General features: G+C 73.3%; 106 protein-coding genes, 2 rRNA genes, 3 pseudogenes and 1 riboswitch (2 of these 112 only partly in view). Of the genes and pseudogenes, 79 read left to right on the plus strand and 32 right to left on the minus strand.

Translation table 11 applies throughout. The annotated features are described in order from the left end of the window. Together GA0070622_RS09150 and rrf are read left to right on the plus strand one after the other, a co-directional pair. Window positions 1-1,416, plus strand: a 23S ribosomal RNA gene (locus GA0070622_RS09150); it begins 1,694 nt to the left of the window's first position. Window positions 1,417-1,489: 73 nt separating this feature from the next. After that, window positions 1,490-1,606 (plus strand): 5S ribosomal RNA (rrf, locus tag GA0070622_RS09155). Between the two features lie 139 nt (window positions 1,607-1,745). Here the strand turns inward: rrf and GA0070622_RS09160 are convergent. Continuing rightward, the gene (locus GA0070622_RS09160; RefSeq protein WP_091571848.1) at window positions 1,746-2,423 is read right to left on the minus strand and encodes a hypothetical protein; all 678 of its coding nucleotides are present in this window, start codon (window positions 2,421-2,423) and stop codon (window positions 1,746-1,748) included. A 69-nt stretch (window positions 2,424-2,492) separates the two neighbouring features. On the opposite strand from GA0070622_RS09160, the gene GA0070622_RS09165 reads away from it, so the two are divergent. From GA0070622_RS09165 to GA0070622_RS09175, 3 genes are read left to right on the plus strand one after another with little or no spacing between them, the layout of a single operon-like run. After that, entirely contained in the window at window positions 2,493-5,111 is a 2,619-nt protein-coding gene (locus tag GA0070622_RS09165) for a valine--tRNA ligase (RefSeq protein ID WP_091571850.1), read from the plus strand. Continuing rightward, a complete protein-coding gene (locus GA0070622_RS09170) occupies window positions 5,108-6,451 on the plus strand; it encodes a bifunctional folylpolyglutamate synthase/dihydrofolate synthase (RefSeq protein ID WP_091571855.1) in 1,344 nt (447 codons plus the stop codon). Before GA0070622_RS09165 ends, GA0070622_RS09170 begins: the two co-directional genes overlap by 4 nt. Then, window positions 6,448-6,921: a DUF4233 domain-containing protein gene (locus tag GA0070622_RS09175; protein ID WP_091571859.1), complete on the plus strand. Its 474-nt coding sequence runs from the start codon at window positions 6,448-6,450 to the stop codon at window positions 6,919-6,921. Before GA0070622_RS09170 ends, GA0070622_RS09175 begins: the two co-directional genes overlap by 4 nt. A gap of 48 nt (window positions 6,922-6,969) precedes the next feature. Here the strand turns inward: GA0070622_RS09175 and GA0070622_RS09180 are convergent, their stop codons facing one another. Next, complete coding sequence (locus tag GA0070622_RS09180; protein WP_091571863.1) at window positions 6,970-8,277, minus strand: VOC family protein; 1,308 nt, start codon at window positions 8,275-8,277, stop codon at window positions 6,970-6,972. 145 nt (window positions 8,278-8,422) lie between these two features. Between GA0070622_RS09180 and ndk the strand changes: the two genes are divergently transcribed. After that, complete coding sequence (gene ndk, locus GA0070622_RS09185; protein WP_091571867.1) at window positions 8,423-8,848, plus strand: nucleoside-diphosphate kinase; 426 nt, start codon at window positions 8,423-8,425, stop codon at window positions 8,846-8,848. A gap of 60 nt (window positions 8,849-8,908) precedes the next feature. On the opposite strand, the gene GA0070622_RS09190 is transcribed toward ndk, so the two are convergent. Continuing rightward, window positions 8,909-9,349, minus strand: coding sequence for a carboxymuconolactone decarboxylase family protein (locus tag GA0070622_RS09190; protein ID WP_091571870.1), 441 nt, complete (start codon window positions 9,347-9,349; stop codon window positions 8,909-8,911). A 189-nt stretch (window positions 9,350-9,538) separates the two neighbouring features. Here GA0070622_RS09190 and GA0070622_RS09195 point away from each other — a divergent pair, with 189 nt between their 5' ends. The 3 genes from GA0070622_RS09195 to GA0070622_RS09205 all read left to right on the plus strand — a co-directional run bounded on the left by GA0070622_RS09195 (window position 9,539) and on the right by GA0070622_RS09205 (window position 15,427). Continuing rightward, window positions 9,539-11,098 (plus strand): alkaline phosphatase D family protein, encoded by a 1,560-nt coding sequence (locus tag GA0070622_RS09195; RefSeq protein WP_091571873.1) that lies wholly within the window; start codon window positions 9,539-9,541, stop codon window positions 11,096-11,098. A 331-nt stretch (window positions 11,099-11,429) separates the two neighbouring features. Then, on the plus strand, window positions 11,430-14,576 hold the full coding sequence (gene ileS, locus GA0070622_RS09200) for an isoleucine--tRNA ligase (RefSeq protein ID WP_091571876.1): 3,147 nt from the start codon (window positions 11,430-11,432) through the stop codon (window positions 14,574-14,576). A gap of 158 nt (window positions 14,577-14,734) precedes the next feature. Continuing rightward, window positions 14,735-15,427, plus strand: a complete 693-nt coding sequence (locus GA0070622_RS09205; RefSeq protein ID WP_091571880.1) for a lysophospholipid acyltransferase family protein — start codon at window positions 14,735-14,737, stop codon at window positions 15,425-15,427. Between the two features lie 9 nt (window positions 15,428-15,436). On the opposite strand, the gene GA0070622_RS33435 is transcribed toward GA0070622_RS09205, so the two are convergent. Beyond that, window positions 15,437-17,101, minus strand: coding sequence for a hypothetical protein (locus GA0070622_RS33435; protein ID WP_091571882.1), 1,665 nt, complete (start codon window positions 17,099-17,101; stop codon window positions 15,437-15,439). Window positions 17,102-17,333: 232 nt separating this feature from the next. On the opposite strand from GA0070622_RS33435, the gene GA0070622_RS09215 reads away from it, so the two are divergent. The 11 genes from GA0070622_RS09215 to GA0070622_RS09265 all read left to right on the plus strand — a co-directional run bounded on the left by GA0070622_RS09215 (window position 17,334) and on the right by GA0070622_RS09265 (window position 30,609). Further along, window positions 17,334-19,319: a TIGR03960 family B12-binding radical SAM protein gene (locus tag GA0070622_RS09215; RefSeq protein ID WP_091571887.1), complete on the plus strand. Its 1,986-nt coding sequence runs from the start codon at window positions 17,334-17,336 to the stop codon at window positions 19,317-19,319. A 169-nt stretch (window positions 19,320-19,488) separates the two neighbouring features. Continuing rightward, window positions 19,489-19,926, plus strand: a complete 438-nt coding sequence (locus GA0070622_RS09220; protein ID WP_091571890.1) for a hypothetical protein — start codon at window positions 19,489-19,491, stop codon at window positions 19,924-19,926. A gap of 13 nt (window positions 19,927-19,939) precedes the next feature. Then, a complete protein-coding gene (locus GA0070622_RS09225) occupies window positions 19,940-21,418 on the plus strand; it encodes a hypothetical protein (protein ID WP_091571895.1) in 1,479 nt (492 codons plus the stop codon). A 10-nt stretch (window positions 21,419-21,428) separates the two neighbouring features. Next, on the plus strand, window positions 21,429-22,889 hold the full coding sequence (gene mycP, locus GA0070622_RS09230; RefSeq protein WP_091571898.1) for a type VII secretion-associated serine protease mycosin: 1,461 nt from the start codon (window positions 21,429-21,431) through the stop codon (window positions 22,887-22,889). Window positions 22,890-23,230: 341 nt separating this feature from the next. Beyond that, complete coding sequence (locus GA0070622_RS09235) at window positions 23,231-23,950, plus strand: TIGR03936 family radical SAM-associated protein (protein WP_091577067.1); 720 nt, start codon at window positions 23,231-23,233, stop codon at window positions 23,948-23,950. Window positions 23,951-24,080: 130 nt separating this feature from the next. Next, window positions 24,081-27,191 (plus strand): Rne/Rng family ribonuclease, encoded by a 3,111-nt coding sequence (locus GA0070622_RS09240; protein ID WP_091571902.1) that lies wholly within the window; start codon window positions 24,081-24,083, stop codon window positions 27,189-27,191. A 119-nt stretch (window positions 27,192-27,310) separates the two neighbouring features. After that, window positions 27,311-27,784, plus strand: coding sequence for a hypothetical protein (locus GA0070622_RS09245; protein ID WP_091571906.1), 474 nt, complete (start codon window positions 27,311-27,313; stop codon window positions 27,782-27,784). Window positions 27,785-27,972: 188 nt separating this feature from the next. Beyond that, the gene (gene rplU / locus GA0070622_RS09250; protein ID WP_091072401.1) at window positions 27,973-28,290 is read left to right on the plus strand and encodes a 50S ribosomal protein L21; all 318 of its coding nucleotides are present in this window, start codon (window positions 27,973-27,975) and stop codon (window positions 28,288-28,290) included. Between the two features lie 11 nt (window positions 28,291-28,301). Then, window positions 28,302-28,556 carry a 50S ribosomal protein L27 gene (gene rpmA, locus GA0070622_RS09255; RefSeq protein WP_013288010.1) on the plus strand — a complete coding sequence of 85 codons (255 nt, stop codon included), beginning with the start codon at window positions 28,302-28,304 and terminating at the stop codon, window positions 28,554-28,556. Between the two features lie 89 nt (window positions 28,557-28,645). Further along, window positions 28,646-30,100: a GTPase ObgE gene (obgE, locus tag GA0070622_RS09260; RefSeq protein ID WP_091571909.1), complete on the plus strand. Its 1,455-nt coding sequence runs from the start codon at window positions 28,646-28,648 to the stop codon at window positions 30,098-30,100. Window positions 30,101-30,159: 59 nt separating this feature from the next. Next, a complete protein-coding gene (locus GA0070622_RS09265; protein WP_091571913.1) occupies window positions 30,160-30,609 on the plus strand; it encodes a GNAT family N-acetyltransferase in 450 nt (149 codons plus the stop codon). Window positions 30,610-30,618: 9 nt separating this feature from the next. Here GA0070622_RS09265 and GA0070622_RS09270 read toward each other — a convergent pair whose 3' ends face one another. Next, window positions 30,619-31,278, minus strand: a complete 660-nt coding sequence (locus tag GA0070622_RS09270) for a DUF6766 family protein (RefSeq protein WP_091571916.1) — start codon at window positions 31,276-31,278, stop codon at window positions 30,619-30,621. Window positions 31,279-31,375: 97 nt separating this feature from the next. Then, the gene (locus GA0070622_RS09275; RefSeq protein WP_091571918.1) at window positions 31,376-31,852 is read right to left on the minus strand and encodes a DUF4383 domain-containing protein; all 477 of its coding nucleotides are present in this window, start codon (window positions 31,850-31,852) and stop codon (window positions 31,376-31,378) included. Between the two features lie 196 nt (window positions 31,853-32,048). Here GA0070622_RS09275 and GA0070622_RS09280 point away from each other — a divergent pair, with 196 nt between their 5' ends. Genes GA0070622_RS09280 through GA0070622_RS09290 form a run of 3 tightly spaced genes read left to right on the plus strand, consistent with a single transcriptional unit; the run spans window position 32,049 to window position 33,953 of the window. Then, a complete protein-coding gene (locus GA0070622_RS09280; protein ID WP_091571923.1) occupies window positions 32,049-32,834 on the plus strand; it encodes a hypothetical protein in 786 nt (261 codons plus the stop codon). A gap of 31 nt (window positions 32,835-32,865) precedes the next feature. After that, on the plus strand, window positions 32,866-33,318 hold the full coding sequence (locus GA0070622_RS09285) for a phage holin family protein (protein WP_091571926.1): 453 nt from the start codon (window positions 32,866-32,868) through the stop codon (window positions 33,316-33,318). Beyond that, window positions 33,315-33,953 (plus strand): DUF3618 domain-containing protein, encoded by a 639-nt coding sequence (locus GA0070622_RS09290; RefSeq protein ID WP_091571930.1) that lies wholly within the window; start codon window positions 33,315-33,317, stop codon window positions 33,951-33,953. The genes GA0070622_RS09285 and GA0070622_RS09290 overlap by 4 nt, the downstream gene beginning before the upstream one ends. A 79-nt stretch (window positions 33,954-34,032) precedes the next feature. On the opposite strand, the gene GA0070622_RS09295 is transcribed toward GA0070622_RS09290, so the two are convergent. Then, the gene (locus tag GA0070622_RS09295) at window positions 34,033-35,106 is read right to left on the minus strand and encodes a glycosyltransferase family 2 protein (RefSeq protein WP_245666154.1); all 1,074 of its coding nucleotides are present in this window, start codon (window positions 35,104-35,106) and stop codon (window positions 34,033-34,035) included. A gap of 129 nt (window positions 35,107-35,235) precedes the next feature. Between GA0070622_RS09295 and GA0070622_RS09300 the strand changes: the two genes are divergently transcribed. Beyond that, on the plus strand, window positions 35,236-35,874 hold the full coding sequence (locus GA0070622_RS09300) for an SRPBCC family protein (protein ID WP_091571935.1): 639 nt from the start codon (window positions 35,236-35,238) through the stop codon (window positions 35,872-35,874). Next, window positions 35,871-37,049: a zinc-dependent alcohol dehydrogenase gene (locus GA0070622_RS09305; RefSeq protein ID WP_091571939.1), complete on the plus strand. Its 1,179-nt coding sequence runs from the start codon at window positions 35,871-35,873 to the stop codon at window positions 37,047-37,049. Before GA0070622_RS09300 ends, GA0070622_RS09305 begins: the two co-directional genes overlap by 4 nt. 27 nt (window positions 37,050-37,076) lie before the next feature. On the opposite strand, the gene GA0070622_RS09310 is transcribed toward GA0070622_RS09305, so the two are convergent. Beyond that, window positions 37,077-38,324, minus strand: coding sequence for a cytochrome P450 (locus GA0070622_RS09310; RefSeq protein ID WP_091571943.1), 1,248 nt, complete (start codon window positions 38,322-38,324; stop codon window positions 37,077-37,079). A 248-nt stretch (window positions 38,325-38,572) separates the two neighbouring features. Between GA0070622_RS09310 and GA0070622_RS09315 the strand changes: the two genes are divergently transcribed. After that, window positions 38,573-38,959 carry a hypothetical protein gene (locus tag GA0070622_RS09315; RefSeq protein WP_091571948.1) on the plus strand — a complete coding sequence of 129 codons (387 nt, stop codon included), beginning with the start codon at window positions 38,573-38,575 and terminating at the stop codon, window positions 38,957-38,959. Between the two features lie 10 nt (window positions 38,960-38,969). Here GA0070622_RS09315 and GA0070622_RS09320 read toward each other — a convergent pair whose 3' ends face one another. Beyond that, complete coding sequence (locus GA0070622_RS09320; protein ID WP_089158060.1) at window positions 38,970-39,188, minus strand: DUF397 domain-containing protein; 219 nt, start codon at window positions 39,186-39,188, stop codon at window positions 38,970-38,972. A 66-nt stretch (window positions 39,189-39,254) separates the two neighbouring features. On the opposite strand from GA0070622_RS09320, the gene pepN reads away from it, so the two are divergent. The 11 genes from pepN (at window position 39,255) to GA0070622_RS33010 (ending at window position 52,055) form a co-directional block, all read left to right on the plus strand. After that, on the plus strand, window positions 39,255-41,771 hold the full coding sequence (pepN, locus tag GA0070622_RS09325; protein ID WP_091571951.1) for an aminopeptidase N: 2,517 nt from the start codon (window positions 39,255-39,257) through the stop codon (window positions 41,769-41,771). A gap of 94 nt (window positions 41,772-41,865) precedes the next feature. Continuing rightward, window positions 41,866-42,462, plus strand: coding sequence for a nicotinate-nucleotide adenylyltransferase (nadD, locus tag GA0070622_RS09330; protein ID WP_091571955.1), 597 nt, complete (start codon window positions 41,866-41,868; stop codon window positions 42,460-42,462). 110 nt (window positions 42,463-42,572) lie between these two features. After that, the gene (rsfS, locus tag GA0070622_RS09335) at window positions 42,573-42,977 is read left to right on the plus strand and encodes a ribosome silencing factor (protein WP_091571960.1); all 405 of its coding nucleotides are present in this window, start codon (window positions 42,573-42,575) and stop codon (window positions 42,975-42,977) included. After that, window positions 42,974-43,603, plus strand: a complete 630-nt coding sequence (locus GA0070622_RS09340) for a histidine phosphatase family protein (protein ID WP_091571963.1) — start codon at window positions 42,974-42,976, stop codon at window positions 43,601-43,603. Before rsfS ends, GA0070622_RS09340 begins: the two co-directional genes overlap by 4 nt. Before the next feature lie 48 nt (window positions 43,604-43,651). After that, on the plus strand, window positions 43,652-44,500 hold the full coding sequence (locus tag GA0070622_RS09345) for a DegV family protein (RefSeq protein ID WP_091571966.1): 849 nt from the start codon (window positions 43,652-43,654) through the stop codon (window positions 44,498-44,500). A 40-nt stretch (window positions 44,501-44,540) separates the two neighbouring features. After that, window positions 44,541-45,317, plus strand: a complete 777-nt coding sequence (locus GA0070622_RS09350) for an SDR family NAD(P)-dependent oxidoreductase (RefSeq protein ID WP_091571970.1) — start codon at window positions 44,541-44,543, stop codon at window positions 45,315-45,317. Between the two features lie 127 nt (window positions 45,318-45,444). Beyond that, a complete protein-coding gene (locus GA0070622_RS09355; protein WP_342672776.1) occupies window positions 45,445-46,437 on the plus strand; it encodes a helix-hairpin-helix domain-containing protein in 993 nt (330 codons plus the stop codon). Continuing rightward, on the plus strand, window positions 46,434-48,809 hold the full coding sequence (locus GA0070622_RS09360; RefSeq protein WP_176710434.1) for a ComEC/Rec2 family competence protein: 2,376 nt from the start codon (window positions 46,434-46,436) through the stop codon (window positions 48,807-48,809). Before GA0070622_RS09355 ends, GA0070622_RS09360 begins: the two co-directional genes overlap by 4 nt. A 134-nt stretch (window positions 48,810-48,943) precedes the next feature. Then, window positions 48,944-49,924 (plus strand): DNA polymerase III subunit delta, encoded by a 981-nt coding sequence (gene holA / locus GA0070622_RS09365; protein WP_091571975.1) that lies wholly within the window; start codon window positions 48,944-48,946, stop codon window positions 49,922-49,924. Beyond that, window positions 49,921-50,418 carry a hypothetical protein gene (locus tag GA0070622_RS09370; protein ID WP_245666155.1) on the plus strand — a complete coding sequence of 166 codons (498 nt, stop codon included), beginning with the start codon at window positions 49,921-49,923 and terminating at the stop codon, window positions 50,416-50,418. The genes holA and GA0070622_RS09370 overlap by 4 nt, the downstream gene beginning before the upstream one ends. 293 nt (window positions 50,419-50,711) lie before the next feature. Further along, window positions 50,712-52,055: a hypothetical protein gene (locus GA0070622_RS33010; RefSeq protein ID WP_245666156.1), complete on the plus strand. Its 1,344-nt coding sequence runs from the start codon at window positions 50,712-50,714 to the stop codon at window positions 52,053-52,055. Between the two features lie 37 nt (window positions 52,056-52,092). Here the strand turns inward: GA0070622_RS33010 and GA0070622_RS09380 are convergent, their stop codons facing one another. The 4 genes from GA0070622_RS09380 to GA0070622_RS09395 form a co-directional block, all read right to left on the minus strand. After that, the gene (locus GA0070622_RS09380; protein ID WP_218012410.1) at window positions 52,093-52,707 is read right to left on the minus strand and encodes an HDIG domain-containing metalloprotein; all 615 of its coding nucleotides are present in this window, start codon (window positions 52,705-52,707) and stop codon (window positions 52,093-52,095) included. Then, window positions 52,704-53,264 carry a hypothetical protein gene (locus tag GA0070622_RS09385; RefSeq protein ID WP_245666157.1) on the minus strand — a complete coding sequence of 187 codons (561 nt, stop codon included), beginning with the start codon at window positions 53,262-53,264 and terminating at the stop codon, window positions 52,704-52,706. Before GA0070622_RS09385 ends, GA0070622_RS09380 begins: the two co-directional genes overlap by 4 nt. Before the next feature lie 176 nt (window positions 53,265-53,440). Further along, window positions 53,441-53,707: a 30S ribosomal protein S20 gene (gene rpsT / locus GA0070622_RS09390; RefSeq protein WP_091571988.1), complete on the minus strand. Its 267-nt coding sequence runs from the start codon at window positions 53,705-53,707 to the stop codon at window positions 53,441-53,443. A gap of 235 nt (window positions 53,708-53,942) precedes the next feature. Further along, window positions 53,943-54,974 carry a phosphotransferase family protein gene (locus tag GA0070622_RS09395; protein WP_425412758.1) on the minus strand — a complete coding sequence of 344 codons (1,032 nt, stop codon included), beginning with the start codon at window positions 54,972-54,974 and terminating at the stop codon, window positions 53,943-53,945. A 55-nt stretch (window positions 54,975-55,029) separates the two neighbouring features. Here GA0070622_RS09395 and GA0070622_RS09400 point away from each other — a divergent pair, with 55 nt between their 5' ends. The 8 genes from GA0070622_RS09400 to GA0070622_RS09435 all read left to right on the plus strand — a co-directional run bounded on the left by GA0070622_RS09400 (window position 55,030) and on the right by GA0070622_RS09435 (window position 62,585). Further along, entirely contained in the window at window positions 55,030-55,566 is a 537-nt protein-coding gene (locus GA0070622_RS09400; RefSeq protein ID WP_091571995.1) for a DUF4240 domain-containing protein, read from the plus strand. 95 nt (window positions 55,567-55,661) lie between these two features. Beyond that, complete coding sequence (gene lepA / locus GA0070622_RS09405; RefSeq protein WP_091571999.1) at window positions 55,662-57,539, plus strand: translation elongation factor 4; 1,878 nt, start codon at window positions 55,662-55,664, stop codon at window positions 57,537-57,539. 232 nt (window positions 57,540-57,771) lie between these two features. Next, window positions 57,772-58,056, plus strand: coding sequence for a GlsB/YeaQ/YmgE family stress response membrane protein (locus GA0070622_RS09410; protein ID WP_091572003.1), 285 nt, complete (start codon window positions 57,772-57,774; stop codon window positions 58,054-58,056). 261 nt (window positions 58,057-58,317) lie between these two features. Beyond that, window positions 58,318-58,602 (plus strand): GlsB/YeaQ/YmgE family stress response membrane protein, encoded by a 285-nt coding sequence (locus GA0070622_RS09415; RefSeq protein ID WP_091572006.1) that lies wholly within the window; start codon window positions 58,318-58,320, stop codon window positions 58,600-58,602. Between the two features lie 222 nt (window positions 58,603-58,824). After that, window positions 58,825-60,117 (plus strand): sugar ABC transporter substrate-binding protein, encoded by a 1,293-nt coding sequence (locus GA0070622_RS09420; protein ID WP_091572011.1) that lies wholly within the window; start codon window positions 58,825-58,827, stop codon window positions 60,115-60,117. Further along, entirely contained in the window at window positions 60,114-61,106 is a 993-nt protein-coding gene (locus tag GA0070622_RS09425; protein WP_091572016.1) for a carbohydrate ABC transporter permease, read from the plus strand. Before GA0070622_RS09420 ends, GA0070622_RS09425 begins: the two co-directional genes overlap by 4 nt. Continuing rightward, on the plus strand, window positions 61,103-61,933 hold the full coding sequence (locus GA0070622_RS09430) for a carbohydrate ABC transporter permease (RefSeq protein WP_091572020.1): 831 nt from the start codon (window positions 61,103-61,105) through the stop codon (window positions 61,931-61,933). The genes GA0070622_RS09425 and GA0070622_RS09430 overlap by 4 nt, the downstream gene beginning before the upstream one ends. 16 nt (window positions 61,934-61,949) lie before the next feature. Then, window positions 61,950-62,585: an MOSC domain-containing protein gene (locus GA0070622_RS09435; RefSeq protein ID WP_091572024.1), complete on the plus strand. Its 636-nt coding sequence runs from the start codon at window positions 61,950-61,952 to the stop codon at window positions 62,583-62,585. 15 nt (window positions 62,586-62,600) lie between these two features. Here the strand turns inward: GA0070622_RS09435 and GA0070622_RS09440 are convergent, their stop codons facing one another. Further along, entirely contained in the window at window positions 62,601-63,461 is an 861-nt protein-coding gene (locus tag GA0070622_RS09440; protein ID WP_176710435.1) for a hypothetical protein, read from the minus strand. A 137-nt stretch (window positions 63,462-63,598) separates the two neighbouring features. Further along, entirely contained in the window at window positions 63,599-64,384 is a 786-nt protein-coding gene (locus tag GA0070622_RS09445; RefSeq protein WP_091577083.1) for an enoyl-CoA hydratase family protein, read from the minus strand. Between the two features lie 19 nt (window positions 64,385-64,403). Here GA0070622_RS09445 and hemW point away from each other — a divergent pair, with 19 nt between their 5' ends. Further along, the gene (gene hemW / locus GA0070622_RS09450; protein WP_176710537.1) at window positions 64,404-65,627 is read left to right on the plus strand and encodes a radical SAM family heme chaperone HemW; all 1,224 of its coding nucleotides are present in this window, start codon (window positions 64,404-64,406) and stop codon (window positions 65,625-65,627) included. Between the two features lie 43 nt (window positions 65,628-65,670). Here the strand turns inward: hemW and GA0070622_RS09455 are convergent, their stop codons facing one another. Beyond that, window positions 65,671-66,312 carry a DUF4870 domain-containing protein gene (locus GA0070622_RS09455; RefSeq protein ID WP_091572031.1) on the minus strand — a complete coding sequence of 214 codons (642 nt, stop codon included), beginning with the start codon at window positions 66,310-66,312 and terminating at the stop codon, window positions 65,671-65,673. A 176-nt stretch (window positions 66,313-66,488) separates the two neighbouring features. Here GA0070622_RS09455 and hrcA point away from each other — a divergent pair, with 176 nt between their 5' ends. From hrcA to GA0070622_RS09470, 3 genes are all read left to right on the plus strand, one after another. Continuing rightward, complete coding sequence (gene hrcA / locus GA0070622_RS09460) at window positions 66,489-67,511, plus strand: heat-inducible transcriptional repressor HrcA (RefSeq protein ID WP_091572036.1); 1,023 nt, start codon at window positions 66,489-66,491, stop codon at window positions 67,509-67,511. A 73-nt stretch (window positions 67,512-67,584) separates the two neighbouring features. Beyond that, on the plus strand, window positions 67,585-68,730 hold the full coding sequence (dnaJ, locus tag GA0070622_RS09465) for a molecular chaperone DnaJ (RefSeq protein WP_176710436.1): 1,146 nt from the start codon (window positions 67,585-67,587) through the stop codon (window positions 68,728-68,730). Window position 68,731: 1 nt separating this feature from the next. Continuing rightward, window positions 68,732-69,466 carry a 16S rRNA (uracil(1498)-N(3))-methyltransferase gene (locus GA0070622_RS09470; protein WP_091572043.1) on the plus strand — a complete coding sequence of 245 codons (735 nt, stop codon included), beginning with the start codon at window positions 68,732-68,734 and terminating at the stop codon, window positions 69,464-69,466. 105 nt (window positions 69,467-69,571) lie between these two features. On the opposite strand, the gene GA0070622_RS09475 is transcribed toward GA0070622_RS09470, so the two are convergent. Next, window positions 69,572-70,333 carry an SDR family NAD(P)-dependent oxidoreductase gene (locus GA0070622_RS09475; RefSeq protein WP_091572048.1) on the minus strand — a complete coding sequence of 254 codons (762 nt, stop codon included), beginning with the start codon at window positions 70,331-70,333 and terminating at the stop codon, window positions 69,572-69,574. A gap of 76 nt (window positions 70,334-70,409) precedes the next feature. On the opposite strand from GA0070622_RS09475, the gene GA0070622_RS09480 reads away from it, so the two are divergent. The 10 genes and pseudogenes from GA0070622_RS09480 (at window position 70,410) to GA0070622_RS09515 (ending at window position 78,863) form a co-directional block, all read left to right on the plus strand. Beyond that, entirely contained in the window at window positions 70,410-70,760 is a 351-nt protein-coding gene (locus GA0070622_RS09480) for a histidine triad nucleotide-binding protein (protein ID WP_091572052.1), read from the plus strand. Window positions 70,761-70,762: 2 nt separating this feature from the next. After that, on the plus strand, window positions 70,763-72,139 hold the full coding sequence (locus tag GA0070622_RS09485) for a serine hydrolase domain-containing protein (RefSeq protein WP_091572057.1): 1,377 nt from the start codon (window positions 70,763-70,765) through the stop codon (window positions 72,137-72,139). A gap of 133 nt (window positions 72,140-72,272) precedes the next feature. Beyond that, window positions 72,273-73,011 (plus strand): annotated as a pseudogene (locus GA0070622_RS33015) (PhoH family protein); the annotation flags it as partial. Window positions 73,012-73,292: 281 nt separating this feature from the next. Then, window positions 73,293-73,775 (plus strand): annotated as a pseudogene (locus GA0070622_RS33020) (LAGLIDADG family homing endonuclease); the annotation flags it as partial. 261 nt (window positions 73,776-74,036) lie between these two features. After that, window positions 74,037-74,402, plus strand: a pseudogene (locus tag GA0070622_RS33025) (PhoH family protein); the annotation flags it as partial. Between the two features lie 19 nt (window positions 74,403-74,421). Then, window positions 74,422-74,895, plus strand: a complete 474-nt coding sequence (ybeY, locus tag GA0070622_RS09495; RefSeq protein ID WP_091572065.1) for an rRNA maturation RNase YbeY — start codon at window positions 74,422-74,424, stop codon at window positions 74,893-74,895. Beyond that, window positions 74,871-76,280 carry a hemolysin family protein gene (locus GA0070622_RS09500; protein ID WP_176558952.1) on the plus strand — a complete coding sequence of 470 codons (1,410 nt, stop codon included), beginning with the start codon at window positions 74,871-74,873 and terminating at the stop codon, window positions 76,278-76,280. The genes ybeY and GA0070622_RS09500 overlap by 25 nt, the downstream gene beginning before the upstream one ends. Continuing rightward, window positions 76,273-76,659, plus strand: a complete 387-nt coding sequence (locus GA0070622_RS09505) for a cytidine deaminase (protein WP_091071324.1) — start codon at window positions 76,273-76,275, stop codon at window positions 76,657-76,659. Before GA0070622_RS09500 ends, GA0070622_RS09505 begins: the two co-directional genes overlap by 8 nt. Beyond that, complete coding sequence (gene era, locus GA0070622_RS09510; RefSeq protein WP_091572072.1) at window positions 76,656-77,552, plus strand: GTPase Era; 897 nt, start codon at window positions 76,656-76,658, stop codon at window positions 77,550-77,552. Before GA0070622_RS09505 ends, era begins: the two co-directional genes overlap by 4 nt. A gap of 150 nt (window positions 77,553-77,702) precedes the next feature. Then, complete coding sequence (locus tag GA0070622_RS09515) at window positions 77,703-78,863, plus strand: acyltransferase family protein (protein ID WP_245666159.1); 1,161 nt, start codon at window positions 77,703-77,705, stop codon at window positions 78,861-78,863. Here GA0070622_RS09515 and GA0070622_RS09520 read toward each other — a convergent pair. Next, window positions 78,850-79,668 carry a DUF4097 family beta strand repeat-containing protein gene (locus GA0070622_RS09520; RefSeq protein ID WP_245666160.1) on the minus strand — a complete coding sequence of 273 codons (819 nt, stop codon included), beginning with the start codon at window positions 79,666-79,668 and terminating at the stop codon, window positions 78,850-78,852. The two genes, GA0070622_RS09515 and GA0070622_RS09520, sit on opposite strands and share 14 nt — an antisense overlap. A 102-nt stretch (window positions 79,669-79,770) precedes the next feature. Between GA0070622_RS09520 and recO the strand changes: the two genes are divergently transcribed. The 4 genes from recO (at window position 79,771) to GA0070622_RS09540 (ending at window position 82,091) form a co-directional block, all read left to right on the plus strand. Continuing rightward, window positions 79,771-80,646 carry a DNA repair protein RecO gene (recO, locus tag GA0070622_RS09525; RefSeq protein ID WP_091572079.1) on the plus strand — a complete coding sequence of 292 codons (876 nt, stop codon included), beginning with the start codon at window positions 79,771-79,773 and terminating at the stop codon, window positions 80,644-80,646. Then, a complete protein-coding gene (locus GA0070622_RS09530; protein ID WP_091572084.1) occupies window positions 80,643-81,455 on the plus strand; it encodes an isoprenyl transferase in 813 nt (270 codons plus the stop codon). The genes recO and GA0070622_RS09530 overlap by 4 nt, the downstream gene beginning before the upstream one ends. A 67-nt stretch (window positions 81,456-81,522) precedes the next feature. Then, a complete protein-coding gene (locus GA0070622_RS09535) occupies window positions 81,523-81,708 on the plus strand; it encodes a hypothetical protein (RefSeq protein WP_091572088.1) in 186 nt (61 codons plus the stop codon). Window positions 81,709-81,839: 131 nt separating this feature from the next. Then, the gene (locus GA0070622_RS09540; RefSeq protein ID WP_091572091.1) at window positions 81,840-82,091 is read left to right on the plus strand and encodes a thioredoxin reductase; all 252 of its coding nucleotides are present in this window, start codon (window positions 81,840-81,842) and stop codon (window positions 82,089-82,091) included. Window positions 82,092-82,094: 3 nt separating this feature from the next. Here the strand turns inward: GA0070622_RS09540 and gndA are convergent, their stop codons facing one another. Continuing rightward, window positions 82,095-83,537 (minus strand): NADP-dependent phosphogluconate dehydrogenase, encoded by a 1,443-nt coding sequence (gene gndA, locus GA0070622_RS09545; RefSeq protein WP_091572094.1) that lies wholly within the window; start codon window positions 83,535-83,537, stop codon window positions 82,095-82,097. A 346-nt stretch (window positions 83,538-83,883) separates the two neighbouring features. On the opposite strand from gndA, the gene GA0070622_RS09550 reads away from it, so the two are divergent. Beyond that, window positions 83,884-84,117: a hypothetical protein gene (locus GA0070622_RS09550; protein WP_091572098.1), complete on the plus strand. Its 234-nt coding sequence runs from the start codon at window positions 83,884-83,886 to the stop codon at window positions 84,115-84,117. Between the two features lie 298 nt (window positions 84,118-84,415). Here GA0070622_RS09550 and GA0070622_RS09555 read toward each other — a convergent pair whose 3' ends face one another. The 3 genes from GA0070622_RS09555 to GA0070622_RS09565 all read right to left on the minus strand — a co-directional run bounded on the left by GA0070622_RS09555 (window position 84,416) and on the right by GA0070622_RS09565 (window position 87,501). Continuing rightward, a complete protein-coding gene (locus GA0070622_RS09555) occupies window positions 84,416-85,216 on the minus strand; it encodes an energy-coupling factor transporter transmembrane component T family protein (protein WP_091572103.1) in 801 nt (266 codons plus the stop codon). After that, window positions 85,213-86,799, minus strand: coding sequence for an ABC transporter ATP-binding protein (locus GA0070622_RS09560; RefSeq protein WP_176710437.1), 1,587 nt, complete (start codon window positions 86,797-86,799; stop codon window positions 85,213-85,215). Before GA0070622_RS09560 ends, GA0070622_RS09555 begins: the two co-directional genes overlap by 4 nt. A gap of 111 nt (window positions 86,800-86,910) precedes the next feature. Next, window positions 86,911-87,501 (minus strand): ECF transporter S component, encoded by a 591-nt coding sequence (locus GA0070622_RS09565; RefSeq protein WP_091572107.1) that lies wholly within the window; start codon window positions 87,499-87,501, stop codon window positions 86,911-86,913. 73 nt (window positions 87,502-87,574) lie between these two features. After that, window positions 87,575-87,681: riboswitch (TPP riboswitch) on the minus strand. Window positions 87,682-87,758: 77 nt separating this feature from the next. Between GA0070622_RS09565 and GA0070622_RS09570 the strand changes: the two genes are divergently transcribed. The 4 genes from GA0070622_RS09570 (at window position 87,759) to GA0070622_RS09585 (ending at window position 92,012) form a co-directional block, all read left to right on the plus strand. Then, window positions 87,759-88,595 carry an alpha/beta fold hydrolase gene (locus GA0070622_RS09570; RefSeq protein WP_091577086.1) on the plus strand — a complete coding sequence of 279 codons (837 nt, stop codon included), beginning with the start codon at window positions 87,759-87,761 and terminating at the stop codon, window positions 88,593-88,595. Next, a complete protein-coding gene (locus tag GA0070622_RS09575) occupies window positions 88,592-89,341 on the plus strand; it encodes a sugar isomerase domain-containing protein (RefSeq protein WP_091572110.1) in 750 nt (249 codons plus the stop codon). The genes GA0070622_RS09570 and GA0070622_RS09575 overlap by 4 nt, the downstream gene beginning before the upstream one ends. Window positions 89,342-89,433: 92 nt before the next feature. After that, entirely contained in the window at window positions 89,434-89,937 is a 504-nt protein-coding gene (locus tag GA0070622_RS09580; RefSeq protein ID WP_091572113.1) for a DUF6328 family protein, read from the plus strand. Between the two features lie 113 nt (window positions 89,938-90,050). Further along, on the plus strand, window positions 90,051-92,012 hold the full coding sequence (locus GA0070622_RS09585) for an acyl-CoA dehydrogenase family protein (protein ID WP_091572116.1): 1,962 nt from the start codon (window positions 90,051-90,053) through the stop codon (window positions 92,010-92,012). A gap of 56 nt (window positions 92,013-92,068) precedes the next feature. On the opposite strand, the gene GA0070622_RS32480 is transcribed toward GA0070622_RS09585, so the two are convergent. From GA0070622_RS32480 to GA0070622_RS09615, 7 genes are all read right to left on the minus strand, one after another. Further along, complete coding sequence (locus tag GA0070622_RS32480; RefSeq protein WP_172967943.1) at window positions 92,069-92,239, minus strand: hypothetical protein; 171 nt, start codon at window positions 92,237-92,239, stop codon at window positions 92,069-92,071. A gap of 9 nt (window positions 92,240-92,248) precedes the next feature. Further along, window positions 92,249-92,854, minus strand: coding sequence for a hypothetical protein (locus GA0070622_RS09590; protein WP_091572120.1), 606 nt, complete (start codon window positions 92,852-92,854; stop codon window positions 92,249-92,251). A gap of 52 nt (window positions 92,855-92,906) precedes the next feature. Further along, window positions 92,907-93,209 (minus strand): ArsR/SmtB family transcription factor, encoded by a 303-nt coding sequence (locus GA0070622_RS09595; RefSeq protein WP_091572124.1) that lies wholly within the window; start codon window positions 93,207-93,209, stop codon window positions 92,907-92,909. A gap of 43 nt (window positions 93,210-93,252) precedes the next feature. Then, entirely contained in the window at window positions 93,253-94,128 is an 876-nt protein-coding gene (locus GA0070622_RS09600) for a metal ABC transporter permease (protein WP_091572128.1), read from the minus strand. A gap of 1 nt (window position 94,129) precedes the next feature. Next, window positions 94,130-94,894 carry a metal ABC transporter ATP-binding protein gene (locus tag GA0070622_RS09605; protein WP_091572132.1) on the minus strand — a complete coding sequence of 255 codons (765 nt, stop codon included), beginning with the start codon at window positions 94,892-94,894 and terminating at the stop codon, window positions 94,130-94,132. After that, complete coding sequence (locus tag GA0070622_RS09610; protein ID WP_091572136.1) at window positions 94,891-95,850, minus strand: metal ABC transporter substrate-binding protein; 960 nt, start codon at window positions 95,848-95,850, stop codon at window positions 94,891-94,893. The genes GA0070622_RS09605 and GA0070622_RS09610 overlap by 4 nt, the downstream gene beginning before the upstream one ends. A gap of 78 nt (window positions 95,851-95,928) precedes the next feature. Continuing rightward, window positions 95,929-96,192, minus strand: a complete 264-nt coding sequence (locus GA0070622_RS09615) for a DUF6703 family protein (protein ID WP_091572141.1) — start codon at window positions 96,190-96,192, stop codon at window positions 95,929-95,931. A 27-nt stretch (window positions 96,193-96,219) separates the two neighbouring features. On the opposite strand from GA0070622_RS09615, the gene GA0070622_RS09620 reads away from it, so the two are divergent. The 3 genes from GA0070622_RS09620 (at window position 96,220) to GA0070622_RS09630 (ending at window position 98,626) form a co-directional block, all read left to right on the plus strand. After that, on the plus strand, window positions 96,220-96,561 hold the full coding sequence (locus GA0070622_RS09620) for an antibiotic biosynthesis monooxygenase family protein (protein ID WP_091572145.1): 342 nt from the start codon (window positions 96,220-96,222) through the stop codon (window positions 96,559-96,561). A gap of 97 nt (window positions 96,562-96,658) precedes the next feature. Further along, window positions 96,659-97,132: an Rv0361 family membrane protein gene (locus tag GA0070622_RS09625; RefSeq protein ID WP_091577089.1), complete on the plus strand. Its 474-nt coding sequence runs from the start codon at window positions 96,659-96,661 to the stop codon at window positions 97,130-97,132. A 114-nt stretch (window positions 97,133-97,246) separates the two neighbouring features. Continuing rightward, window positions 97,247-98,626: a glycine--tRNA ligase gene (locus GA0070622_RS09630; protein WP_091572149.1), complete on the plus strand. Its 1,380-nt coding sequence runs from the start codon at window positions 97,247-97,249 to the stop codon at window positions 98,624-98,626. A gap of 99 nt (window positions 98,627-98,725) precedes the next feature. Here the strand turns inward: GA0070622_RS09630 and GA0070622_RS09635 are convergent, their stop codons facing one another. After that, window positions 98,726-99,649 carry a type IV toxin-antitoxin system AbiEi family antitoxin domain-containing protein gene (locus GA0070622_RS09635; protein WP_245666161.1) on the minus strand — a complete coding sequence of 308 codons (924 nt, stop codon included), beginning with the start codon at window positions 99,647-99,649 and terminating at the stop codon, window positions 98,726-98,728. A gap of 178 nt (window positions 99,650-99,827) precedes the next feature. Between GA0070622_RS09635 and dusB the strand changes: the two genes are divergently transcribed. Next, entirely contained in the window at window positions 99,828-100,976 is a 1,149-nt protein-coding gene (gene dusB, locus GA0070622_RS09640; RefSeq protein ID WP_091572153.1) for a tRNA dihydrouridine synthase DusB, read from the plus strand. 56 nt (window positions 100,977-101,032) lie between these two features. On the opposite strand, the gene GA0070622_RS09645 is transcribed toward dusB, so the two are convergent. Both GA0070622_RS09645 and GA0070622_RS09650 read right to left on the minus strand, forming a co-directional pair. After that, a complete protein-coding gene (locus GA0070622_RS09645) occupies window positions 101,033-101,680 on the minus strand; it encodes a C39 family peptidase (RefSeq protein ID WP_091572157.1) in 648 nt (215 codons plus the stop codon). A gap of 867 nt (window positions 101,681-102,547) precedes the next feature. Continuing rightward, the gene (locus GA0070622_RS09650) at window positions 102,548-104,275 is read right to left on the minus strand and encodes a beta-N-acetylhexosaminidase (protein WP_091572162.1); all 1,728 of its coding nucleotides are present in this window, start codon (window positions 104,273-104,275) and stop codon (window positions 102,548-102,550) included. 310 nt (window positions 104,276-104,585) lie between these two features. Between GA0070622_RS09650 and ppdK the strand changes: the two genes are divergently transcribed. The 7 genes from ppdK to GA0070622_RS09685 form a co-directional block, all read left to right on the plus strand. After that, entirely contained in the window at window positions 104,586-107,294 is a 2,709-nt protein-coding gene (gene ppdK / locus GA0070622_RS09655) for a pyruvate, phosphate dikinase (protein WP_091572167.1), read from the plus strand. 112 nt (window positions 107,295-107,406) lie between these two features. Next, window positions 107,407-107,769, plus strand: coding sequence for a VOC family protein (locus GA0070622_RS09660; protein WP_091572172.1), 363 nt, complete (start codon window positions 107,407-107,409; stop codon window positions 107,767-107,769). Beyond that, complete coding sequence (locus GA0070622_RS09665; protein WP_091572177.1) at window positions 107,759-108,991, plus strand: deoxyguanosinetriphosphate triphosphohydrolase; 1,233 nt, start codon at window positions 107,759-107,761, stop codon at window positions 108,989-108,991. Before GA0070622_RS09660 ends, GA0070622_RS09665 begins: the two co-directional genes overlap by 11 nt. A gap of 47 nt (window positions 108,992-109,038) precedes the next feature. Then, window positions 109,039-109,869 carry a siderophore-interacting protein gene (locus tag GA0070622_RS09670; RefSeq protein ID WP_091572182.1) on the plus strand — a complete coding sequence of 277 codons (831 nt, stop codon included), beginning with the start codon at window positions 109,039-109,041 and terminating at the stop codon, window positions 109,867-109,869. A gap of 62 nt (window positions 109,870-109,931) precedes the next feature. After that, window positions 109,932-111,566: a BCCT family transporter gene (locus GA0070622_RS09675; RefSeq protein WP_091572185.1), complete on the plus strand. Its 1,635-nt coding sequence runs from the start codon at window positions 109,932-109,934 to the stop codon at window positions 111,564-111,566. Window positions 111,567-111,610: 44 nt separating this feature from the next. Next, window positions 111,611-112,585 carry an ABC transporter ATP-binding protein gene (locus GA0070622_RS09680; protein ID WP_091572190.1) on the plus strand — a complete coding sequence of 325 codons (975 nt, stop codon included), beginning with the start codon at window positions 111,611-111,613 and terminating at the stop codon, window positions 112,583-112,585. Beyond that, window positions 112,582-113,026 carry the 5' portion of an ABC transporter permease gene (locus tag GA0070622_RS09685; RefSeq protein WP_091572192.1) on the plus strand. The gene runs 407 nt beyond the window's last position, so only the first 445 of its 852 coding nucleotides appear in the window; it begins with the start codon at window positions 112,582-112,584; its stop codon lies off the right edge, out of view. Before GA0070622_RS09680 ends, GA0070622_RS09685 begins: the two co-directional genes overlap by 4 nt.

Raw genomic sequence — 113,026 nt, forward strand, 5'->3', positions numbered from 1 at the left:
TACCGTAGGCAAATCCGCGGTGCACATAGGCTGAGACGTGATGCCGAGCCGATTCAGGTGAAGTCAGTGATCCTATGCTGCCGAGAAAAGCCTCTAGCGAGTTCTTAGCGGCCCGTACCCCAAACCGACACAGGTGGTCAGGTAGAGAATACCGAGGCGATCGGGCGAACTGTGGTTAAGGAACTCGGCAAATTGCCCCCGTAACTTAGGGAGAAGGGGGGCCGGAGACGTGAAGCCCCGCGCGGGTGGAGCGTTGTATGGCCGCAGAGAGCAGGGGGAAGCGACTGTTTACTAAAAACACAGGTCCATGCGAAGAAGTAATTCGATGTATATGGACTGACGCCTGCCCGGTGCTGGAACGTTAAGGGGACCTGTTAGCTCTTCGGGGCGAAGCGGAGAACTTAAGCGCCAGTAAACGGCGGTGGTAACTATAACCATCCTAAGGTAGCGAAATTCCTTGTCGGGTAAGTTCCGACCTGCACGAATGGCGTAACGACTTCCCCACTGTCTCAACCACAGGCCCGGCGAAATTGCATTACGAGTAAAGATGCTCGTTACGCGCGGCAGGACGGAAAGACCCCGGGACCTTTACTATAGCTTGACATTGGTATCTGAATTAGCTTGTGTAGGATAGGTGGGAGCCGGTGAAGTCCATACGCCAGTATGGGTGGAGGCAATCTTGAAATACCACTCTGGTTGATTTGGGTATCTAACTTCGGACCGTTATCCGGTTCAGGGACAGTGTCTGGTGGGTAGTTTAACTGGGGCGGTTGCCTCCTAAAGGGTAACGGAGGCGCCCAAAGGTTCCCTCAGCCTGGTTGGCAATCAGGTGTTGAGTGCAAGTGCACAAGGGAGCTTGACTGTGAGACTGACAGGTCGAGCAGGGACGAAAGTCGGGACTAGTGATCCGGCACTGGCATGTGGAAGCGGTGTCGCTCAACGGATAAAAGGTACCCCGGGGATAACAGGCTGATCTTCCCCAAGAGTCCATATCGACGGGATGGTTTGGCACCTCGATGTCGGCTCGTCGCATCCTGGGGCTGTAGCAGGTCCCAAGGGTTGGGCTGTTCGCCCATTAAAGCGGTACGCGAGCTGGGTTTAGAACGTCGTGAGACAGTTCGGTCCCTATCCGCCGTGCGCGTAGGATACTTGAGAAGGGCTGTCCCTAGTACGAGAGGACCGGGACGGACGAACCTCTGGTGTGCCAGTTGTCCCGCCAGGGGCACGGCTGGTTAGCTACGTTCGGAAGGGATAACCGCTGAAAGCATCTAAGCGGGAAGCTCGCTTCAAGATGAGGTATCCCACCCACATTTGTGGGGTAAGGCCCCCAGCTAGACGACTGGGTTGATAGGCCGGAAATGTAAGCCCGGTAACGGGTTCAGTTGACCGGTACTAATAGGCCGAGGACTTGACTACCAAGCTGCTACGCGTCCACTGTGCAACTCTGAACAAACACCACCCGGTGGGTTGGTTGACATGTTCATAGAGTTACGGCGGTCATGGCGGAGGGGAAACGCCCGGCAACATTCCGAACCCGGAAGCTAAGCCCTCCAGCGCCGATGGTACTGCACTCGGGAGGGTGTGGGAGAGTAGGACACCGCCGGACAATCTTCAGCTCAGGGCCACCCCTCACGGGGTGGCCCTGACGCATTTCCGGGCACCGGCACCGATAGCGCGACCTCCGAAGTGGGGAGACGGCCCCGCGAGAGGTCGGGCTGCCGGTGAGCCGGCCCGACCTTCCCGGGTCACCGGGTCTGGATGCCCTCGCGGAGCCGGCGGAACAGCGCCGCGGAGTCGTCCACCGCTCGGCCGGGGAACATCCCCATCACCACGCTGCCGTGGTCGGCCCAGCCGCACACCGCGAAGTCGCCGCCGTCGCCGCTGGTCGTACCGCACTTCATCACGCCGCCCAGCCGGCCCGCGTCCACCTCACGCAGCCCGGCGACCTTGCCGGTCTCGTCGGCCATCAGGCCGAAGAGCGTGTCCAGGTCCCGTTCGGGTTGCCAGAGCAGGGTGGTGCCGCCGAAGAGCAGCACCGACCGCTTGGCGTCGGCCGGGTCGGTGTAGACCGCGCCGAAGCTGCGATCCAGCTCGATGTCGGCGGCGAACCCGTCGCGCAGGTAGTCGGCGGTGCTGCGGGCCCGGTCGCTGTCGTCACGGGTGAGGCGCGCCACGTCGGCCGGCGGGGTCAGCCGGGTGTCCTTCTCCTGGACCACCCGCCATCCGCCCAGCCCGAGGGCGCCGGCGCCGGCGAGGCCGGCCGCCAGCAGGGCGGCCAGCACGATCTTCCGGCGCCGTGACACGGGTCGCCGTTCGGGCTCCAGCGCGGGGTCGCGGCGGCTCAGCTGGATCGGCTCCTCGGTCAGTTCGACCGGACCGTGACCCCCGTCGACCGGACGCTCGGTGAGATGCGCGTCGGACATGCCCGCCACCGTACGCGAATCACCGGTGGCGCACGTCAGGTCTCCGAAAGCGCTCCGTAGACTTTCAGGGTGACCGAGAGACTGGATGCCCACCGCCCCGACGCCCCGACCCTTGCCGGCCAGTACCAGCCCGGCGAGGTAGAGCAGCGACGGTACGAGCAGTGGGTAGCCGGCGGGCACTTCCGGGCGTCGGCGAGCAGCGACAAGCCGCCGTTCACGATCGTCATCCCGCCGCCGAACGTCACCGGGTCGCTGCACATGGGCCACGCGTTCGAGCACACGCTGATGGACGCGCTCACCCGGCGCAAGAAGATGCAGGGATACGAGGCCCTGTGGCTGCCCGGCATGGACCACGCCGGCATCGCCACGCAGAACCTGGTCGAGCGGCAGCTCGCCGGTGAGGGGCTGTCCCGGCACGACCTGGGGCGGGAGAAGTTCGTCGAGCGGGTCTGGCAGTGGAAGGCCGAGTCCGGTGGCGCGATCCTGGGCCAGATGCGCCGGCTCGGCGACGCGGTCGACTGGGACCGCGAGCGCTTCACCATGGACGAGGGCCTCTCCCGGGCCGTGCAGACCATGTTCAAGAAGCTCTTCGACGACGGCCTGATCTACCGGGCCAACCGGATCATCAACTGGTGCCCGCGCTGCCTCACCGCGCTCTCCGACATCGAGGTCGAGCACACCGACGACGAGGGCGAGCTGATCTCGATCCGCTACGGCGACGAGGTCGTGGTGGCCACCACCCGGGCCGAGACGATGCTCGGCGACACCGCGGTCGCGGTGCACCCGGACGACGAGCGCTACCGGCACCTGATCGGCACCGAGGTGGCCCTGCCGCTCACCGACCGGCGCATCCCGATCGTCGCCGACGAGCACGTCGACCCCGCGTTCGGCACCGGCATGGTCAAGGTGACCCCGGCGCACGACCCGAACGATTTCGAGATCGGCCAGCGGCACGACCTGCCCTCGCTGACGATCATGGACGAGCGCGGTGTCATCACCGCGCCCGGTCCGTTCGAGGGCCTGGACCGGTACGAGGCCCGGCCGGCGATCGTGGCGGCGCTGCGCGAGCAGGGCCGGATCGTGGCCGAGAAGCGGCCGTACCTGCACGCGGTGGGGCACTGCTCGCGGTGCAAGACGACGGTCGAGCCGCGGCTGTCGCTGCAGTGGTTCGTCAACACCGGTCCGCTGGCCAAGGCCGCCGGCGACGCGGTGCGCGACGGTCGGGTGAAGATCGAGCCGGCTGAGCTGGCCAAGCGCTACTTCGCCTGGGTCGACAACATGCACGACTGGTGCATCTCCCGCCAGCTGTGGTGGGGCCACCGCATCCCGGTCTGGTACGGCCCGGCCGGCGAGATCGTCTGCGTCGGCCCGGACGAGACGCCGCCGACCGGCGAGGGCTGGCGGCAGGACGAGGACGTGCTGGACACCTGGTTCTCCAGCGGTCTCTGGCCGTTCTCCACCCTCGGCTGGCCGGAGCACACTCCGGACCTGGCGAAGTTCTATCCGACCAGCGTGCTGGTCACCGGCTACGACATCCTGTTCTTCTGGGTCGCCCGGATGATGATGTTCGGCCTGTACGCGATGGACGGCGTGCAGCCGTTCGACGTGGTGGCGCTGCACGGCATGGTGCGCGACGAGCACGGCAAGAAGATGTCGAAGTCGTTCGGCAACGTGGTCGACCCGCTGGACTGGATCGACCGGTTCGGCGCCGACGCCACCCGGTTCACGCTGGCCCGCGGCGCCAACCCCGGCCAGGACGTGCCGGTCAGCGAGGAGTGGTGCCAGGGCTCCCGCAACTTCTGCAACAAGCTCTGGAACGCGACCCGGTTCGCTCTGCTCAACGGGGCGCACACCGACGGGCCGCTGCCGGCCGCCGCTGACCTCTCCACCGTCGACCGGTGGATCCTGTCCCGGCTGGCGCACGTCACCGCCGAGGTGGACGAGCAGTTCGAGGCGTACGAGTTCGCGAAGGTCTGCGACCTGCTCTACCACTTCGCCTGGGACGACGTCTGCGACTGGTACGTGGAGCTGAGCAAGCCGGTGCTCGCCGAGGGCGGCCCGGCGGCGGACGCCACCCGCCGGGTGCTCGGGCACGTGCTGGACCAGCTCCTGCGGCTGCTGCACCCGGTGATCCCGTTCGTCACCGACGAGCTGTGGGTCGCGCTCAACGGCGGCGAGACGGTGTTGACGTCGGCCTGGCCGGTCGCCGACCGTACCCTGGTCGACGACGCCGCGGAGGGCGAGGTCGGCACCCTCCAGCGGGTGGTGACCGAGGTCCGCCGGTTCCGGTCGGACCAGGGCCTGCGCCCGACCCAGCGGGTCGCCGCGCGGCTCGACGGCCTGGCCGGCGCGGGCATCGCGGCGCACGAGCCGCTGGTCCGCTCGCTGGCCCGGCTCGACGCGCCCGGCGACGACTTCCAGGCCAGCGCCACGCTGGCGATGCCCGGCGCGGTGAGCGTCGCGCTGGACACCCGTGGCTCGATCGACGTGGCCGCCGAGCGTGCCCGGCTCACCAAGGACCGGGCGGCGGCCGAGAAGGAGGCCACCCAGGCGCGGGCGAAGCTGGACAATCCGGCCTTCGTCGGCAAGGCGCCCGAGCCGGTGGTGGCGAAGATCCGTGAGCGACTGGCGGTGGCCGAGGCGGACCTGGTCCGGATCGACGCCGCCCTGGAGGCGCTGCCCTCATGAGCGACCGTGCCGACCACGCCGCGTTCGCCGAGGTGGAGGCCGCGCTCAACGCGCGCGGCTTCACCCGGATGCACTTCGAGCTGGAGAAGATCGAGAGCCTGCTCGACCTGCTCGGCAGCCCGCAGCGGGCCTACCCGTCGATCCACCTGACCGGCACCAACGGCAAGACCTCGACGGCCCGGATGATCGACTCGCTGCTGCGGGCGTTCGGGTTGCACACCGGCCGCTACACCAGCCCGCACCTGGAGACCGTCCGGGAGCGGATCAGCCTGGACGGCGAGCCGGTGAGCGAGGAGCGGTTCGTGGCCACGTACCGCGAGATCGCGCCCCTGGCCGAGCTGGTCGACCAGCGGTCCGCCGAGCCGCTGACCTACTTCGACATGACCACCGCGCTGGCGTTCGCCACGTTCGCCGACGCCCCGGTCGACGTCGCGGTGGTGGAGGTCGGGCTCGGCGGCGCGGAGGACGCGACCAACGTGATCCAGGCCGGTGTCGCCGTGATCACCCCGATCGGGCTGGACCACACCGAGTGGCTCGGCGACACGATCGAGGACATCGCGCTGCACAAGGCGGGCATCATCCACGCCGGCGCCACGGTGATCGCGGCGGCGCAGGAGGAGGAGGCGGCCCGGCCGATCCTGGAACGCTGCGCCGAGGTCAACGCCACCGTCGCCCGCGAGGGCGCCGAGTTCGGGGTGCTGCGCCGGGCGGTCGCCGTCGGTGGCCAGGTGTTGACCATCCAGGGCCTGGGCGGGGTATACGAGGAGATCTTCATCCCGCTGCACGGGGCGCACCAGGCGCAGAACGCCGCCGTGGCGCTGGCCGCGGTGGAGGCGTTCCTCGGCGCCGGGGCGCGGCGGCAGTTGGACATCGAGGCGGTCCGCGAGGGCTTCGCCGCGACCAGCTCGCCGGGCCGCCTGGAGCGGGTCCGCACCGCGCCGACGGTGCTGCTCGACGGCGCCCACAACCCGCACGGGATGGCCGCGACGGTCGCCGCGGTGCAGGAGGAGTTCGCGTTCAGCAAGCTCGTCGGCGTGCTGGCGGTGCTCGGCGACAAGGACGCCGCGAGCCTGCTCGAACTGCTCGAACCGGTGCTCGACTCGGTCGTGGTGGCGGAGAACAGCTCGCCCCGGGCCATGCCGGTCGACGAGCTGGCCGAACTGGCCCGGGAGGTCTTCGGGCCGGACCGGGTCCAGGTGGCCCGGGAGATGCCCGACGCCATCGAGGCGGCCGTGGCGGAGGCCGAGTCCGACGTGCCGGGCGAACTGTCCGGGGTGGGCGTGCTGGTCACCGGATCGGTGGTGACCGTGGCCGACGCCCGCCGGCTGCTCAAGCGATGACGGACCCGCAGCGGCACCCGGACGCCGAGCCGGGGCCGTCCGGCCCGGACGCGCGGCGTTCGTCCCGGCCGGGCGCCGGGGCGCAGCCGGCCGGTCCGGAGCAGCCCGGCGGGCCGACGCCGGAGGGCGGGCGCCGCTCCGGCCTGCGCAACCCGGACAAGGCGGTACGCGGGCTGGGCGCCGGCACGCTCTCGTTGGAGGCGTTGGTGCTGCTGCTCGCCATCCAGCCGATCCGGGTGGTCGGCGGCGACCTGGGCGGCGCGGCGATCGGCGTCATCGTCGCGCTGGCGGTGGCCTGCGTGGTGCTGGCCGGCATGATGCGCCGTCCCTGGGCGTGGCACGCCGGGACCGTGCTCCAGGGACTGCTGCTGCTCTCCGGGCTGCTGCACTGGTCGCTGTTCGCGCTCGGTGTGATCTTCGCGCTGGTGTGGGCGTACGCGCTGCACGTCCGGCGGGTCATCCTCGGCTGAGCGCCGTCCGCGGTCCGCTTCCCGTTAGGAGGGGGCCCTTCCTATCGCTCAGGCGTTAAGAAGGGGCCCTTCCTTGGGTTCGGTGAGGGTGCGCCACTGGGTGAGCGCCACGCCGTGACCGTCCGGGTCGCGGAAGGCCGCCGCCCACACCTCCAGCTTGGTGCCCCGGTTGACCACACGTGGGGCGTAGGTGAACCGCACCCCGGACTCACGCAGCCGCTCGTACGCCGCCTGGATGTCGTCGACCTCCAGGTTGACGTGCACCAGCCGGCGGCTGATCGGGGCGGCGCCGGTCACCCGACGCAGCACCAGCCGGGTCGGCCCGGAGGAGAGCACGGCGTTGCCCTCGCCCCGGTCCAGCTCGTCGAAGCCCAGCTCGCGATAGAAGTCGAGGGACCGGTCCAGGTCGGTGACGAGCAGCGTGATGCCGACGCCGCTGATCGGGCTGGCCAGCTCGTCCGGCTCCGGGTCGGCGGACGGACCGAAGATGGCCTCGTCCAGCTCCTCGGCCGTGGGCGGGGCGTCGGCCCGCGCGGTCGGGTCCGACGGCTCGTCCGGCGCGTCCAGCGGGACGTCGATCGGGTCGACCGGCACGGTGCCGACCGGCACGGTGTCGCGCTCCTCGGCCGGCGCGCGGGGCGCCGGGGCGCGGCGGGGGAGCGGATTGGCGGCGGCCGGCTCGACCAGCTGCCCCTCCAGCACGACCGGGCCGCCGGGGCGCTGGTGCACCACCACCGGCTCGCGGTCCTCCGGGCGGGGCGGGACGTCGTCCAGGAACGGGTCCGGCGCGGGTGGGTAGTCGTCGCGGAACTCGTCCTCCGGGGCGCGCCCGGCCCACGGCGGCGCCTCCTGCGCGATGAGCGGCTCGTCGAGCGGGTCCGGGCCGGCGTACTCGGGCGGGAGGTCGGCGACCGCGGCGGCCGTCTCCGCGTGGGTCGGCACCTCGTCCCAGAGCACCCGCACGTGCCGCTGGTCGTCGAGGGCCACCCGGACCGGCAGCGCCTGGCCCAGCGAGGGCCACTTGGCGACCGGCACCCGGGGCTCGATGATCTTCTTGGAGCGGGGCGGCAGCCCGGGGGCGTCGATCACCAGTTGCAGCTCGCAGCGCCCGAACGCGTACTGGGTGGGTGGTTCGGAGGCGCTGTGCACGTGCCCCAGGCCGACCACCCAGGTGCGGCCGCCGCCACGCACCGTGGCCAGGGCGATCGCCAGCACCAGCAGCGCGACGCCGAGGGCCACGATCGCCCAGCTGGTCATGCCGAGACCGAACACGGTCACGAAGGTGGCCACGGTGCCGAGCACCGCGCCGATCAGTTTGCGTACCGGCGCGATCGTGCGGTTCCCGCCATTCGCCACAGTGGACCTCCCAGGGGTTCCAGGGCCAGGCTAGGCCGCCGCGGCGGGCCAGGGAAGACGCAGCCGCCGCGCCGGCGCCGGGACCGGGTCGCTACGCTGACCGTACCCAGCCCGACCCCGTTTGAGTGCGCAGGAGGAAACCAGCGTGTCCAGCAGCAGCCCGGACGAGCGGACGCTCGTACTGATCAAGCCCGACGCGGTGCGCCGTGGTCTGGTGGGCGAGATCCTGTCCCGTTTCGAGCGCAAGGGCCTGCGGATCGACGCGATGGTGAGCCGGACCATGGACGGCGACTTCGCCGACCAGCACTACGCCGAGCACGTCGACAAGCCGTTCTACCCGCCGCTGAAGACGTTCATGACCGGTGGCCCGCTGGTGGCGCTGGTGCTCTCCGGCGACCAGGTGATCGACGTGGTGCGCGGGATGATCGGCAGCACCGACGGCCGCAAGGCCGCCGCCGGCACCATCCGCGGCGACCTGTCGCTGTCGAACCGGGAGAACCTGGTGCACGCCTCCGACTCGACCGACAGCGCCAAGCGCGAGATCGCCCTCTGGTTCCCCGAGCTGGGCTGACCGGAACCGCCGACGGCCCCGGCCCGCACCTCGCGGACCGGGGCCGTGGCACGTCCGGCGTCAGTCCAGCGCCGGCGGCTGGGTCCGGCAGGTCACCGAGACCCGGTTCCACACGTTGATGGTGGCGATCGCCGTCACCAGGTCCGCGAGTTCCTTCTCCGACCAGACCTTCGCCGCGGCGTCCCAGACGTCGTCCGGCACGCCGTGGTCGCCCAGCCGGGTCACCGACTCGGTGAGGGCCAGCGCGGTCCGCTCCCGCTCGTCGAAGAACGGCGCCTCCCGCCACGCCGCGACGGCGAACAGCCGCCGGCTGTTCTCCCCGGCCTCCAACGCCTCCCGGCTGTGCATGTCCACGCAGAACGCGCAGCCGTTGAGCATCGACGCCCGGAGCTTGACCAGCTCCAGCACCGTGTGGTCCACGTTCGCCCGGACGTACTTCTCCAGCCCCAGCACGGCCCGGTACGCCTCCGGCGCCACCGCCGCCATGTCGATCCGGCTCATCGCCGCCTCCTCAGAAATTCGGGTACGCGGACAGGACGGTCCACGGCCGGCCGGGTGTGACGCGGTGTGACGCCGCTCATGCCGGGGTCTGGACAGCCGTCGTTGAGGTGCCGGTCACCTCGGGCCACGTCCCCGGCCATGTCGGGTCGGTAGACCGGTCTGGCGAGTTCGTCGAGACCGGGAGGACCCATGACGCACATCGACCGACGTACGCTGCTCCGCGCCGGACTGGTCGCCGGGGCGGGGGCCGCCGGCGGGGCGCTGCTCGGCGGAGCCGGCGCGCCGGCCGCCCCGGCGTGGCGGCCGAGCGGGCGGCCGTCGCTCACCCACGGCGTGCAGAGCGGCGACGTGACCGCCGACTCGGCGCTGGTCTGGACCCGGGCGGACCGGCCCGGCCGGATGCTCGTCGAGGTCAGCCGCCGGCCCGACCTGCGCGGCGCACGGCTGGTGCGCGGCCCGGTGGTCGACCCGGACGGCGACTTCACCGGCCGGATCCGGCTGCGCGGCCTGCCGGCGGGCGAGCGGCTGCACTACCGGGTACGGGTGGAGAGCCTGGACCGGCACGGCGTGTGCAGCGAGCCGCTGACCGGCTCGTTCGCCACCGCCCCCGGGCGGCACCAGCGGCGGGACGTGCGGTTCGTCTGGACCGGTGACATCGTCGGGCAGGGCTGGGGGATCAGCCCGGACTTCGACGGCCTGGCGATCTTCCGGGCCATGCGCGAGCGGCGCCCCGACTTCTTCCTGTGCAGCGGGGACACGGTGTACGCCGACGGCCCGCTCGCCGAGCGCGTCACGCTGCCCGACGGGCGGCTCTGGCGCAACCTGGTGACGCCGGAGAAGAGCAAGGTCGCCGAGACGCTGGCGGAGTACCGGGGACAGTTCGCCTACAACCTGCTCGACGAGCACCTGCGGGCCTTCGCCGCCCAGGTGCCCCAGATCAACCAGTGGGACGACCACGAGGTGGTCAACAACTGGTACCCGGGGGAGATCCTGGTCGACGACCGGTACACCGAGAAGCGGGTGGACGTGCTCGCCGCCCGGGCCCGGCAGGCGTTCCACGAGTGGCTGCCGACGCCGGCCGGCGGGCCGCTGTACCGACGCCTGTCGTACGGGCCGCTGCTGGACGTCTTCGTGCTGGACATGCGCACCTGGAAGGACCCGAACGACGGCAACACGTACGCCGACCCGGAGCGCGGCCTGCTCGGCCGGGCCCAGCGGGAGTGGCTGGTCCGGGAACTGCGCGCGTCCCGGGCGACCTGGAAGGTGATCGCCAACGACCTGCCGATCGGTGTGGTGGTGCCGGACGGCCCGGGCGCGCAGGAGGGGGTGGCCCAGGGCGACCCGGGCGCGCCGGCCGGCCGTGAGCTGGAGTTCGCCGAGGTGCTGCGCGCGGCCCACCGGGCCGGGGTGACCGGCCTGGTCTTCCTCACCGCCGACGTGCACTACACCGCCGCCCACCACTACGACCCGGCCCGCGCGGCGGTGGGCGACTTCAGCCCGTTCTGGGAGTTCGTCTCCGGCCCGGCGCACGCCGGGGCGTTCGGCCCGAACGCGCTGGACGGTACCTTCGGCCCGAAGGCCGTCTTCGTGCACGCCCCGCCGGCCGCGAACACCTCGCCGGCGGAGGGCTTCCAGCACTTCGGCGAGGTCGACATCGACGGGGAGTCGGGCGCGTTGACCGTGCACCTGCGCGACCGCGCCGGCGCCTCCCTCTGGAGCACCACGCTGCCGGCGCCCACCCGCCGCTGAGTGTGAGGAGGGGCCCCTTCCTATCGCGTGGGCGATAAGAAGGGCCCCCTCCTTACTCGGAGGCGGAGCGGGGGGCGGGGCGGGTAAGCTTGGGCGCACAGGCGACGACCCGGCCATCACCGGTGAGCCTCCGGAAGAACAGCCGGGCAACCGGCCCAGTAGAACCGGACGGGACGGCCCGTCACAGCCGACCGATGAGCGGGCGGTCGATCCTGACCGCCAAGCGGGGTGGTACCGCGGACCACCCGGGAGCGCCGTTCCAGGCGTACCCCGGACGGTTCGTCCTCGCAGACCCACCGACGAGTGAGCTGCGCGAGGAGAGCGACCCCCGATGGCCTATCCGTTGCACGACCCGACCGGCGCCGGCGTCCCGGCGAGCCCGGACCTGCCCGCGGTCGAGCGCCGGGTGCTGGAGCACTGGACCGCCGACAAGACCTTCGAAGCGTCCGTGGAAGCCCGCCCCGCCGGGGCCGACGGCAAGAACGAGTACGTCTTCTACGACGGCCCGCCGTTCGCCAACGGCCTGCCGCACTACGGCCACCTGTTCACCGGCTACGTCAAGGACGTGGTGCCGCGCTACCAGACCATGCGCGGGCGGCACGTCGAGCGCCGCTTCGGCTGGGACTGCCACGGGCTGCCGGCCGAGGTGGTGGCCGAGAAGCAGCTCGGCATCACCAGCAAGGCCGAGATCCTGGACCTCGGCGTGGCCCGGTTCAACGACGCCTGCCGCACGTCGGTGCTGGAGTTCACCCACGACTGGGAGCGGTACGTCACCCGCCAGGCCCGCTGGGTCGACTTCGCCAACGACTACAAGACGCTCGACCTGGACTACATGGAAAGCGTCATGTGGGCCTTCAAGACCCTGCACGACAAGGGCCTGGTCTACGAGGGCTTCCGGGTGCTCGCGTACTGCTGGCGGTGCGAGACCCCGCTGTCCAACACCGAGACCCGGATGGACGACGTCTACCGGGACCGGCACGACCCGACGCTCACCGTCTGGTTCGAGCTGACCGCCGACGAGACCGCGCCGGAGCCGCTGCGCGGGCCGGTCAAGCTCGGCGTCTGGACCACCACGCCGTGGACGCTGCCGTCGAACCTGGCGCTCGCCGTCGGCCCGGACATCGAGTACGCGGTGCTGGAGCGCGACGGCGACCGCTACGTCGTCGGCGCCGCCCGCCTCGGCGCGTACGCCAAGGAGTTGGAGGGATACGAGCAGGTCGGCACCGTGTACGGCCGCGACCTGGTCGGACGCCGCTACACGCCGCTGTACGACTTCCTGGTCGAGCCGGCCGGGCCGAACGCCTACCAGGTGCTCGGCGCGGACTTCGTGACCACCGAGGACGGCACCGGGATCGTCCACCTGGCCCCCGCCTTCGGCGAGGACGACCAGAACACCTGCAACGCCGCCGGCATCCCCACCGTGGTCACGGTGGACGACCACACCCGGTTCACCGCGCTGGTGCCGCCGTACCAGGGCGAGCAGGTCTTCGACGTGAACAAGCCGGTGATCCGGGAGCTGAAGGAGCGGGGGGTGGTGCTGCGGCAGGACGTCTACACCCACTCGTACCCGCACTGCTGGCGCTGCGACACCCCGCTGGTCTACAAGGCGGTGTCGTCGTGGTTCGTCGCGGTGACGTCGTTCCGGGACCGGATGGTCGAGCTGAACCAGCAGATCAACTGGACGCCGGGGCACATCAAGGACGGCTCGTTCGGCAAGTGGCTGGCCAACGCCCGGGACTGGTCGATCAGCCGGAACCGGTTCTGGGGCTCGCCGATCCCGGTGTGGAAGTCGGACGACCCGAACTACCCGCGCGTGGACGTGTACGGCTCGCTCGCCGACATCGAGCGGGACTTCGGCGTACGCCTGACCGACCTGCACCGGCCGGCGGTGGACGACCTGGTCCGCCCCAACCCGGACGACCCGACGGGCCGGTCGATGATGCGCCGGGTGCCGGAGGTGCTGGACTGCTGGTTCGAGTCCGGCTCGATGCCGTTCGCCCAGGTGCACTACCCGTTCGAGAACCGCGAGTGGTTCGAGCACCACTACCCGGGTGACTTCATCGTCGAGTACATCGGGCAGACCCGCGGCTGGTTCTACACCATGCACGTGCTGGCCACCGCGCTGTTCGACCGGCCGGCGTTCCGCAACTGCCTGAGCCACGGCATCCTGCTCGGCTCGGACGGGCGCAAGATGTCCAAGAGCCTGCGCAACTATCCGGACGTCTACCACGTGTTCGACTCCTACGGGTCGGACGCGATGCGCTGGATGCTGATGTCCTCGCCGGTGCTGCGCGGCGGGGACATGGCGGTGACCGAGACGCTGATCCGGGACGCGGTGCGGCAGGTGCTCCTGCCGCTGTGGAACGTCTGGTACTTCTTCTCGCTCTACGCCAACGCCGACGGCCACACCGCGCGTCGTCGCACCGACTCGGCGAACGTGCTCGACCGGTACGTGCTGGCGAAGACGAACGAGCTGGTGGCGACCGTCGGCGCGCAGATGGACGCGTACGACATCTCCGGCGCCTGCGCGACCGTGCGGTCCTACCTGGACGCGCTGACCAACTGGTACGTGCGCCGCTCGCGGGACCGGTTCTGGGCCGGCGACGCGGACGCGTTCGACACGCTCTGGACCGTGCTGGAGACGCTCTGCCGGGTGGTGGCGCCGCTGGCGCCGCTGACCGCCGAGGAGATCTGGCGTGGGCTGACCGGCGAGCGGTCGGTGCACCTGACCGACTGGCCGTCCGCCGAGGAGTTCCCGGCCGACCACGAGCTGGTCTCGGCGATGGACAACGTGCGGGCGGTCGCCTCCGCGGCGCTGTCCCTGCGCAAGGCCAAGGGCCTGCGGGTGCGGCTGCCGCTGGCGAAGCTCACTGTGGCGTCGCCCGTCGCCGCCCAGCTGCGGCCCTTCGCCGACCTGGTCGCCGACGAGGTCAACGTCAAGGAGGTCGTGCTCGCCGACGACCTGGACGCCTACTGCCAGCAGGTGCTGACCGTGGTGCCGCGGGCGCTCGGCCCGCGCGTCGGCAAGGCGGTCCAGCAGGTGATCAAGGCGGTCAAGGCGGGGGACTGGGAGCTGCGTGACGGCGCTCCGGTGGCCGCCGGGGTCACCCTGGCCGAGGGCGAGTACGAGCTGCGCCTGGTCGCCGCCGACGCGGAGCACTCGGCGCCGCTGCCCGGCGGTGAGGGCGTGGTGGTGCTGGACACCGAGGTCACCCCGGAGCTGGCCGCCGAGGGTCTGGCCCGGGACGTGGTCCGGGTGGTGCAGCAGGCCCGGCGGGACGCCGACCTGGACGTCTCGGACCGGATCGCGGTGGCCGTCTCGGCCTCCGAGGAGGTGCGCGCGGCGGTCGCCGCGTACACCGGGTTCGTGGCCCGGGAAGTGCTGGCCGACACCGTCGACTTCGCCGACGGGCTCGAGGGCTTCGTCGGCGAGGCGGGCGACGGTGAGCGCGTGGTGGTGAGCGTCCGCCGCGTGTGAGATGTAAGGAAGGGGCCCTTCTTAACGCTTTCGGTATAGGAAGGGCCCCTTCCTAACACGTGCACCGGCGGGTGGACTGCGGGCCACCCGCTCGGCCGGGGGTGGCAGCGTCGGCTACCGTGACAGCGCCTGTCTCACGTACGACCGCCGGAGGACCCGTGCCCCTGCTCTACACCATCGGCAAGCTCACCGTGGCGCCCGCGCTCCGGTTGGCCTTCCGTCCGCACGTGGAGGGGTTGGAGCACATCCCGGCGACCGGCGGGGCGATCTTCGCGGGCAACCACCTCTCCGTCGCCGACGAGCTGCTCCTCGGCACGGTGGTCCCCCGGCACCTGGCGTTCTGGGCCAAGTCGGAGTACTTCAACGGCACCGGGATCAAGGGCGGCTTCTCCAAGTTCGTGCTGACCGGGCTCGGCGCCATCCCGGTCGAGCGGGCCGGCGGGCGGGCCGCGTTGTCCGCGTTCGACGCGGCGATCCCGGTGCTCAAGGCCGGCGACCTGGTCGCCGTCTACCCGGAGGGCACGCGCTCGCCGGACGGGCGGCTCTACCGCGGCCGTACCGGCGCGGCCCGGCTCGCGGTGGCCGCCGGAGTGCCGATCATCCCGGTCGGCGTGACCGGCACCGACAAGGCCCAGCCCATCGGCACGCGGGTGCCCCGGCCCGGTCGCGCCAAGATCACCATCAGGTTCGGCAAGCCGCTGGACTTCACCGGCCGGCCGGACGACCGCACCTCACTGCGCGCCATGACCGACGAGATGATGTCGGAGATCCAGAAGCTCACCGGCCAGGAGTACGTCCCGCGCTACGCCCCGAAGCGCAGCGAGCAGACGCCGGGTGAGGCGGCCGCCTGAGCGAGACGCTCAGGACTGCTTCGGGACCACGACCCGCTGGCGCAGCTCGTCGAGGAGCCGGCCGCTGTCGTCCACCGACAGTCGGGTGAACACGCCGGTGGTGAGGCTGCCGTGGTCGACCGAGGTGCACACCACCACCGCGTCGCCGTCCGCCCGGCCCACCGCGCAGCGCTCGTGCCGGCCGCGTACACCGGTGTCCACGGTCACCGAGGGTTGCAGGTCGTAGTCGCCGGCGAGGCGCTTCAGCTCGGCCTCGGCGTCGGACTCCGGGGTGAACCGGAAGCCGGTGCTGCCGAACAGCGTCACCCGCTTGCCGTCGTTCGTGGTGTAGATGCCGGCGAACGTGTCCTCGGCGAGCCAGTCCGCCTGGCGTACCCGGCTCTTCAGGTCCTCGGCCGCCGCCTGGCTGCCCTGGTCCTGGCGCAACCGCATCGAGTCGAGCTGGTCGGGGAGGCTGGCGCTGGCCGGGTACTGGCTGGACAGCGGCTGGGCCCACCACAGCGGCACGCCGCAGCAGCACGCCACGGAGAGCAGCAACAGCCAGGGCCAGCGACGCCGCCGGCGTACCGGCACCGGCACGTACCCCTTGGGGGCCTGCCAGCCCGGCGGCGGCGCCACCGGCGGCGGGGTCCTGCCCCGGCGCTGTTTCGGCGGGCGCGTCTGCTTCGGTGGCCGCGGCGGGGCGACCGGGGCCGGCGGCGGGGTGTGCGCCGGCGGTGACACCGGCCGGGCGGCCGGCGGACCCGGGTACGGCGGGGTGTGCGCGGGCGGTGACACCGGTCGGGCGGCGGTCGGGTGCGGCGGCGGCCCCGGGTGGGCGGCGGCCGGGTGCGGCGGCGCCGGGTGGGCCGGCCAGGGCGCGGTGTAGGGCAGCGTCGGCGGCAACGCCGGAAGCTCGACCGAGTGCAGGTCCCAGCCGGTGGTGTCCACGCCCGCCCACGGGTCGACCGGGGTGGCGTGCTCGGGGGACTCGACCGGCGGCACCGGCGTGGGCTCGGCCGACTCGCCCCAGGCACGCCGCCGGGCCGGCGGGGGCGGGACCGCGGCGGAGCCGCTCCAGCGGGGCGCGGTCTCGACCCGGGTGGGGTTCGGCCCGTGCTCGACCTTCGTCCGGTCCGGCGCGTCCTCGGCGCGGGTGGGGGCCGGCGCGTCCTCGACCCGGGTCGGGTCGGGGGCCGACGGGGTCGGCGCGGCGCGGCCCGGCACGGCGGCGGAGCCCCGGGCGCGTCCGGCCGGCGCGGGCGGGGTGTCGTCGGCGTCCGTCCCCCGCGGCGCGGCGACGGGGTCGTCCGATACCGCGGGCGCCTCGGCGGCGTCGGCCGCTCCCGGCGGGGCGGCGTCGTCCGGGTCGGGGCGGCCGGTGTCCTGCGGACCCGGACGGGCGGTGTCGTCCGGGTCGGGCAGCTCAGGGGTGGCGTTCGGGTCCGGCGGTGCGGTGTCGGCCGGGGGTGCGGTGGCGGCGTTCGGGTCGCTGTCCCCGTCCGTCGGCGGCTCCGAGCCCGGCGCGTCGCGCTCCGGCGCCGACCTGTCCGGGGCGGGGTCGGCGAGCTGGCCGGCGGCCTCGGCGGAGCCCTCGGCGTCGACCTGCTTCGGCACGGGCGACGGCGGCTCGGCGACGACCCGTTCCTCGGTCCCGTCGGCCGGCCGGCCCGCCCCCGGCTGCGGCTGCGACATCGCGGCAATCTCCTCTCGCGCCCGTTGCGAGGTTAGTACCGCCCCGCCACCTCCGCCGAATCCCCGCCCACCCCCGACCCTCGCCCCCGCTTCCGCTCCCGCCGGTGACCAAGGAGTTCGCGTGGGCCGGGAGCGCGGATCGGCGCGCCAACTCCTTGATCAACGGGCGTGGGGTGGGGGAAGGGTGGCGGTGGGGGAGGTCGGGGCGGGGGACCGCGTACCCTTGGGCATCATGAGTGCCCCGTCCACGACCCCACGTCCCACCGCCGACAACTCGGTCTGGCCCCGGCTGGAGCCGCTGCTGCCGCAGGTGACCAAACCCATCCAGTACGTGGGTGGGGAGCTGGGCGCGGTGGTCAAGGACTGGGACGCGGCGACCGTGCGCTGGGCGCTGATGTACCCGGACGCGTACGAGGTGGGCCTGCCCAACCAGGGCGTGCAGATCCTCTACGAGGTGCTCAACGAGCTGCCCGACGTGCTGGCCGAGCGGACGTACGCGGTCTGGCCGGACCTGGAGAAGCTGATGCGCGCCCACGGCGTGCCGCAGTTCACCGTCGACGCCCACCGGCCGGTGCGCGACTTCGACGTGTTCGGTGTCTCGTTCTCCACCGAGCTGGGCTACACCAACCTGCTCACCGCGATCGACCTGGCCGGCATCCCGCTGCTCGCCGCCGACCGCACCGACGCCGACCCGGTGATCGTCGCCGGCGGGCACGCCGCGTTCAACCCGGAGCCGATCGCCGACTTCGTCGACGCCGCTGTGCTCGGCGACGGCGAGGAGGCGGTGCTGGAGATCACCACCATCGTCCGGGAGTGGAAGGCCGAGGGCTCCCCGGGTGGCCGGGACGAGCTGCTGCTGCGGCTGGCCCGCACCGAGAGCGTCTACGTCCCGCGCTTCTACGACGTCGACTACCTGCCCGACGGCCGGATCCAGCGGGTCGTGCCGAACCGCCCGGACGTGCCGTTCCGGGTGCACAAGCGCACGACAATGGACCTGGACGCCTGGCCGTACCCGAAGAAGCCCCTGGTCCCGCTCGCCGAGACGGTCCACGAGCGGTACGCGGTGGAGATCTTCCGGGGCTGCACCCGGGGCTGCCGGTTCTGCCAGGCCGGCATGATCACCCGCCCGGTGCGGGAGCGGTCGATCACCACCGTCGGCCAGATGGTGCAGCAGGGGCTGGAGTTCTCCGGCTTCCACGAGGTCGGCCTGCTGTCGCTGTCGTCGGCCGACCACTCCGAGATCGGCGACATGTGCTCCGGCCTGGCCGAGCAGTACGCCGGCACCAACGTCTCGCTGTCGCTGCCCTCGACCCGGGTGGACGCGTTCAACATCGACCTGGCCCAGGAGCTGTCCCGCAACGGGCGCCGGACCGGCCTGACCTTCGCCCCGGAGGGCGGGTCGGAGCGGATCCGCAAGGTGATCAACAAGATGGTGTCGAAGGAAGACCTCATCCGTACGGTGGTCACCGCGTACTCCAACGGCTGGCGGCAGGTGAAGCTCTACTTCATGTGCGGCCTGCCCACCGAGACCGACGAGGACGTCCTGGAGATCGCCGACATGGCGCACGAGGTGATCCGGGCCGGCCGGGCCGCGACCGGGTCCAAGGACATCCGCTGCACGGTCTCCATCGGCGGGTTCGTGCCGAAGCCGCACACCCCGTTCCAGTGGGCCTCGATGGAGCGGCCGGAGGTCATCGACGGCCGGCTCAAGCTGCTCAAGCAGGCCATCAACAGCGACCGGTCGCTGGGCCGGGCGATCGGCTTCCGCTACCACGACGGTGAGCCGTCGCTGATCGAGGGCCTGCTGTCCCGGGGCGACCGCCGGGTCGGCGCGGTTATCCGCAGGGTCTGGGAGAACGGCGGCCGGTTCGACGGCTGGAGCGAGCACTTCTCCTACCAGCGCTGGGTCGACGCCGCGACCGAGGTGCTGCCGGCGTACGGGGTGGACCTCGACTGGTACACCACCCGCGAGCGCGAGGAGCTGGAGGTCCTGCCCTGGGACCACCTCGACTCCGGCCTGGACAAGGACTGGCTCTGGCAGGACTGGCAGGACTCGCTGTCCGAGTACGAGCAGGACGACTGCCGCTGGACGCCCTGCTTCGACTGTGGCGTCTGCCCGTCCATGGACACCGAGATCCAGATCGGCCCGACCGGCCGGAAGCTGCTGCCGCTGACGCCGGTCGGCGGGTTGAAGCAGCCCGCCGCCGCGCAGGGCTGACGGCGCCGAACCACCGCGGAGCGCGGGAACCCCTCGGGGTTCCCGCGCTCCGTCGTCTTTCGCGGCAACCGCGCGCCGCCCCGGGGTGGGGGTGCCCGCAGTGGTGCATCCTCGATACGCTGCGTCCGTATTGGACCGGCCGGGGGCCGGTAGCGGGGAGGACAGCAGCATGGGCATCACGCCGCCGGACACCGGCGATCTGCACGTCAGCGTCGAGGACCTGGACGCCGCCGCGGAATACGTCGAGCGCCTCAAGCAGTACGTCGACGACACCATCGGCTACGAGATGGAGCGCATCAAGGAGCGGATGAAGGGCGACGGCACGAACGCCCAGACGGTCGCCAACGGCACGCCGTTCGGCGCGTACGAGGACGCCCGGATGCAGTGGGCGGCGCTGACGAAGTCCACGGCCAACATGGAGGCCCACCTGAAGGACATCTCCCGCAAGTTGGCCGGCCTCAAGCAGGGCACCGAGGACATCGCGAAGGCGTTCCGCGACGCGGAGGCCCGCAACGCCGCCAACGGCAAGCAGATCGAGCGGTTGCTGGAGTCCGCGGCGCCGCCGCCGGAGGCCGGGCAGCAGCCCACCTACCCGTACACGGCCTGAGGGGGAGACGGTCATGGCAGGAGGCACCTGGGAGCGCTGCGTCCGTGAGGTGACGCTGTCGGCGGACCCGGAGACCGTCGGGTCCGTGGGGGCGGGCTGGAGCAATCTCTCCACCGCGCTCGGCTACCTGCGCGACTCGCTGGTCGGGCGCTCGTTCGTCGGCCCGATCGCGCCCGGTCAGGAGCGCCCGCACAGCGGCGGGCTGCCCGGCCTGCTGGCCGGGTGGAAGGGCAGCGGCGGCGACGCCTACCGCGAGCACCTGACCACCATCGGCAAGGACATCGAGGAGCTGATCACGCACGCCAGCGGCGTCAGCGGCGCGCTGTCGCGGATCGAGGGCGACATCCGCACCGCGGTGGCCAGCATCCCGATCCCGTTGATGGACGACTTCGGCTGGAACGAGTGGAGCCTGCCCGGCGGCACCGAGCTGGACGACGCCCGCGACGGCGAGAGCCAGTCCGGTTTCCTCGCCGCGCTGCGTAAGGACTACCAGGCCAACCAGGCGCTCTACGCCGACGGCGCGTTCCGCGACAAGGCCGACGACCTGGAAGCCACCATGAAGGTCGACGGCAACGCCGGCGACCAGAAACGTGGCGGCTGGTGGGACACGAAGTCGCATCTGGACAACTGGTACCGGGACAACCAGGAGGCGGCCAACAAGGCGATGTCGCCCCTGCCGGTCGCCGTGGAGACCGAGCGCCCCAAGCTGGCCGTACCCGATCCCGGGGGCCACTCGGACGGCTACCGTCCGGACACCCGGGTTCCCCCGTCCGGAGTGCCGGACACCGGCCTGCCCGGTGGTGGAGGTGGTGGTGGCGGCGGTGCCGGCGGCAAGATGCCCTCGCTCGGCAGCACCGGCATCGGCGGTGGCGCCGGCGGCGGAGGTGGTGGCGGCTCGTTCACGCCCCCGCCGACCATCGGCGGCGGCTCCGACCTCGGCGGTGGTTCCGGCTCGTACACCCCGCCGGTCACCGGCGGCATTCCCGGTTCCGGCAGTGGCTACCCGGGCTCCGGCGACCACGACTACGGCACCGGCCTGGCCGGCGCGGGCGGTCCGGGCACCATCACGGCCGGCGGCCCGGGCAGCGGCTTCGGCGGCGCCGGTGGCGGGCTGAGCGGCGGTGCCGGTGGCGGCTTCGGCGGCGGTGGGGCCGGTCTCGGCTCCGCCGGCGGCATCGGTGGCGGCGGCCTCGGCGCGGCCGGCGGGATGGGTGTGGGCGCGCTGCCCGGCATGGTGGGCGGCGGCAACGGCAAGGTCCCGCCGCTGACCAGCGCGGCCAACGCGTTGCGCAGCGCCACCGGCGCGGGCGGCATGGGCGCGGGCGGCGCCCGCGGCGGCACGGCCGGCGCCGGGATGATGGGCGGCGGCATGATGGGCGGGCACGGCGGCGCCGGGCACGGTGGCGGCGGTGGCGAGCACTCGTCGTGGTTGACCGAGGACGACGATCCGTGGGGCGCCGGTGACGGCGCGACCCCGGGCATCCTGCGATGAGGACGGGCGGATGAGGGTCAACGTCGGCGCGCTCCGGCCGGTGGCGGCCGGGGTGCTGGCCGGTCTGATGGTGCTGGGGGCCGCCCAGCCGGCGGCCGCCGCGCCGCGCCGGGCCGAGCAGTGGTACCTGGACGAGCTGCGGATCGACCGGGCGCACCAGATCTCCACCGGTCGGGGTGTGGTGGTCGGGGTGGTGGACACCGGCGTCGACGCCGGCCACCCGGACCTGCGCGGCCGGGTGCTGCGCGGGGCGAGCACCCGCGACACCGGCGACGGCCGGCGCGATCCGGACGGCCACGGCACCCACATGGCCGGGATCATCGCGGCCAACGGCGCCGGAGTGGACGGCATCGCGCCGGACGCTCGGATCCTGCCCATCCGCAAGCCGCCCGGCGACTCGTTCACCGTTGAGGACTCCGCGACCGGCATCCGGATGGCCGTCGACGGCGGCGCGAAGGTGATCAACCTGTCCTACGGGCACGCCGGAGCCTCCGACGAGAATGAGCAGGCCGCGGTCCAGTACGCCCTGGACCATGACGTGGTCGTCGTTTCCGCGGTCGGCAACGTCAGGCAGCTCGGCCCGGATGTCACCGCGCCGGCCCGGTACCCCGGCGTGATCGCGGTGACCGGCACCAGCCAGGGCGGCGGCTTCTGGAACGGCTCGGCGCAGGGCCCGGAGGCGGTGATCGCCGCGCCCGGGGACGAGGTCTACAACATCGGCCGGGACCGGGGTTACGGCTGGGGCGACGGCACCTCCGACTCCAGCGCCATCGTGGCCGGCGTCGCGGCGCTGATCCGGTCGAAGTACCCGAAGCTCTCCGCGCCCGACGTGATCAACCGGATCATCCGTACCGCGCGGGACGCCGGCCCGCCCGGCCGCGATCCGCGGTTCGGGTTCGGTCGGATCGACCCGGTGGCGGCGCTGACCGCCGACGTCCCGTCGGTGTCGGCGAACCCGTTGCTCGGCGCCGCCGCGGCCGCGCCCAGCGCGGCCGCGCCACCGGCCGCGGCCGAGGACGACAACTTCGACGTGACCAAGTACGGCGACCGCGGCGGACCCACCGACCAGCAGGTGATGGTCGTCGGGATCGGCATCGCGGTGGCGCTGGTGGTGCTGCTGGCACTGGTGGGGTTCCTGATCTGGAACCGGCGCCGGCACCGTCGTGAGCTGGCCCGGGCGGGTGACATTCCGGACGAGGTGCTCGACCGGATGGGCGGCGGCGGGCACGGCCCGCCGGTCCCGGCCGGTCACCCGGCCGCCCCGTCGGCCGGCTACGCCCTGCCCGGCACCCACTCCGCTCCGGGCACCCACCCTCAGCCCGGGCAGTACCCCCGGCCTGGCCCCTACGCCCAGCCGGGTCCGGACGCCCACCCGCAGCCGGCTCACGGGCAGCAGTTCCCACCCGGCCAGAACCCGTGGGCCCCACCGCCCGCCGCCCCCGGCCCCACCCCGCCGGACACCCCCCGCTGACCCCCGCACCCCGCACCCCGCCCCCACCCCACCCCACCTCCCGCCCACCCCTCCCGCGTCGATCATGAGGTTGACGGCACCAATGGAGATCCACTTCGCCGCCAACCTCATGATCGACGCCGGGAGTGGGGGACGGAGGCCGGACGCCGGAGGCCGGACGCCGGGGGGCGGGGGTGGGAGGGTTCGGGGGGGTTTGACCCGGGGTGTGGTGGCCCCGGTCGCGGGGTGCGGCCGGGGCTGCGCCAGGATGGGGCGGACACGCAGGCACAGCCGAGGAGTTCACGATCGCCAGAAAGCCTCAACCCGAGGGCGGCCAGGCCCCCGTCGTCCAGCGGGTCCGCATCCGGTACGCCAAGCGGGGGCCGCTGCGGTTCACCTCGCACCGGGACTTCGCCCGGGCCTTCGAGCGCGCGTTGCGCCGGGCCGGCGTACCGATCGCCTTCTCCCAGGGTTTCACCCCGCACCCGAAGATCTCCTACGCCTCCGCGGCGCCGACCGGCGTGGCCAGTGAGGCCGAATACCTCGAGATCGGGCTGCGGGAGCCGGTCGATCCGGCGGCGCTGCGGACCGCCCTGGACGCCGCGCTCTCACCCGGGCTCGACGTGCTCGACGCGGTCGAGGCCACCGGCGGCAGCCTGGCCGACCGGATCGAGGCGTCGCGCTGGCGGATCGAGCTGCCCGAGGTGGAGCCGAGCGTGCTCGGCGCGGCCGTGGCGGCGTTCACCGCCGCGGAGGAGATCCAGGTCGAGCGGATGACCAAGCAGGGCCGGCGGACGTTCGACGCCCGCGCTGCGGTGATCGCCATCGATGCGGCGACGTCGTCTGAGACGCCTTCCGGGGCGGCGGCGGCGCCATGTGCGATACTCGAACTGGTCGTGCGGCAGGTCACCCCGTCCGTACGGCCCGATGACGTCCTTTCCGGCCTCCGCGTGGTGGCCGACCTGGAGCCGCCGGTCACCCCGAAGGTGATCCGGCTGGCGCAGGGCACGCTGACCGCGCAGGGCGAGATCGTCGATCCGTTGGACGCGGATCGCGACGGGGCAGCCATCGGAGAGCACTGACCGACGGTCAGCGCTCTGGCAGGCAGACTTCGGCGGTCGCGCACCTGCGCGCCCGGCGGAAACACCTTTGCGGCAACCCTGCGTGGCAGCGCTCAACCGCGCCCGGGGCAGCCAGAACTGGAGAACGTCCATGCTCGAGAACGAGCCCGAGGGCGGCGAACGGACCGGCGCAGAGCCGGCCGAGGCGTCCGCCGCGACCACCGACAGCACCGCCACCACGGACGGCACCGCCGAGGCGAAGCCGCCGGCCCGCAAGCGGGCCACCCGCCGCAAGGCGGCCCCGCTCAACCAGCCGGAGCAGACCGACGCGCCGGTCGAGGCGTCCGCCGCGGCCGTGGGCAGCGGCGAGTCGCCGCAGGCCGAGGTGTTCGCGCCGGTGGCGGGGGAGTTGGACACCGCGCCGAAGACCACCCGCCGGCGCCGCAAGGCGACCCCGGCGAAGGCGGTCGAGGAGCCGGTGGCGGCTGCCGGGGTAGAGGCCACCTCGGCCGAGGTCGTGCCGCCGGTCAAGGTGACCCGTACCCGTCGTCGCAAGACCACGCCGCCCGCGGCGGAGGCCGCGCCCGCGGTCGAGTCGCCGACCGAGGCGCCCGCCGAGGCCGTCGGGCCGGCGGTGGAGCCGCACGCGGTGGCCGAGCCGCAGCCCGACGCCGTGGTCGACGGGCCGGTCTCGGCTCCCGGGAGCGCGGGTGAGATCGCCGAGGGCCGGGCCGCCCTCGCCGCCGAGGAGGACGCGATCGGCGAGGACGCCGAGGACGAGCCCACCCCGGACGAGGCCGCGCTGCCCCGCACCGACGAGGCCACGCTGGCCCGGGCCGGTGGGCTGTCGGACGCCACCGGCGCGGTGTCGACCGGGGCCGCCGTTCCGGGCGCCGCCGAGGAGCCGGCCGAGGCGCTGGCCGAGGAGCGGCCGACCACCGGCCGCCGTCGTCGGGCCGCGCTCAGCGCGCCGACCGTCCTGTTCATGCCCCCGCAGCCCGACGAGGTACCCGCCGTCCGGGTCACGTACCCGGTCGCCGAGGAACCGGTGGAGGAGCCGGCCGAGACCGGTCGGCGCCGGCGGCGTGGCCGCCGGGAGGCCGAGCCGGTCGAGGCCGAGGTCGAGGTCGAGGCCGCCGAGGAGGAGGCCGCCGAGGCCGAGGAGATCGACGAGGACGACGAGGCCGCCGCGGCCCGTCGCCGTCGTCGCCGCGGTCGTCGCGGCCGGGGCCGGGGCAAGGGCGGCGCCGAGGAGTCCGAGGACGAGGACGTCGAGGAGTCCGGTACGGCGGAGACGGCCGAGGCCGAGGAGGCCGCCGAGGACGAGGAGGCGGAGGGCGAGGGGATGACCCGTCGCCGTCGTCGCCGCCGTCGTCGGGGCGCGGGCGAGGCGGAGACCGCCACCGAGGACGGCGTGCCCACCGTCGTCAAGATCCGTGAGCCGCGCAAGCCGGTCGACGAGGTGCAGGGCGTATCCGGCTCGACGCGGCTGGAGGCCAAGCGGCAGCGTCGGCGGGACGGTCGCGAGCAGCGGCGCACCCGGCCGCCGATCCTGAGCGAGTCGGAGTTCCTGGCCCGCCGCGAGGCGGTCGACCGGGTGATGGTGGTCCGCCAGCGCGGCGACCGTACCCAGATCGCCGTGCTCGAGGACGGCGTGCTGGTCGAGCACTACGTCACCCGCAACTCGTCCGGCACCATGGCCGGCAACGTCTACCTGGGCAAGGTGCAGAACGTCCTGCCCAGCATGGAGGCGGCGTTCGTCGACATCGGGCGCGGCCGCAACGCCGTCCTGTACGCCGGCGAGGTCAACTGGGACGCCACCGGCCTGGAGGGCCGGGCACGCTCGATCGAGCAGGCGCTGCGCTCCGGCGACTCGGTGCTGGTGCAGGTGACCAAGGACCCGATCGGACACAAGGGCGCCCGGCTGACCAGCCACATCGCGCTCTCCGGCCGGCACCTGGTCTATGTGCCCAACGGCAACGCCTCCGGGATCAGCCGCAAGCTGCCGGACACCGAGCGCAAGCGCCTGCGGGACGTGCTGAAGAAGCTGGTGCCGGACGGCGCCGGGGTGATCGTCCGGACCGCGGCCGAGGGCGCCAGCGAGGACGAGCTGGCCCGCGACGTCAAGCGCCTCCAGGCGCAGTGGGAGGACATCCAGGCCAAGGCGGCCTCCGGCGGCGCCCCGGTGCTGCTCTACGAGGAGCCGGACCTGGTCATCCGGGTGGTGCGGGACCTCTTCAACGAGGACTTCCGCGAGCTGGTGATCGAGGGTGAGCCGGCGTACGACGTGGTCGAGTCGTACCTGTCGCACGTCTCGCCCGACCTGGTGGCGCGGCTGCGCCGGCACGTCGGCGTCGCCGACGTGTTCGCCGAGTACCGGATCGACGAGCAGATCCTCAAGGGCCTGGACCGCAAGGTGTTCCTCCCCTCCGGCGGTTCGTTGGTGATCGACCGGACCGAGGCGATGACGGTCGTGGACGTCAACACCGGCAAGTACACCGGCTCCGGTGGCAACCTGGAGGAGACGGTCACCCGCAACAACCTGGAGGCGGCCGAGGAGATCGTGCGCCAGCTGCGGCTGCGTGACCTCGGTGGCATCGTGGTGATCGACTTCATCGACATGGTCCTGGAGTCGAACCGGGAGCTGGTGCTGCGCCGGCTCACCGAGTGCCTCGGCCGGGACCGCACGAAGCACCAGGTCACCGAGATCACCTCGCTCGGCCTGGTCCAGATGACCCGCAAGCGGATCGGCGCGGGCCTGCTGGAGGCGTTCAGCGAGACCTGCGAGTGCTGCAAGGGCCGGGGTGTGATCATCCACACCGAGCCGGTGCCGGAGAAGCCGCGCGGCGGTGGCGCGGGGGACAAGGTCAAGGCGGTCGCCTCGGCGGTCGCCACCGCGCCGGTCGAGGAGAAGAGCCGTCGCCGGGGCCGCAAGGCCGCCGCGGAGAAGCCGGCCGCGGAGGCCGCTCCGGAGCCGCCCGCCGAGTCGCCGGCCGCGCCGGAGCGGACCGTCGCCGAGGTGGTCGAGTCCACCGACGACGACTACTACGACACCCAGGGTTACGACCTGTCCCGGTTCGAGACGGACACGCCGGCCGCCCCGGCGGTCGCGGACAGCCAGGAGGGCGACTCGGCCCGGCTGGCCGCGGCCGACGACCCGGACGCGATCGGTGACGGGGAGAGCGACGACGAGGGCGCCGAGGGCGGCACCTCGCGGCGGCGGTCCCGCCGTGGCGGCGCCCGGCGACGTACCCGGCCGTGAGCCGCTGACCTGCGTGGCGTTTGACAGGGCCCCCGCTCCGGCAACAGAGTGCCGAGCAGGGGCCCTGCCGTTTCCCCGTCGACCCCCGGTCGGGCCGGCTCGCCCCGGAGGGAGGACCCATGCGTCGGGTGTTCGTGGTCACCGCGCTGACCGGACTGCTGCTGGCGGGCGCGGGCTGCGCCGACCGGAGGGACGACCCCTTCGCGGTCGGCTTCGCCTCGCCGGCCCCGGCCGCCACCTCGCCCGCTCCGGCTCCGACCGCGACCGGCGACGCCGGTGTCTGCGCCCGGGCCAAGCAGGCCGGCTCCACGGCGGTGCAGACGTACGTGTTCAAGCTGGCGGAGATGCTGCGGGCGGGCGGCACCGGGGACCGGAGCCGGGCGGACGCCGCCGAACGGGACGCGGAGGCCGCGCTGGCGGGTTGGCGGGACGTGCTGCGGGAGCAGTCGGGGCGGGCCACCGACCCGCGGCTGCGGACCCTGCTGGCGGACCTGGCCACCGAGGTGGGCGGGCTCGGCACGGACGTGCGGGCGATCGACGAGACGGAGTTCGACCGACTCCAGGGGCGCCTCGACCAGCTCTGCCCGGCCTGATCGGCGGGCCCGGTTTGGGCGGCGGGCCGGGTATGGCGTACGCTTGCCTGCGGCGCACTTTGGTGTGCCGAGTTCCCGCGTGCCCGCGCCGCCGGTGTCACGGCTCCCGGCGAGACGCCGTGGGAACGACCGGCCGGTGACGGTCGGTGAAGACGCCAGTAGCCTCAACGACAGGGAGTCCGCCTCCGATGTACGCGATCGTCAAGACCGGCGGCAAGCAGTACAAGGTCGCCGAGGGCGACGTGATCGAGGTCGAGAAGCTCACCGGTGCCCCCGGTGACGCGGTGAAGCTCACCGCGGTGCTCCTCGTCGACGGTGACGACCTGGTGACCGACGCGGCGAAGCTTGCCAAGGTCGCGGTGTCCGGCGAGATCGCCGCGCACACCAAGGGCCCGAAGATCCGGATCCACAAGTTCAAGAACAAGACCGGCTACCACAAGCGTCAGGGTCACCGGCAGCCGCTGACCCAGATCAAGGTGACCGGCATCTCCAACAGCGGGAAGTAGGTCGTCCTCCAATGGCTCACAAAAAGGGTGCGTCCAGCTCGCGTAACGGTCGTGACTCCGCGGCCCAGCGGCTCGGCGTGAAGCGCTTCGGTGGTCAGGTCGTCAGCGCGGGTGAGATCCTCATCCGTCAGCGTGGCACCAAGTTCCACCCCGGTGACCTGGTCGGCCGTGGCGGCGACGACACGCTGTTCGCCCTCGCCGCCGGTTCCGTGCAGTTCGGCACCAAGCGCGGTCGCAAGACCGTCAGCATCGTGCCGCAGCAGTAGTTCGAAGGCGAAGCGGGCCGCGGACCTCGGGTCCCGGCCCGCTTCGCTTTTCCACGTGCGGGGCGGACCCCGCTGGAAGGATTGGCGTCGTGACGACGTTCGTTGACCGGGTCGTCCTGCACATGCAGGCCGGCGACGGCGGGCACGGCTGTGTCTCGATCCACCGGGAGAAGTTCAAGCCCTTCGGCGGCCCGGACGGCGGCAACGGCGGCCACGGCGGCAGCGTGTCGCTGGTGGTCGACGCGCAGGTCACCACGCTGCTCGACTTCCACTTCCGGCCGCACCTGAAGGCCGAGAACGGCAAGGGCGGGGCCGGCTCGAACCGGGACGGCGCCAACGGCCGCGATCTGGTCATCAAGGTGCCCAACGGCACCGTGGTGCAGAGTCTCGACGGCGAGGTGCTGGCCGACCTGGTCGGGGTGGGCACCACCTTCGAGGCGGCCCGTGGCGGCCGGGGCGGACGGGGCAACGCCTCGCTGGCCAACGCCCGCCGCAAGGCGCCCGGCTTCGCCGAGCTGGGTGAGCCCGGCGACAAGCTCGACGTGGTGCTGGAGCTGAAGAGCGTCGCCGACGTCGGCCTGGTCGGGTTCCCGTCGGCCGGCAAGTCCTCGCTGATCTCGGTGATCTCGGCGGCCAAGCCGAAGATCGCCGACTACCCGTTCACCACGCTGGTGCCGAACCTGGGCGTGGTGCGGGTGGACAACCACACCTTCACCGTCGCCGACGTGCCCGGCCTGATCCCGGGCGCGGCCACCGGCAAGGGCCTGGGCCTGGAGTTCCTCCGCCACGTCGAGCGCTGCGCGGTGCTGGTGCACGTGGTCGACACGGCGACGCTGGAGCCGGGTCGCGACCCGCTCGCCGACATCGACGCCATCGAGTTGGAGCTGTCCCAGTACGGCGGACTCGCCGACCGGCCCCGGCTGGTCGCGCTGAACAAGGTCGACGTGCCGGACGGCAAGGACCTCGCCGACATCGTCCGCCCTGACCTGGAGGCCCGCGGCTTCCGCGTCTTCGACGTCTCCACCGCGACCCGTGAGGGGCTGCGCGAGCTGACCTACGCGATGGCCGAGCTGGTGGAGGAGGGCCGCCGCGCCGCCCCGCCGGCCGAGCCGACCCGGATCGTGATCCGGCCGAAGGCGGTCGACGACGCCGGCTTCACCATCGAGGCCGAGGTGGACGGCTCCTACACCGTCCGGGGCAGCCGGCCGGAGCGCTGGGTCAAGCAGACGAACTTCGACAACGACGAGGCCGTGGGCTACCTGGCCGACCGGCTGGCCCGCCTCGGCGTGGAGGAGAAGCTGGCCAAGGCCGGCGCGCAGGCCGGTGACCTGGTGCGCATCGGCGAGCGCGAGTTCGACTGGCAGCCGACGCTCTACGCCGGCGTCGACTTCGTTCCCGGCAACCGGGGCACCGACGTGCGCCTGGAGGAGAAGTCGAACCGCCCCTCGGCGTCCGACCGGCTGGCCGCGCGCAAGGCCCGCCGGGTACGGCCGGAGGACGAGATCGAGGCGGCCCCCGCGCCGGCGGAACCGGACTCCGAGTAGCCGTTTCGGGGTCGGTGGCGGGAAACCTCCGCGAAATCCGGCCGACCTACCGTGGCCGGATGCTGATCGAATCCCGACCCGCCACCGATCCGGAGATCGCCGCGCTCGTCGTCGCGCAGCAGCGTGAGCTGCGCGACGCCGACGGCGGGTTGGACGGGCAGGTCACCGTCGTGCACGGCGACATCCGCTACCTCGCCGTGGTGGTGGGTGGCCGGGCGGTCGGCTGCGGCGGCCTGCAGGCGCTCGACGCCGACACCGGCGAGCTGAAGCGGATGTACGTGCGACCGGCGTACCGGGGGCGGGGCATCGCCCGGCAGTTGCTGGGCGCGCTGGAGGAGTTGGCGTTCCGGCACGGGCACCGCACGGTGTGCCTGGAGACGGGCACCTACCTGCCGGCCGCGATCGCGCTCTACCGCTCCAGCGGCTACCAGCCCGTTCCGGTCTACGGCGAGTACGTCGACAACCCGTACAGCGTCTGCTTCGCCAAGCAGCTCCCGGTCGCCGCCTGACCCGCGAGGTCAGGCGCTGGTCTCGGCGTGCGCCGCGGTGACCGGCTTGGACTCGGGGCTCGCGTGCTGGCGGAGCACGATGCTGAGCAGGATCAGCACACCCACGGCCAGGAACTCGCTCTGCCAGTTCTGCATCGACTGGAACCAGAAGTCGCTGGTGCCGAGGAACTGCCAGGCGGTGATCGGGGCGGCGCCACTCTCCAGCGCCTGCTCCTGGTTGTAGGCCGCCACCCCGCCGACGAGGTGGCCCAGGAACGAACCGGTGAAGATCATCAGCAGCGAGATGGAGAGGCTGTTCCGGTAGACCACCAGGGGCAACCCGCCGACCCGGACCGGCCACGGCGAGTCGGGACGGGCGTGGTCGCGGTTGTCCTCCGGACGGTCGGTCTGCCCCTCCGGCTTCGACTCGGCCGAGCCCTTCTGCACCAGGTACGCGGTGAGCAGCACGTAGCCGCCCATCTGGAGGAACTCCGACTCCCAGTTCTCGAACACCGCCTCGGCGAAGTGCCCGGTGCCCAGGTAAGCCGACCAGCTCAGCGGCGCGACGCCGTACCGGCTCAGCTCCTCGTTGTGCACCTGCCAGCCGAAGACGCTCTGCAACAGCAGGAAGACCAGGAACGCGCCGAACATGGCGACCGAGAGCGCATTGTTCCGCAACCACCGTGGCATAGCCGGACCTCCTCGTCCCGCCGGGTGTGCCACCCGTGGTGGCCCTCCTGCCCCCGGTGGATGCCCGACAAACGCCGGCTCGGCGTGTCGCCCCTGGTCAGGGCCGGTCGATCGGGGTGTCCAGACGGCTGCCGGTGCCCATCTCGTTGTTCAGCAGCAGGCCCGAGGCGAGCATGCCGAAGCCGAGGAACAGGTGCAGCCAGTTGTCGGCGTCGTTGAGCGGGATGACGTTCGCGGAGGTCTCCCGGTCGATGACGAAGCCGTAGAGCCACAGCACCAGGTAGAGCGCGCCGCCGCCGGCCAGGAACACCCGCGCGCCGGCCAGCCGCCGCGCCATCACCAGGCCGACCAGCCCGAACAGCAGGTGCAGCAGGTTGTGCAGCACCGACACCTGGAACAGGCCGAACAGTTTCGCCTCCGAGTGGTGCCCGGCGAACGCCAGGTCCCCGTAGTGGGTGGTGACGCCGGGCACGAAGCCGAGCACGCCGATCAGCGTGAAGACGGCCGCCGCCGCGAGCGCCACCTTCTGCACCGCCGGCCGGGCCGACGGACGTCCGCGCACGTCACGTGCCATCCCTGTCACCCCCGTGAGCCCACGCCGCCCGGGCGGGCAGGCACCCCATTCTGTGACCGGGGCGGGTCGGTTCCGCAGAGAAATGACGAATCAGGCATGGACCCGACGACCGGGGGTAGGGCCCTTGTCACGCGGAAAGCAATTCGCGTGACCCCCCGAAGACAACCGCGAGGAACGCACGAGCGGAAGGGACACCATGACTCACGATCTTTCCCCCACGTCCGCCACGTACGAGTCGACGAACGGCGGCGGCGTGCGCGACCAGGCCCGGCAGGTCGGCTCCGACGCCGCAGGCGCCGGTGGCGCGGTCGCCCAGACCGCCAAGCAGCAGGGCCGGGAGGTGGTGGGCGAGGCCAAGCGGCAGGCCCGCGACCTCTACGGCGAGGCCCGCAACCAGGTCACCTCCCAGGCCGGCCAGCAGCAGCAGCGCGCCGCCAGCGGCCTGCGGTCGCTGGCCGACGAGATGCGCTCGATGGCGCAGCAGGGCGGCGGCTCCGGCCCGGTCACCGAGCTGGCCCACCAGGCGGCCGAGCGGGTGCACGGCGTCGCCGGCTGGCTGGAGCAGCGTGAGCCGGGCGACCTGCTCAACGAGGTGAAGGGCTACGCCCGCCGCAACCCGGGCACGTTCCTGGTCGGCGCCGCGCTGCTCGGCGTGGTCGCGGGCCGGCTCACCCGGAACATCGCCGCCGTCGGCAACGACGACGGTGGCGTGCGGCCGGGGTACGACCCGGACCGCACCGCGGTCCTCCCGACCACGCCGACCGTGCCCGCCCAGACCCCGCCGGGCGGCTACCTCGACCCGACGCCGGGCAGCTACGCCGAGCCGGACCCGGGCTACTCCGCGCCCGGCGCGGCCTACCCGGGTGGCGGCGCGCCGAACACCTGGGCCGACCCGGCCGGCGGCACCGGCCAGCCGCTGCCGCCGCCGAGCCAGACCGACCCGCTGCCGGGCGTGCCGTCGACCGGCGCTCCCCGCCCGTGAGCGGCCGGACCGGCAGAAGGGAGACCACGGCATGACCGTGCCGACGCAGGACCCCGGCTACCAGGCGACGGGCGCGCCGCACCACGCCGACGAGGTGCGGAGCAGCTCGATCGGTGAGCTGATGAGCCAGGTCACCGGCGACCTGTCCACGCTGATGCGACAGGAGGTCGAGCTGGCCAAGGCCGAGATCCGCCAGGAGGGCAGGAAGGCGGGCAAGGCCGCCGGCTTCTACGGCGGCGCCGGCTTCGGCGGCTACATGGTGGCGCTCTTCGTCTCCATCGCGGTGTGGCAGTTCCTCGACAACGTCATGGACTCCGGCCTGGCCGCGCTGATCGTGGCCGTGATCTGGGCCGTGGTCGCCGCCGTCCTCTACTCGAAGGCGAAGCGGAACGCCGAGCAGATCCGTGGCCTGAAGCAGACCAACGACAGCGTGCAGCGCATCCCCGACGCACTCAAGCCGCACCCGGAGGGAGTCACCCGATGAGCACCGATCCCGACCAGATCCGCCGGGAGATCGAAGCCACCCGCAACAACCTCAGCTCGGACGTGGACGCCCTGGCGTACAAGGTCAGCCCGGGCCGCATCGTCGACGACCGCAAGCAGCGCGTGCGCAGCGCGCTGACGAACGTGAAGGACAAGGTGATGGGAACCGCTTCCGACCTCGGCCACAGCACCGGCCACGCCGCCCACTCGGTGGGCGACCACGCCTCCTCGACGGCGTCCACGGTGGGCGACAAGGCCCACTCCGCCGCCTCCGCGGTGAGCGACGCCGCGCACCGCGCGCCCCAGGTGGTGCGGCAGAAGTCCGAGGGCAACCCGATCGCCGCCGGCGTGATCGCCTTCGGTGTGGGCATGCTGGTCTCCTCGCTCATCCCGGCCACCCGGCGGGAGCAGCAGCTCGCCGCGCAGGTCAAGGAGAAGGCGACCGAGCACGGCGGCGTGGTCAAGGAGAAGCTCGGCGAGGTCGCCGGGGAGCTCAGGGAGGAACTGCGCGAGCCGGCGCAGCACGCCGCCGAGTCGGTGCGGTCCACCGCGCAGGAGGCCGCCCAGGCGGTCAAGGACGACGGCCGCAGCGCCGCGCAGGACGTGCGGGAGAGCGCCCACCAGGCGCGCTCCTGACGGAAGCTCCCGCGTCAGGCGGGGGTCCTTCCTGTCGCCCAGGCGACGGGAGGGGCCCCCGCCTGTCTCGTCGATGTCGTCAACGCGGCGCGGCCCCGTTCTCCACCCAGAGCACCAGGTCGTCCGGGCGCCGCCGCGCCGACCGCCGGCGCAACGTCCGGGTGGAGTGGGCCGCCACCCGCAAGCGGCTGTCCGCGTAGGGCACCCCGCCGCGCAGCCGCCGGCCGACCGCGAGCCACGCGCACACGCCCCGTTCCAGCAGCCAGACCGGCGCGGCGAGCGTCGTGTGCGCCGGGAAGACCTGGGCGCCGCCGGCCCGGCGCCGGCCGACCTCCGCCACCGCCACGGTGACCAGCCCGGCCCGCAGCAGCAGCCCCGGCCGCCGGGCGGCGAGCGCGACCGCCGTCGCCGGCAGCACCGCCAGCGCGGCCAGCAGCCACGCCGGTCGGGCCGTCTCGTCGTACGCCTGGCGCACGCGCTGCCCGAGGAAGTGCCCGGCGGCGGGCGGGAGTCGCCGCACGTACAGCCAGGCGGGGGCGGCCTCGCTGCCCCCGTACGCCCGGACCGTCCGGACCAGCTCCAGGTTCTCGAAGAGCACGTCCGGGTCGTAGCCGCCCATGGCCAGGAACGTGCTCCGGCGCACCGCCAGGGTGCCCGGCCAGTTCCCGCCGAACGCCCGGGCCAGCAGCGTCCGGCCGGTGTCCCACCAGGCGTGCCAGGGCAGCGGGTCGAAGTGGTTCTGCGGCCGGACCAGGTCCACCCGGTCGAGCAGGTCGTGCACGGCGCGCAGCGCCGGCAGGTCGTAGCGGACGTCGTCGTCGGCGACCACCACGTGCTCGTGCCGGGCCAGCGCCACCCCGGTGAGCACCCCGAGCACCTTGCCGTTGCGCCCGCGCAGCGCCGGATCGGGCGGAACGTGCCGGACCAGCCCCCGCCAGGCGGCGGCGTGGCGGGCGAACAGCGCCGGCGCGGACCCGTCGACCACCACCACGTCGACCCATCGGCTCAGCTCGCGCAGGTAGCCGGTCAGCTCGTCCAGACCCCGGTCGTCGTGGGCGCGCACCGGCAGGACGTACGCCATCGGCAGCCGGACCGGCGCGGACCGCACGTCGGTCCGGTCCGGTCGGCGCGGGTGCGCAGCGGTGTCCGTCACGTCGTCTCCCGTCCCGAGAGGGATCAGCCGGGTGCCCGGAATGCGGCTCCTGAAACCGTTTCGGCCGCCCTGGGCCGGGTAGCGCAGCCGGATACGGGCGGGCGAGTCGTCCGAGGTGGAGGAGACGTGATGAGCAGCAACGGAACGAGGTGGGCGCTGGCCGGCGCCGCCGCGCTGACGGCGCTCGGGATCACCCGGACGGTGGCCCGGCGCCGGCACCGACACCAACCCGACCGGGAGGACGGCTGGTACGTGGTGCGCCGGGGCATCACGGTCGACCGGCCGGTCGACGCGGTGATCGGCTTCTGGACCGACCGGGAACGGCTCGACCGGGGCCTGGCCGAGTGGGCCACCCTGGAGCAGCTCGACGACAACCGGTGGCGCTGCGTGGCCGCGGACCCGGCCGGCGGCGGCACCGAGTGGCGGGCCGAGATCACCGTCGAGGGCCCGGGCCGGTTCAGCTGGCGGGTGACCGACGGGCCGGTGGCCCAGCGGGGCCGGGTCGAGCTGGTCGCCGCGCCCCAGGACCGGGGCACCGAGATCCGCGCCGAGCTGCGGTGGCGCTCCGGCCCGCTGCGCCGGGCCGTCGGCCTGGTCGGCGGGAACGAGCCGGACCTGGCGCTGCGCACCGCGTTGCGCCGGATCAAGTCGCTCGTCGAGACCGGTCAGGTGCTGGACACCCGGCACGACCCGTCGGGGCGCAGCCCGCGCCAGGAGCGGGCGACGGACAAGGTACGCGAGAAGCTGATCGTGGGAGGACGGCCGTGAGGGCGCTGTGCTGGGAGGGCGTCGGCAAGCTCGCCGTGCGCGACGTGCCGGAACCGACCGTCCGGTCGGCCGGCGACATCATCGTCAAGGTCCGGGCCAGCAGCGTCTGCGGCTCCGACCTGCACCTGATCAACGGCTACCTGCCGGCGATGCGCGAGGGGGACGTGCTCGGCCACGAGTTCATGGGCGAGGTGGTGGAGGTTGGCCCCGAGGTCCGGCGGATCTCCGTCGGCGACCGGGTCGTGGTCGGCTCCGTGGTGGCCTGCGGCAGCTGCTGGTACTGCCGCACCGAGCAGTACTCGCTCTGCGACAACTCCAACCCCCAGCCGGTCTTCACCGAGAAGCTGTGGGGCCACTCGCCGGCCGGCATCCTCGGCTACTCGCACGCGGCCGGTGGCTACTCGGGCAGCCACGCCGAGTACATCCGGGTGCCGTTCGGCGACGTCGGCGCCTTCACCGTGCCGGACGGCGTGCCGGACGACTCGGTGGTGTTCGCCTCCGACGCCATGCCGACCGGCTGGATGGCGGCCGACTTCTGCGCCCTCAAGGGCGGCGAGGTGGTGGCGGTCTGGGGCGCCGGCGGCGTCGGCCAGATGGCCGCCCGGTCCGCGCAGATCCTCGGCGCCGAGCGGGTCGTGGTCATCGACCGGCTGCCGGAGCGGCTCGACACCGCGGCCCGGCGCCTCGGCGTGGAGACGATCAACTACGCGGAGACCGACGTGCTGGAGGCGCTGCGCGAGCTGACCGCCGGCCGCGGCCCGGACGCCTGCATCGAGGCGGTCGGCATGGAGTCGCACGACGTCGGCCCGGCCTACGCGTACGACAGGGCCAAGCAGACGGTACGGCTGCAGAGCGACCGTCCGACGTCGGTCCGGCAGGCGATCATGGCGTGCCGCAAGGGCGGCACGGTGAGCATCGTCGGGGTGTACGGCGGTCTGGTGGACAAGTTCCCGCTCGGCGCGGCCATGAACAAGGCGCTGGTGCTGCGGATGGGGCAGATGCACGCGCAGCGCTACATCCCCATGCTGCTGGACCGGGTCGCGGCCGGCGAGATCGACCCCGGCTACCTGGCCACCCACCCGATGTCGCTGGAGGAGGGGGCACGGGGCTACGAGATCTTCGAGAAGAAGGAGGACGGCTGCCTGCGCACCGTCCTGCACCCGCAGGCCGCCTGAGCGTGGACGGGGGTGCGGACGCGCCGCTCAGGCGGCCGGACGCACCCCGTCCACCAGCAGCCCGCTGGGCGGCAGCGTCGGCATCCGCGCGAGGTCGAGCGCGAGGTCCTGCGGCGGGACGCGGTAGCTCATCGTGCCGGTCAGCTGGGCCACCGCCCGCTTCATCAGCTCGATGGTGATCCACTCGCCGGCGCAGCGGTGCCCGGTGAGGTGGTCGCCGCCGCCCTGCGGGACCAGCCCGAACGGGTCGTCCCGCCAGCCGGCGAAGCGCTCCGGGCGGAACCGCTCCGGCTCCGGCCAGATCCGCGGGTGGTGGTTCGTGCCGTACAGGTCGAGCAGCACGCGGCGGCCCTGCGGGAACGCGTACCCCCGCCACTCGAACGAGCGACGCACGCGCGCGGCGGCGAGCGGGAAGAACGGGTAGTAGCGGCGTACCTCCTGCACGAACTGCTCGGTCGCGGCGTCGTCACCGGCCAGCCGGTCGCGCCAGTGCGGGTGGTCGTGCAACGCCAGCGCGGCGAAGACCACGTACCGGTCCACGGCGACGGTCGGGCGCAGCACGTTGAGCAACTCCACCGCCGCGATCCGGCGGGGCAGCGGCGTGCCCCGCTCGTCCCGGTGCTCGGCGACGACCCGCAGCGCGCTGCCCTCGGGCGCCGGGAGCGCGCCGGCGCGGACCCGGTCGACCTGCTCGCCGGCCCAGCGTTCGGCCCGGCGCCGGCCGAGCAGCCCGCGCCAGTGTTTCGGCCCCAGGACGGCGGGAGCCTCGATCATCGCGTGCATCTCGGCGGTCCGGCGGGCCACGTCGGCCTCGACCAGGGGCACGCCGGCCCAGGCCCAGACCGCCCTGGTGAGGATCCGGCCCACCTCGTCGTAGAGCACGACCGGGCCGTCCTGCGCCCAGGCCGGGATCCGGGCCCGCCACTCGTCGTCGAAGAGCTGCCCGAGCCGGCGGATCGCGGCCGGTGTCATGATCGACATGAACATGGCCTTGCGGGCCCGGTGCGCCTCGCCGTCGAGACCCTGGACGCCACCGACGCCGGTCAGCGTGCGTTGCCCGCGCATCGGCATGGCGCCGCGCCGGACGAACCGCTCCTCGTCGTAGAACAGCTCGGCGGCCTCCCGGCCGCGCAGGCAGATCGTCGGCTCCAGCAGCAGCCGGGTCTGGAAGACGTCGGTGCCGAACCGGTCGCAGCGGGCGCCCACGAAGCGGTAGCCCTCGCGCAGGAAGGCCAGCGTGCTGTCCGGGCTCCGGTCGCTCGGCATGGTGCTCATCTCGGCGGCTCCTGACCGGCTCGGTGGCCCTGCTCGACGTTGCGCTACCTACCCGGGCCGACGCGGCCGAATCCTCCATTACCGCAGGTCCGGCCGGTCGGGGGAGGGGCCGGCCACGCGGCCGGCCGCTGGCCCCTCCCCGGGTGCGGAAAAGCTGGTTGGCTCGGAACGCGGGTCGGCGGGCGCCGGTCCGGCGCCCGCCGGCACGGCGTCCGGTGGGCGGTCACCGACGACGGGGGAGGACCCGGATGCGCGACGAGAGGGCGGAGCGACGGCGGCGTGGGGCGGTCGCCGGGCTGCGGGGCGGCGGTCGGGAGGATCCGCTGATCGGCGGTCCCCGCCGGCCCGCGCCCCGCCCGCCGCGGTTCTTCACCGTGCACCTCGGATTCGCGGCCGCCGAGCCCGCCGTCGCGCGGGAGTTGGCCGTCGCGTACGCCGAGGCTCTCGGCCTGCTCCGCCCGGAGCTGGCACTCGGCGCGGCGGCGCTGTCCCCGGCCGACGCCTGGCACCGGGCCGAGCGGTTGTTCTGCGGGGCGGTCGGGCCCGACGGCGAGCGCTGCGCCGACGTGGCCGACCACCCCGGGTTCCACCACGCGCCCGGGCCGGGCGGGCTCGGCTGGGGTGACGGTGACTGACCCCGCGGGTTCAGTCCAGGTCGAACTCGCCGTCCTGGGCGCCCGCCACGAAGGCGTCCCACTCGGCCTGGGTGAAGACCAGGACGGGCCCCTCCGGCTCGGCCGAGTTGCGCATCCCGATCAGATCGTCGACGAAGGCCACCTCGACCGCACCCTCGGAGGTGTCTCCCTCCGCGCGCTGCCACACCGCCCGAGAGAGGTCGAAATCGCCCTTGGGGTGCTGACCCATCGTTGTTCCTCCATCGCGACGCGTAACGAGAAGGTCCGTGCGGACCTCATCGGGCAGGATAAGCGGATGCCGAGCCTCACCCGTGCAGAGGCGACCGCGCGCCGCGCGTCGATCACTGTCGAGTCCTACCAGGTGGACCTCGACCTGACCGGCGACGCCGAGCGGTTCCGCTCCGCCGTCACCATCCGGTTCCGGGCCAACCCCGGCGCCGAGACCTTCGTCGACGTCAAGCCTCGCCGACTCCTGCGGGCCCGTCTCAACGACCGCGACCTCGACCCGGCCCTGCTGTCCGACGAGCGGTTGCCGCTCACCGACCTGGCCGCGAGCAACACGCTCACCGTCGAGGCCGAGATGGCCTACTCCAACACCGGCGAGGGGTTGCACCGCTTCGTCGACCCGGCCGACGGCGAGACCTACCTCTACGCCATGTCCTTCCTGGACGACGCGCCGCGCATCTTCGCGGCGTTCGACCAGCCCGACCTGAAGGCGCCGGTGACGCTCGCCGTCACCGCGCCGCCGGAGTGGACGGTGGCGGCCAACGGGCAGCTCGCCGACCGGCCCACGCCGGGGCGGTGGGAGTTCGCCCCCACCGCGCCGCTGGCCACCTACTTCGTCACGCTGGTCGCCGGGCCCTGGCACGTGCTGCGGTCCGAGCACGACGGCATCCCGCTCGGCCTCTACTGCCGGCGCTCGCTCGCCGCGCATCTCGACGCCGACGCCGACGAGATCTTCACCGTCACCCGGCAGTGCCTCGACCGCTTCCACCAGCTCTTCGCCGAGCGCTACCCGTTCGGCAAGTACGACCAGGCGTTCGTGCCCGAGTTCAACGCCGGCGCCATGGAGAACCCCGGCCTGGTCACGTTGCGCGACGACTACGTCTTCCGGTCCGCGGTCACCGACACCCAGCGCGAGCTGCGCGCCACCACCATCGCCCACGAGATGGCGCACATGTGGTTCGGCGACCTGGTCACCATGCGCTGGTGGGACGACCTCTGGCTGAACGAGTCGTTCGCGGAGTACCTGGGCACCCGGGTCACCGCCGAGGCGACCCGGTTCGACCGGGCGTGGACCACGTTCGCGAGCCGTCGCAAGGCGTGGGGCTACACCGCCGACCAGCGTCCGTCCACCCACCCGGTTGCGCCGCAGGAGGTGGCCGACGCCGCCCAGGCGCTGCTCAACTTCGACGGCATCTCGTACGCCAAGGGCGCCAGCGTGCTGCGCCAGCTCGTCGCCTGGCTCGGCGACGGCGCCTTCCTGGCCGGGCTGAACGCGCACTTCGCCGCGCACCGGTTCGACAACGCCACGCTCGCCGACCTGCTGGCCGGCCTCGGCGCCGCGAGCGGACGCGACCTGACCGGCTGGGCCGAGCGCTGGCTGCGTCGGGCGCAGGTGAACACGCTGCGCATCGAGACCGCGGTGGACGGCGACGGCCGGTGGACCGAGGTTGCGGTGGTGCAGACCGCCCCGCCGAGCCACCCGGTGCTGCGGCCGCACCGCATCGGCGTGGCCCACCTGACCGCCGACGCCCCGGCCCGGCGGGTCGAGGTCGACCTCGACCCGGACGCCGACGGCGGCCGTACGCCGGTGCCCGAACTGGTCGGGCAGCCGGCCACCGGCCTGCTGCTGCCCAACGCCGGCGACCTGACCTTCGCCAAGATCCGACTGGACCCGGCCTCGTCGGACGCGGTGCCGATGCTGCTGCCCGGCCTCGATGACCCGCTGGCCCGGGCGTTGCTGTGGGGTGAGGCGCTGGACGCCGTCACCGACGGGGAGCGGCCCGCCGCCGCGCTGGTCGGCCTGATCGCCGCGGCGCTGCCGGCCGAGACCGAGGTGACCATCATCGAGGACGTGCTGCTGCTGACCCGGCGGCTCGTCGACCGCTACCTCGACCCACTGGCCCGCGACGCCGCGTTGCTGCGGGTGTCCGCCGCCTGTGCGGCGTTGCTCGCCGCGGCGCCGGCGGGCGGCTCGCGTCAGCTCGCCGCGGCGCGGGGGTTCATCGCCGCCACCACCGACACCGGGCTCCTCGCCGACTGGTTGGCCGGCAAGCAGGTGCCGTCGGGGCTCTCCGTCGACACCGACCTGCGCTGGGCGGTGCTGCGCCGGTTGGTGGTGCTCGGCGCCGCCGGCGCGGCGGAGATCGACGCCGAGGCGGCCGCCGACCGCAGCGCCACCGGCGCCGAGCAGGCCGCGGCCTGCCGGGCGGCGCTGCCGGACCCGGACGCGAAGCGGGCGGCCTGGGAGATCGTCACGACCAGCACCGAGCTGTCCAACCGGCTGGTCGAGGCGACCGCCGAGGGCTTCTGGCAGCCCGAACAGGCCGAGTTGACCGCCGGGTACGTCGAGCGCTACTTCACCGACATGCCGGCGGCGGCACGTCTGCGTACCGCCTGGGTGGCCGACTCGGTCACGGTCGCCGCGTTCCCGCGCTACGCGGTGGCGCAGCCGACCCGGGAGCTGGCCGCGGCGCTGCTGGCCCGCGACGACCTCACGCCCGGCCTGCGCCGGTGGGTCACCGACCTGGACGACGACCTGCGCCGGGCGCTGGTGGCCCGCACCGCGGTGGCCGCCGCGGCCGCCTGACCGGTGCCCGTGCCGGGCGGGTCGGGGCGCCCGCCCGGTACGGGCCCCGGCGACCCCGCCCGGGGGTCGCCGTCGCGCGGCCTACGATCGCGGGGTGGAGGAAGACATCCGGCGGATCGGCATCATGGGCGGCACGTTCGACCCGATCCACCACGGTCACCTGGTGGCGGCGAGCGAGGTGGCCGACCGGTTCGGCCTGGACGAGGTGGTCTTCGTGCCGACCGGACAGCCGTGGCAGAAGGCGGACGAACCGGTCAGCCCGGCCGAGGACCGCTACCTGATGACCGTGATCGCCACCGCCTCCAACCCCCGCTTCCAGGTGAGCCGGGTCGACATCGACCGCGGTGGCCCCACCTACACCGTCGACACGCTGCGGGACCTGCACGCCGAGTACGGCCCGAAGTCGCAGTTGTTCTTCATCACCGGCGCGGACGCCCTGGAGCGGATCCTCTCCTGGAAGGACCTCGACGACGTCCTCGAACTGGCCCACTTCATCGGGGTGACCCGTCCCGGTTTCGAGCTCTCCGACCAGCACCTCCCGGCGGACACGGTCAGCCTGGTGCAGGTTCCCGCCATGGCCATCTCCTCCACCGACTGCCGCGCGCGGGTGGGTCGGGGCGAGCCGGTCTGGTACCTGGTGCCCGACGGTGTGGTGCAGTACATCGCCAAACGGCGGCTCTATCAGCGGTGATCCCGCCCGTTACGTACCCGTATGCCCCGGTAACCAGCCAGAACTGCCAAGTCGCCACGTCGCCGGGTGTGAGAGGCTTGGAGGGTCGCACGGTTGATCGAAGGAGAACGGTGACAGTTTCCGAACGCGCGCACGAGCTGGCGATGGCCGCCGCCCAGGCCGCGGCCGACAAGAAGGCACAGGACATCGTCATCATCGACGTGGGCGATCAGCTCGCGATCACCGACGCGTTCCTGGTGGCCTCGGCGCCCAACGAGCGTCAGGTGCTCGCCATCGTCGACGCCGTCGAGGAGCGCCTGCTGGAGCTGCCGGAGAAGGCCAAGCCGATCCGCCGCGAGGGCGAGCGGGGTGGCCGCTGGGTGCTGCTCGACTACGTCGACATCGTGGTGCACGTGCAGCACACCGAGGAGCGCGAGTTCTACGCGCTCGACCGGCTCTGGAAGGACTGCCCGCAGATCCCGTTCGTGGATCGCGACCTGGCCGACTCGGCCGCCGGCACCGCCACCGCCGAATGACCCGCCTGATCATCTGGCGGCACGGCAACACCGACTGGAACGCGCAGAGCCGGGTCCAGGGCCAGACCGACGTGCCGCTCAACGACCTCGGCCGGGAGCAGGCCCGCGCCGCCGCACCCGTGCTGGCCGCGCTGCGCCCCGACGCCATCGTCGCCAGCGACCTGCGCCGGGCCGCCGACACCGCCGCCGCGCTGGCGGCGGTGACCGGGCTGCCCATCCGCGCCGATGCCCGGCTGCGCGAGCGGCACTTCGGCCAGTGGCAGGGCCTGGCCCTCACCGAGGTCGCCGAGCGCTTCGGAGACGAGTACGCCCGCTGGCGGGCCGGCGATCCCGACCCCGGCGCCGGCATCGAGAACCTGGACGACCTCGGCAAGCGGCTCGGCGCGGCGTTCCGCGATGCGGCCGACCTGGCTCCCGGCGGCACCGTGGTGGTGACCACCCACGGCGGCGGGGCCCGGCAGGGCGTCGGTCACCTGCTCGGCTGGGACCACGCGGTGCTGCGCAGCCTCGGCTCGCTGGCCAACTGCCACTGGACCGAGCTGCGCCACGACGAGGTCCGGGGCTGGCACCTGCGCGCGCACAATGTCGGGCTGATCACCCAGCCGGCGCTCACCGACGCGGTCTGAGGCGTCCGGCCCCGGCACGGCACCGCCACATCGGCTAGCGTGCCGGTCATGCCCGTAGCGGTCGTCACCGACTCCACCGCCTACCTGCCCCCCGAGCTGGTCCGCGCGCACCGGCTCACCGTCGTCCCGCTGACCGTCGTGCTCAACGGCGCCGAAGGGCTGGAGGGCGTCGAGACCTCCCCGGCCGACGCCACCCGCGCGCTGAGCGCCCGCCGGGTCTCGGTGAGCACCTCCCGCCCCGCCCCGGAGCAGTTCGCGCAGGTCTACCGCACGCTGCTGGCCGAGGGCGCCGACGGCGTGGTCTCGGTGCACCTGTCCGCCGAACTCTCCGGCACCGTCGAGGCGGCCCGGCTGGCCGCCGCCGAGGTCGGCGACCGCGTCGCCGTGGTCGACAGCCGCTCCACCGGCATGGGCCTCGGCTTCCCGGTGCTGGCCGCCGCCACCGCCGCCGCCGGGGGAGCCGACCTGACCGGGGTACGTGCGGCGGCGCTGGACGCGGTCGGCCGGACCACCATCTTCTTCTACGTCGACACGCTGGAGTTCCTGCGCCGGGGCGGCCGGATCAACGCGGCCGAGGCACTGCTCGGCACCGCCCTCTCGGTCAAGCCGATCATGCACATGCCGGACGGCGCGATCGTGGTGAAGGACAAGGTCCGGACCGCCAGCCGGGGCGTCGCGCGCCTGGTCGACCTGGCGGTCGAGGCGGCGGGGGACGCCGAGGTCGACCTCGGGGTGCACCACCTCGCCGCCCCGCAGCGCGCCGACCAGCTGCTGGTCGCGTTGACCGAGCGGTTGGGCGACCGGCTGCACGACACGTACGTCAGCGAGGCCGGCGCGGTGGTCGCCGCGCACGCCGGACCCGGACTGGCCTGCGTGGTCGTCCACCGCCGCCCGTGAGCCGGTGTCCGGGCCCCGTGCCCGCCACCCGGTGCGTCCGATGAGGGCCCGGTCGTACGTCGTCACCGGGGGCGGCCGGGGCGTGGGGCGGGCCGTCGTGGAACGGCTGGTCGACGACGGCGGCACCGTGGTCGTCGTCGAGCGGGACGCGGACGCGCTGGACTGGCTGGCCGGACACCCCGCCACCGAGCGGTTGCGCGCCGTGACCGGGGACGCCGCCGACGAGGCGGTCACCGAACGGGCCGCCGACCGGGCCGAGGCAGCGGCCCCGTTGGCCGGCTGGGTCAACAACGCCGCCGTCTTCCGTGACGCCGCGCTGCACACTGCCCCGGCGGGCGAGGTGTTCGACCTGATCGCGGTCAACCTGCGTCCCGCCGTGGTCGGCGTCGGCACCGCCGTACGCCGGTTCCTGGCCGCCGGCAGCGGCGGCGCGATCGTCAACGTCTCCTCCCACCAGGCCCGCCGGGCGGTCCCCGGCGCGTTGCCGTACGCCACCGCCAAGGCGGCGGTGGAGGGGCTGACCCGGGCGCTGGCGGTCGACTACGGTCCGCACGGCATCCGGGCCAACGCGGTAGCGCTCGGCTCGATCCACACCGAGCGGCACGCCGCCTTCCTCGCCGGGCTGGACCCGGCCGGGGCGGACCGGGTGGAGGCCGAGCTGGCCCGGCTGCACCCGGTGGGCCGGATCGGGCGCGCCGGGGAGGTGGCCGACGTGGTCGCGTTCCTGCTGTCGACGCGGGCCTCGTTCGTCAACGGCGTGACGCTGCCGGTCGACGGGGGCCGGGCCGCGCTCGGCCTCGACCCCGAGGCACGCTGACCCCCACCCCGATGGCCGGTAACACATCGACGGCATGATCGGGTAGCCGTCCACAGGTCGCCGTTGTCCACAGACGAGGGTCCGTTGGTCGTACCTCGGCGCGTCCTCGCCGCTAGCGTCCCGAGCCGTGTCAGACGACGAGGTGGCGACGGTGCGGCGACGGCTTGCCCGGTTGTTCACGCCGGTGGGTCGCGCGACCGCCGTACCGGCGCCCGCCGGCGGTGTGCCGCCCGCCGTCAGAGCGGCGGCCCCCGGTCCACCGTCGACCCACCCGTTCCCGGTGCCGGAGCACGGCGGACCGCGACGCGCGCCGGCCCACCCGTTCCCGGTGCCGGAGCACGGCGGACCGCGACGCGGCCGCCCGGAGCCCGGCCCGATGCCGCTGTCCGGGGCGGACCCGGCGTCGGGCGAGCCCGATCCCGACAGCTCCGAGGCAAGGTCACCCGGCGAGCCCACGCGTGGGCCGGCGTCCCGGTTGCCGGGGCCGGGCGCGTTCGACCCGGGCCGTCGCGGTGTCCGTGCCCTCGCCGCCGTGGCCGCGCTCGTCGTCCTGGCGGCCGCCCTCTGGGCGTGGCGCTCTCGTCCGACCGCCGAACCGGTGGGTCCGGTCGCGCCGGCCGGCGTGGCCGGGGAGGCGACACGGGAAGCGGCCGGCGCGACGACCGGGGCGGCGGCTTCGGCCGGCCCGTCCGGGCAGGTGGTCGTGGCGGTGGCCGGCAAGGTCCGCCACCCGGGGCTGGTGCGGCTACCGGCCGGCGCCCGGCTGGCCGACGCGGTGGAGGCGGCCGGCGGCGCGCTGCCCGGGGTGGACGTGGCGCTGCTCAATCCCGCCCGCAGGGTCACCGACGGCGAGCTGATCCTGGTCGGCGTCACTGCCGCGCCGGGGCAACCCGCACCCGGGCCGGCGGCCGGCGGCGGCCCGCCCGCGGGTCCGGTCAACCTGAACACCGCCACCCTGGCCCAGCTCGACGCGCTCCCCGGCGTCGGGCCGGTGCTCGCCCAGCGGATCCTCGACCACCGCGAGCGGCACGGCGGGTTCCGGTCCGTCTCGGACCTGCGCCAGGTCGAGGGCATCGGGGACGCCCGCTACGAGCAGCTCAAGGACCTGGTGACGGTGTGAGCGTCGACGACGCGGACGCCGCGTTGGACCTGCGGCTGGCCGGGTTCGCGGTGGCCGCGTGGCTCGCCGCGCTGGCCGGGCTGCACCTCGGCGTCCGGGCCCTCGCGGGGCTGTCCGCCGTCGCCGTCGCGCTCGCCCTCGTCGTGGCCCTGGGCCTGCGCGCCGGGCGGCACCACCCCGTCGAGCCGCTCCGCCGGTACGGCTGGATCGCCGTCGCCGTGCTGCTGGGCGCGCTCTGTGGGGCGGCGGCCACCGGGGCCCGGCTCGCGGTCCGGGACGCCGCCCCGGTGCGGGCGCTGGTCGCCGAACGCGCCCTGGTCACCGCCGAGCTGGTGGTCCGGGACGACCCCCGGCCGGTGCGCGGCGCACCCGGCCGCTCGACCATGCTGCTGGTCCGCGTCGACCTGCTGCGCCTCACCGGCCCCGACGGCGGTCGGCTCACCGGTCCGGTACGCGGCCTGGTGCTCGCCACCGATCCGGGCTGGCGAGGGCTGCTGCCGGGGCAGCGGGTCACCACCCGGGGGCGGCTGGCCGAGCCGCGCGGCGGCGACCTCACCGCGGCGGTGCTCTCGGTGACCGGGCCGCCGACCCGGCATGGGCGCGCGTCGTGGCCGCAGCGGGCGGCGGGCACGTTGCGCTCCGGGCTTCAACGTGCCTGCGAACCGCTGCCGGACGCGCCCGGCGGACTGCTTCCCGGCCTGGTGGTGGGTGACACGAGCCGGCTGCCACCCGAGGTGGAGGAGGACTTCCGGGCCACCGGGATGACCCATCTCAACGCGGTGTCGGGGTCCAACGTGGCCATCGTCGTCGGCGCGGTGCTGCTGCTGGCCCGCTGGGCACGCGCCGGCCCGCGTACCGCCGCCGGGTTCTGCGTGCTCGCGCTCGTCGGTTTCGTCATCCTGGTGCGTCCCTCGCCGAGCGTCGTGCGGGCCGCGGCCATGGGCGCGATCGGGCTCGCCGCGTTGGCCGCCGGCCGGTCCCGGGCGGCGTTGCCGGCGCTGGCCGCCGCGATCGCCGCGCTGGTGCTGCTCGACCCGGAGCTGGCCGGGGACCCGGGCTTCGCGTTGTCGGTCTGCGCCACCGGCGGGCTGCTGCTGTTCGCCCCCGGCTGGCGGGACGCGCTGCGTCGCCGAGGCGTGCCGGTGGGCCTGGCCGAGGCGCTGGCGGTCCCGGCGGCCGCGCAGCTCGCCTGCGGTCCGGTGATCGCCGGCATGTCCGCGACGGTCAGCCTGGTGGCGGTGCCGGCGAACCTGCTGGCGGTGCCGGCCGTCGCGCCGGCCACGGTGCTCGGCGTGCTGGCCGCGGTGCTGTCGCCGGTGTGGCCCGGCGGGGCCGAGTTCCTCGCCTGGCTGGCGAGTTGGCCGGCCCGCTGGCTGGTGACCGTGGCGGCCCACGGGGCCGTGCTGCCGGCCGGGACCCTGCCGTGGGTGGGTGGGGTGGTCGGCGCGCTGCTGCTGGCGGTCGTGAGCGTGGCGCTGCTGCTCGCCGCCCGCAGGCGTCGGGCCCGGCGGCTGGTCGCGGCCGTCGTGGTGGCGGTGGTGCTGGGCGCGCTGCCGGTCCGGCTGCTCGCCTCCGGGTGGCCGCCGCGCGGCTGGGTGGTGGTGGCGTGCGCGGTGGGGCAGGGTGACGCGCTGGTGCTGCCGGTGGCGACCGGTCGGGCCGTGGTGGTCGACGCGGGCCCGGAACCGTCCGGCGTGGACGCCTGCCTGCGCCGTCTCGGCATCCGTGAGGTGCCGTTGCTGGTGGTCAGTCACTTCCACGTGGACCACGTGGGTGGGGTGGCCGGTGTGTTCCGGGGTAGGCGGGTGAGCGCGGTGGTGAGCCCACCCTGGCCCGAGCCGGCCTACGGCGTCGCCCAGGTGCGCGAGGCGGCCCGCCGGGGCGGCGCCTCGCTGGCCCCGGCGCCGGCGGGATGGCGTTGGGGGCAGGGCGCGGTGCGGCTGGTCGCGGTCGGGCCGCCGTACCCGCTGCGCGGCAGCCGGTCCGATCCGAACAACAACTCCCTGGTCCTGACCGCCACCGTGTCCGGGGTGCGGATCCTGCTGGCCGGGGACGCCGAGACCGAGGAGCAGCGGGCGGTGCGGGAGACGCTCCCGACCGACGCGATCCGCGCCGACGTGCTGAAGGTGGCGCATCACGGGTCGGCGTACCAGGATCCGGAGTTCCTCGCCGCGGTCCGCCCGGCGGTCGCGCTGATCTGCGTGGGTGTCGACAACGACTACGGGCACCCCCACCCGGCTCTGCTGGGCCGGTTGGCCCGGGGCGGTGCGCGGGTGGTGCGGACCGACACCGACGGGGACGTGGCGGCGGTCCGGACCGCGACCGGCCTGGCGGTGGCGGTACGCGGCGCCGCCCCCGGACGGCCCCGGTGACCCGATGACGGACAGGAGGGAATCTTGGTGGGATAGGCGAGGATCAAGGCAAATGTCTGGATTTGCGTTGAGTGCGGGCTGTGCCGTCACAGTCCCCGATGAGCAGGCACGATCGGGTCGGAGGGCGTGCGAGTATGGGCGACGTGACCCCCGCCAGCCTGCCTCCTATTCTGCTCGTCCTCGGCGACGAGGAGCTGCTCGCCACGCGCGCGGTCACCGAAGCCGTGGCGCGGGCCCGTGAGGTGGACGCCGACGTGGACGTCCGGGAATACCAGGCCGGCTCCCTGACGGTCGGCGAGATCGACGAGATGTTGAGCCCGTCGCTGTTCGGCGGCCGGCGCGTGTTGGTGCTCCGCTCCGGCCAGGACGCCCGCAAGGACCTGTCGGCCGCGCTGCTGGCGTACGCGAAGAATCCCGACCCGGACGTGCAGCTGGTGGTGCTGCACCTCGGCGGGGCCAAGGGCCGGGCGTTCGCCGACGGGCTGCGGTCCGCGGGCGCCACCGTGGTGCCGGCGGCCAAGCTCAAGGGGCACCGCGACCGGGTGGCCTTCGTGCGGGAGGAGATCCGCCGCAACGGTGGCACGTGCACCGAGGACGCCGCCGAGGCCCTGATCGCGGCGGTCGGCGCCGATCTGCGCGAGCTGGCGGCCGCCTGCTCGCAGCTCGTCGCCGACACCGACGGGCGGATCGGGGCCGACACGGTCTCCCGCTACTACCGGGGTCGGGTCGAGGTGACCGGCTTCACCGTGGCCGACGCGACGATGGTCGGCGACGTTCCCGGCGCACTGGAGGCGCTGCGGTGGGCGCTGCACGTCGGGGTGGACGCGGTGCCGATCGCCGACGCGCTCGCCGACGGCGTACGGACCGTGGCCCGGGTCGCCTCGGCCGGCCGGGGCAGCGCCTACCAGCTCGCCAGCAGCCTCGGCATGCCGGCGTGGAAGATCGAGCGGGCCCAGCGCCAGGGTCGGGGCTGGACGCCGGAGGGCCTGGTCGAGGCGATGCGCGTGGCCGCCGAGTGCAACGCGGCGGTCAAGGGCGGCGCCGACGACCGGGCCTACGCGCTGGAACGGGCCGTCTTCTCGGTGGCCGCGGCCCGGCGGGGCGGCGCCCGGTGACCCGAGCGTGGTCGACCGTGCCGACGGACGAGGAGCGGTTCCGGCCGCTCTACGCCCGGGTGCTGGGCCTGCGCTTCGTCAACCCGGGCGGGGTGCTCTGCTTCCTCTTCTTCGAGGGGGCGGCGGCGCTGGCCGTGCTGCTCGCCCTCGCCGAGCTGGTGAGCTGGTGGGCGGTGCTGGTCCTGCCGACCGCGGTGGCGGTGATGGTCAAACTCAACGACGTCGTGGCCGAGATGGTCGTCCGCACCGCCGCCCAGGTCCCCGAACAGGAGCGGGACCGGTTCCGCCGGCAGATGGAGCCGGTCGTCGGGCGGGCCCCGGTGCCGACCACGGCCCGGGCGCTGCCCGGCGGCCCGGGCCTGGCCGAACCGGGGGCGCCGCGCCCGGCCGTTCCCTACCACCAGCCGGGACGATCCACGCTGCCGTTCGACCGGGCCGGTGAGCGGAGACGTGGGACCGAGCCGGGCGTGACCTGGCCGGACTCCTTCCGTTGACGACGGCACGCGCGGCACCGCAGGGCCGAACGTCGGGTGCGGGGACAGCTCGCCCGCATGCCGGCGAGCTCCGCTGACGTCGGTGCCGGTGGCCCGTGCGCCCGGGCCGACGAGGACCCCCACGGCGCGGACGTGACCTGCCACCATGGATCTCCACGCGGGCAGCGGAACGGCCGGCGTGCGGGGCAGGGGAGGCGACACGGTGCAGGTGGCGGCGAGCGACCGTTCGGGGCTGGCCGGGGGCCATGGCTGACGAGCGTCGGTTTCGCTCGTTGCAGGAAGCGGCCCGCTTCATGGAAGCCGAGATCGACCGGCCGGTGACACCTCGGGTGACCGACCTGGGCAACTCTCTCGTGTTGCGCACCCGATCGTTGGCCTTGACCGGCGGCCAGTTCACCAACGTCTACGACCTGAGCTGGGCGTCGAGCAGCAGCACCGCGGCGCTCCGTTTCACCCCTCGCCCCACCGCGGCCGTCGATGCGGCGCAGCACGCTCCGGCCACGTCCAGCGCCGCGTTCTTCACCCTGCTCGACGAGGCCTCCGGCCTGCCCGCGCAGACGAGCCTGAACCTCGCCATCGAGCAGGGCCGGGTGCTCAGCATGCCGGTGGTCGACCGTGAGGCGTTGGTGTCTCGGGCCGGGGCACTGTCGCTGTGCGATCTCACCGCAGCCGGCCACGTCGCCCTCAACGGTACCCAGCTGACCTGGACGGGCAGCCTGACCGACCGGCAGGCCGAGTGCTACGTCTTCGGTAACGGCAACATGGTGATCGACCGCCGGAACGATCCGGAGAAGGGCAGCGTGCGCGTCCTGGACGAGGCCTCACGCGTGACGCCCGCGCTGCCGCCGCGGGCCGACCGGGTCGATGTCGGTTTCACGCTGACCGGCGGCCGCGAGTTCCGGTCCACGGGCGTCGCCGTGGACGGCGGGCTCGACATCTTCGCCCACGACCTCGTGCTGAGGTGCCCGGCGCGGCACGTCGACCTGCGCGGTGACAACCTTCTGGAGATCCGCAGCGTCGGTGAGCTGCACGCGGACGCGTGGCCCGACTCCGCGGTCACGGTCGGGCCGTCGCTGGACGTCACCGACTTCGCCGCACACCCCATCAACACGGACCGGTCACTCGATGTCGCGCCGCCGTTCGCGCCCAGCAGGAGGGCGCGCATGGTGGTCTTCGAGGACCGGGCGGGCCGCACCCACCTGCGGCTGTTCGACGGCCGGCCAGGATCGCGGGTGTTCCAGGGTGTCACTCCGCAGGAGGCGCGGGACTCCGTCGCCGCCGATCCGGGATTCCGCTGGGGCTGCTTCATCGACGGTGGGCAGACGGCCAAGATGTGGGTCGCCCTCGACGGCGAACTGACCAGCTTCGGCAACCGGCACTACCTCCGGTGGCCGAAGGCCGACGAGGACGAGTTCGTCTGGGTGCCGGACACCGGCCGTCCGATCTCCAGCATCATCACCCTCCAGCACCGGAGCGAGACGCAGCGGGCGGTCGACGCGGCCAGAGCGGCGTCCCTGGCCCTTCCCCCACGCCCTCCCGTGGCCCGGACCGACCCGGACCTCTCCTCATCCTCCCGCCCGTCCGCGGCGGGGCCACCTCACCGGGGTCGGGACCGTGACGCCGGCAGGGGCAGGTGACACCCCCGGCTGACGGCGGGCGGGCGGCGCCGGGTGCTCAGATGATCGGGTGCCGATAGCGGTCGGACAGGAGGCGGAGATCGGGCTCGCCGAACCTCTCCACCAGCGCCGCGAACCGGGCCACCTTGTCCGCACCGAACCGCCGCACCCCGGCGGCGTAGGACGCCGCGGTCACGAACGTGGGCGGTGTCGTCTTGCTGTGGAACTTGTCCGCGTACAGCACCAGCTCTTCTTCCGGCGTGTCGGCCGTGTAGTCGGCCACCGGCAGTGGCAGGCACTGCCGCAGCACGTCCTCGCGAGTGAGCCCGACCCCGGTGTGGTGGGAACAGAACCTGCTCACCCGCTCGGAGAACCCGAGGTCGCGCAGGAGCGCATGCCCGAGCACCCCGTGGCGGACGTAGTTCGCGTGATCGAGTTCCCCGGTCGCCCCGTACAGGCGGTAGACACCGATGTCGTGCAGGAGGCTGCCCGCGCGGACCAGCTCGACGTTCAGATCCGGAGGGCACCTGTCGAGCAGCTGCTCGACCACGGCGCACACGATCCGGCAGTGGGTGTAGACGAGCGTGAAGGCTTCCTCGTGGGGTGCGATCCGTTCGTGCAGCGCCCGAATCTGCTCGTCCGTCGGGACTGCCAGCGCGTGCTCGACGGTCACGTGTCGACACCTGCCCGGCAGGGCCGCCACCAGTAGCCCGCGGCGCCGTTCGGGCCGAGGTTGCGGTAGCGGCTGCCCTGATCCGGTGTCGCCATGCGCAGCACGTCGAGCCAACGCACCTGGTGCAGGGTCTCCAGCAGGGACACGGGGGTCTCCGGATCGATCCACCAGATCTGACCGGGCCCGGCTACCCGGGGCTGGTCCCGATCCCCGAGCGGCCGGTAGAACGAGGTCACCAGCACCAGAGGCACGACACCGTTCCAGACCTCGGGGCCGGCCGCGCCCTGATCCCCGAGGAGGACCTGCCGCTGCTCATCGGTGCTCCGCTCGAACACCTCACCGGCATTGAGCAGTGCCTGGACCACTTCCCGGGCGTGCAGCGCCAGCGAGAGACGGGCCCGCATCCGCTCGGGCCCCGGCGCGAGATCCGGATAGCCGTCGATGATGAGGCCGAGGGCATCCTCCGCGCTGGGGGCGGAGACGAGCCGTCCGTCGTGGCGCAACTCCAGCGGCGACGAGGAGTCGCCCGGAGGCGAACCAGCAACCCGTACGACCACGCACTCTCCTGACAACCGTCGACCACAGCGCCGGGCTCAGGCCGCCAACTCTAACGGCAGCGCGCCGCGTCGACGGTCCCGCCCGGTCCGTCCCGGGCGGAGGACTCCGGGGAACGCCGACAGCCGGAAGCCCCGGGGCGTTGCCCCGGGGCTTCCGGTCGGGTCTACGGCGTTGGTCAGGCCGAGAACGACGCGACGCGCTTGGCGATCGCCGACTTCCGGTTGGCCGCCTGGTTGGCGTGGATGACGCCCTTGCTGGCGGCCTTGTCCAGCTTCCGGGTGGCCTCGCGCATGAGAACGCTGGCCTTCTCGGTGTCGCCGGCCTCGGCAGCCTCGTTGAACTTCCGGATGGCGGTCTTCAGCGACGACTTGACCGACTTGTTACGCAGCCGGCGCTTCTCGTTCTGCCGGTTGCGCTTGATCTGGGACTTGATGTTCGCCACGCGACAGCCTCGTCTTGATAGCTCGGGTTGGTCTGCATTCGCGCACGACGAGCATGCGTCATCGCCGCGCGAATAGCCAGGCTACCAGGTCGGTCCCGGACGAGCCAAAACGCCTCCGGGCGACCCCGCCACCAGCATGCCGTCGCAACCCGGGATCACGCAGATCGGCACCACCTCGGGGAGGTGGTGTGGTCCGGGCCCGTGCGACACCGCCACTTCCCCGAGCTGGTGTGGATCAATGAGCTGGGGTGGATCCAGCGGGGCGCGCCCAGGACCAGCCTTGCCGCTCGGCCAGCCAGGTGAGCGCCTGCTCGCCGCTCCAGCGCCGGTGGGCGCGCAGGTGCGCAGACATCGTCGACGGCCCGGCGGCGGCGCCGGTCAGGTGGTAGCCGGCCAGCGCGGCGAGCGTCACGTCCAGCGCGTCCTCGGGCGCGCCCGCCACGGCCGGGTGGCGGGCGAAGGCGGCGTCCGCGTCGAGGCCGCTGGCGTACGCGGTGAGCAGCAGGCCGGCCAGGTCGAACCAGGCGGGCCCGTGGCAGAGCCAGGTCCAGTCGCACAGCCAGGCGCGACCGGCGGGGTCGAGCAGGAGGTTGTCCACCCGCAGGTCGCCGTGGGCCAGCCCGGGGGCGGCGTCGGCGTAGCCGGGGAGGCGGGACTCCAGCGCGACCAGCTCCGCCAGCGGGGCCCCGGCCGCCGGGGCGGGGAGTGGTTCGCGGCCGGCGGCCACCTCGCCCCACCAGAGGATGTCCTCCCGGGCCAGGTCGGCGAGGCGGGGCAGCCCGAGCGCGGCGAGGTCACCGGGCGGGTCGGCGAGCGCGGCGGCCACCTCGGCGTACGTGGTGAGGGCGGCGTCCAACTCGGCCGGGTCCCAGGGCAGCCGGGGGACGCGCCCGTCGATCGCGTCGAGGGCCAGGGCGTACCAGCCGGCCGCGGTCAGCGCCCAGCGCGGCCGGGGCACCGGCAGGCCGGCGGGGAGCCGGGCCAGGACGGCGGCCTCGTGGGCGTGCCAGTCGACCAGGTGCCGCTGCCCGTCCAGCGCCGCCGCCTTGACGAACACCGGGTCGCCGCCCGGGCCGGTCAGCACGGCGGCGAAGCCGCGGGTGAAGCCGCCGCCGGCCACCCGGACCGCCGCCGGTGGGCCGCCGAGCCGGGCGGCCAGCGCGTCACGCAGCCCCGGCGGCAGGTCGACCCAGCCGGGCCGCTCGGCCGTGGCCCCGTACGCGACGGGGGGTAGCGAGATCGCACGCACCGCACCATGCTGCCGCACCGACGGCGCCCGGTGTGGGCCGCGCCGTCGGTGGGCTCTGCCAGACTGCCTGACCATGAGGACCGACGAGTTCTGGCAGTTGATCGACGACGCCCGGAGCGGGGCCGGGGGAGAGCCCGACGCGGTCGCCGCCCGGGCGGTCGCGCTGCTGGCCGAGCGCGACCCGGAGGAGATCGTCGGGTACGCCCACCACCAGCGGCGGGTGCTGGCCGCCTCCTACCGGGTCGACCTGTGGGGCGCGGCCTACCTGATCAACGGCGGCGCGTCGGACGACGGCTTCGAATACTTCCGGGGCTGGCTGATGACCCAGGGCCGGGCGGTCTTCGCCCGCGCGGTCGCCGAGCCGGACTCGCTGGCCGAGCTGCCCCGGGTGCGGGCGGCCGCGCTCAGCGGCGAGGAGTTCGAGTGCGAGCCGATGCTGGCGGTGCCGTGGGAGGCCTACCGGAAGGCCACGGCGAGCGAGTTGCCGACCGACCGCGACCCGGTGCCGGAGCCCGACCTGAACGACTTCTGGGACTTCGACGACGAGGAGGAGGCCCGGCGTCGGTTGCCGAGGCTCGCCGCGCTCTTCGTCGAGCCGCCCCAGGAGTGACGGGGGAGCCCGGGCGAGCGCCGGGCGACGTGGGAGCATAGAGGGGGCCGGCGACGCGCCGGCCCGCTCACGTCAGCCGACCAGAACGGACCGCTGTGCCACCGACGCTCGATCCCGGCGCGAACGCTCCTGGTGCCACCGACCCGGCGCGCATCCGGAACTTCTGCATCATCGCCCACATCGACCACGGGAAGTCGACCCTGGCCGACCGGATGCTGCAGCTCACCGGCGTGGTCGATCCCCGGCAGATGCGCGCGCAGTACCTGGACCGGATGGACATCGAGCGCGAGCGCGGCATCACCATCAAGAGTCAGGCCGTCCGGATGCCGTGGACGATCCGGGAGGGCGACCGGGCCGGCGAGACCGCCGTGCTCAACATGATCGACACCCCCGGCCACGTCGACTTCACCTACGAGGTGTCCCGCTCGCTGGCCGCCTGCGAGGGCGCGATCCTGCTGGTCGACGCCGCGCAGGGCATCGAGGCGCAGACGCTGGCCAACCTCTACCTGGCGCTCGAGAACGACCTGCGCATCATCCCCGTGCTCAACAAGATCGACCTGCCGGCCGCCCAGCCGGAGAAGTACGCCGAGGAGCTGGCCCACCTGATCGGCGGTGACCCGGCGGACTGCATCCGGGTCTCCGGCAAGACCGGTGAGGGCGTGCCCTACCTGCTCGACGAGATCGTCCGGCAGTTCGTGCCGCCGGTCGGCGCGGCCGAGGCCCCGGCCCGCGCGATGATCTTCGACTCGGTGTACGACGTCTACCGCGGCGTGGTCACCTACGTCCGGGTGGTCGACGGCCGGATCTCGGCGCGGGACCGGATCAAGATGATGTCCACCGGCGCCGTGCACGAGCTGCTGGAGATCGGCGTCATCTCGCCGGAGATGGTGAAGGCCGACGCGCTCGGCGTCGGTGAGGTGGGCTATCTGATCACCGGCGTGAAGGACGTCCGCCAGTCCCGGGTCGGTGACACGGTCACCATCAACGGCAACCCGGCCCAGGAGGCGCTCGGCGGCTACAAGGACCCGAAGCCGATGGTCTACTCGGGTCTCTATCCGATCGACGGCTCCGACTACCCGAACCTGCGTGAGGCGTTGGACAAGCTCAAGCTCAACGACGCCGCGTTGGTCTACGAGCCGGAGACGTCCGGGGCGCTCGGCTTCGGTTTCCGCTGCGGCTTCCTCGGCCTGCTCCACCTGGAGATCATCCGGGAGCGGCTGGAGCGGGAGTTCAACCTGGATCTGATCTCCACCGCGCCGAACGTGGTCTACCGGGCCCTCACCGAGGACGGCCAGGAGATCGTGGTGACCAACCCGAGCGAGTACCCGACCGGGAAGATCGCCGAGGTGTACGAGCCGACGGTGCGGGCCACCGTGCTGACGCCCAACGACTACGTCGGCGCCGTGATGGAGCTGTGCCAGGGCCGGCGGGGCAACCTGCTCGGCATGGACTACCTTTCCGCCGACCGGGTGGAGCTGCGCTACACCCTGCCGCTGGCCGAGATCATCTACGACTTCTTCGACCAGCTCAAGAGCCGCACCAAGGGCTACGCCTCGCTCGACTACGAGACCTCCGGCGAGCAGGCTTCCGACCTGGTCAAGGTCGACATCCTGCTGCACGGCGAGCCGGTGGACGCGTTCAGCGCGATCGTGCACAAGGACAAGGCGTACAACTACGGCACCACGATCGCGGCGAAGCTGCGTTCGCTGATCCCGCGCCAGCAGTTCGAGGTGCCGATCCAGGCGGCCATCGGCAGTCGGGTGATCGCCCGGGAGACGATCCGCGCGATCCGCAAGGACGTGCTCGCCAAGTGCTACGGCGGTGACATCAGCCGTAAGCGCAAGCTGCTGGAGAAGCAGAAGGAGGGCAAGAAGCGGATGAAGATGGTGGGCCGGGTGGAGGTCCCCCAGGAGGCGTTCATCGCCGCGCTCTCCTCCGACTCCGGCGACGCCAAGCCCGCCGGCAAGAAGTAGCCGCAGAGCCGTACCGCCGGCCGGTGTCCTCGTCCGAGGGCGCCGGCCGGTGCGCGTACTCAGGAAATTTTCAGCTGCGGACGGCGCTCCCACCTGCGGTTTCGGGCCGCCGCGGCGGCTGGAGGGGCTCGGACGGCGCGGAGGCCGGTTTCGGTTTTCGGCGGGTCGGGAACTTAGCGGTCACGACAGGAACCGCACAGAACGTGCGAAACCGCTTATAGGAGGACCGACCGTGGAGTTCACCGTCTGGGGCATCATCACCGCGCTGATCGTCGGCCTGATCGTCGGCGCGCTGGGCCGGCTGGTCGTGCCGGGTCGTCAGAACATGCCGATGTGGCTGCACATGCTGATCGGCGTCGGCGCCGCGCTGCTGGGCACGATCGTCGCCCGGGCCTCCGGCTTCGCCGAGACCGCCGGCATCGACTGGCGCGAGCTGCTGCTGCAGGTGCTCTTCGCCGCCATCGCGGTCGCGCTGGTGGCGGGCGTCGGTCGTCGGCGGGGCGTCACCCACCACTGATCGCGCACCCCTGCGCCTCGACGGGCGCCCGGCCTCATCGGCCGGGCGTCCGTCGGCGTTTCCGCATTGAACCCGGTCGGTTCCCTCGCGCTCTCGTCGGGGGCCGTCGGGCTGGGGTTTTTGGGGAGAAACCCCAGCTCACTGCCCGTCCGAACAATTCGTCACCGAAGTCGGTTTGGATTTTTGGCGGGTCGGGAACCTATCGATCACGACAGTGAACACACGACATCGTGTGACTTGATCCGAAGGAGGAGGGCGACCATGGATCTCACCGTTTGGGGCATCATCACCGCGCTGGTCGTTGGTCTGATCGTCGGCGCGCTGGGCCGGCTGGTCGTGCCGGGCCGGCAGAACATGCCGATGTGGCTGCACATGCTGATCGGCGTCGGCGCCGCGCTGCTGGGCACGATCGTCGCCCGGGCCTCCGGCTTCGCCGAGACCGCCGGCATCGACTGGCGCGAGCTGATGCTGCAGGTGCTCTTCGCCGCCATCGCCGTCGCCCTGGTGGCCGGCGTCGGTCGTCGGCGCAGCGTCTCGCGTTACTGACCCCCGCACCACAGCGCTCGACGGGCGCCCGGCCACCGGCCGGGCGCCCGTCCGCGTACGCCCCCTCTGAGCTGCCCGGACGGCACCCCTGCCGGCCGGGCGTCCGGCTGCGATACGGTCGCCTCGGCCGCCCGCCGCGAACACCCCCTGTTGTAAAGGAAATTTTCCTACTAAGGTGCGGCGGAGAAGGTTAGTGCCAAACGGCCCTGAGGGAGATATGGCGTGAACAGGTGGAAGCGGCTGGCTCCGGTCACCGCCATCGTGGCGTCGGCCGCGCTGGTGCTGACCGGTTGCGGTGGCTCCGGCGACGACGACAAGGCCGCCGACAACAGCAAACTGACGGTTTGGATGATGGGTGAGGGCGGCGACGCCCAGACCGCGTTCCTCGACACGGTCGAGGCGGAGTTCAAGAAGAAGCACCCCGAGACCGACGTGGTGGTGCAGTACATCCCCTGGCTCGAGGCGCCGAAGAAGTTCCAGGCCGCGCTCGCCGGTGGGGAGGGCCCCGACGTCACCGAGCTGGGCAACACCGAGACCCAGGGCTGGGCGGCGCAGGAGGCGCTCGCCGACGTCACGGACAAGTTCAACGGCTGGTCCGAGGGCAAGGACATCCTGCCCGACCTGGTGAAGAACGCCCAGCTCGACGGCAAGCAGTACGGCGTCCCGTGGTACGCCGGCGTGCGCGCCGTCTACTACCGCACCGACTGGTTCGCCGAGGCCGGCGTGAAGCCGCCGACGAACTGGGACGAGATGGTCGCCGCCGCCAAGGCCGTCCAGGCCAAGAAGCCCGGCACCTACGGCATCGCCCTGCCGGGCAACTCCGAGCTGCCGTTCTACTCCTTCCTGTGGGGGGCCGGCGGCGAGATCGCCACCAAGGAGGGCGACACCTGGAAGTCCGGCTACAACACCCCCGAGGCGCAGAAGGCGGTCAAGTTCTGGACCGACCTGGTGACCGTGCACAAGGTCGCCCCGCCCGCCGCCGCCGGCTGGAACGAGGTCGACGCCCGGACCCAGTTCGCCACCGGCAAGGCCGCCATGGCCTTCGCCGGTAGCTGGCAGGGCGGCGCGATGAAGAAGGACAACCCCGACATCGAGAAGGTGTGGGGCACGTTCCCGATCCCCGGCCCGGACGGCAAGGCCGCCCCGGCGTTCGCCGGCGGGTCCGACATCGCGGTCTGGAAGGACAGCGAGCGGCAGGCGCTGGCCTGGGACTACATGACCGTGCTGCTGAGCAAGCAGAAGGACCAGGAGTTCGCCAGCAGCCTCGGCTTCTTCCCGGTCTACAAGGACCTGGTCAGCGGCGGCAACTACGCCGACGACAAGGTGATGGCCGCGTTCGCCACCGCCATCCAGAACACCAAGCTGACCCCGCTCACCCCCAAGTGGGTCGAGGTCAGCCGGACCAAGACGGTGACCCAGGCGATGAACAGCTCGGTCATCAAGGGCCAGAAGACGGTCGAGAAGGCAACCGCCGACGCGGCCACCGAGATGGAAAGCATCCTCAACGCCAAGTGACCACGCTGACCGAGGCCACCGACGAGGCCGCCGTGCGGGGGAAGGCCCCCGCGCGGCGGCCCCGCCGAAAGGTGGACCGCCTCCCGTACCTGCTGCTCCTGCCCTGCCTGGCGATCATCGCCGTGCTCCTGCTCTGGCCGCTCGGCCAGGTCGTGATGATGTCCTTCTACAAGTTGGACAGCGTCCGGCAGCTCCGGGGGGACCGCGAGTGGCCGTGGGTCGGCCTGGCCAACTACGCGCAGATCCTCAGCGACCCGTTCTTCCGTACGGTGTTGCGCAACACCGTGCTGTTCGCGGTCGCCAACGTGGCCCTCACCATGGTGCTGGGCACCCTGGTCGGGCTGCTGCTCAACCGGCTGGGCAAGAAGATGGCCACGTTCGTGGCGAGCTGCGTGATGCTCGCCTGGGCCACCCCGGCGCTCACCGGCACGATCGTCTGGAAGTGGATCTTCGACGACACGAGCGGGCTGGTCACCTGGCTGTTCAACAAGCTCCCGGACGGGCTCTCCACGACGCTGTTCGGGCGCAGCGACTGGACCGGCTACGGCTGGTTCAACGACCCGCTGATGTTCTTCGGCATCCTGACCCTGGTGGTGGTCTGGCACTCGTTCCCGTTCATCGCGGTGAGCGTGCTGGCCGGGCTCAAGAGCGTGCCGACCGAGCTGCAGGAGGCGGCCCGGGTCGACGGCGCCGGACCGTGGAAGGTCTTCTGGTCGGTCACGTTCCCGATGCTGCGGCCGGTCTTCGGCATCCTCGTGGTGCTCTCCACGATCTGGGACTTCAAGGTCTTCACCCAGCAGTTCGTGCTGGCCGGCGGCACGCAGGACCGCTCGACGTTCATGCTGTCGATCTACTCGTACGCGGAGGCGTTCTCGCCACCGCCCAAGTACGGCCTCGGCTCGGCCATCGCCGTCATCCTCACCGTGATCCTGCTCGTGGTGACCGCCCTGTACGTCCGCATGGTGCTCAAGCAGGAGGACGAGTCGTGAAGAAGATCGCCCTCAACGGTGCCGGCCTGCTGGTCGCGCTCTTCGCCGCGTTCCCGGTCTACTGGATGGTGGCGACCTCGCTGAAGCCCAACCGGGAGATCTTCTCGTCCACGCCGCGCCCGGTGCCGGCGGAGCCGACGCTGGAGCACTACCGGGAGATCCTCACCGGCAACCTCATCCCCGGCGTGACGTTCGTCGACTTCTTCCTGAACAGCGTGCTGGTCGCGGTGGCCACCGTGCTGCTGAGCGGGCTGGTCGCGCTGCTCGCCGCGACCGCGGTGGCCCGGTTCCGGTTCAAGCTGCGCACCAGCTTCCTGATCCTGCTCCTGGTGGTGCAGATGATCCCGCTGGAGGCGCTGGTCATCCCGCTGTTCCTGATGATCCAGCGGCTCGGCCTCTACAACACGCTGCCCAGCCTGATCCTCACCTACCTCGGCTTCTCGCTGCCGTTCGCGGTCTGGATGCTGCGCGGCTTCGTCGCCGCGGTGCCCAAGGAACTGGAGGAGGCCGCCGCGATCGACGGGGCCAGCCGGGCCCAGACGTTCCGCAAGGTGCTCTTCCCGCTGGTCGCACCCGGCCTGGTGGCGACCAGCATCTTCTCCTTCATCACCGCGTGGAACGAGCTGATCTTCGCGCTGACCTTCATCAACGACCAGGAGAAGTACACCCTGCCGGTGGCGATGACGTTCTTCTTCGGTCGGGACGACACGGCCTGGGGCTCGGTCATGGCCGCGTCCACGCTGTTCACCCTGCCGGTGATCGTGTTCTTCCTGCTGGTCCAGCGTCGGATGGTCTCCGGCCTGGTCGCCGGCGCGGTCAAGGGCTGAGCCTAGGCTGATCGCCATGACGGGCAGGCTGGTGGCGGTGAACCTCGGCACGGTCACCGAGGCGGAGTGGGCGGGCGACGCGAGCGGTCGCAGCGGCATCGACAAGCGTCCGGCCGAGGGCCGGGTGCCGGTCACGGCCGCCGGGCTGGCCGGCGACTTCATCGGCGAGCCGGCCCACCACGGCGGCCCCGACCAGGCGGTCTACGCGTACGCCGAGGAGGACGCCGCCTGGTGGGCCGCGGAGCTGGGGCGGCAGCCCCGCCCGGGCGTCTTCGGGGAGAACCTCAGCACCTGGGCCGTGGACGTGACCGGCGCGGTCGTCGGCGAGTGCTGGGCGGTCGGCTCCGCGTTGCTCCAGGTGACCAAGCCGCGCACGCCGTGCCGGACGTTCGCCGGCTTCTGGGGCGTACCGGACCTGATCAAGCGGTTCACCCTGCGGGGCGCGCCCGGCGCCTACCTGCGGGTGCTGCGCGAGGGTGAGATCGGCGCCGGCGACCCGGTCGAGGTGGTCGACCGGCCGGCGCACGGGGTGACCGTCGGCGAGGTGTTCCGCGCGACCACGCTGGAGCCGGAGCTCCTGCCCCGCCTGCTCGACGCGCCGGAACTGCCCGGGCCGCTGCGGGAGAAGGTCCGCCGCCGGCTCGCCGGCTGACCGGCGCCGGCCGGATCACGTCGCGGCGAAGACCTCGGCCAGCACCTGCGTGGCCGGGTCACCCTTCACCCGGTCCCAGGTGCCCTGCTCGGCCGTCCACTCCAGGTTCGCGAAGCGGACCCGCTTCACGCCGTGGTCGTCGGCGTGCGACACCAGCCAGTGCGCGTAGCGCCAGCCGTCGCGGTCGTCGCCGGCCGGCACCGTCAGCCCGGTGAGGTCGGTCCCCGCGGTCAGCCGGGGCAACCCCCAGTCGAGCGTGAGCCCCTCCAGCAGCGCACTGGCGGCGGCCGGGCCGCGCATGGTCGGCGTCGAACCGACGGTGCAGGCCACCGCGCCGGTCGCCTCACCCAGCAGGGCACGGGTCAGGACCTGCGACTCGTCCGCCCACTTCTGGTACGCCTCGGGGTAGGCCGACCGCTGCACCCGCTGGGCGGCCTCGGTGACCCGCATCCGCTCCCAGCCCCTGACCTTCTTCAACGCGGCGTAGAACTTGTTCGCCGCGTAGCGCGGGTCCTGGATCTCCTCCGGCGTGCCCCAACCCTGGCTCGGGCGCTGCTGGAACAGGCCCAGGGAGTCCCGGTCGCCGTGCGCGATGTTGCGCAGGTGCGACTCCTGGTAGGCGGTGGCCAGCGCCACCACCACCGCCCGCTCGGGCATCCGGCGCTGCACGCCGATGGCCGCGATGGTGGCCGCGTTCGCCATCTGGTCGGCGCCGAGCACCACCTCGCCGTCGGCCTGCACCGTGCAGGTCCGGCTGGCCACCGGCAGACGCAGGTGGTGACCGAACTGCTTGGTGACGAACCAGATCGCGAGCAGGGCCAGCACACACACCGCCACACCAGCTGCCACGATCGCCGCTCGCGTCCGCACCCGCACCCCCTGTCCCGACAGTCCGACCAGCGTACGTCGGCCACCTCACCTCCCGGCTCGGCCGACCGGCTGTCTCACCCCGGCGTCACCGGGCCGCCACGTACCGCGCCGATGTGGCCGCCGGTGAGCGGCGCTCCCGCCCCTCAGTCTCCGGCCGGCACCCACGACGCGGGACGCTTCTCCCGGAACGCCAGGACCCCCTCGCGCCCTTCGTCGGAGAGGAAGTACCCGGTGGAGAGCGCCGCCAACTCGGCGATCTCGGCCCGCAGGTCGGTGGCGGCCGGGCGGCGCAGCAGCTCCTTCGCCCCGGCCAGGGCACGAGGCGCCCCCCTGACCAGCGAGGCGCAGTACCGCTCCACGGCGGCGTCCAGCCCGTCCGCCGGCACCGCGGCGGTGACCAGGCCGATCTCGGCGGCCCGCCGGCCGTCGAAGGTGTCCCCGGTCAGGTACAACTCGGCCGCCGCCCGGGGGCTCAGCCGTGGCAGCACGGTCGCCGAGATCACCGCCGGGATCACCCCGATCCGCACCTCGGTGAACGCGAACGTCGCCTCCTCGGCGCAGACCGCCAGGTCGGCGGCCGCGATCAGGCCCAGCCCGCCGGCCCGGGCCGGCCCGGCGACCCGGGCCAGCACCGGCTTCGGGCACTCCCGCACGGCGACCAGCACGTCGCCGAGCATCCCGGCGGGCACGGTCCCGCTCGCGTACGCGGCGGCGGTCTCCTTCAGGTCGGCGCCGGAGCAGAAGACCGGACCGGTGTGGTCCAGCACGATCGCCCGGACCGTGTCGTCGGCGACCGCGGCGGCCAGCCCGGCCAGCAGCTCGGTCATCAGCGCCGTGGAGAGCGCGTTGCGGTTGTGCGGGCTGTCCAGGGTGAGGGTGGTCACCCCACGGGCCGTGGCGACCCGCACGAGAGCGTCCGGAGAGGTCATGCCGGGCACACTAGTGGCCATGCCCGGCGTCCTTCCAGAAGGCGAACCCGTCCCGCGCGACGGCTCGCTGCCCGCCGCCGCCCGCCGCGCCGTCGGCGCCCGCGGTTTCGGCGTGTACGTGCACGTCCCGTTCTGCGCCAGCCGGTGCGGCTACTGCGACTTCAACACGTACACCGCGTCGGAGCTGGGCGGCGGGGCGAGCCGGGAGACGTACGCCGACAGCGTGCTGGCCGAGCTGGCGCTCGCCGCCCGGGTGCTCGGCGACACGCCGCCGCCGCGGGTCGACACCGTCTTCGTCGGCGGCGGCACGCCCACCCTGCTGCCCGCCGACGACCTGGCCCGGATCCTCGACGGCATCGACCGCACCTGGGGGTTGGCCGCCGGCGCCGAGGTGACCACCGAGGCCAACCCCGAGTCGGTCACCCCGGAGTCGCTCAAGACGCTGCGGGCCGCCGGCTACACCCGCATCTCGCTGGGCATGCAGTCCGCCGCGCCGGGGGTGCTCGCGGTGCTCGACCGCCGGCACAGCGCCGGTCGGGCCACCGCCGCCGCCCGGGAGGCGCGCGACGCCGGATTCGACCACGTCAACCTGGACCTGATCTACGGCACGCCGGGGGAGACGGCCGAGGACTTCGCCGCCTCGCTGGCGCAGGTGGTCGAGGCGGGGGTGGACCACGTCAGCGCGTACGCCCTGATCGTGGAGGACGGCACCCGGCTGGCCGCGCGGATGCGCCGGGGCGAGCTGCCGTACCCCTCCGACGACGTGGCGGCCGACCGCTACCTGGCCGCGGAGGAGGCGCTCGGCGCGGCCGGCTTCTCCTGGTACGAGGTGTCCAACTGGGCCCGCTCGGCGGCGGCGGCGTGCCGGCACAACCTGCTCTACTGGACCGGCGCCGACTGGTGGGGCCTGGGCCCGGGCGCGCACAGCCACGTCGGCGGGGTGCGCTGGTGGAACGTCAAGCACCCGACCGCGTACGCGGCGCGGCTGGCCGAGGGCGCGTCACCGGCGCTGGCCCGGGAACGGCTGACGCCCGACGAGCAGCACATGGAGGACGTGATGCTGCGGGTGCGGCTCGCCTCCGGGCTGCCGCTGGGCGTGCTCGACGAGGCCGGCCGGGCCGGCGCCGAACGGGCCCGGGACGCGGGGCTGCTGGACGCCGGGGCGTACGCGCGGGGCCTGGTGGTGCTGACCCTGCGCGGCCGGCTGCTGGCCGACGCGGTGGTCCGCGACCTGCTGCCCTGACCGGCGCCGGCCGGCCCCGTCGCCCGGGACCGGCCGGAGCGGATCACTTGATCAGGCTGGCCGACATCGGGTAGCGGTAGAGCTGACCCTCGTTGGCCTTCACCCCGGCCAGGATGCCGAAGACGATGCCGACGATCATGGCGCCGAAGCCGATCACCAGGCCGATCAGGATGCAGGTGAGGATCCAGCCGACCAGCGCGATGACCGACCAGATGAGCTGGAAGTTGAGCGCGGCGATCGCGTGCGCCCGGACGGTGGGCGACTGGTTGCCCCGGGCCAGCAGCGCCACCAGCGGCGCGATCCAGCCCAGCACGCCGCCACCGATCAGCATCCCGGCGGCGCCGCCGAAGTGCGCGACCAGGGCCCAGGTCTTGTCGTCGTTGTTGGCGTAACCGGCCGGCGGGCCGTAGCCGCCGCCACCGGGGTAGCCGGCGCCGTAGCCCGGCGCGCCGCCGCCCGGCGGGGGATAGCCACCCGGCGGCGGGTAGCCGCCGCCCGACGGGGGTTGGCCGCCCGGGGGCGGATAGTCACCCGGCGGGGGATAGCCGCCCGCCGCCGGTGCCCCGGACAGTGGTGCGGTGGGCGGCTCACCGGCGGGCGAGGAGCCGTAGGGCGCCGACGGCGCGGTCGGGTCGGGCTGGGGGCCGGGGTCCCCCGCTCCGGGAGGGCGAGGAGGTTCAGTCATGCACGTCACGGTAGGTCCCGCCGGCAAGTGGCACCAGGGCTGTTCGGCCCCGGCGCGTCGACGGAGGGCGGTGGGGCGCACCGGAGGTCCGTCGCTGATCATCGCGTCGGCGGGGGTGCCGACGTAGACTGGCACTCGCTACAGTCGAGTGCCAGCCGCGTCAGGAGGTGGGGGACATGGGTCTCGACGACCGGAAGCTCGCCGTGCTGCGCGCGATCGTCGAGGACTACGTCGCCACGCAGGAGCCGGTGGGCAGCAAGGCCCTGGTCGAGCGGCACCAGCTCGGCGTCTCGCCGGCGACCGTGCGCAACGACATGGCGGTGCTGGAGGAGGAGGGCTACATCCGGCAGCCGCACACCAGCGCCGGCCGGGTGCCCACCGACCGTGGCTACCGCCTCTTCGTCGACCGGCTGTCCCGGGTCAAGCCGCTCAGTCCGGCCGAGCGGCGGGCGATCGAGCGCTTCCTGGTCGGCGCCGTCGACCTCGACGACGTGGTGCACCGCACGGTCCGGCTGCTCGCCCAGCTCACCCGGCAGGTCGCCGTGGTGCAGTACCCGAGCCTGGCCCGCTCCAAGGTGCGCCACCTGGAGCTGGTGCCGATCTCCACCACCCGGCTGATGGTCGTCATGATCGCCGACACCGGCCGGGTCGAGCAGCGGCTGGTGGAGCTGCCCGCCCCGGTGCCCGCCGACGACGTGACCGACCTGCGCCGGCTGGTGAACGAGAAGCTCGTCGGCAGCCAGCTCGCCGAGACGCCGCCGCTGGTGCAGGCGCTCGTCGACGAGTCGGCGCCGCATCTGCGCCCGGCCATGACCACGCTCTCCACCGTGCTGCTGGAGACGCTCGTGGAACGGCACGAGGAGCGCCTCGCGCTGGCCGGCCAGGCCAACCTCACCCGGGGTGGCCTGCTCGACTTCCAGGGTTCGCTGCGGCCCATCCTGGAGGCGCTCGAAGAAGAGGTCGTGCTGCTCAAGCTGATCGGCGAGACCGAGCCGAGCACCACCCGGGTGCTCATCGGCGACGAGAACGAATACGACAACCTGCGGGCCGCCTCGGTGGTCAGCACCGGCTACGGACCGGGCAGCACGATCGTCGGCGGCCTCGGCGTGCTCGGGCCGACCCGGATGGACTACCCCGGCAATATCGCCATGGTGAGGGCCGTGGCACGCTACGTGGGCGAACTGCTGGCCCAGAACTGACCAGTCAGGGCCGACGGCCGGTTCCGGCCGACGACCGGAGCGACGCGAGACGAACATGAGGACACCTAACGCAGTGGCCAGGGACTACTACGGCATTCTCGGCGTGAGCCGGGACGCCTCCGACGACGAGATCAAGCGCGCCTACCGCAAGCTGGCGCGGCAGTTCCACCCGGACGTCAATCCGGACCCGGAGGCCCAGGAGAAGTTCAAGGACATCAACGCCGCGTACGAGGTCCTCTCGGACGACCGGAAGCGGCAGATCGTCGACCTGGGCGGCGACCCGCTCGCCCCGGGCGGCGGTGGCGCGGGCGGTCCCGGCGGCCCGGGCGGCGCCGGTCCGTTCGTCGGCTTCCAGGACATCATGGACGCGTTCTTCGGCGGCGCCGCGGGCGGCAGCCGGGGCCCGCGTCCGCGTACCCGCCCCGGCGCGGACGCGATCCTGCGCCTGGAACTGGACCTCAACGAGACCGCGTTCGGCGTCGAGGCGCCGATCACCGTCGACACCGCGGTGCTCTGCACCACCTGCTCCGGCGCCGGCACCGCCGCCGGCACCCACCTGGCCACCTGCGAGGCGTGCGGCGGCCGCGGCGAGGTGCAGTCGGTGCAGCGGACCTTCCTCGGCCAGGTGGTCTCGGCCCGGCCCTGCACCGTCTGCCAGGGCTACGGCACCACCATCCCGCACCCCTGCCCGACCTGCGCCGGCGACGGCCGGGTGCGTACCCGCCGTTCGCTGACCGTCAAGATCCCGGCCGGGGTCGAGGACGGCATGCGGATCCGCCTGGCCCAGCAGGGCGAGGTCGGCCCGGGCGGCGGCACCGCCGGCGACCTCTACGTCGAGATCCACGAGCGGCCGCACGACGTCTACTCCCGCAAGGGCGACGACCTGCACTGCCGGGTGACGGTGCCGATGACCGCCGCCGCGCTCGGCACCCGGCTGACCATCAAGACGCTGGACAGCGAGGAGACGGTCGACGTTAAGCCCGGCACCCAGCCCGGCAGCACGCTGCGGCTGCGCGCCCGGGGCGTACCGCACCTGCGCGGCACCGGCCGGGGTGACCTCTACGTGCACCTGGACGTGCGTACCCCGACCAAGCTCGACGCCGACCAGGAGCGGATGCTGCGCGACTTCGCCAAGACGCGCGGCGAGGAGGTCGCCGAGCTGACCAAGCAGGGCGGCTTCTTCTCCCGGATGCGCGACGCCTTCAACGGGCACGCCTGAGGTGTCCGCGCCGCTGTTCCTGGTCGACGCGCTGCCCACCGGTGACACGCTGACGCTGGACGGCCCGGAGGGCCACCACGCGGCCACCGTGCAGCGGCTGCGCGTCGGCGAGGAACTGGTGCTCGCCGACGGCCGGGGCGGCACCGCCGCCGCGGTGGTCACCGCCGTCGGCCGCGGCACGCTCGACCTGCGGCTCACCAGCCGGGGGTACGCGGACGCTCCGGTGCCCCGGCTGGTGGTGGTGCAGGGCATCGCCAAGGGCGACCGGGGCGAGCTGGCCGTGCAGGCGATGACCGAGGTGGGCGTGGACGAGATCGTGCCGTGGGCGGCGTCCCGCTCGGTCGTGCAGTGGCGCGGCGACCGGGGCGTACGGGCCCGGGAGAAGTGGGCGGCCACCGCCCGCGAGGCCGCCAAGCAGGCCCGCCGACCGTGGCTGCCGGTGGTGGCGGGAGCACCTGACGAGTCCACCGGCACGGTCACCCGACGGATCGCCGGCGCGGCGGCCGCCTTCGTGCTGCACGAGGAGGCCGAGGAGCGGCTGACCACCGCCGAGCTGCCGTCGATCGGCGAGATCGTGCTGGTGGTGGGCCCCGAGGGCGGCATCGCCGACGCCGAGCTGACCGCGTTCACCGACGCCGGCGCCCACCCCGTCCGCCTGGGCCCCTCGGTGCTCCGCACCTCCACGGCCGGCGTAGCCGCCCTCTCCGTCCTCTCCACCCGCCTGACCCGCTGGTGACCCCCCACCCACCCCACCCCGCCGATCTTGCGGTTCGTGCCCCGGCAAAGGCGGTGAAACGCCCAGGACGAGGGCCGCAAGTGCAAGATCGCGGGAAGGGGTGGGTCAGGTGCGGAGGTAGGAGGCGCCGTTGAGGTCGATGATGGTGCCGGCGGCCCACTCCGCCTCCGGGGAGGCCAGCCAGTGCACGGCGGCGGCGATCTCCTCCGGGCGGGCCACCCGGTGGAACGGGGACTGGGCCCGGACCGCGTCGCCGCGCTCGCTCTTGAGGTGCTCGTTGGTCATGTCCGTCTCGACGAAGCCGGGAGCCACGCAGGCCACCCCGATGCCGTACGGGGCCAGCGCCACCGCCAGCGACTGCGCCATCGCGTTCATCCCCGCCTTGCTCGCGCCGTACGCCGGGTTCGCCGGCTCACCGCGGAACGCGCCCCGGGACGAGACGTTCACGATCCGGCCGCCCCGCTCCCGCATGTGCTGGGCGGCGCACCAGGCCGCGTTCGCGGCGCCGACCAGGTTGGTGTCGAGCACCTCCCGCCACCGCGCCCGCCACTGCTCGTAGCTGCTGCCGAAGACCGGGTGCGGCGGGTCCGCCGGGCCGAAGACACCGGCGTTGTTGACCAGCACGTCGAGGCCCCCGAGCAGTCGGGCCGCCTCGTCCACCATGACCCGGACCGCGTCCGGGTCGGCCAGGTCGGCGCGGACCACCACGTGCCCGTCGCCGGGCAGCTCCACGCGCAGCGCCTCGGCCAGCTCGGCGGAGTCCCGGTGGTGGATCGCCACCCGGTCCCCGCCGGCCGCGAACGCCCGCGCGACCGCCCGCCCGATGCCCCGCGAGGCCCCCGTCACCAGCACCGCCCGTCCCGCCATGCCGGCCATCCTGCCGCACCGCGCCGAGGGGCCGGCCGGGGCCCCGTCGGTCACCGCCCCTCCCTAGACTGCGGCGATGGGAGTCGACTGCCTGTTCTGCCGGATCGTCGCCGGGGAGATCCCGGCCACCATCGTCCGTGAGACCGCCACCACCCTCGCCTTCCGGGACATCGACCCGAAGGCGCCCACCCACGTGCTGGTGATCCCCAAGGAGCACTACGCGGACGTGGCCACGCTCGCCCAGGGCGACCCCGGGCTCGCCGGCGAGGTGCTCCACACCGCGGCCGTGGTGGCCGAGGAGGAGGGCCTGACGGTGGACGGCTTCCGGCTCATGTTCAACACCGGCCCGTACGGCGGCCAGGAGGTCTTCCACGTGCACGCCCACCTGCTCGGTGGCGCGCCGCTCGGCCCGATGCTCTGCCGGTGACCATGACCGGGATCTCCGACCGGCTCGACCGGATGGTGCGGCAGGCGCAGGCGAAGGGCCGGATCCCGGCGGTCTCGGCGGCCCTGCACCGGGCCGACCGGCCGCTCTGGACCTGCGCGGTGGGTGGCACCGGCAACGACACCCCGCTCGACGCCGAGACGGTCTTCCGGATCGGCTCGGTCACCAAGACCTTCACCGCGACGCTGGTCCTGCAGTGCCGCGACGACGGGCTGCTCGACCTGGACGACCCGATCGGGCGGCACCTCGACCTCGCCGCGCACAGCGAGCTGACCGTGCGCCGGCTGCTGTCGCACACCGCCGGCCTGCAACGCGAGCCGCACGGCGACGTGTGGGACAGCCTGCGCGCGCCCGCCGTCGACGAGCTGCTGGCGGACCTGGCCCGGGTCGAGCGGGTGCTGCCCACCGGCCGGCGGTTCCACTACTCCAACCTCGGCATGGCGTTGCTCGGCGAGCTGGTCGCCCGGCGGCGGGGTGGCTCCTGGACCGAGGTGCTCGCCGAGCGGGTGCTCGACCCGCTCGGGTTGACCGCCACCGGCGTCCGGCCGGGGGAGCGGGCGGCGACCGGTTTCCTGGTCGACGAATACTCCGACGAGGCGCACCCGGAACCGCCCACCGACTTCGGCGCGGTGGCGCCGGCCGCCCAGTTGTGGAGCACCGCGCCGGACATGGCGCGCTGGGCGGCGTTCCTGGCCGACCCGCGGGCGCTGGACCCGGCCGGCGCGGTCCTCGCCCCGGCCACGGTCGAGGAGATGCGCTGGCCGCTGACCACGACCGACGAGTCGCTCTGGGCGGCCGGGTTCGGGCTGGGGCTGATCCTGGTGCCGCAGCCGGCCCGGGTGACCCACGTGGGGCACGACGGCGCGATGCCCGGCTTCCTGGCCGCCGTCTACGGCCGGCGCGGCGGGGACGGCACCCCGGGCGCGATGGGCGCCGCGGTGCTCGGCTCGTCCGGCGCCGGGGTGGAGGTGTTCGACCTGGTGCACGACCTGCTCGCCGCCGCCGCCGAGCACGACCCGGCGGAGATCGAGCCGTGGCGCCCCGGTCCACCCGCGCCCGACCACCTGCGCGGGATGCTGGGCCGCTGGTGGGGCGAGGGCTTCGAGTACGTCTTCTCCTGGCACGACGGCGCGCTGCGGGCCCGCGGCGCGGGCGACCCGGCCGGTAAGCCCCCGGCGGTGTTCGCGCCGCTGCCGGACCGGCCGGACGTGTTCCGCACGGTCTCCGGCCGGGAGGTGGGCGAGCTGCTCCGGCTGACCCGGGACGAGAAGGGAGTGGTGGTCCGGATGCACTGGGCGACCTACCGGTTCACCCGCCGCCAGGAGACCTTCGACGGCTACGACTTCCGGGTCGGCGGCTGAGCGCCGGAGCACCGGAAATGGACGCGGTGCGTACGGTGCCGACCCGATACGATGGGAGCAACCGTACGCCGCGCCAGCAGGGCCCGGCGCCGAGATCGGAGAGCAGGTGGCGCAGGGCCCGACGGCCCGACCTATGACCGGCACCCCACCTCCCGGCCCGCCCCGCGTGCAGACCAGGATCACGGTCCCCGACCAGAAGATCATGGTTAACCTGCTCGGCGCGGGTGACGAGATCCTGCGACTCGTCGAACGCTCGGTCAACAGCGACGTCCACGTGCGCGGCAACGAGATCACCATCACCGGCGCGCCCGCCGACAACGCCCTCGCCGAGCGCCTCTTCAGTGAGCTGCTCGAACTGATCGAGAAAGGCGAGACCCTGACCACAGACGCCGTCCGGCGTACCGTCGGCATGCTCGAGCAGGGCAGCGCCGAGCGGCCCGCCGAGGTCCTGACGCTCAACATCCTCTCCCGGCGCGGCCGCACCATCCGTCCCAAGACGCTCGGGCAGAAGAAGTACGTCGACGCGATCGACGCGCACACCATCGTCTTCGGCATCGGCCCGGCCGGCACGGGCAAGACCTACCTGGCCATGGCGAAGGCCGTCCAGGCGCTCCAGGCCAAGCAGGTCAACCGGATCATCCTGACCCGGCCGGCCGTCGAGGCGGGCGAGCGGCTGGGCTTCCTGCCCGGCACCCTGAACGAGAAGATCGACCCCTACCTGCGCCCGCTCTACGACGCGCTGCACGACATGCTCGACCCGGAGTCCATCCCGAAGCTGATGGCCGCCGGCACGATCGAGGTCGCCCCGCTGGCATACATGCGCGGGCGGGCGCAGCCCTACGACGCGCGGGTGCTGACCCCGGAGGGGTTCCGGCCGTTCGGGTCGCTCCAGGTCGGTGACCTGGTCATCGGTTCCGACGGCACACCCACCCCGGTGATCGGCATCTATCCGCAGGGCCCGAAGCAGGTCTACCGGGTCACCACGCAGGACGGGGCGTCCACGCTCTGCTGCGGGGAGCACCTGTGGACCGTCGCCACGCCGGACGACAAGCGTCGCGGGCGCCGGCGGACGATCGAGACCCAGGAGATGATCGGCAAGGAGTGGCGGGGCCACACCCGCCGCTACGAGCTGCCGCTCGTCGCGCCGGTGCAGATGGAGCCGCGGGCCGTCCCGCTCGACCCGTACGCGCTCGGGCTGCTGCTGGGTGACGGCGCCTTCTCGTCGCGAGCGACGCCGGCCTTCTGCACCGCCGACCCGGAGTTGGCGGCCGCGTTGGAGGAGTCGCTGGTCGACATCCAGCTGGTCCGCAAGAACGACTACGACTACGTCCTTCGGCACGTCAACGGGCACCGTGGCGGCGTGATCGTCGTCAACCCGGTGACGGCGGCGCTCCGTGAGCTGGGCCTGGCGGGAGCGAAGTCGGGCGCGAAGTTCGTCCCCGAGGTGTACCTGAACAACAGCGTCGGCGTCCGGCTGGCGGTCCTGCAGGGGCTGCTGGACACCGACGGCGGTCCGGTCGTCCAGGCCGGGCGTGCCTGTCGGGTGCAGTACACGACCACCTCCGCGCGGTTGGCGGACGACGTCGTGCACCTGGTCGAGTCGCTCGGCGGGGTGGCGACGGCCCGGGTCCGTGAGGCCGAGGGTCGCAAGCCGGGTCTGGCGATGGGCCGGCCGGTGCCGTACCGTGCCGACGCCTACGTCGTGGAGATCAGGCTGCCGGCCGGTGTCGCACCGTTCCGGCTGTCGCGCAAGCGCCGGACCTACGACGAGCGCGGCGGTGGCCGGCCGATGCGGTTCATCGACTCGATCATCCCGGCCGGGGTGCAGGAGACGATGTGCATCCAGGTCGCGGCGGCGGACTCGCTCTACGTCACCGACGACTTCCTGGTCACCCACAACACCCTGAACGACGCGTTCATCATCCTGGACGAGGCGCAGAACACCACGCCCGAGCAGATGAAGATGTTCCTCACCCGGCTCGGCTTCGGTTCCAAGATCGTGGTCACCGGTGACGTCACCCAGGTGGACCTTCCGGGCGGGACGACCAGCGGCCTGCGCGTGGTCCGGGAGATCCTGAACAACGTCGAGGACGTGCACTTCGCCCAGCTCTCCAGCTCCGACGTGGTCCGCCACAAGCTGGTCGGCGACATCGTCGACGCGTACGCCCGCTGGGACGCCGAGCGGGAGAACCAGCAGGCGCAGAGCGTGCACGCCGTGCCGGGGCGGACCGCCCAGGGCGGCCGGGCCGGCCGGCGCCGCTAACCACCAGAGGAAGACAGAGTTGTCCATCGAGATCGCCAACGAGTCCGGTGTCGAGGTCGACACCGACGCCGTGCTCGCCGTGGCCCGGCACGCCCTCGACGAGATGGGGGTCAACCCCCTTGCCGAGCTGTCCGTGCTGCTGGTCGACATCGAATACATGTCGGAGCTGAACCACCGCTGGATGGGTGGCGACGGTCCGACCGACGTGCTCGCGTTCCCCATGGACGAGGGCAGCGTCGACCACGGGCCGGGGGAGAGCGCCCCGGCCGGCGGCGAGCCGGCCCTGCTCGGCGACATCGTGCTCTGCCCGGAGGTGGCGGCCAAGCAGGCGGCCGCCGCCGGGCACTCCGCCGCCGACGAGCTGCACCTGCTCACCGTGCACGGCGTGCTGCACCTGCTCGGCTACGACCACGCCGAGCCCGAGGAGGAGCGGGAGATGTTCGGTCTCCAGGCCCGGCTGCTGGCCAGCTGGCGGTCGACCCGGTCGCGGTGATGGTCACCCTGGCGGCGGTCGGCGCTCCGGCCGACCTGCCCGATCTTCAACTCCTGGTCTTCGCGGCCGGGCTGGTGGTGCTCGCCGGCCTGATCGCGATGACCGAGGCGGCGCTGGCCGCGGTCTCCCCGGCGCGCGCCGCCGAGTCGGCCCGGGACGGCGCGCGCGGCGCGCGCGCCCTCCAGGCGGTCGCCGGTGACGTGGTACGTCACCTCAACCTCCTGCTCCTGCTGCGCCTGCTGGCCGAACTGACCGCGACCACGCTGGTCGCGCTGGTGGCGGTGGACACGTTCGGCGCCGGCTGGCGGGCCGCGCTGGTGACCGCCGGCGCGATGACCGTGGTGAGCTTCGTGGTGGTGGGGGTGGCGCCGCGCACGCTGGGCCGGCAGCACGCGTACGCGGTGGGCCGGGCGGTGGCGCCGCTGGTGCGCTGGCTGGGCCGGGCGTTGAACCCGCTGGCCTCGCTGCTGATCCTGATCGGCAACGCGGTCACCCCGGGCAAGGGCTTCCGGGAGGGGCCGTTCGCCACCCAGGTGGAGTTGCGTGAGCTGGTCGACCTGGCCGAGCAGCGCGGCGTGGTGGAGCACGGCGAACGCCAGATGATCCATTCGGTGTTCGCGCTCGGCGACACCATCGCCCGGGAGGTCATGGTCCCGCGCACCGAGATGGTGTGGATAGAGGAGAGCAAGACGCTGGCGCAGGCGCTGGCGCTCTTCCTGCGCTCCGGTTTCTCCCGCATCCCGGTGATCGGGGAGAACGTCGACGACGTGCTCGGCGTGCTCTACCTGAAGGACCTGATCCGGCGTATCCAGGGCGACCGGGGCGCGCGGGAGATGCCGGTGGCCGAGCTGATGCGCCCGGCGACGTTCGTGCCGGAGTCCAAGCCGGTGGACGACCTGCTCTCCGAGATGCAGGCGGCCCGCAACCACCTGGTGATCGTCGTCGACGAGTACGGCGGCACCGGCGGGCTGGTCACCATCGAGGACATCCTGGAGGAGATCGTCGGCGAGATCACCGACGAGTACGATGTCGAGCGCCCGCCGGTCGAGCACCTGGCGGACGGGGCCGTGCGGGTGACCGCCCGGCTGCCGGTGGAGAATCTGGGCGAGCTGTTCGACACCGAGCTGCCCACCGACGAGGTGGAGACGGTCGGTGGCCTGCTCGCCCAGGCGCTCGGTCGGGTGCCCATCCCGGGCGCCGAGGCCGAGGTGTCCGGCCTGCGGCTGATCGCCGAGGGCACCACCGGCCGGCGCAACCGGATAGACACCGTGCTGGTGAGCCGGGCCGAGCCGGGCGCCGCGTCGGAGGGCGCGGGGCGCGGCGAGCAGTCCGAGTCCCGTGGCAACAACAACCGTTCCGAGGAGAGGCAACCCGCCGATGCCTGAGTCAGCCGCCGTGCCGGCCGCACTGCCCACCCCCGCCGATCCGGCCGAGCTGAGCGCCGAGGACGGCAAGCTCGTTGTCCTGGCCCGGGGCGCGCGGGGCCGGGTGGGGGCCGTGGAGGGCGCGGCGGTCCGCGACCAGGACGGCCGGACGTACGCGGCGGCCAGCGTGGCGCTGCCGTCGCTGACCCTGACCGCGCTCCAGTTGGCGGTGGCGTCGGCGGTGGCGGCCGGCGCGAGCCGGCTGGAGGCGGCGGTGGTGGTGACCGAGGCGTCGACGCTGGACGGGGCCGGGCACGCCGCGGTGCGTGACCTCTCCGCCGACGCGCCGATCCACGTGGCGGCGCCGGACGGTGCGGTCCTCGGCACGGTGGTCGAGTGACCACGTCCCAGGAGCGTCCCTACCGGGCCGGTTTCGCCTGTTTCGTCGGTCGGCCGAACGCCGGCAAGTCGACGTTGACCAACGCGATCATCGGCACCAAGATCGCGATCACCTCGAACAAGCCGCAGACCACCCGGCACATCATCCGGGCCGTGCTGCACCGGCCGGAGTCCCAGCTCGTGCTGGTCGACACGCCCGGCCTGCACCGTCCCCGCACGCTGCTCGGCGAGCGCCTCAACGACCTGGTCCGGGAGACCTGGAGCGAGGTCGACGTGATCGGGCTCTGCGTCCCGGCGAACGAGCCGGTCGGTCGGGGTGACCGGTTCATCACCGGCGAGCTGGCCAGCCTGAAGGCCACGGTGCTGGCCGTGGTGACCAAGACCGACCTGGTCGACAAGAAGCGGCTGGCGGAGCAGTTGCTGGCGGTCAGCGAGCTGGGCGAGTTCGCCGCCGTGGTGCCGGTGAGCGCGGTCTCCGGGCACCAGGTGGACACGCTGGTGGACGTGATGACCGGCTACCTGCCGGAGTCGCCGCAGCTCTACCCGGACGACATGCTCACCGACGACCCGGAGCAGGTGCTGGTCGCCGAGCTGGTCCGGGAGGCGGCGCTGGAGGGGGTCCGGGACGAGCTGCCGCACTCCATCGCCGTGGTGGTCGAGGAGATGATCGCCGAGGGCAACCTCACGAAGATCTACGCCGACCTCTACGTGGAGCGGTCGAGCCAGAAGGCCATCGTCATCGGGCACCGGGGCAGTCGACTCAAGCACGTCGGCACCACCGCCCGACGGCAGATCGAGGAGCTGCTCGGCACCCGGGTCTACCTGGACCTGCACGTCCGGGTGGCGAAGGACTGGCAGCGCGACCCGAAGCAGTTGCGCAAGCTCGGCTTCTGACCGGGGCCGGGGCGCGCCCCGGTCCCGGATGATCCGGATCAGTCAGTCCTATGGGACATCTCACGTTCCACGGACGTCCGTGGCTGTTTCGCGGCTCGCCGGAGCAGGGTAGGGAACCATGTCCCCGCCCCCGGACACGGCTGCGAGCTGATGCGAAACCGCTACCTCGACCTGCTCCGTTTCCTGGCCATCGTGCGTGTCGTCACCTACCACGTCACCGGCTACGCCACGCTCACGCTGGTGTTCCCGGCGATGGCGGTGATGTTCGCGCTGGCCGGGTCGCTGATGGCCGCCTCGCTGGACCGCACCGGGGTGCCCGCCGTCGGGCGCCGCCTGCGCCGTCTGCTGCCCTCGCTCTGGGTGCTCGCCGCGGTCTTCGTGCCGGCCATGCTGCTCACCGGGTTGCCGCTCACGCCGAAGGTGCTCCTCTGGCTCTTCCCGATCAGCGACCCGCCGGCCAACTACTGGGGCGGGCTGGCGCTGAGCCCGATCTGGTACCTGCGGGACTACCTGTGGTTCGTGCTCGCCTCGCCGCTGGTGCTGTGGCTGTTCCGCCGGGCGCCGCTGCCCACGCTGGCCGCCCCGTACGCGCTGCTGGCGGCGATCGAGTTCGGCGTGCTGGCGAACCCGCCGACCGTGCTGCGCGAGTTCGGCCTCTACTTCGGCGCGTGGCTGCTCGGCTTCGCCCACCACGACGGCCTGCTGCGGCGCATGCGCAACCGGGTGCTGCTGCCGGTCGCCGGGGGCCTCGGCGCCGCCGGCCTGGCCTGGATCGCCACCCACCCGGGCCCGCGCGGCTACGACATCAACGACATCCACCTCGGCAACGCGCTCTGGTCGGCCGCGTTCATCCTGGTGGCGATCGGCCGCGCGCCCACCGGCGCCGACTGGGTCGACCGGGTTCCGGCGCTCGGCCGCGCGGTGACGGTGGTCAACCGGCGGGCGCTGACCGTCTACCTCTGGCACATGCCGTTCGTGGTGGCGCTCACCCCGCTGGTCGGGCTGGTCGGCTGGTCGCCGCGTGACCCGGTCGGCCTGTGGCTGCGGGTGGGACTGGTGTTCGTGCTGGTCGGCGTGGTGACGCTGCTGGTCGGGTGGGTCGAGGACCTGGCCGCCCGGCGTACCCCGGAACTGGTTCCCGGCGGGACCCGGCGGACCGTGGCCGACCGGGCGGCGGCCGCCCCGGCCAGCCCGGCCAGCCCGGCCCCCGCGGGCGCGGCGGGCGGACTGGTCGGCGCCGGGGTCCGGGTGCCGACGCCCCGCGACGGCGAGCGCGTCGCGGAGGGCGCCCGCTGGCTCAGCGCGCGGTGACGGTGACGTTGCCGCTGGTGGCGGAGACGTCGAGCAGCACCGACGCGCCCGGATCGTTGGTCACGGTGACCTCCGTGTCACCGGACTTCGCGTCCGCCCGCACCCGGTAGCGGCCGTCCGGCACGACCAGGTCGACGTCCCCGCTGGTGGCGTGCAGCCGGGCCGGCGCGGGCTGGTCCAGCTCGACGGTGAGGTTGCCCGAGGTGGCCTCCGCGTCGATCGCGGAGGTCAGCCGGCGGGCCTCGATGTCGCCCGAGCGCGCCCGCAGCCGCACCGGGTGGGTCGCCTCCACCAGCCGGATGTTGCCTGAGCTGGTCGCGGCGCGGACCTCACCGGTCGCCCCGCTGACGGTCAGGTCCCCGGAGCTGAGCGTGAACTCGACCGCGCCGACCCCGCTGAGGTCGACGTTGCCGGAGCCGGTGCCGCCGCGCACCGCGACGCCGGGTGGCGCCGTCACCTCCCAGGAGATGCTGCACCGCTGGCCGCAGTCGGTGGGCAGCACCAGCTCGTCGCCCCTGATCTCGTACCGGCTGTTCGGCTCGCCGCCCTGGTAGCGGACCACCCGCTTGATCCGTACCTGGTCGGCCGGGCCGTTGGCGCGGACCATCACGTCCCCCGACCCGCCGTCGTCGACGGTGATCCGGGCGATCTTCGTCCGCTCGGTCTGGTCGTAGTCGAGCCGGCGGAACGACAGGGTGTCACACCCGGCGAGGACGATCAGCGTGGTGGCCGCGGTCGCGGCCACCACCCCACGCGGCGATCGGAGAGCGGTGCGCGGCCGGAACGCCGTTCGGAGCGAAGCCATGGCCAGCACACTAGGGCCGGCCGGGCGGCCGACACATCGGGGATCGCCCGCCGGCGCACCCCGAGCCGACCCTGAGATCGCACCCCGAGGGAGAATGGCCTGATGGCCGGATACCGCCGACAGCTCTACCGCGACGACGCGGTGGTGCTGCGCGTGCAGAAGCTGGGCGAGTCCGACCGGATCATCACGCTGTTCACCCGCCGGCACGGCCGGTTGCGCGCGGTGGCCCGCGGCGTCCGGCGCACCTCCAGCCGGTTCGGCGCCCGGCTGGAGCCGTTCGGGCACGTCGACCTCCAGCTCGCCGGTGACCCCAAGGGCAACCAGGGCAGCTCGCTGCACACCGTCAGCCAGGTCGAGGCGATCGAGCTGTACGGCAAGCGGTTCCTCGGCGACTACCCCCGCTACACGGCGGCCAGCGCGATCGCCGAGACCGCCGAGCGGCTGACCCCGGTCGAGCGGGAACCCTCGCTGCGGCTGTTCCAGCTCACCCTCGGCGCGATGAAGTCCCTCGCCCGCGGCGACCACGCCACCACGCTGGTGCTCGACGCCTACCTGCTGCGGGGCATGGCGTTCGCCGGCTGGGCGCCCGCGCTGAGCGCGTGCGCGGTCTGCGGCGAGCCGGGCCGGCACCGCGCGTTCTCGGTGCCGGCCGGCGGCGCGGTCTGCCCGGACTGCCGACCCCCCGGCGCCGCCCACCCCGCGCCGGCCACGCTGGCGCTGATGTCCGCGCTGACCACCGGCGACTGGGCGTACGCCGACGCCGCCGACAACGGCGTCCGCCGGGAGTGCAGCGGGCTGGTCGCGGCGCACCTCCAGTGGCATCTGGAACGCGCGCTACGCTCGCTGCCGCTGGTCGACCGGGGTGGCCCGGCGACCGGCGCGGTCCCGCAGGCGGACGGGGCGGGACCGGGTGTGGTCCCGCCGCGCGCCGGCTCCGGGCCCGCAGCCGCCGGTGTGAACAGGGAGATGACCGAGTGATCCGATCGACGAGGGCGCGCCGCCGCGAGCCGGTGCCGCCGACCCCGCACCCGTCCGGCGCGCGCCCGCCGGCGTTGCCCGCGGGCGCGCTGCCCCGGCACATCGCCATCGTGATGGACGGCAACGGCCGCTGGGCCAAGGAGCGCGGGCTGCCCCGCACCAAGGGGCACGAGCAGGGCGAGCACAGCCTCTTCGACACCATCGAGGGCGCGATCGAGCTGGGCATCCCCTACCTGTCGGCGTACGCGTTCTCGACCGAGAACTGGCGGCGCTCGCCGGACGAGGTCCGCTTCCTGATGGGCTTCAACCGCGACGTCATCCGCCGCCGCCGCGACCAGCTCGTCGACCTGGGCGTGCGGGTGGTCTGGTCGGGGCGGGCCGGGCGGCTCTGGAAGAGCGTGATCTCCGAGCTGCAGACCGCCGAGGAGATGTCCCGCGACAACTCGACGCTGACGCTGCAGTTCTGCGTCAACTACGGCGGCCAGGCGGAGATCGCCGACGCCGCCGCCGCGATCGCCCGTGACGTGGCCGCCGGCAAGCTGCACCCGGACAAGGTCACCGAGAAGACGGTGGCCCGCTACCTCTACCACCCCGAGGTGCCCGAGGTCGACCTGTTCCTGCGTCCCTCCGGCGAGCAGCGCATCTCCAACTTCCTGCTCTGGCAGACCGCCTACGCCGAACTGGTCTACCTGGACACGCTCTGGCCCGACTTCGACCGCCGTCACCTCTGGTACGCCTGCGAGCTGTACGCCCAGCGGGACCGCCGCTTCGGCGGGGCGCTGCCCAACCCGGTGGCCCCGGGAGTCTGAGGTCACGCTTAGCGACGCGCCGCGCTGGGTACGGGTATCCACAGCAGCCAACGCGGAGGTGAACCACATGATTCAGAAGCGGATCGCGCAGTGGGCGGTCATGGCGGTCGCCGTGCCGCTGGCGGCAGCCGGCGCGCGCCGGCTCAGCCACTCCCTGGAGGCCCGTCGTGGCCCGAGCGGGGTGAGCCGCCTGCTGACCAAGGGCGCCGACATGATCCGGCCGCAGAAGGCCAAGCGGCGCCGGTTCTTCTGACCCCGACGGCCGGCCCCGTGCCGGCCGTCCCGCGGACGCCCCGCATCCGGCTTTCCGGCCGGATCGCGGGGCGTTCCGCTTACGATCGGCGCAGGGCGCGCCGCCGGGACGCGCCGCCACGGGGGTGGATGATGCGCGATCTCCGGTACGAGATGACGGCCGCCCTGGCCGGCGCCGACCTGGTGGAGCCGAGCCGCCGCGAGGCGGTCGCCGAGCTGTGCGCCGGGGTGGCCGAGCGCTGGTGCGCCGACGTCGGGCACACCCCGGCGGTCCGCTCCGGCGAGATCGGTGAGCTGGCCGCCGGTGAGCCGGCCGCCGACTGGGCCCCCGAATCCGGGTCGGCTCCGGCCCACCGCCGTCCGTCGCCCGAGCGGGCGTGGTGAGGCTCAGGCCTCCACTTCGGATCGGTCGCCCGCCCAGCGGGTGTGGAACGAGCCGTCCCGGTCCACCCGGTGGTAGGTGTGCGCGCCGAAGTTGTCCCGCAGCCCCTGGATCAGGGCGGCCGGCAGCCGCTCGGCGCGCAGCGCGTCGAAGTAGGCCAGCGACGACGCGAAGGCCGGGGCCGGCACACCCGCGCGGGCCGCGTCGGCCACCACCCGCCGCCAGGCCGGGACCCCGGCGCTGACCCGGTCGGCGAACCAGGGGGCGACCAGCAGCGTCGACAGGTCCGGCTCGGCGTCGTACGCCTCCCGGATCCGGTCCAGGAAGCGGGCCCGGATGATGCAGCCGCCGCGCCAGATGGTGGCCGTGCCACCCAGGTCGATGTCCCAGTCGTACTCCCGGCTGCCGGCCCGGATGTGGTCGAAGCCCTGGGCGTACGCGACGATCTTGCTGGCGAGCAGCGCCCGGCGGACGTCCTCGACGAACGCGTCCCGGTCGTCGACCTGCCACTTGTCGCCGGCGTCGGCGAACACCCGGCGGGCGGCCGCACGCTGGTCGGCGTGCCCGGACAGCGACCGGGCGAATGTGGCCTCGGCGATGCCGGTGATCGGGATGCCGAGGTCCAGCGCGCTCTGCACGGTCCAGCGGCCGGTGCCCTTCTGCTCGGCCTGGTCGAGCACCACGTCCACGAACGCCCGGCCGGTGGCGGCGTCGGTGTGGCCGAGCACGTCGGCGGTGATCTCGATGAGGAAGGACTCCAGCTCGCCGCCGTTCCACTCCCGGAAGATCTCCGCGATCTCCGCCGGGCTCGCCGACAGGCCGGCCCGCAACAGGTCGTACGCCTCCGCGATGAGCTGCATGTCGGCGTACTCGATGCCGTTGTGCACCATCTTCACGAAGTGCCCGGCGCCGTCCGGGCCGATGTGCCGGCAGCAGGGCGTCCCCTCGGCCTGCGCGGCGATCTTCTCGAAGATCGGGCCCAGCTTGCGGTAGGACTCCGCCGAGCCGCCGGGCATGATGCTCGGGCCGCGCAGCGCGCCCTCCTCGCCGCCGGAGACGCCGGTGCCGACGAAGTGCAGCCCGTGCGCGCGCAGCGTCTCCTCCCGACGGCGGGTGTCGGCGAAGTGCGCGTTGCCGCAGTCGACGACGATGTCCCCCTCCTCCAGCAGCGGGACCAGCTCGTCGATCACGGCGTCGGTCGGCGCGCCGGCCTTCACCATCACGATCACCGCACGCGGCCGCTCCAGCGAGCCGACGAAGTCGGCCAGCGACTCGGACGGCACGAAGGTGCCCTCGTCGCCGTGCTCGGCGACCAGGCTGCGGGTGCGTTCCGGCGAGCGGTTGTGCACCGCCACGGCGAAACCGTTGCGGGCCAGGTTCCGGGCCAGGTTGCGACCCATCACCGCCAGACCGGTGACCCCGATCCGCGCCGTCGCCTGTTGTGCCATGCGTACCGCCACCTCTCGTCCTCGCTGCCGTGCTGCGACCGTATCGCGGTCGCCGGGGGAGTGGGCCGGGACGTCGACGCCGGGTGAGTGGCCGGTGGCGGTGCGTCCCGCGGTAATTCGGATGCGCGACCGGCTCGGGGCGGGATAGCCTTCCGGCATGCGTAACTGACGCCCTTCTTCCGAGCCCGGTCCACCGCCGCACGTGCCGTGGACCCGTCCTGCTCCGGGCGTCCGCATCCTCTCCCGCCGCCGTGGTTCGCGGTGTCTGTCGTGGTCGGATCGCACCCGGGGCGTACCCGCTCGGCGCGTCCGTGGTCGGCGCGCCCGCCAGACAGGAGGACCGCGGATGCCCGCGAAGCGCAGCCCGAAGAAGTCCCGCAAGCCGTCGCCGTCGCTGCGGGAGGTGACCCCGAGGGATCTCGACGCGCTCACCGTGGCGCCGTCGACGCCGGTGTCCCTGCCGACGGAGCAGGCCCCGGCGCCGCCCACGGCCGGCCCGCCCGCCGGTCGCCAGGGGCGGGTGACCGGGCGCAGCCAGCGCGCCGGCCAGACCCGCTTCTACGCCTTCCGCCGCAGCTGACCGCCCGAGCCCCGGACGCGCCCGCGCCCGGGGCTCCACCCTCCCCAACGGCGTCGATCATGAAGTTGGCGGCGACAAATCGGACGCCGAACGCCGCCAACTTCATGATCGCCCCATCAGGGGTGGGAGGCGGTGCCCCGCCTCGTCGGGGAGATCTTGGAAGCTGGCGGCCCCGCTGAGGGCCCTCTTCTTCCAAGATCTCCGTTGAGCGCTGTTGACCATGAAGTTGGCGGCGACAATCCGGGCACCGAGTGCCGCCAACTTCATGATCGACCACGTGGGGCTGCGCTGGGGTGGGTCAGCCGATGAGAGGGCGGAAGGTGCCGAGGAGGATGCTCGTGGTCAGGGCGGCGCCGGCCAGGAGCGCGGCGGTGACCACCAGCAGGGCGTCGGCCCGGGTGAAGTGCTGCCGCCGGGCCACCGTGCGCGGCGTCCCGGCGTCGAAGCCCCGTGCGTCCATCGCCACCGCCAGCCGGGTACCCCGCCGGATCGCGCCGACCAGCAGCGCGAACGCGGTCGACGCGAACAGCCGCAGCTTCGCCAGCGGGTTCCGGCCGGCGTCCACGCCCCGGGCCCGGCGGGCCATGCTGATCATCCGCCACTCCTGTTCCAGCAGCGGCACCATCCGGAACGCGGCCAGCGCGCCGATGGCGAACCGGGCCGGTGCCTTGGCGTTCTGGATCAGCGCGTCGGCCAGCTCGGTCGGATCGGTGGTGGCGAAGACGACGATCCCGGGCAGCGCCACCGCGAGCATGCGCAGCACCAGGCCGAGCGCCGTGACCAGCACACCCTGGGTGACCAGCACCGGGCCGGCGTCGACCAGCACCGGGCCGGACCGGTCGGCGGCGAAGAGCACCAGCGTGACCAGGATGCCCACGGCTCCGGCCAGCAGCGGCCAGGCCCGGCGGGCCAGCACCCGGTAACGGACGCCGAACAGCGGCAGCACCGCCAGCTCGATCGCGATGGCGATGGCCGGCGCGACTGGATCCAGCGTCGCCACCAGCACGAGCGTGAAGACCAGCGCGGCGGCTACCTTCGCCACCGGGTTGCGCCGCGCCAGCGGGGCGTCGGGCGCGGCGACCGGTTCGAGATCGATCACGGCGCGCCCGCCCCGCGCGTCGGAGGTGACGGCGGCCCGTCCGCGTCGGGACGGCCCGCCGACTCGCTGGCGCCCTGACCGTCCGAGGCCGGGCCGGCGGAACCGGGCGGGCCGGCGGAACCCGACGGGCCGGCGGGCCCGGCCGTGCGCGGCCCGTCGAGGTCCGCGGACGGGCGGTCCAGGGTGAGCGTCCGGTCGGCCAGCGCGGCGACGAAGTCCGCGTCGTGGGTCACCGCGACCACGCCGTGTCCCGCGTCGCGCAGCTCGGCGAGCAGGTCGACCAGCTCCAGCCAGGTCCGCCGGTCCTGGCCGAACGTGGGTTCGTCGCAGATCAGCAGGCGGGGCGCGGTGGCCAGGGCGGTCGCCACGCTCAGCCGCCGCGCCTCGCCGCCCGAGAGGGTGTACGGATTGGCGCCGGCCAACCGGTCCAGTCGCAGCCGGTGCAGCAGCGCGTCCACGGTGTCGGTGACGTCCGCCTCGGACCGGCCGGTACGGCGTGGGCCGAGCGCCAACTCGTCCCGCACCGTGCCGGTGACGAACTGGTGTTCCGGGTCCTGGAACACCGAACCGATCCGGCGCGCCAGCGCGGGTGCCCGCCAGCGGTGCGGGGGAGTGCGCGCGTCCCGGCCGGCCAGCTCGGCGGAGGCGGTGAGCGCACCGGTGCCGGGGCGCAGCAGGCCGCCGAGGAGCAGCGCCAGCGTGGACTTGCCGGCGCCGTTGGGGCCGAGGACGGCGAGTGCCTCGCCGGCGCGTACCCGAAGGTCCGTGGGGGTCAGCCGGGGCGGCAGGCCGAGCCGGTCGGCGGCGAGCAGGGTCTCCCCGGGCGGCGTGGTGGCGTGCCGCGGCGGGACGGTGTGTCCGGGCACCCAGACCCCGGCGGCGGCCAGCGCGTCGCCGTGCGCGGCGAAGACCGCCTCGGGCGGCCCGTCGGCCCGCACCCCGCCGCCGGGTTCCAGCACCACCACGCGGTCGACCAGCGGCAGCGCCTCGGCCACCCGGTGCTCGACCAGGATCAGCGTGGTGTCCGGGTCGAGCGCGTCGGCGACGGCCCGGCGAATCAGGGTGGCGCCGGTCGGGTCGAGGTTGGCGGTCGGCTCGTCCAGCAGCAGCAGGCCGGGGCGGAGCGCGAGCGTGCCGGCCAGGGCGAGGCGTTGCTGCTCGCCCCCGCTGAGGGCGGCGGTGGGACGGTTCCGGTCGTAGGGGAAGCCGACCCGGCGCAGCGCCTCGTCCACCCGGGGCCAGATCTCCTCGGCGGGTACGCCCCGGTTCTCCAACCCGAACGCGACGTCGTCGCCGGAGCGGGCCATCACCAGCTGGGTCTCCGGGTCCTGGAAGACCACGCCGACGCGTTCGCGCGCCTTGCGCGGGTCCAGCCCGTCGATCTCGACGGTGCCCTCCTGCTCGCCGGAGTCCTCCGGCAGCAGCCCGGCCAGCGCCGCCAGCAGCGTGCTCTTGCCGGCCCCCGAGGCGCCGAGCAGCAGGACCCGTTCCCCGCTCTCGACGCGCAGGTCGACGCCGCGCACCGCCCAGGCCCGGCGCCCCCCGTGCCGCCACCCGAACCCCCGGAGAACCACCCCGCTCACCGTCGCACACCCCCTTCCGTTCCGACCCCAGCCTGGTTGATCAAGGAGTTCGCGTCAGGGATATCGCCCGCCGCCGACGCGAACTCCTTGATCAACATGGCGGGAAACCGGTCAGACCAGGGCGCGGTCGCGGCCGGCGGGGAAGCGGTCCAGCACGCCGGTGTTCGCCAGGGCCCGGGTGAGCAGGTGCGCGCCGAGGCCGGCCACGACGGTGGCGCTGACGATCGTGATCAGGGCGTAGGGGATGCGGTAGGAGGTCAGCTCGTAGGCCTTGTTCCAGTAGACGAAGTCGAAGATCGCCGCGCCCAGGCCGGTCAGCGCGCCGGCCAGCACCGCCACCGGCAGCCGGAACGAGCGGTAGCGGAACGCGGCGAACGCCAGCTCGGCGCCGATGCCCTGCATCAGGCCCTGGAGGATCACGATGCTCGCCCACTGGCTGCCCAGCAGCGCGGAGACGATCGCGGCGACGGTCTCGCAGTAGAGCGCCGCGCCCGGCTTGCGGATGATCAGGCCGGCGAGCACCGCCGGGATCAGCCAGACGCCGTAGAGCAGCGCCTGCGCCGGCGGGAAGAACGCGAACGCCGCGTCGGTGGCGCTCCAGAGCAGGCCCCAGGCCCAGAAGACGACGCCGAAGGCGACGGCGATCACCGAAGCGACGACGATGTCGACCGTACGCCAGCGGTTGCTGTCGGTGTGGCTCATGACGGACTCCCAGTTCAGATGAGGAACCAGGAGAAGACGCACGCCGCGCCCGGAACGCCCGGACGGCGGCGCGGCTGGAGGTCGACCGAACTCCCTGCGCTGGCATTACCCAGATCAGGTTCGAGGGTCTGCGGGCCTCGGCCCGCACTCTCAGCGCTGTGCGCTCCCCTGTCGGATGTGAAGTTGTCTCGTCGCAGACGCTAGCACCGTCACCTGCCCCGGGCCCAGCAGGGCAACTGTCGGCTACGGTGGTGATCATGCGGGTCGAGGCGCGGGGACTGACGTTCGAGGTACGCACCGGCGGCCCCGAGGACGGCGACCCGGTCCTGCTGCTGCACGGCTTCCCGCAGCACTCCGGCGAGTGGGACGCGGTCACGCCCGCGCTGCACGCCGCCGGGCTGCGCACGTACGCGCTGGACCAGCGCGGCTACTCGCCCGGCGCGCGGCCGGCCGCCGTCGAGGCGTACCGGATCCCGGAGCTGGTGGCCGACGCGGCCGGCGTGCTGGACGCGCTCGGGGTGACCCGCGCGCACCTGGTCGGCCACGACTGGGGCGCGATCGTGGCCTGGGGGCTGGCGGCGGCGCACCCGCAGCGGGTGCGGACGCTGACCGCGGTCTCGGTGCCGCACCCGGCGGCGATGGGCCACGCGCTCGCCGCCGACCCCCGGCAGAAGGCGAAGTCCGCCTACATCGCGCTGTTCCGGATGCCGGGCAAGGCGGAGAAGGTGCTGCTGGCGCTGCGCGGCGCCGCGCTGCGGCGGCTGCTCGGCGGGGTGGGGGACGCCGACGCGGTGGCCCGCTACGCCGAGCCGATGCGCGAGCCGGAGGCGCTCACCGCGGCGCTCAACTGGTACCGGGCGATGAGCGGGACGGACATGAAGGCGGTCGGACCGGTGGGCGTGCCGACCACGTACGTCTGGAGCGACCGGGACGTGGCGATCGGCCGGACGGCCGCCGAGGCGTGCGCGGCGCACGTCACCGGGGACTACCGCTTCCTGGTGCTCGACGGCGTCAGCCACTGGATCCCCGACGAGGCGCCCGGCCCGCTGGCCGCCGCGATCCTCGCCCGGTGCACAGGAGCGGAGGAAGCATGACGGTGAGCGCCGAGGACTACCTGGCGGTGGTGACCGAGACGATGGGCCGGGTGGCCGCCGAGCAACGGCGGAACGTGGCCGCGGCGGCCGACCTGATCGCCACGGCGCTGCGGGCCGACGCGGTGGTGCACGCCTTCGGCACCGGACACTCCGAGGCGCTCGCCATGGAGATCGCCGGAAGGGCCGGCGGGCTGGTCCCCACCAACCGCATCGCACTGCGTGACCTGGTGCTGCGGGGCGGGGAGCCGGCCGACGTGCTCGGCCCGAAGCTGGAACGTGAGCCGGCCGTGGCGCACCGCCTCTACGAGCTGGCCCCGATCCGGCCGCAGGACGTGTTCGTGCTGGCCTCCAACTCGGGCGTGAACGGGGCGATGGTGGAGTTCGCCGCCATCGTGAAGGAGCGGGGGCACGGGCTGGTGGCGATCACGTCGGCCCAGCACTCGGCCCGGATGACGTCCCGGCACCCGTCCGGCCGCAAGCTCGCCGACTTCGCCGACGTGGTGCTGGACAACGGCGCCCCGTACGGCGACGCGACGCTGCCGCTGCCCGGCGGCGGCGCGGTCGGCGCGGTCTCCTCGATCACCGCGGCGCTGCTGGCCCAGCAGATCGTCGCCGAGGTGGTGGCCCGGCTGCTGGCTGCCGGCGAACGGCCACCCGTCTACCTTTCCGCCAACATCACCGGCGGCGACGAGCACAATGCGGAGTTGGAGGCACGGTACGAGGGCCGCATCCGCCGCGGAGCCTGAGGGCGTTTCGCGATCACTCGGACGGGGCACTGGCGGTCCTGCCGGCGGGCGTTCACCCGCCGGCCGTGCCGTCTTCACCGGAGGTTCGCGAGTTGTCCAAGGAATCCGAGAAGCAGCGCTGGCAGCGCAACTTCGCCGACCTGCTGCAGGAGCTGCGCGTCGCGCAGACCGGCGTGCAGATCCTCTTCGCCTTCCTGCTGACCCTGCCGTTCAGCAACGGGTTCACCCGGACCACCGAGTTCCAGCGCGACGTCTACATCGTGGCGCTGCTGGCCGCCGCGGCGGCCACCGCGATGATCATCTCGCCGGTCGCGTTCCACCGGGCGCTGTTCCGCCAGGGACGTAAGCCGGAGCTGGTCCGGTTCGCCCACCGGATGGCCACCGGCGGCCTGTTCTTCATGCTGATCGCGATGGTCAGCGCGGTGCTGCTGATCACCGACTTCGTGCTGCCCCGGCCGATCGCGTTCGTGCTCAGCGCGGTCACCGGGATCTGGTTCCTGACCTTCTGGGCCATCCTGCCGTTCGCCCGGCGCAACTGGGGTGAGGACGACATCGACGACGAGGACGACGACCCGCGGACGCTGTCCGGCGACTGACGGTCCGCCAAATCGGGCGTGCACGCGACGCTACCCCTGGGTAACACCCGGGGGTAGCGTCGTTTTCGTCGAGCGCGTCGACCGCAGCCGGACCGACCATCCAGGAGGCAGCCGTGACCACGACACAGAACAGCCGGCCCGAGTCCGCCGACGGCGCCGGGCCGCTGCCCGCCGAGGCGGGCCAGGTCTCGGAGAAGGAGGCCCGCCAGGTCGCCGAGGCGGCCCGCGAGGCTGCCTGGGACCGGCCCAGTTTCGGCAAGGAGTTGTTCCTCGGCCGGTTCCGGCTCGACCTGATCAACCCCTGGCCCCGGTCCGATCCGGACGACGTGGCCCGCGCCGACGAGTTCCTCGGCGCGTTCGGCGCCTACCTGGGGTCCGAGGTGGACGGCGCGGCGATCGAGCGCGACGCGCGCATCCCCGACGAGGTGTTCCACGGGATGGCCCGGCTCGGCGCGTTCGGCATGAAGATCGACCGGAGGTACGGCGGGCTCGGGCTGAGCAACCTGCACTACTGCCGGGCGCTGATGCTCGCCGGTTCGGTGAGTCCGGCGATCGGCGCACTGCTCTCCGCGCACCAGTCGATCGGTGTGCCGCAGCCGCTGAAGATGTTCGGCACGCCCGAGCAGAAGGAGCGCTTCCTGCCCCGGCTGGCCGCCGGCGAGGTCTCCGCGTTCCTGCTCACCGAGCCGGACGTCGGCTCCGACCCGGCCCGGCTGGCCACCACCGCCGAGCCCACCTCCGACGGCACGGGCTACCGGCTCAACGGGGTGAAGCTCTGGGCCACCAACGGCACGGTCGCCACCCTGCTGGTGGTGATGGCCCGGGTGCCGGCGGCGGAGGGGCGGCGGGGCGGCATCACCGCGTTCGTGGTGGAGGGCGACAGTGACGGCATCACCGTGGAGCGGCGCAACGCCTTCGTGGGGCTGCGCGGCCTGGAGAACAGCCTCACCCGGTTCCACGACGTCTTCGTACCGAAGGAGAACGTGATCGGCGGCGAGGGCAAGGGGCTGAAGATCGCCCTGACCACGCTGAACACCGGGCGGCTCTCACTGCCGGCGATGTGCGTCGGCGCCGGCAAGTGGGCGCTCAACGTGGCCCGGGAGTGGGCCGCCGACCGGGTCCAGTGGGGCCGGCCGGTCGGTGGGCACGAGGCGGTGGCGAAGAAGCTGTCCTTCATCGCCGCCACCACATACGGCATGGAGTCGATGCTCGACCTGTCCTGCCTGCTCGCCGACGACGACCGCAACGACATCCGGATCGAGGCGGCGCTGGTCAAGCTCTACGCCAGCGAGATGGCCTGGCGGATCGCCGACGAGCTGATCCAGATCCGGGGCGGGCGCGGCTACGAGACGGCCGACTCGCTGGCCGCCCGGGGCGAACGTCCGGCCGCGGTCGAGCAGCTCCTGCGCGACCTGCGAATCAACCGGATCTTCGAGGGCTCCACCGAGATCATGCACCTGCTGATCGCCCGGGAGGCGGTCGACGCGCACCTCTCGGTCGCCGGCGACATCATCGACCCGGACGCGGGGCTGGGCCGCAAGGCGAAGGCCGGCGCACGGGCCGGCGCCTTCTACGCGAGGTGGCTGCCCACGCTGGCCGTCGGCCGGGGCCAGGCGCCCGGGGCGTACCAGGAGTTCGGGCCGCTGGCCGGGCACCTGCGGCACGTCGAGCGGACCTCGCGCAAGCTGGCCCGCTCCACCTTCTACGCGATGTCCCGCTGGCAGGGGAAGATGGAGCGCAAGCAGGCGTTCCTCGGCCGGGTGGTGGACATCGGCGCCGAGCTGTTCGCGATGTCCGCGGTCTGCGTCCGGGCCTACGCCGAGCTGGCCGAGCACCCGGAGAACGTCGAGCTGGCCGACCTGTTCTGCCGCCAGGCCCGGCTGCGCGTCGACGAGCTGTTCACCGGCCTCTGGTCGAACACCGACTCGGTCGACGTGGCCGCCGCGAAACGGATCGTCGCCGGCCGGTACGCCTCGCTGGAGACCGGGGTGGTCACCCCGCCCGCCGACCTGCCCTGGGTGGCCCGGTGGCAGCCCGGCCCGTCCACCGCCGAGGACGTCCGCCGCCGCCTGTAAGGAAGGGTCCCCTGTCAACGCCTCCGGTAGAGGAGGGGACCCCTCTTAACAGCCACTCAACCGCGGGCGATCGCCCACGCGATCACCGCCGCCAGGATCAGGCCGTTGAGGGCGGCCAACACCAGGTACGCCGAAGGCGGGATCTTGCGACCCTTACGGACGAAACTCACCAGCACGCCCGCGTAGCCCAGCAGCAGCACGGCGACGACGATCAGGAAGTACAGCACCGGCACACCCTACCGGCCGGCCCGCAGCCCCAGCCTGCGCAGCTCCAGCGCGGCGAGCGCGTCGACGGTCTCGTCGTCGCCGCGCCGCCACGCCTCGGCCACGTCCGGCGCGATCCGGGTGAGCTTCGACAACGGCTGGCCGGCGAGCGCGCGCAGCGCCAACAGGTCCCGGCCGGCGGGCACGGTGGCCATCGCCTTCGCCGCGCCGGCCCGGCGCATCCAGCGCAGCCGCAGCGGCAGCCAGCCGAACAGCACCAGGCCGAGCGGGAACACCAGCACCGCGATGGTCAGCGCGAGCGCCAGCTGGCCGACCAGCTCCTGCTGGTCGCGGCCGGCCTCGGCGACCGCGCGGGCGGCGTCCGCGGCCCGGGTGAAGGGGGCGGTCAGCTCGTCGCCGACCAGCGGCACCCGGCCGACCTTGCCGCCGGCGTCGGCCAGGTTGTCGGCGAGTCCGCCGCCGGCCCCCTCCAGCTTCCGCCCGGGTACGGCGAGCTTCTCGACCAGGTCGTGCAGCCACAGCGCGAAGCGGATCGCCGCGTACACCCAGACGACCACGAGCAGATCGGTGAGGAACTGGCGGACGGCGGTCGGAAAACGGTCGGCGTAGATCTTCACGCCGGACAGCCTGCCACGGGGGGTGGGCATCGGCACAGGGCCGATCCGCGACTCAGGACGACCCTTCGCCGGCGTGGCTCACCGCGTCCGCCACGATGTGCGCGACGTGCTCGTCGACCAACGCGTACGCGATCTCCCGGCCGCGCCGCGAGCCGCGCACCACGCCGGCGCCGCGCAGCACCCGCAGGTGTTGGGAGACCAGCGGCTGGGGGGCGCCGAGCTTCTCCACCAACTCGTGTACGCACCGCTCGCCCTCGGCCAGCTCGCTCACGATCGCCAGCCGGATGGGGGCCGAGAGCGCGCGCAGCAGGTCACCCGCGCCCTCGAAGGCGTCGTACCCGTTCGTGCCGGTCACCCCGTAACGGTAACCAATGCCAGCTGCGCCGGCCGGCGCGGCCTCATCCCAGCAGCACCTCGTGCTCGGCCGGCTCGGCCACCGGGGCGGACGGGACCGTCCGGCTGCGTCGGCGCACCGCCCGGACGCCGGCCGCGCCGAGCGCCACCAGCAGGAACGAGCCGATCGCCACCAGCACCACCGAGGCGCCGGGCGCGGTGTCGGCGGTGGCCGCCACCCACACCCCCGCGCCGGCGGCGAACAGGCCCAGCGCCATCGCCGCCGTCATGGTGGACCGGAAGCCCCGGGTCACCTGCTGGGCGGTGGCCACCGGCACCACCATCAGGGCGCTGATCAGCAACACCCCGACCGCCCGCATGGCGATGGTCACCGTGACCGCGGTGCCCACCGCGATGAGCAGGTTCAGCGCCCGCACCGGCAGGCCGGAGACCCGGGCGTACTCCTCGTCGTGGCAGACCGCGAACAGCGCCGGGCGCAGCACCAGCATGGTCACCAGCAGCACCGCGCCGAGCACGCCGATGGTGACCAGGTCGGCCTGCGACGTCGTGGTCAGCGACCCGAACAGGTACGCGTTGAGCGACCCGCTGCTGGCGTCGGAGAGCCCGACCAGCATCACACCGCCGGCGATGCCCCCGTAGAAGAGCAGCGCCAGCGCCAGGTCCCCGGAGGTGCGCCCGTACGCGCGGACCAGCTCGATGACGACCGCGCCGAGCGTGGCCGCGAGCACCGCCACCAGCACGGGGGAGCGGTTCAGCAGCAGCCCCGCGCCGACGCCGGTGAGTGCCACGTGCCCGATGCCGTCGCCGATCAGCGCCAGCCGGCGCTGCACCAGGTAGATGCCGAGCGCCGGCGCGGCCAGCCCGATGACCAGCGCGCCGACCAGGGCGCGGAGCATGAAGTCGTACTGGAAGAGGTCCATCTCAGATGCCTGTCCAGAGCCCGGCGGGCTCCTCGTCGCAGTGCGGGTGCACGTGCTCGTGGTCCGGGTCGGCGTGGTGGCCGGCCGGCTCGGGCACCGCGCCGTCGTGGGCGATTCCGCCCTGGTGCACCACCACGGCCCGGCTGATCAGCGGGCGCAGCGGGCCCAGCTCGTGCGCGACCAGCAGCACCGTGCCCCCGCCGTCGCGGAACGCGCGCAGCGCCCCGGCGAACGCCTCCTGGCTGGCCGCGTCGACCCCGGCCGTCGGCTCGTCGAGCACCAGCAGCTCCGGCCCGCCGGCCAACGCGCGGGCGATCAGGGCGCGCTGCTGCTGGCCGCCGGAGAGCGTGGCCACCGGGTCACCGGCCCGGTCGGCCAGCCCGACCGCGCGCAGCGCCGCCGTGACCGCCTCCCGGTCGGCCCGCCCGGCCGGCCGGAACACGCCCCGGCGGGCCAGCCGCCCGGACGCCACCACCTCGCCGACCGTGGCCGGCACGCCGCCGCCCGCGCCGAGCCGCTGCGGGACGTACCCGATGCGGTGCCAGTGCCGGAAGCGGCGCTGCGGCGTGCCGAAGAGGGCGACCGACCCGGCGCCGAGCGGCACCAGGCCGAGCGCGGCGCGGACCAGGGTCGACTTGCCGGACCCGTTGGCGCCGAGCACGGCGACCACCTCGCCGGCGGTCACGGTCAGTGAGACGTCACGCAGGACCGGCCGGCCGTCGTAGCCGACCGTCGCGTGCGCGATCTCGATCACGGGTGGGGTCATGAGCAGTCCAGAGCGGTTCGCAGGGTCTGCAGGTTGGCCCGCATGGCGGAGAGGTAGTCGCCCTCGGCGGGCGGGCCCTCGATCGGGTCCAGGACCGCGGTCTTCGCCCCGACCTCCCGGGCGATCGTCTCGGCGACCTTCGGGCTGACCAGCGTCTCGAAGAAGATCGTACCGGCCTGGTGCTCCCGAGCCTCCTTCGCGACCTCGGCGAGCCGCTGCGGGGAGGGCTCCGACTCCGGGGTGAGGCCGCTGATGCCGATCTGCTCCAGCTTGTAGTGCTCGGCCAGGTAGCCGAAGGCGGTGTGGCTGGTCACGATCTCCCGGCGCTGGCAGGTGCGCAGGCCCTCGGCGTACGCGGTGTCCAGCGTCGTCAGCTCGGTGCGCAGCGCGCCGGCCCGCGCGGTGTAGTCGGCGGCGTGGTCCGGGTCGGCCCGGCCGAGGCGCTCGGCGAGCTTGTCGCCCACCGTGGCCAGCCGGGTCGGGTCGAGCCAGAGGTGCGGGTCCTTGCCGCCGCCCTCCTCCTCGTGACCGGCCTCGTCCTCGTGACCGGCCTCACCCTCGTGCTCGTGCCCGCCGGCGGCGGCGTCGAGCAGCGGGGCCACCCCGGCCACGTCGAAGGCCCGGTCGCCGCCGTTCTGCTCGACCGCCTCGTCCACCGCCGGCTGGAAGCCGGTGAGGTAGACGATCAGCTCGGCGTCGACCACCTGGCCCACCTGGCGCGGGTTCAGCTCCAGGTCGTGCGGCTCCGCGCCGGGCTTGGTCAGGTTGCTGACCGCGACCCGGTCGCCGCCGATCCGCTCGGCCAGGAACTGCAGCGGGTAGAACGCGGCCACCACGTCGACCTTGTCCGGGTCCTTCCCACCGCCGTCGCCGGTCGAGCAGGCGGCGAGACCGCCGACGGTGAGCAGGGCGGCGGTGGCGGTGGCGAGGGCACGGGGCGTGGCACGAACGGTCATGGGATCAACTGTCCGTGACAACGAAAATTATTGTCAAAAACGCATGATTGCATGTCACCGCAGGTCAGGCCGCACGGATCAGCCGACCATCAGCTTGGCCAGCGCGACCGCGATCAGCAGGGTCAGCATCAGCAGCCGGAGCACCCGGGTCGCCGGCGCCTGCACCGGCCAGGTGACCGTCATCAGCCAGACCAGGCCGGCGGCCAGCACCAGCAGCAGGACACCGCCGGCCGGCCCGGGCGCGAACAGGCCGACCAGCACCAGGACCAGCGCGGCGAGGAACACCGTCGTCGGGTTGAGCCGGGCCAACCGGGACAGCACGGGACTCTGCGTACGCTGCATGCCACAAACTCTACGAGGAGGAACGCCGTGCTGGTCACCAACCGGTTCGTGGTGGACGCCGAAACGGCGGACGAGTTCACCCGGGAGGCGCACGCGGCGCTCGCCGCACTCGCCGCCCGGCCCGGTTACCTGCGCGGTGACCTGCTGCGGGCGCTCGACGACCCGGCCCACTGGTGCCTGCTCACCGAGTGGGAGTCGGTCGGGGCGTACCGGCGGGCGCTGGGCGGGTTCGACGTCAAGGTCAGCGCCGTGCCGCTGCTCGCCCGATCGGTGGACGAGCCGTCGGCGTACGAGACGCTCGCCAGCGCCGCCCCGCAGGGCGAGATCGTCGTCGTCGCCAGTGATCGTGCCGCAGGTCCTTACCGCTGAGTCCCGGGGCACTACCCTGGCGCGTATGACCGCTCCCGGACCGGCCGCACCACCCCCGTCGCCCGTGCCGCCCGGCGCCCCGCCGGCGGACCCGGGCGTGCCCGCGCCGCCGCCCGGTCCCGGCGTCGCCCCGCCGTTCGCCGCCCCGCCCACCGAGGGCGGGCGGTCCCGGCTCTGGCTCGGCCTCGGGGTCGGCGCGCTGGCCGTGCTGCTCTGCTGCGGCGGAGGCGGCGCGGCCGTGGTCGGACTGGCCGTGAGCAACGTGCAGGCGGTCGGGGAGCAGGGTCGGGCCGTCACCGACGACTACTACCAGGCGCTGGTCGCGCGGGAGTGGTCCAAGGCGTACGACCAGCTCTGCGACGACGCCCGGCGGCGCGAGTCCCGGCCGGAGTTCGAGCAGCGGGTCGCCACCGAGCCGCAGATCTCCGGCTACAGGGTGGGCGACGTCGACACCGCCTCGCTGACCGTGCCGGTGGACGTGACGCTGGCCGGCGGCCGGCGGGAGGCGCAGACCGTCACGCTGGCGCCCGACCGGCAGACCGGTGGCATGGAGGTCTGCGGGGTGAGCTGAGGCGCTCCCCGGTATTCTGCTGGGCCCGGGACCGACGCGGTCGTACCGTTGTCCCGAACAGCCCGGTTCCATCCATCTCAACCGCGCCGACCGCCAGCCGGCGTAGGAGGAAACATGCCAGCCGACCGTATCGACGCCGTCGTCAGCCTCGCCAAGCGCCGGGGCTTCGTCTTCCCCTCCAGCGAGATCTACGGGGGCACCCGGTCGGCCTGGGACTACGGTCCGCTCGGCGTCGAGCTGAAGGAGAACGTCCGCCGGCAGTGGTGGCGGACCATGGTCCAGCAGCGCGACGACGTCGTCGGCCTCGACTCGGCGGTCATCCTGGCCCGCAAGGTCTGGGAGGCCAGCGGCCACATCGCCGAGTTCGTCGACCCGCTCACCGAGTGCCAGTCCTGCCACAAGCGGTTCCGGGCCGACCACCTGGAAGAGGCGTACGAGGCCAAGCACGGCAAGCCGCTGACCTCGCTGACGGAGCTGAACTGCCCCAACTGCGGCAACAAGGGCACCTTCACCGAGCCGAAGATGTTCAACGGCCTGATGAAGACCTACCTGGGCCCGGTGGAGAGCGACGAGGGCCTGCACTACCTGCGCCCGGAGACCGCCCAGGGCATCTTCGTCAACTACAAGAACGTGGAGACGGTCGCCCGCAAGAAGCCGCCGTTCGGCATCGCGCAGACCGGCAAGTCGTTCCGCAACGAGATCACCCCGGGCAACTTCATCTTCCGGACCCGCGAGTTCGAGCAGATGGAGATGGAGTTCTTCGTCGAGCCGGGCACCGACGAGCAGTGGCACGAGTACTGGCTCCAGGAGCGCTGGAACTGGTACCTCGACCTGGGCCTGTCCGAGGAGAACCTGCGCTTCTACGAGCACCCCAAGGAGAAGCTCTCCCACTACTCGAAGCGCACCGTCGACATCGAGTACAAGTTCCGGTTCGGCGGCACCGAGTTCGCCGAGCTGGAGGGCATCGCCAACCGCACCGACTTCGACCTGTCCACGCACAGCAAGCACTCCGGCGTCGACCTGTCGTACTTCGACCAGGGCAAGGGCGAGCGCTGGATGCCGTACGTGATCGAGCCGGCCGCCGGCCTCACCCGCGCGGTGCTGGCGTTCCTGCTGGAGGCGTACGACGAGGACGAGGCGCCGAACACCAAGGGCGGCGTGGACAAGCGCACCGTGATGCGCTTCGACCCGCGGCTGGCCCCGGTCAAGGTCGCGGTGCTGCCGCTGTCGCGCAACGAGGCGCTCTCGCCCAAGGCCAAGCAGCTCGCCACCGACCTGCGCAAGCGCTGGGTGGTCGAGTTCGACGACTCGCAGGCGATCGGCCGTCGCTACCGCCGGCAGGACGAGATCGGCACGCCGTTCTGCGTCACGGTCGACTTCGACACGCTCGACGACAACGCCGTGACGGTGCGGAACCGGGACACCATGGCGCAGGAGCGCGTCGCGCTGGACCAGGTCGAGCGCTACCTGATCGAGCGCCTCCCCGGCTGCTGAGCTGTGTAAGGAAGGGCCCCTTCTTAACGCCTGGCGTAGAGAAGGGGCCCCTTCTTAACACCCGTCATCCGGGGGAGATCGGCTCCGCCCGTACGCCGGTCACGGTCCCCAGTGCCGTGCCTCGTACGCGTCCTCCACCATGCGTCGCCCGCGGCCCGGCTCCCTGCGGATCTGCGCCGGGGTGAAGTGCAGGATGAGCACCCCGTGCCGGCTCAGCTCGTTGTGCCGGTCCAGCGTCCGCGTCCAGTCGGTCGGGCTGAGGTGGTACTCCCGCGAGTCGACCTCCAACGCCAGCGCGCCGTCGGCGAGGTAGCCGTCCGGCGTCGGCAGCCGGGAGCCGTCGGCCGCCGACAGTCGCGGGTTCCACAGGATCTCGGCGAGCACGCCGCTGCTGCTCAGGCACTCCCGCAGCTCGGTCTCCGGCGCCGAGCGGACCCCGTCGGTGATCTCTGCGAACGCCTTCCGGATCAGCGCGGTGCGGCTACGCCTGGCTCGCCGGATCTCCCGGTCCAGGCTGGCCAGGTCGGTGAAGCCGCGCTGGACGGCTTCGGCCACGGTCGCCCGTACCGGCCGCAGCTGGCGCAGGTCGCGGGCCGCGTCCACCACCGCGCGCGCCGGCGAGCACACCGGATACAGCGCGGTCCGCCGGGCCTGCGGATCAAGCCCCAGGGCGCGCGCGATCACCGCGTGACCGGCCGAGCGGCGCCGCACGTGGTGCGGCAGGATCAGGTGTACGTCAGTGGTGCGCGGGCTGTGCCGGAAGCCGTACCAGATCAGGGCCGCCAGACCGGTCAGCTGTGCGTCGCCGCCCGCGTAGAGCGCTGCCGAGATGCGTCGTTGCTCGTCGGTGAGGGTGCCGGTGACGAGCGCGTACGTGGCCGGCAGAACGCGCTGCCACAGGCCGCGCCGGGTCTGCCGGTACAGGTACATGTCGTCGAATCCGACGCCGAGAAGCTGCGTCCGCGTGACGATCTGCTGCTGGCGTTCCGCCAGGTCGCTGAGTTCGGGTGGCTGTTCGGGCATACCCGGCAGCGTGCGGGTCCGCCCGATCCGTGTCCTGCCCCTGCGCCCGACCTGTGGACAGCCGTCGTCGTTGTGGAGGACCGTCTGCTGGCGGGCCGACTGTGATATGGGCCCTGTTAAGAAGGGGCCCCTGCTCTACCGGAGACGTTAACAGGGGGCCCCTCCTTACACTTGTCCGGTGGATGCGCTGAAGATCGGGCCGCACGAGGTGTGGCCCCCGGTGGTGCTCGCGCCGATGGCCGGGATCACCAACGTCGGTTTCCGACGGCTCTGCCGGGAGCAGGGCGGCGGCATCTACGTCTGCGAGATGATCACCACCCGGGCGCTGGTCGAGCGGAACCCGAAGACGCTGCGGATGATCGCGTTCGGCGCCGAGGAGCGGCCGCGCAGCCTCCAGCTCTACGGCACCGACCCGGAGATCACCGCCGCCGCGGTGCGGATCGTGGTCGAGCGCGACCTCGCCGACCACATCGACCTCAACTTCGGCTGCCCGGTCCCCAAGGTCACCCGCCGGGGCGGCGGGTCCGCCCTGCCGTGGCGGCGCCGGCTCTTCGCCCGGCTGGTCAGGGCCGCGGTGGCCGCCGCGTCGCCCGCCGGGGTGCCAGTCACGGTCAAGATGCGCAAGGGCATCGACGACGACCACCTGACGTACGTCGAGGCCGGGCTGGCCGCCCAGGACGCGGGTGTCGCCGCGGTCGCCCTGCACGGGCGTACGGCCGCGCAGCGCTACTCCGGCACCGCGGACTGGGACGCCATCGCCACGCTCAAGGCGGCGCTCGACGTGCCGGTGCTCGGCAACGGCGACATCTGGGAAGCCGACGACGCGCTGCGGATGGTCGCCCACACCGGCGTGGACGGCGTGGTGGTCGGGCGCGGCTGCCTGGGCCGGCCGTGGCTCTTCGCCGACCTGGAGGCCGCCTTCGACGGTCGCGCCGAGCGGCGGCTGCCCTCGCTGGGCGAGGTGGCGCTGACCATGCGCCGGCACGCCGAGCTGCTGGTGGACCAGTTCGTCGCCGGCGCCCGGAACCCGGCCCGGGGCGAGCGGGACGGCTGCACCGACTTCCGCAAGCACGTGGCCTGGTATCTGAAGGGCTTCCCGATCGGCAGCGAGCTGCGTCGGTCGCTCGCCATGATCGAGAGTCTGGCGCAGCTCGACGACCTGCTCGGCAAGCTCGACCCGGCGGTGCCGTTCCCGGTGGAGAACCTCGGGCAGCCGCGCGGCCGTACCAACTCCCCGGGCAAGGTGTTCCTGCCCGACGGTTGGCTGGCAAGCCGCGACGACGACACCCCGCCGGACGGCGCCGAGCTGGACGACTCCGGCGGCTGACCCCGGACACGCCGAAGGGCCCGACCCCCCACGGGGTCGGGCCCTTCGTCATGCGGTCAGGAGCTGTAGCCGCGGCTGGCGATCCAGTGCGCCAGGGCGTCCACGTCCATGCGGTAGGAGGCCTGGTCCGGGTTCGCCGAGTCGGCGATCGTCACGACCTTCCCGCCGTCGCGGTAGCCCACCACGCTGATGTAGTGGCCACCCTCGAAGGAGTGGGTGGTGCCGTCGGTGTCGGTCGCGGTGCCGGCGATGTTCGCCACCACGGCCCGGCCGTCGTCCACCGCGCGCACGATGTCGGCGCGCAGCTTGTCGGTCTTCTCGCCGGCCTTGTCCACGGGGATCTCGGTGGACTTGTAGACGTCCTTGCCGGTCTCCTTGTTCAGCACCGGGGTGATGTCGTTGATGGAGTTGGTGCCGTTCTCGGTGGTGCCCATCTCCTTGGCCATCGCGTCCACGTCGATGTTCTTGCCCTGCACGCTGAGCGCGTTGCGGGCGGCGGCGGGGCCGCAGAAGTAGAAGTTGGGCTGGGCCTCGTAGCGCACGCCCAGCTCCCGCTCACCGTGACCGTGGCGGTCGGTCTGCACCTGCGCGGCGCGCTCGGCCGGGGTGGCCTGGGCGGCGATCGCGGGGCCGGCGATGCCACCGGCGGTGGCGGCGATGCCGGCGACGGTCAGGGCGGTCTTGCGCAGCAGAGTGGTAGCCATGATCAGTTGCCTCTCTGTCGGGGGTACGCGGCGATGGGGGATGCCGCGAAGAAAGATCAGGTGGCTCGCTCGGGCGGCGGGGTGGCCTGCTCCGGCGGCTCGGGGATGTAACGACCGGGGCCCGGGGTCATTCCCGGGGGCGCTACCCGGCGGTGGGCCGACCCGGCAGGCGCTGTCGGCCTGCTCGGCGGCTCCGGGGATGTAACGACCGGCCTTCCGGCCTGATTCCCGGCCCGCTGGGCGGGCGGTCGGCGGTGCGGCGCGGTCTGCCATGTACAACGCCGCGCCCCCACCCCCGATTCCACCCCACCGGTGACCCCGACCACCCGGAAACCGGACAACCACCCCACCACGGCAGCCCGCCCGCTCTCACCGCCCCCGGCCCCCGCACGGCCGCCCCTCGCCACCTCGTTGATCAAGGGGTTTGCGTCGTGCACCGGCCTCAGTCGGACGCAAACTCCTTGATCAACGAAGTGATGGAGGGGAGTGCGGCGCCTTGCTGCGTGTTTCGGCGCTGGCGGGGTCAGCTCGGGAGATCTTGGTACGTCCGCGCCCCTCCGGGGACCGTGTCGTACCAAGATCTTTGACGGCGTGGGCGTTTTGGGCGGTCTGGCCGGTCTTGGCGTACTGCGGTCGGGCGGGCATGGGCGGGCGCGGAAGCCCAGGAAGGAGGACGCCGGCCGGCGCGGGGAGCTGCGGCCGTGCCGAGCACCTGCGGACCGTGACGGCCCCGCAGGTGCTCGTGTCGGTGGGGGTGCCCGATCCCGTTCCTGGCCGGGATGGGTGCGGCGATCATGAAGTTGGCGGCGGTTCGTGTCCGGTTTGTCGCCGTCAACTTCATGATCGACGGGGTTGGGGGTCGGTGGGTCAGGGGGTGATGGGGGTGGGCTGGGTGGGGATGTGGGGCGGGGTGGGGGGCCAGGGGATGTCGGGGGAGGGGTGGAAGGTGATGCCGGCGGTGGCCCAGCGCGGGCCGTGGGCGGCGAGCCGGCCGCGGAACCGGGACCAGTCGTGCGTCTCGCGCGGTGACCAGCCCAGCTCGGCGACGGCGGGCAGACGTGGGAAGGCCATGTACTCGATCTCGGCCAGCGTGGTGACCGATTCGGTCCAGAGCGGGGCCTCCACCCCCAGCACCGCCTCGGCCGGCACGCCACGCACGTGGGTGCCCGGATCCCAGTCGTACGCGCGTCGCACGTCGATGAGGCCGGCCCAGTCGTGCCCGATCGGGGTGTCCGGGGCGTACTTCATGTCCAGGTAGGCGTGGTTGCCGGGGGAGAGGATGAGCCGGGCGCCCCGGCGTACCGCGGCCGCCGTCGCCGGGTCGTCGCCGTTCGTGCCCCACCACTGCAGGACGCGCCCGTCGACGTGCTCCGCCGGGGCGAGCTGGTGCCAGCCGACGACCGTCTTCCCGGTGGCCGCGACCAGTTCCTGCGCCCGTGCGACGAAGGCGCGGTAGCTCTCCGCGGGCACCTTGAACGCCTCGTCGCCGCCGAGGTGAAACCAGGGCCCGGGGGTCAGCGCGGCCACCTCGCCGACCACGTCGGCGACGAAGGCGTACGTCCGCTCGTCGGCCGGGTCGACGTAGCTGAACCCGACCTCGGTGCCGGTGTACGGCGGCGGCGCGGTCTTGTCGGGGGCCAGCTCGGGGTAGGCGACCAGCGCCGCGTTGGTGTGGCCCGGCAGGTCGATCTCGGGCACCACGGTCACGTGCCGGCGGGCCGCGTACGCGACGATCCGCCGGTAGTCGTCCCGGGTGTACCAGCCGCCCGGGCCGCCGCCGACCTCGGTGGCGCCGCCGACCTCGGTGAGCCGGGGCCACGAGTCGACGGCGATCCGCCAGCCCTGGTCGTCGGTGAGGTGCAGGTGCAGGTGGTTGAGCTTGTACCGGGCCAGGTGGTCGATCACCCGCAGCACGTCCTGGACGCCGAAGAAGTGCCGGGCGACGTCGAGCATCACGCCCCGGTAGGGGAAGCGCGGCCGGTCGACGATCGTGCCGCCGGGCACCACCCAGCGCTCGGTGACCGGGGTGGCGCTCTCGACCGCCGAGGGCAGGAGCTGCCGCAGCGTCTGTGCGCCGTGGAACAGGCCGGCCGGACCGGCGGCGGTGATCCGGACGCCGGTGGTGGTGACGTCGAGGCGGTATCCCTCGGCCCCGAGTTCGGCGATCGCCGGGTCGTCGGCCCGCGCGGCGCCGCCCAGGGCGGTGTCGGCCGGGGACAGGGTGAGCGTCAACCGGCCCTCGGTCGCCTCCGCCGTGTCGGTCACCGGCAGCGGGAAGCCGGTGGCCGGGCGCAGCCAGCCGGCGAGCTGGTCGGCCACGTCGCGGCCGGCGGGATCGACGCGCAGTGCCGCGTCCGGGGTGAGGGCGTAGTCGCCGGCCGGGTCGGGGAGCACCCGCTCGGGGGCGGGCACCACCGCGTCCAGGCGGACCGGCGCGGGCGGGGCGAGCAGGCCGGCGGCCCGGTCGGCGGCGACGCGGGCCAGCTCGGCGGCGGTCGGCGACAGCTCGGGGAGGTGGTCGGCCGGCGGGCGGGCGACGGACGGGAGTTCGGTCGGCTGCGGCCCGTTCTCGGGGGCGGCGGGGATGGTCGGCACGGCGACGGCTCCGAGGGTGTATTTGCGCGGGATATGGCAAAGGTCAGGTTCGGCGATATCCAGTGCCGTCAAGAGTACGAGGGGAATCGGAATTGCGTGTTCCTGCGCGTGGAAGCGTTCCCAAAAACCGGTACGGACGCGGGCAGTGGTGACCGTTGTGCCGATTGTCACCGAACGGTCCCAGGCCTCGCGAAGTTCGCTTAACCTTCGCCCACCGATCGCTGACGAGCCGGGATTACCGGTGGTCGCTCCCGGGGTATGTCCGAACTGAACCTTCGTTAAGTGTCAATGGCGCGCGTGGGAGGCTCTGGTGGCAGCGCAAGAGACGGTCGAGCACAAGTACGTCTACGACTTCGCCGAGGGCAACAAGGACCTCAAGGACCTGCTCGGTGGCAAGGGTGCCAACCTGGCCGAGATGACCAACCTCGGTCTGCCGGTCCCGCCCGGCTTCACCATCACCACCGAGGCCTGCAAGGCGTACCTGACGACCGGCCGTGAGCCGGACGGCCTGGCCGGTCAGATCGAGGCCCACCTGGAGTCGCTGGAGCGCGAGATGGGCCGCCGCCTGGGCGACCCGGACGACCCGCTGCTCGTCTCCGTACGCTCCGGCGCGAAGTTCTCCATGCCCGGCATGATGGAGACCGTCCTCAACGTCGGCCTCAACGACCGCAGCGTGGTCGGCCTGAGCAACCAGGCGGGTGGGAACGACAGGTTCGCCTGGGACTCCTACCGCCGCCTGATCCAGATGTTCGGCAAGACCGTCTGCGAGGTGCCGGGCGAGGAGTTCGAGCACGCGCTCGACGAGGCCAAGCGCGCCAAGGGCACGCAGAACGACCTCGACCTGGACGCCGACGACCTGCGCGGGCTGGTCGACGCGTACAAGCAGATCTTCGCAAAGCACACCGGTCGCGAGTTCCCGCAGGAGCCGCGGGAGCAGCTCGACCTGGCCATCCGCGCGGTCTTCGACTCGTGGAACGCGGAGCGGGCGATCCTCTACCGCCGCCAGGAGCGGATCCCGGCCGACCTGGGCACCGCGGTCAACGTGGTGAGCATGGTCTTCGGCAACCTCGGGCCCGACTCCGGCACCGGCGTCGCGTTCACCCGCGACCCGGGCAGCGGCGCGCAGGGCATCTACGGCGACTACCTGGCCAACGCCCAGGGCGAGGACGTGGTGGCCGGCATCCGCAACACGGTGCCGTTGCAGGAGCTGGAGCAGCTCGACAAGACCTCCTACGACCAGCTGCTCGGCATCATGGCCCGGCTGGAGGAGCACTACAAGGACCTCTGCGACATCGAGTTCACCATCGAGCGCGGCAAGCTCTGGATGCTGCAGACCCGGGTCGGCAAGCGCACCGCCGCCGCCGCGTTCGTCATCGCCGGCCAGCTCGTCGACGAGGGCCTGATCGACCTGGACGAGGCGCTGCACCGGGTCAACGGCGCGCAGCTCGCCCAGCTGATGTTCCCGCGCTTCCAGCTCGACCACGAGTTCCAGCCGGTGGCCAAGGGCATCGGCGCGTCCCCGGGCGCCGCGTCCGGCAGGGTGGTCTTCACCTCGGCCCGCGCCGTCGAGCTGGCCGCCGAGGGGGAGTCGGTGATCCTGGTCCGCCGGGAGACCAACCCGGACGACCTCAACGGCATGATCGCGGCCAAGGGCATCCTCACCTCGCGCGGCGGCAAGACCAGCCACGCCGCCGTGGTGGCCCGGGGCATGGGCAAGACCTGCGTCTCCGGCGCCGACGAGCTGGAGGTGAACATCCCGGCGAAGACGTTCACCGTCGGCGGGCACACCGTCGGCGAGGGCGACGTCGTCTCCATCGACGGCACCACCGGCAAGGTCTACCTCGGCGAGGTGCCGGTCATGCCGTCGGAGGTGGTCCAGTACTTCGAGGGCGAACTCGACCCGGCGACCACCGACGATCCGCTGGTCCGGGCCGTACACCGGATCATGACGCACGCGGACGCGGCGCGGCGGCTGCGGGTCCGCACGAACGCCGACACCGGCGCGGACGCGGCCCGGGCCCGGCGCTTTGGCGCCGAGGGCATCGGCCTGTGCCGCACCGAGCATATGTTCCTCGGCGACCGCCGGGAGCTGGTCGAGCGCCTCATCCTGGCCAGCGGTGAGCAGGAGCGGGAGGACGCGCTCGCCGCGCTGCTGCCGTTGCAGCGGGCCGACTTCGTCGAGATCTTCCGGGAGATGGACGGCCTGCCCGTCACCGTGCGGCTGATCGACCCGCCGCTGCACGAGTTCCTGCCCCCGCTGGAGCAGCTCGCGGTCAACGTCGCGGTCGCGCAGGAACGCGGCGAGGACGTGGCGAAGGAGGAGGCGCTGCTCTCCGCCGTCCGGCGGATGCACGAGGAGAACCCGATGCTGGGCCTGCGCGGCGTGCGGCTCGGCCTGGTCATCCCGGGCCTGTTCGCCATGCAGGTGCGCGCGATCGCCGAGGCCGCCGTCGCGGTCGTCCGGGACGGCGGCCGGGCCTGCCCGGAGATCATGGTGCCGCTGGTCGGCGCGGTGCAGGAGCTGGAGACGGTACGCGCCGAGGCCGAGAAGATCATCGCCGAGGTGGTCGGGGACAGCGGCGTCGAGGTGCTGATCGGCACGATGATCGAGGTGCCCCGGGCCGCGCTGACCGCCGGCCAGATCGCCGAGGCCGCCGAGTTCTTCTCCTTCGGCACCAACGACCTGACCCAGATGGGCTGGGGCTTCTCCCGCGACGACGTGGAGGGCGCGTTCTTCTGGCGCTACCTCGAGCTGGGCATCTTCGGCATCTCGCCGTTCGAGTCGATCGACACCGACGGTGTCGGCCGGCTGGTCCGGATCGCCGCCGAGGAGGGCCGGGCGGCGCGCCCCGGGCTGAAGCTGGGCGTCTGCGGCGAGCACGGCGGCGACCCGGAGTCGGTGCACTTCTTCCACTCCGTCGGGCTGGACTACGTCTCCTGCTCGCCGTTCCGGGTGCCGGTGGCCCGGCTGGAGGCCGGTCGCGCGGCCATCAGCACCACCGGCTCCGACTCCCGCTGAACGCCGCCGGGCGGGCCGTCGCCGACCTGCGGCGGCCCCGCCTGGCGCGCCATCGCGGCCACCCCGGCGTAACCTGAGCTTCCGCCACGTGTCGATCAGGAGGGGTGTCCGCATGAGCGCCGTCTGGGAGAACCTGACCGTCGACGCCCGGGACCCGTCCCGGCTCGCCCGCTGGTGGGCGGAGGCGCTCGGCTACCAGGTGACCGTCGACAAGCCGGACGAGGTAGAGATCCGCCGGACCCCCGACTCGCTGCCCGGGATCGTCTTCGTCCCGGTGGCCGGGCCGAAGGCGGGCAAGAACCGGCTGCACATCGACCTGCGCCCGGCCGACCAGGAGGCCGAGGTGGAACGGCTGGTCGACATGGGCGCGCGGCACGTCGACATCGGGCAGGGCGAGGTGGAGTGGACGGTGCTGGCCGACCCGGAGGGCAACGAGTTCTGCGTCTTGCGCCCGCGAAACGACGTTGCACGCTGACGACGCGGAGCGGCTGGTCGTCGAGGCGCCGAAGGACACCGGCTACGGGCGTTCGCCGTTCGAGCGGGACCGGGCCCGGGTGCTGCACTCGGCGGCGTTCCGTCGCCTCGCCGCGAAGACCCAGGTGCACGCCGCCGGCACCGACGACTTCCTGCGGACCCGGCTGACCCACTCGCTGGAGGTCGCGCAGATCGCCCGGGAGATGGGCGCCCGGCTCGGCTGCGACCCCGACGTGGTGGACACCGCCGGGTTGGCGCACGACCTGGGGCACCCGCCGTTCGGGCACAACGGCGAGTACGCGCTGGACGAGCTGGCCGCCGCCGGCGGCGGCTTCGAGGGCAACGCGCAGACGCTGCGGGTGCTGACCCGGCTCGAGGCGAAGGTGCTGGCCCCGGACGGGCGCTCGGTCGGGCTGAACCTGACCCGGGCCGCGCTGGACGCGGTCGGCAAGTATCCGTGGCCGCGCCGGCCCGGCGAGCGCAAGTTCGGCGTGTACGCCGACGACCGGCCGGTCTTCGACTGGCTGCGCGCCGGCTCCCCGCCCGGCGACCGTCGCTGCCTGGAGGCCCAGGTGATGGACTGGGCCGACGACGTGGCGTACTCGGTGCACGACGTCGAGGACGGCATCCACGGCGGGTACGTCGACCTGCGCCCGCTGCTGGCCGACCCGGACGAGCGGCGGGCGCTCTGCGCCGACGTGGCGGCCACGTACTCCGGGGAGGCGCCGGAGGACCTGGGTGAGGTGCTGGGCGGCCTGCTCGCCGATCCGGTGCTCGCCCCGCTCGCCGCGTACGACGGCAGTCACCGGGCCCTCGCCGCGCTGAAGGCCACCACCAGCGTGCTCACCGGCCGCTTCGTGTCGACCGTGGTGGCCGCCACCGAGGAACGCCACGGTCCCGGCCCGCACCGCCGCTACGCGGCCGACCTGGTGGTGCCGCGCCGCATCCGGGCGCAGTGTGCGCTGCTCAAGGGCATCGCCCTGCGCTACGTGATGCGTCGTCCCGGCGCCCTGGGTCGCTACACCCGGCAGCGGGAGCTGCTCGCCGAGCTGGTCGCCGTGCTGCTCGACCGGGCTCCGGACGCGCTCGACCCGGTCTTCGCCCCGCTCTGGCGCGAGGCCCCGGACGACGCGGCGCGGCTGCGGGTGGTGGTCGACCAGGTCGCCTCGCTCACCGATCCGGCCGCGCTGGCCTGGCACGCCCGGCTGGTGTCGGCGGGCTGACCGCACCGCCCCGGGCGCGGACGAGAAGTTAGGGTAGCCTAAGCGGCATGACGGAACGCCCGAAGACGCTCACCGCCGCCACGGTCGTCCGGACCTCGCGGCCCACCCCGCACCTGATCCGCCTCGTGCTGGGCGGCGGCGAGCTGACCGGCCTGCCGGTGGGGGCGTACACCGACCACTACGTGAAGTTCGTCTTCCCGCCGGCCGGGGTGACCTACCCGCACCCGGTCGACATGGCCACCATCCGGCGCGACTTCCCGGTCGAGCAGTGGCCGCGACTGCGCGCGTACACGGTGCGGGCCTGGGACGCGGCCGCCGGCGAGCTGACCGTGGACGTGGTCCACCACGGCGACGAGGGGCTGGCCGGCCCGTGGGCGGCCGCGCTGCGCCCCGGTGACCGGGTGCTCTTCGCCGGGCCCGGCGGCGCGTACGCGCCGGACCCGGCGGCCGACTGGCACCTGCTGGCCGGGGACGAGAGCGCGCTCCCGGCGATCGCCGCCGCCCTGGAGCGGCTGCCGGCCGGCGCGCCGGCCAAGGTGTACGTCGAGGTGGACGGCCCGGCCGACGAGCTGCCCCTGGTCAGCGCCGCCGCGGTCGAGCTGCGGTGGCTGCACCGCGCCGGCCGTCCGTTCGGCGCGCCGCTGGTCGAGGCGCTGCGAGCGTTGGAGTTCCCGCCCGGCCGGGTGCACGCGTTCGTGCACGGGGAGGCCGGCGCGGTCAAGGAGCTGCGCCGGCTGCTGCGGGTCGAGCGGGGCGTGCCCCGGGGGGACCTGTCCATCTCCGGCTACTGGCGGCGCGGCATGGACGACGAGGGCTGGCGCTCGACCAAGCCGGCCTGGAACGCCGAGGTCGAGGCCGAGGAGGCCGCCGCCGTCTGACCCAGGCGGCGGACCTGGGGTTTTCGGCCCGGCCGGGGCGCCGGTCCGCCCAGGATGGTGCCATGGCGGAACAGGTGGGGGAGCGGCCCGCGACGCAACCGGCCGACCGGGTGGTGCTCGGGTTCGGGGTGGCCGGTGTGCTGGCCGTGGTGCTCTGGGGCGTGTTCGCCCGCGGCTCGTTGGCCCGCTTCGGCGAGGCCGGGTTGAACTGGACGATCGACACCTTCGGCTGGTTCTTCGTGGTCGCCGCCGACGCGTTCCTGGTGCTGGCCGTGGTCGTCGCCGCCTCCCGGTTCGGTCGGATCCGCCTCGGGGCCGACGACGAGGAGCCGGAGTTCACCGGGCTGGCCTGGATCGCCATGATGTTCAGCGCCGGCATGGGCATCGGCCTGGTCTTCTTCGCCGTCGCCGAGCCGATCCAGCACTACGCGGCGCCGCCGCCCGCCTCCGGCGTCGAACCGCAGACCGGCGCCGCCGCGGCCACGGCCATGCAGTACACGCTGTTCCACTGGACGCTGCACCCGTGGGGCATCTACGCGATCGCGGCGCTCGCGCTGGCGTACTCGACGTTCCGCAAGGGGCGGGGCAACCGGATCTCGTCGGCGTTCGCGCCGCTGCTGGGGGCCCGCACGGACGGCGTGCTCGGCCGGGCGATCGACCTGCTGGCGGTCTTCGCCACGGTGTTCGGCTCGGCGACCAGCCTCGGGCTGGGCGCGCTCCAGGTGGCGGCCGGTCTGGACCTGGTGGCCGGCGTGGCGGACAGCCGGGCCGTCGAGTTGGTGATCATCGGCGCCCTGACGCTGGCGTTCGTGATCTCCGCGTTCTCCGGACTGCACCGTGGGGTGAAGTGGCTGTCCACGACCAACGTGCTGATCGCGGTCCTGCTGATGCTGTTCGTCTTCGTGGTCGGCCCGACCGTCTACACCCTGGAGGTGCTGCCGGCCGCGGTCGGCGACTACCTGAGCGGCCTGGTGCGGATGTCGACCCGCACCGGCGCGTTCTCCGACCCGGCCTGGCTGGGCTCGTGGACGATCTTCTACTGGGCGTGGTGGATCTCCTGGGCGCCGTTCGTCGGCACCTTCATCGCCCGCATCTCGCGCGGGCGTACGGTCCGGCAGTTCCTGATCGGGGTGCTGCTGGTGCCCAGCGGCGCGAGCGCGGTGTGGTTCGCGGTGCTGGGTGGGACCGCGCTACGGACCCAGGCCACCGGCACCCGGGACCTGGTGGCCGACGTGGGCGCCGGCTCCGAGCAGGCGCTGTTCGGGCTGCTGGACGCGTTGCCGCTGGCCACGCTGACCAGCGTGCTCGCCATGCTGCTGATCGCGCTCTACTTCGTCACCAGCGCCGACTCCGCCTCCCTGGTGCTCGGGTCGTTGAGTTCGCGGGGCGCGCTGCGGCCGCACCGTGGCGTGGTGGTGCTCTGGGGCGTCCTCATCGGCGCGGTCGCCGCCGCGTTGCTGCTGGCCGGCGGTCTGGCCGCGTTGCAGCAGGCCACCATCCTGGTCGCGTTGCCGTTCGTGGTGGTGATGCTCGGCCTGGCGGTGTCCATGGTCCGGGAGATGGCCGCTGATCCGGCGCTGCGCGGCGGGGCCCGACCCCGGCGCTCCGGACTGGCCGCCGCGGTCCGGGCCGCCCGGTCGTACGAGGAGGAGGACCCGCCGCCGGTCACCCGGTGGTTGCACCGCCCGCGCCGCTGAGCGGGTGTACCTCAAGTTGTAGTAGGGGTGCTACATTCCGGTGCATGACTGCGGTCGAACTCCCGGGGGCTGTCGCGGCTCCCCGACCTCCCGACGAGGACCTCGTCCTCGACGTCCGCGACCTGCGCATGCGCTACGGCGCCGTCGACGTGCTGCACGGCGTGGATCTCACCGCCCGGCGGGGCGAGGTGGTCGCCCTGCTCGGGCCGAACGGCGCCGGCAAGACCACCACCATCGAGATCCTCGAAGGCTTCCGGCTGCCGTCGGCCGGCACGGTCCGGGTGCTCGGTGTCGACCCGGCCCGCGGCGACGAACGGTGGCGCGCCCGGCTCGGCGTGGTGCTCCAGTCCTGGCGTGACCACGGCAAGTGGCGGGTGCGGGACCTGCTGGCCCACCTCGGCGACTTCTACGCGCCGTACGCCACCGACCGGATCCCGCGCCCGTGGCCGGTCGACGACCTGCTGGCGACCGTGGGGCTGACCGCGCACGCCGGCAGCCGGGTGGCCCGGCTCTCCGGGGGGCAACGCCGCCGGCTCGACGTGGCGGTCGGCATCGTGGGCCGGCCGGAGCTGCTGTTCCTGGATGAGCCGACGGTCGGCTTCGACCCGGCCGCCCGACGCGAGTTCCACGAGCTGGTGCACCGTCTCGCCGACCTGGACGAGACCACCATCGTGCTGACCACCCACGATCTGGCCGAGGCGGAGAAGCTGGCCGACCGGATCCTCATCCTGGCCGGTGGCCGGATCATCGCCGACGGCTCGCCGGACCAGCTGGCCCGGCGCGTCGCCGGGGACGCCGAGGTCCGCTGGACCCGCGACGGCGAGCGCTACGTGCACGCCACCGCCGACGCCACCGCCTTCCTGCGCGACCTGCTCCGCGAGCACGGCGACCGGGTGCGGGAGCTGGAGGTGCGCCGGGCGAGCCTGGAGGACGCGTACCTGACGCTGGTGCACGAGGAGGAGACCGGGATCCGCACCGGCCGGGCCGAGCGGGTGTGGCAGCAGGAGGAGAACCGATGAACCCGACCACCGCCGCGCTGCGCGCCGGGCTGCGGCGCGGCCTGATCGAGCTGCGCACCACGTTCACCAACGGCCAGGACCTGTGGAACTACTTCTTCCCCACCGCGGTCCTGCTGGTCGCCATGTTCTTCATGCGCGGCTCGACAGTGCCCGGCACCGACTTCTCGCTCGGCGCCCGGACGCTGCCCAGCGCCCTGGGTATGGGCCTGCTCTTCGGCGGCCTGCTCGGGCTGGCCCAGCAGCTCATCGTCGACCGGGAGGACGGCACGCTGCTGCGCGCCAAGGCGATCCCGAACGGGATGCTCGGCTACCTGGTCGGCAAGCTCGTGCTGATCTCGGCGATCTCACTGATCGGCCTCGTCATCCAGCTCGTACCCGGACTGTTCTTCCTGGATGGGCTGCGGCTCGGCGACCCGGGCGCGTGGCTGACCCTGGCCTGGG

It is taken from the genome of Micromonospora sediminicola, from assembly GCF_900089585.1.
Taxonomy (GTDB): Bacteria; Actinomycetota; Actinomycetes; order Mycobacteriales; family Micromonosporaceae; genus Micromonospora; species Micromonospora sediminicola.

Bases quoted from the DNA above. Each gene is read 5' to 3' on its own strand.
- GA0070622_RS09160 (WP_091571848.1), bottom strand. From the start codon at position 2,423: ATGTCCGACGCGCATCTCACCGAGCGTCCGGTCGACGGGGGTCACGGT.
- GA0070622_RS09170 (WP_091571855.1), top strand. From the start codon at position 5,108: ATGAGCGACCGTGCCGACCACGCCGCGTTCGCCGAGGTGGAGGCCGCG.
- GA0070622_RS09175 (WP_091571859.1), top strand. From the start codon at position 6,448: ATGACGGACCCGCAGCGGCACCCGGACGCCGAGCCGGGGCCGTCCGGC.
- GA0070622_RS09190 (WP_091571870.1), bottom strand. From the start codon at position 9,349: ATGAGCCGGATCGACATGGCGGCGGTGGCGCCGGAGGCGTACCGGGCC.
- GA0070622_RS09195 (WP_091571873.1), top strand. From the start codon at position 9,539: ATGACGCACATCGACCGACGTACGCTGCTCCGCGCCGGACTGGTCGCC.
- ileS (WP_091571876.1), top strand. From the start codon at position 11,430: ATGGCCTATCCGTTGCACGACCCGACCGGCGCCGGCGTCCCGGCGAGC.
- GA0070622_RS33435 (WP_091571882.1), bottom strand. From the start codon at position 17,101: ATGTCGCAGCCGCAGCCGGGGGCGGGCCGGCCGGCCGACGGGACCGAG.
- GA0070622_RS09215 (WP_091571887.1), top strand. From the start codon at position 17,334: ATGAGTGCCCCGTCCACGACCCCACGTCCCACCGCCGACAACTCGGTC.
- GA0070622_RS09220 (WP_091571890.1), top strand. From the start codon at position 19,489: ATGGGCATCACGCCGCCGGACACCGGCGATCTGCACGTCAGCGTCGAG.
- GA0070622_RS09225 (WP_091571895.1), top strand. From the start codon at position 19,940: ATGGCAGGAGGCACCTGGGAGCGCTGCGTCCGTGAGGTGACGCTGTCG.
- mycP (WP_091571898.1), top strand. From the start codon at position 21,429: ATGAGGGTCAACGTCGGCGCGCTCCGGCCGGTGGCGGCCGGGGTGCTG.
- GA0070622_RS09240 (WP_091571902.1), top strand. From the start codon at position 24,081: ATGCTCGAGAACGAGCCCGAGGGCGGCGAACGGACCGGCGCAGAGCCG.
- GA0070622_RS09245 (WP_091571906.1), top strand. From the start codon at position 27,311: ATGCGTCGGGTGTTCGTGGTCACCGCGCTGACCGGACTGCTGCTGGCG.
- rplU (WP_091072401.1), top strand. From the start codon at position 27,973: ATGTACGCGATCGTCAAGACCGGCGGCAAGCAGTACAAGGTCGCCGAG.
- rpmA (WP_013288010.1), top strand. From the start codon at position 28,302: ATGGCTCACAAAAAGGGTGCGTCCAGCTCGCGTAACGGTCGTGACTCC.
- GA0070622_RS09265 (WP_091571913.1), top strand. From the start codon at position 30,160: ATGCTGATCGAATCCCGACCCGCCACCGATCCGGAGATCGCCGCGCTC.
- GA0070622_RS09270 (WP_091571916.1), bottom strand. From the start codon at position 31,278: ATGCCACGGTGGTTGCGGAACAATGCGCTCTCGGTCGCCATGTTCGGC.
- GA0070622_RS09275 (WP_091571918.1), bottom strand. From the start codon at position 31,852: ATGGCACGTGACGTGCGCGGACGTCCGTCGGCCCGGCCGGCGGTGCAG.
- GA0070622_RS09280 (WP_091571923.1), top strand. From the start codon at position 32,049: ATGACTCACGATCTTTCCCCCACGTCCGCCACGTACGAGTCGACGAAC.
- GA0070622_RS09285 (WP_091571926.1), top strand. From the start codon at position 32,866: ATGACCGTGCCGACGCAGGACCCCGGCTACCAGGCGACGGGCGCGCCG.
- GA0070622_RS09290 (WP_091571930.1), top strand. From the start codon at position 33,315: ATGAGCACCGATCCCGACCAGATCCGCCGGGAGATCGAAGCCACCCGC.
- GA0070622_RS09300 (WP_091571935.1), top strand. From the start codon at position 35,236: ATGAGCAGCAACGGAACGAGGTGGGCGCTGGCCGGCGCCGCCGCGCTG.
- GA0070622_RS09310 (WP_091571943.1), bottom strand. From the start codon at position 38,324: ATGAGCACCATGCCGAGCGACCGGAGCCCGGACAGCACGCTGGCCTTC.
- GA0070622_RS09315 (WP_091571948.1), top strand. From the start codon at position 38,573: ATGCGCGACGAGAGGGCGGAGCGACGGCGGCGTGGGGCGGTCGCCGGG.
- GA0070622_RS09320 (WP_089158060.1), bottom strand. From the start codon at position 39,188: ATGGGTCAGCACCCCAAGGGCGATTTCGACCTCTCTCGGGCGGTGTGG.
- pepN (WP_091571951.1), top strand. From the start codon at position 39,255: ATGCCGAGCCTCACCCGTGCAGAGGCGACCGCGCGCCGCGCGTCGATC.
- GA0070622_RS09340 (WP_091571963.1), top strand. From the start codon at position 42,974: ATGACCCGCCTGATCATCTGGCGGCACGGCAACACCGACTGGAACGCG.
- GA0070622_RS09345 (WP_091571966.1), top strand. From the start codon at position 43,652: ATGCCCGTAGCGGTCGTCACCGACTCCACCGCCTACCTGCCCCCCGAG.
- GA0070622_RS09350 (WP_091571970.1), top strand. From the start codon at position 44,541: ATGAGGGCCCGGTCGTACGTCGTCACCGGGGGCGGCCGGGGCGTGGGG.
- holA (WP_091571975.1), top strand. From the start codon at position 48,944: ATGGGCGACGTGACCCCCGCCAGCCTGCCTCCTATTCTGCTCGTCCTC.
- GA0070622_RS33010 (WP_245666156.1), top strand. From the start codon at position 50,712: ATGGAAGCCGAGATCGACCGGCCGGTGACACCTCGGGTGACCGACCTG.
- GA0070622_RS09400 (WP_091571995.1), top strand. From the start codon at position 55,030: ATGAGGACCGACGAGTTCTGGCAGTTGATCGACGACGCCCGGAGCGGG.
- GA0070622_RS09415 (WP_091572006.1), top strand. From the start codon at position 58,318: ATGGATCTCACCGTTTGGGGCATCATCACCGCGCTGGTCGTTGGTCTG.
- GA0070622_RS09435 (WP_091572024.1), top strand. From the start codon at position 61,950: ATGACGGGCAGGCTGGTGGCGGTGAACCTCGGCACGGTCACCGAGGCG.
- GA0070622_RS09445 (WP_091577083.1), bottom strand. From the start codon at position 64,384: ATGACCTCTCCGGACGCTCTCGTGCGGGTCGCCACGGCCCGTGGGGTG.
- hemW (WP_176710537.1), top strand. From the start codon at position 64,404: ATGCCCGGCGTCCTTCCAGAAGGCGAACCCGTCCCGCGCGACGGCTCG.
- GA0070622_RS09455 (WP_091572031.1), bottom strand. From the start codon at position 66,312: ATGACTGAACCTCCTCGCCCTCCCGGAGCGGGGGACCCCGGCCCCCAG.
- hrcA (WP_091572036.1), top strand. From the start codon at position 66,489: ATGGGTCTCGACGACCGGAAGCTCGCCGTGCTGCGCGCGATCGTCGAG.
- GA0070622_RS09475 (WP_091572048.1), bottom strand. From the start codon at position 70,333: ATGGCGGGACGGGCGGTGCTGGTGACGGGGGCCTCGCGGGGCATCGGG.
- GA0070622_RS09480 (WP_091572052.1), top strand. From the start codon at position 70,410: ATGGGAGTCGACTGCCTGTTCTGCCGGATCGTCGCCGGGGAGATCCCG.
- GA0070622_RS09485 (WP_091572057.1), top strand. From the start codon at position 70,763: ATGACCGGGATCTCCGACCGGCTCGACCGGATGGTGCGGCAGGCGCAG.
- GA0070622_RS09505 (WP_091071324.1), top strand. From the start codon at position 76,273: ATGCCTGAGTCAGCCGCCGTGCCGGCCGCACTGCCCACCCCCGCCGAT.
- GA0070622_RS09515 (WP_245666159.1), top strand. From the start codon at position 77,703: ATGCGAAACCGCTACCTCGACCTGCTCCGTTTCCTGGCCATCGTGCGT.
- GA0070622_RS09520 (WP_245666160.1), bottom strand. From the start codon at position 79,668: ATGGCTTCGCTCCGAACGGCGTTCCGGCCGCGCACCGCTCTCCGATCG.
- recO (WP_091572079.1), top strand. From the start codon at position 79,771: ATGGCCGGATACCGCCGACAGCTCTACCGCGACGACGCGGTGGTGCTG.
- GA0070622_RS09535 (WP_091572088.1), top strand. From the start codon at position 81,523: ATGATTCAGAAGCGGATCGCGCAGTGGGCGGTCATGGCGGTCGCCGTG.
- GA0070622_RS09540 (WP_091572091.1), top strand. From the start codon at position 81,840: ATGCGCGATCTCCGGTACGAGATGACGGCCGCCCTGGCCGGCGCCGAC.
- gndA (WP_091572094.1), bottom strand. From the start codon at position 83,537: ATGGCACAACAGGCGACGGCGCGGATCGGGGTCACCGGTCTGGCGGTG.
- GA0070622_RS09550 (WP_091572098.1), top strand. From the start codon at position 83,884: ATGCCCGCGAAGCGCAGCCCGAAGAAGTCCCGCAAGCCGTCGCCGTCG.
- GA0070622_RS09565 (WP_091572107.1), bottom strand. From the start codon at position 87,501: ATGAGCCACACCGACAGCAACCGCTGGCGTACGGTCGACATCGTCGTC.
- GA0070622_RS09570 (WP_091577086.1), top strand. From the start codon at position 87,759: ATGCGGGTCGAGGCGCGGGGACTGACGTTCGAGGTACGCACCGGCGGC.
- GA0070622_RS09575 (WP_091572110.1), top strand. From the start codon at position 88,592: ATGACGGTGAGCGCCGAGGACTACCTGGCGGTGGTGACCGAGACGATG.
- GA0070622_RS09600 (WP_091572128.1), bottom strand. From the start codon at position 94,128: ATGGACCTCTTCCAGTACGACTTCATGCTCCGCGCCCTGGTCGGCGCG.
- GA0070622_RS09605 (WP_091572132.1), bottom strand. From the start codon at position 94,894: ATGACCCCACCCGTGATCGAGATCGCGCACGCGACGGTCGGCTACGAC.
- GA0070622_RS09610 (WP_091572136.1), bottom strand. From the start codon at position 95,850: ATGACCGTTCGTGCCACGCCCCGTGCCCTCGCCACCGCCACCGCCGCC.
- GA0070622_RS09615 (WP_091572141.1), bottom strand. From the start codon at position 96,192: ATGCAGCGTACGCAGAGTCCCGTGCTGTCCCGGTTGGCCCGGCTCAAC.
- GA0070622_RS09630 (WP_091572149.1), top strand. From the start codon at position 97,247: ATGCCAGCCGACCGTATCGACGCCGTCGTCAGCCTCGCCAAGCGCCGG.
- GA0070622_RS09635 (WP_245666161.1), bottom strand. From the start codon at position 99,649: ATGCCCGAACAGCCACCCGAACTCAGCGACCTGGCGGAACGCCAGCAG.
- GA0070622_RS09645 (WP_091572157.1), bottom strand. From the start codon at position 101,680: ATGGCTACCACTCTGCTGCGCAAGACCGCCCTGACCGTCGCCGGCATC.
- GA0070622_RS09660 (WP_091572172.1), top strand. From the start codon at position 107,407: ATGAGCGCCGTCTGGGAGAACCTGACCGTCGACGCCCGGGACCCGTCC.
- GA0070622_RS09670 (WP_091572182.1), top strand. From the start codon at position 109,039: ATGACGGAACGCCCGAAGACGCTCACCGCCGCCACGGTCGTCCGGACC.
- GA0070622_RS09675 (WP_091572185.1), top strand. From the start codon at position 109,932: ATGGCGGAACAGGTGGGGGAGCGGCCCGCGACGCAACCGGCCGACCGG.
- GA0070622_RS09680 (WP_091572190.1), top strand. From the start codon at position 111,611: ATGACTGCGGTCGAACTCCCGGGGGCTGTCGCGGCTCCCCGACCTCCC.